This is a genomic window from Falsiruegeria sp. JB4-1, assembly GCF_055693495.1.
In genome coordinates, this window is record NZ_JBVFTZ010000001.1 from 1 (window position 1) to 114363 (window position 114363).

Genomic DNA, 114363 nt, shown 5'->3' on the forward strand with positions numbered 1-114363 from the left:
GGGTATATTTGACCGTTTTGAGAGAATTGGATTTTACTAGGTTTGGCGGTGAGCTACTCTCCCACGCCTTGAGACGCAGTACCATTGCCGCAGCAGTGCTTAACTTCCGGGTTCGGGATGGGACCGGGTGTTTCACTTGCGCTATGACCACCAAACCGAGAAAAATCCATTTAACTTCGATGAATGGATTTGGCGGCAGGCAGGGTATTTGCGTAGCAAATGCCCGTTGCCGCACCTGAGTTATGTCAGGCTGGCTGTTCCAGTTCATCGAAGAAGATCAATCAACACCGTGGACTTTGTTTTCAAAGTCTCACGTGCTGTCCATGATTTTGTGTTTTGTAGGGTTCGTATGCTTATTGGAACCAGTTTTTCTTTTACTGGATCAAATCAAGCCTATCGGGCAATTAGTACCGGTCAACTGAACATGTTACCATGCTTACATCTCCGGCCTATCGACGTGGTGGTCTACCACGGCCCTCAGGGATACCTTGTTTTGAGGGGGCTTCCCGCTTAGATGCCTTCAGCGGTTATCCTGTCCGAACATAGCTACCCTGCACTGCTGCTGGCGCAACAACAGGTCCACCAGTGGTTCGTTCACCCCGGTCCTCTCGTACTAGGGGCAACTCCTCTCAAGTATCCTACACCCACGGCAGATAGGGACCGAACTGTCTCACGACGTTCTAAACCCAGCTCACGTACCTCTTTAAACGGCGAACAGCCGTACCCTTGGGACCTGCTCCAGCCCCAGGATGAGATGAGCCGACATCGAGGTGCCAAACACTGCCGTCGATATGGACTCTTGGGCAGTATCAGCCTGTTATCCCCGGCGTACCTTTTATCCGTTGAGCGATGGCCCTTCCACTCGGGACCACCGGATCACTATGGCCGTCTTTCGACTCTGCTCGACTTGTCAGTCTTGCAGTCAGGCTGGCTTCTGCCATTGCACTCAACGAGCGATTTCCGACCGCTCTGAGCCAACCTTCGCGCGCCTCCGTTACGCTTTAGGAGGCGACCGCCCCAGTCAAACTACCCGCCACACAGGGTCCCGGATCCGGATAACGGACCGCGGTTAGACATCAAGCAGAACAAGGGTGGTATCTCAAAGGAGGCTCCACAGGAACTGGCGTCCCTGTTTCAAAGCCTACCACCTATTCTGCACATGTTCGGCCTAATGCCAGTGTGAAGCTGTAGTAAAGGTGCACGGGGTCTTTCCGTCTAACCGCGGGAAGCCTGCATCTTGACAGGCAATTCAATTTCGCTGAGTCGATGTTGGAGACAGCGGGGAAGTCGTTACGCCATTCGTGCAGGTCGGAACTTACCCGACAAGGAATTTCGCTACCTTAGGACCGTTATAGTTACGGCCGCCGTTTACCTGGGCTTCAATTCAGAGCTCTCACCCCTCCTTTTAACCTTCAGGCACCGGGCAGGCGTCAGACCCTATACGTCGTCTTGCGACTTCGCAGAGCCCTGTGTTTTTAATAAACAGTCGCCACCCCCTGGTTTGTGCCCCCAGCCCCTAGTTGCCTAGGAACCGGGCCTCCTTCTCGCGAACTTACGGAGGTATTTTGCCGAGTTCCTTCAACATCGTTCTCTCAAGCGCCTTGGTATTCTCTACCAGTCCACCTGTGTCGGTTTAGGGTACGATCTCATGGAAGGGCTATTTCCAGGGACCTCTCAGCAGCCCATTCAATCCGATAAGGATGAACTACCTCCGAGATCCGTCACCTCTTCCTGGCCCAGGAATATTAACCTGGTTCCCATCGACTACGCCTTTCGGCCTCGCCTTAGGGGTCGGCTTACCCTGCTCAGATTAGCTTTAAGCAGGAACCCTTGGACTTTCGGCGAGAGTGTCTCTCACACTCTTTGTCGCTACTCATGTCATCATTCTCACTAGTGATCTCTCCACCGGATCCCTCACAGGTCGGCTTCATCGAAAGCTCCTTGCGTCCAACACCTTCCGAAGAAGGTTAAAGACGCATGGAACTATGTCACACTACGCTCTGCTACCATGCCTTACGGCATCCTAAGCTTCGGCTCATGGCTTGAGCCCCGTTACATCTTCGCCGCAGGACGTCTTAATTAGACCAGTGAGCTGTTACGCTATCTTTAAAGGATGGCTGCTTCTAAGCCAACCTCCTGGTTGTTTTGGACATCCCACCTGCTTTCCCACTTAGCCATGAATTGGGGGCCTTAGCTGTAGGTCAGGGTTGTTTCCCTCTCCACTACGGACGTTAGCATCCGCAGTGTGTCTGCCATCTAGTACTCCCGGGTATTCGGAGTTTGGTTAGGATCAGTAAGCCTGTGGGGCCCCATTACCCATCCAGTGCTCTACCCCCGGGGTATTCGGATGACGCTCTACCTAAATAGATTTCGCAGAGAACCAGCTATCTCCGAGTTTGATTGGCCTTTCACCCCTAGGCACAACTCATCCCGACCTTTTTCAACAGGTGTGGGTTCGGCCCTCCAGTAAGTGTTACCTTACCTTCAGCCTGGTCATGCCTAGATCACTCGGTTTCGGGTCTGATCCCACGAACTCGACGCCCTATTAAGACTCGCTTTCGCTGCGCCTACACCTAACGGCTTAAGCTTGCACGTGAGACCAAGTCGATGACCCATTATACAAAAGGTACGCTGTCAGCCCTCAAGGGGCCTCCAACTGATTGTAGGCGTTCGGTTTCAGGTACTGTTTCACTCCCCTCGTCGGGGTGCTTTTCACCTTTCCCTCACGGTACTGGTTCACTATCGGTCAGTAAGGAGTACTTAGCCTTCGAAGGTGGTCCTCCGATCTTCAGACAGAATTTCACGTGTTCCGCCCTACTTAATACGTCCATCAGAGCTTCCTATACGGGGCTGTCACCCGCTATGGCCATGCTTCCCAACATGTTCTAGTCACTCATCCGGCTCGGCTGGTCCCCGTTCGCTCGCCGCTACTAGGGGAGTATCAATTGATTTCCTTTCCTCCGGGTACTTAGATGTTTCAGTTCCCCGGGTTTGCTCTTAAAACCCTATGTATTCAGGTCTTAAGTACCTGGTTAAGAACATTATAAACAGCCGAAGCTATTATAATGAACTTTCAGGTGGGTTCCCCCATTCAGAGATCCATGGATCAAAGCTTATTCTCAGCTCCCCATGGCTTATCGCAGAGTATCACGTCTTTCATCGCCTCTTACTGCCAAGGCATTCACCAAACGCCCTTCTCGCGCTTGATTTGATCCAGAAAGAGAAAAACTGACGTCTTTCGACCGCAGTAGCTGGTAAGTAACTGCAGCTTATCTTCCTGAACCAAAAGCATACTTTCCCGCCCGCTTCATGTCGGTGAAGCGGACATTGAGTGTTCCGTGCGGAACACTCGGGTTAGTGTACTTGACTTGGACAACTCTGTTCGTTTCAGACGGGATACATAAGACGGAGCGAGGAAACACTCGTGTCAAATGCCTTCCACCGAAGTGGAACCGAACTGAGATCCACGCCACACTCGGCGCGATCAAACAGTGTTGATTGATTTCTCTCTAAACGATGTCAATGCTTCCGAAGAAGCGACGTCCGATTGGACGGTTAAAAACCAAAAACGGTGCTTAACGATCAAATCGAAGGGATATGGTGGGTCGAGGAGGACTTGAACCTCCGACCTCACGCTTATCAGGCGTGCGCTCTAACCACCTGAGCTACCGACCCAGCTGATTTTGCGTTGCAAAATCGGCGTTCAGCCCCTCGTGGTTATCCAGGGCCGTATATCTGGTGGAGCCTAGGAGGATCGAACTCCTGACCTCCTGAATGCAAATCAGGCGCTCTCCCAGCTGAGCTAAGGCCCCTTGAAGAACCCTGCATTCAGGGCTCGGTGACTGAAGAGATATGAGGACGGCCTGGTCCTGATGTTTGGTCAGTTTTGTATACTGACCGTTGCTAAGTGTTTCACGATCAAGAGCGAACTCTATGATGACTAGAAACATCCTTAGAAAGGAGGTGATCCAGCCGCAGGTTCCCCTACGGCTACCTTGTTACGACTTCACCCCAGTCGCTGAGCTCACCGTGGTCCGCTGCCCCCTCGAAAGGTTGGCGCACGGCCTTCGGGTAAACCCAACTCCCATGGTGTGACGGGCGGTGTGTACAAGGCCCGGGAACGTATTCACCGCGTCATGCTGTTACGCGATTACTAGCGATTCCGACTTCATGGGGTCGAGTTGCAGACCCCAATCCGAACTGAGACAACTTTTGGGGATTAACCCACTGTAGTTGCCATTGTAGCACGTGTGTAGCCCAACCCGTAAGGGCCATGAGGACTTGACGTCATCCACACCTTCCTCCCGCTTATCACGGGCAGTTTCCCTAGAGTGCCCAGCCGAACTGCTGGCAACTAAGGATGTGGGTTGCGCTCGTTGCCGGACTTAACCGAACATCTCACGACACGAGCTGACGACAGCCATGCAGCACCTGTCACTAGGTCCCGAAGGAAGGCTCCATCTCTGGAGTTGTCCTAGGATGTCAAGGGTTGGTAAGGTTCTGCGCGTTGCTTCGAATTAAACCACATGCTCCACCGCTTGTGCGGGCCCCCGTCAATTCCTTTGAGTTTTAATCTTGCGACCGTACTCCCCAGGCGGAATGCTTAATCCGTTAGGTGTGTCACCAACAAGCATGCTTGCTGACGACTGGCATTCATCGTTTACGGTGTGGACTACCAGGGTATCTAATCCTGTTTGCTCCCCACACTTTCGCACCTCAGCGTCAGTATCGAGCCAGTGAGCCGCCTTCGCCACTGGTGTTCCTCCGAATATCTACGAATTTCACCTCTACACTCGGAATTCCACTCACCTCTCTCGAACTCAAGACCAGGAGTTTAAGAGGCAGTTCCAGGGTTGAGCCCTGGGATTTCACCCCTTACTTTCTGATCCGCCTACGCGCGCTTTACGCCCAGTAATTCCGAACAACGCTAACCCCCTCCGTATTACCGCGGCTGCTGGCACGGAGTTAGCCGGGGTTTCTTTACCAGGTACTGTCATTATCATCCCTGGCGAAAGAGCTTTACGACCCTAAGGCCTTCATCACTCACGCGGCATGGCTGGATCAGGCTTGCGCCCATTGTCCAAGATTCCCCACTGCTGCCTCCCGTAGGAGTCTGGGCCGTGTCTCAGTCCCAGTGTTGCTGATCATCCTCTAAAACCAGCTATAGATCGTAGACTTGGTAGGCCATTACCCCACCAACTATCTAATCTAACGCGGGCTAATCCAAAGGCGATAAATCTTTCCCCCGAAGGGCACATAGGGTATTACTCTCCGTTTCCAGAGGCTATTCCCTACCTTTGGGTATATTCCCACGCGTTACTAACCCGTCCGCCGCTCACCCCGAAGGGCGCGCTCGACTTGCATGTGTTAGGCCTGCCGCCAGCGTTCGTTCTGAGCCAGGATCAAACTCTCAAGTTGAAAAGCACTTGCATGCTTATCCTTGACGTTCGAACCTCTGCACATCACTCATATTGGCATTACTGAAACCAATATAAGTTTTCTCTGTTTGTGTGCTTCAGCTACAAAGTAGCGAAAGCCGTACAAACAGTGAAGCTGACACTCAATCATCGGGCCGAAACCCTAAGAGCGTTGATATACAGACGTTGATCCATCGAAATGAACCAAACCGCCCACATATCTCTTCAGTGTATTCTATTGTCAAACAGCGTCGGAGCCTAAACCCCAGAGACAAAAACCAACACGAAGCGCCAATCTTACCTGGCGCAAACCGCGTCAATCCTACCTCGAATTCTCTCCGAACTTCCCATCCCGAACTCTCCGTCCAGTCCGTTCCGTCCGCACCGTAGCGCCTCAGCGCCGCCGGTGAAGGGGGTTCTAGTCCTAACACCAAACACCCGCAACCCAAAAAATCACAAAAATCACAAAAATCAAAAGAAAGTTGAAAAAGTCAATAATTCCAATTGGTTACCTTGAAGTCCTTCGCTCCAGAATGATCCAATCCACCTAAAGCATGAGAGACACAGGCCGATATCAATGCGACTCGCAGCACACCGCATTCAACATCTTGTGGCCCACAAATAGTCTCACACCAATTACCTCGTGAATCAGTCGAACCAACAACCCTTTGAAGTCACCCGGCCGCTCAGGACTAGACGCATGTCCTTCGTACTTTGAAGAATACTGGCGCGCTGATAATGAGAAGCAGCGGAACGCCCCGGTCCGCCGCTTCCTTAACCACCAATCAGCCGAACATCCGTTTCTTGCGTGCACGAGTTTCAGCCGTGGCCTCGGGTGAGCCATCATGGAAGGTCCCGAACCACCTGTCCCATGGCATTTCCTGATTGCCATAATTGCATTCGTAATACCGGTGGTGCAGTTGGTGATAGAATGTGCCCAAAGTCAGCTTGCGTTTGTCCTTGATCAACAGATCTTCGTATCCAGCGTGGCTCATGGCGGCACCCGGACCCTGAAACACGATGTGAAAACACAGGTGGATCGGGTGCGACGCCACAACCCAATGGATGCAGAGCGTGGTCAGGTAGATAAAATGCTCGAGCGGGTGCATCGAAAAACCGGACCATGGGCCGATGTTCACATTGCGGTGGTGCAGTGAATGCACGCGTTTGTACAGGAACGGTTGATGCAACAGGCGATGCACCCAATAGAAGTGAAACGCTGACCACATCGGGATGATCACCAGCCAAGCCAGGAACCACACCGGGTTTTCGGCAAAAGTGATCACGGGCGCATAGCCATTGGCCATCAACCACATGGTGACCACCTGAAAGCCGGTCAGTTGAAATACGCCCGACCCAAGCGACCAGAACATGTTGTCCTTCACCTGATCGCTAAAGTCCCAGAGCTTGTTGTTCTTACCCTGATCCCTCCGCTCAAACTTGAGCTTTTTGCCCTGCCCTTTGCGAATGTAAAAATACCAGTGCAGGCCACCGGCCACCGCAAAGATCATCACGAAGTTGATGACATAGACCTGCGCAATCCAGCCGAAAGCAAAGCTCTGCGCCACCTCCAGCGACGGGTAGAAGAGAAACCACAGCGCCACGGCCACAATGGTCATCAGCACACGTTCACTCAAGGTCAGCCAATTGCGGGCAAGCCATCCCACCAAATAGGCCGGGTTGGGTGGCCATTGGAAAATCGACGGATCCTTGAGCGGCAGATCCGGGTGATAGTTCCACTCGCGGCTCATATCCTGCATCTGCTCACCCGAGGATGGGGTGGACATCTGGTCCAGGCTCGGTGTCGTATCGGTCATTTTGGCATCTCCTCTTTGGCCAAAACATCAGATTTCGCGCGACAAAAGCGCGTCTTCGAACGGGTAGCGCGATAAACAGACCGCACCGGTGTCAGTGATCAGATATTGGTCTTCCAGCTTGACGCCTTCGTGCCCACCTAGCTTGCCGACATAGCTTTCGACGCAGATAACCATGCCGGGCTCAAGCTCGCCGTCATAGTGGAACTGCTCATCCGCGGGGTAGTAGATCACCGGGTATTCGTCGGCCATGCCAAGCCCATGCATCATGCAGGGATAGGTCTGGTCGTTGTATCCATCGGGCTGACGATAGCGCTGCTCGATCAGTTCGCTGAACGAGATACCGGGACGCAGCATCGCGCCGTTATGCATCACCTCGTTGTGGGCATATTGATACAGACGGCACTGCTCGTCTGTCGGACGCCCCGGCCCGCAATGATAGGCGCGGCTGATATCGGCGCCATAGCTCCACGGGCCAACCATGCCGCAATCGAACACAACCAGATCGCCCGCCCGGATGGTGCGGCTGCTAGCCTCTTGCTGCCAGGGGTTTGTCCGTTCGCCAGAGGCCAGCAGGCGATAGTCGATCCATTCACCACCGCCTTCGATATTGGCGGCCCACATGTACGCCCATAACTCCTGCTCGGTGATGCCGTTGACCAGATTATTGCGCATCCGGGTCATGCCATCCTCGGCCACCGCAATCGTTTGGTTCATGCACAGGATTTCTTCTGGGCTTTTGATCTTGCGGGCGTGGGCCAGTGCCTCCCCGGCATCAACCAGAATCAATCCGGCATGCTCCAACGCCATATGCGGCAAGGGCGCGGTGCGTTCGACGCCTACGCGGGTCTCACCCCCACAGTGCTTATCCACCAACGCCTTCATCTGCGCGGCCCACTTTGTGCACCATTCCTGATGGCGATAGCCCGCAAACATGTAGGACAGCGGCAACAGGTCATCACGGATCTCGTCGATGGTCTCCAGCTGCGCGCCAGTTTCCCGCCCCGGCTCGCTGTCAAAGTAAATCACCGGCCCTTCGGTGGGCAGAAACAGATAGCCCGCGTGAATATGCATCTGAAACAGCGTGCAGTTGCGCACGCCCGTGGCATAGCGGATCGACAGCGGCTCAGTTAGGATCACCGCCGCCATCCCGTGCGCCTTCATCTGTTCGCGCAACCGGTTCTGGCGATAGCGCCGCATCCGGGGCACGTCGATCATGCCCTCGGTATCAGTCAGCTGCATGGGCGGCGTTTTCCACGCAGCCTGTTCCAGAGTCAGTGGCTGCGGCTTGGCGGCAAATGCGCGAGTGTAATCGGTGGCGTCGTTCATTGGTGCAGGGTCGTCCATTTATCCAGCGCTTCGCGCAGCTTATCTTCTTCGCCCGGCAACATTCCGACTGTGTGAGCCGCATCCGGGAAGGCCCCCGATTGCACATCCGTCCGAAACCCAGTCAGCGCTTTGTCCCGTTCTGCCACCAATTGGTTGCGGATCGACAGAACATCGCCCCAGGCCTTGGCATGGCGTGGCGGGTTTTCGACGTCCCCGCAGATGTCCTCCATAAACGAAAAGATGATGTCGCCGCCCGAACCTGCGCCGATCGAATGGGTCAATAGCGAGGTTTTGTGGTTGATCGCCTGCAGCGCCTCGACCGCGACGCATTCGACCTCAACCGCCGCGGCGCCTGCATCTTCATATCGGCGCATCCAATCGAGAAGTTTCATCGCCTCTTCGGCTGTCTTGCCAAATGTCTTCAATCCCCCAGTCAGGGTCGATTTTCGTGGCACCAGACCTACATGGCCCTGAACCGCCAGTCCCTCATTCGCGATGAGTTCCACGATGCCCATCCCGCGAGGGGTAAATATCGCATCAGCGCCTTTTTCTGCTGCCTTCAACGCTGCCGTCAGGCATTCCTGCGATTCAAGATACTGACACATGGTCTGGCTTGAGGTGATGAATGTATGCGGTGCCCCCGCGCGGACTGCGTCATAGTCCAGATCGGAAATGGTGATCATGTCGATCCCCATCTCTTCGCAGGCGCGCGCCTCATCCTCGCAGATAGCCGAGACCTGGGTCATCTTGACGCCAGCGGCCTTGTTGCGGCGCAGACAGTCGACGGTCAGATTGCGGCGTGCGGGTTTGCCGCCGTAGGTATAGATGTTCTTCATGGGTCTTCGCTCATGGCTGCCAGATAGATATCGTGGAAATAGCGCATCGCGTGTTCCGAGATGTCGTGCGCATCCGGATCAGTGACGTACCAGCCCTGCTTGAACCCGCGTTGATGCATGCCGCGCTGAACGTTTTCACACAGCTCGCGATCCTCGACAGACACTATGTTTGTGGACCATTCGGCCCGCTCGGCAGACCGTGCAGCCATGTCCGGATCTGTGGGCTCCGATGTCGTCAACGAGATCGAGCGCCGTTCGGTCAAGTCTGGCGTTACCGGATCAAATCGCGAGGCATAGAAGCCGCGTGCACCAGGGAATTGGCCAAAGATCGTGTTGGGGAACAGGAACCAGAACTGACCGTCCAGGACGTCATGTTCCAGATCCAGCCGGAACGCCTCATTCTCGGCTTTGCGCGCGGTTGGGGCGTGTTGATAGGTATAGTTCTGAAACAGCTCGAACCGGTTTTCCGCGATGTTCATCATATCATCAAACGAATGATGCGCCGGGCCGCAGTGGTGACATTCAAGATAGTTATCCAGCATCACCTTCCAGTTGGAATTGCAGGTGTAAGTGTGGCCATATGCGCTGTCACCTTCGATCACGAGGTCGGGCAGTTCCGGTATGCGATCCAGCATCTGCGCCTCTAACCCCGGCGCAAACTCGGCCAGGCTGGGCGCATCATCGTCCAGGTTCACAAACAGAAAGCCCGCCAAAGATCTCGACCCTAACTTGGGATAAACAGACCTCGGACCGTCCCGGGGCGTCAGTTCCATCGCGCTTGGGCATCCCGCGCAGATTGCCATCCAACCCAAAAGTCCAGGCATGATATGGACAAGTCAGAACCGCTTTCTTACCGCTCCCGTCAACCAGTTGATGTCCCCGGTGCGGACAGACGTTGTAGAACGCCCGCACCTCACCCTCGCGATCCCGCACAAGGAAGATGTTCTGATCGAATAATGACAGGGTGATGAATTGGCCCGGCTCGACCAGCTGCGTTTCGTGCCCGGCCAACTGCCAGCTGCGCAGCAACAACTCGCGCTCGGCCCTTAGCGATTGAGCAGACGTATAGTGTCGGGCGGCGAGGGTGCGCGCCCGGGGATTGGCGGTATCCAACATGGGATGTCCTTTCTGGCTTGGCGGCTAGTGCCGCTTAGCTCGCGTAGTCTGACCCTTCTGCGTCCAGGATCGCTTTCATCTCTCTCATGTGCGCCTCGGCCTGGCTTGGGTAATCCTCAAGCTCTTGCGCGGTCTTCTCTGCGATCTCATCGCTCAACACGCGCAGCTTTTGGCCGGTTTGCAGGGCACGAATGTAAGTCTCGGCTGCCCGCTCGAAATAGTAGAGCCGGTTGAATGCATCTGCTGCGTCGCTGCCGATAACCAGCACGCCATGGTTGCCCATGATCATGACTTTCTTCTTGGGGTCGTTCAGCATCGAGGCGCAGCGCTCACCTTCGCTCTCAAAAGCCAGCCCGCCGAACTCGTCATCAATCACGTAGCGATTGTAGAAGGTGGCGGTGTTTTGGTCGATCGGAGGGATATTGCTGTCCGCCAACGAGGCCAGAACCGTGGCGTGGATCGAATGCACATGCATCACACAGCGCGCATGCGGGCAGTGACGGTGGATCGAGCCATGCAATCCCCAAGCGGTCGGGTCTGGTGCGCCGGGCAAGTCCATCGTGTTTGGATCATTTGCATCCAGCAGCAACAGGTTCGATGCCTTCACACGACTGAAATGCATCTGGTTCGGGTTCATCAGGAACTGCGTGCCGTCGTCATTCACGGCCAGGCTGAAGTGGTTTGCCACAGCTTCGTGCATGTTCAGCTTGACGGTCCAGCGAAAGGCCGCCGCCATATCAACCCGCTCGGACCAGTGATCCATGTTAGGTCGTAGATTTGTCACGCTCATCGCCGAGTCTCCCTGATGCCGAAGCGGTGTTCCTAGGTGAGAAAGAACCTGCATCCAGGACTTGCATTTGACCAACGAAAAAAACGAAGCTATCCCATTAGTGTTGCTAATGGCAGAGTTATGCGTATGCAGAAACCCCTCCCCCTTTGGGCTGGCTCCGCACTTTTGAGGCCGCGGCCCGTCACCTGTCGTTTACCGGCGCTGCGCGCGATTTGAACATGACGCAAAGCGCGGTGAGCCAGCAGATCAAATCGCTCGAAGGGCATCTGGGGCGGCCGCTGTTTCATCGCCGTCCTCGGGCGCTGGAGCTGACGGAGACCGGGATCACCTATCTGCCGGTTGTGCGTGAGGCGTTTCGAACCCTTGTGCGGGGAACCCAAGCCGTGGTGGGGGATCAGGCAAACGCAGTGCAGGTACAATCAAACATCACCTTTGCGGTGAATTGGTTGGCGCCAAAGCTGCCTCGGTTTCGCGCGCTGCATCCGGATATTCAGCTGAACATCTTCACCGAGCTCTGGGAGCCCCGCGAAATGGCCGAAGGCGCCGCGGTCGAGATCCGCTATTCCCTACGCCCTGCGGACACGGTTCGGACGGAACTGTTACGGACCGACCATTACTATCCCGTGTGTGCACCAGGGTATTCCGTGACGTTGGACAATCTGCAGAACCAGCCACTCTATGATTGCTCGAACCTGCTGTCGAATTGGTCGAATTGGGCCGAAGATCAGGGTCTAATATGGACAAATCCTCCGATCACCTATGCGACAACCTACATGGTCAGCCTGTCGGTTGCGATGGCCGGAGGAGGGTTGTGTCTGGCCCATGACACGATCGTGCGCAGATTGATCGACGAGGGGCGATTGATTGCGCCCTTTACGCACCGCGCAGTGATGCCCGAAGCCTATTATCTGCTGCTCTCGCCGCAAGCTGAAGAGAACCCCGGTGCCATCGTTTTCACCGATTGGCTACGGTCCGAGATATCTGCTGAAGTATCGTCCTGATCCACAAGTAGTCCCGCCCGTCGTCAATGTTCCTGGCCGAACATCTCCTCCCGTGTGAGCCTCGCCGTCCGCAGGACGCAAGGCCAAAAGGCTGCGCAGTTTGGCAAACAGGTCAATTAACCCTTGGGTCTGCTTGGCACCCAAGCGTAACCATCGGCGCAAAGAATATATGCTTCGCGCAACCCATGCGGTTTGTCCATCGCGACTTGTAAAACCGTGGCGCCTGATGCCTCGGCCCTCTGCACGGCCTCGTCAGGGTCGCTGTCATAGAGGCGGATCTCCATCCCAGCCCCGCGTGGTGGGTTTTCGGGCAATAGGTTCAGCAAAGGATTGGCGTGATAGGTGCCGTCGCTGTGCAATTGAAACACTTGCTCACCATATGTCACGATCGCAAAATCCGCTGTAACTTGATAGCTGCGCATTCCGAACACATCGGCGAGAAAGGCGCATTCGGCTTGCACGTCACGAACGAGCAAGTTCAGGCCGATCCCCTTTAGTGATCGGCCAAATGCGTCAGCGTTCACCGTTTGATAATCCATTGATGACCTCCCTCGTCAAAACCAATGAGACCGAAAAAACTGTATTGCACAAGGGGATATCCAATCCAAACAAGGCCTGAACAGCGCTACGAGAAACAGTAGCATACGTGGGATATCGCCATTATTGGCGCATCAATTCACAGCTCCCGCAAGCCCACTTTCCAGCCCAGGTATGATCCTTTCATGATACCGCGACGCGGGGGTTGCACAGGCGCTAACATTCGGGAAAGTTGAGCCATGGAACAGACACCTTTCCCAAGCTGGCCGGAAGCGGCCCCCCGATTGATCGCCGTTGCTGCTGGCCGTGAAGCTGCTGATACCGTCATCACAGGCGGGATTTGGGTCAATGTGCACACCCGTGAAGCTTTGCCCGATCATTCAGTCGCCATCGCCGCCGGGCGCATCGCCTTTATCGGCCCCGACGCCAACCATTGCACCGGCCCCGACACTCAGATCATCGAGGCCAAGGGGCGTTACATGATCCCCGGCCTGTGCGACGGGCACATGCACATCGAAAGCGGCATGCTGACACCTGCCGAGTTCGCCCGCGCCGTGATTCCTCATGGCACCACGTCGATGTTCACCGACCCACACGAGATCGCCAATGTGTTGGGTTTGGACGGTGTCCGCATGATGCATGACGAGGCACTGATGCAGCCAGTCAACATCTTTACCCAGATGCCGTCCTGCGCACCCTCGGCCCCGGGGTTGGAAACCACCGGCTATGAGATCAGCCCCGAGGATGTCGCCGAGGCGATGACCTGGCCCGGTATCATCGGGTTGGGCGAGATGATGAATTTTCCCGGTGTGTCCAACGCCGACCCAAAGATGCTGGCCGAGATTGCGGCAACACAGAACGCGGGCAAAACCGTGGGTGGGCACTATGCCTCGCCCGATTTGGGTCCAGCCTTTGCGGCTTATGTTGCGGGTGGTCCGGCGGATGATCATGAAGGGACGTGCGAGGCGGATGCCATCGCTCGTGTCCGTCAAGGTATGCGCTCTATGATGCGGCTGGGGTCTGCCTGGTACGACGTCGAAAGCCAGATCACTGCGGTGACGGAAAAGGGTCTGGATCCGCGCAACTTCATCCTGTGCACCGATGACTGTCATTCAGGTACGTTGGTCAATGACGGCCACATGAACCGAGTTGTGCGGCACGCAATTGCCTGCGGCTGTGATCCGTTGATCGCGCTGCAAATGGCGACGATCAACACGGCCACCCACTTTGGCTTGGAACGCGAGATCGGTTCGATCACCCCAGGTCGGCGGGCGGATGTCATCTTAACCTCTGACCTAACCGAACTGCCGGTAGAAACCGTTATCGCGCGCGGTCAGATCGTGGCAGAAAACGGCTCTATTACGGTAGATTGCCCGCATTTCGACTGGCCCGACACGGCGCGCGGCACTGTGCATCTGGGTCATGAATTGGGTGCCACGGACTTTGAGATAAAGGCCCCCGAGGGTGCCAATTCCGTCCGAGCCAATGTAATCGGCGTAGTGGAGAATCAAGCCCCGACCAAAGCACTCAAGGCTGATTTGCCAGTCCGCGAGGGATTGGTCGAAGGTGATGGAGAGACCTGCCAGATCGCGCTGGTGGAACGGCACCGGGCCACGGGCAGCGTGACCAACGCCTTTGTCTCGGGCTTTGGGTACCAGGGGCGCATGGCCATGGCGTCGACAGTGGCACATGACAGCCACCATATGATTGTCGTCGGCACCGACCGGGCGCAGATGGCACTGGCCGCGAACCGGCTGGCCGAGGTGGGCGGTGGCATCACCATCTGGCGCGACGGCGATGAGCTAGCGCTGGTGGAACTGCCCATTGCTGGCCTGATGTCAGACAGCCCCGCCACGGATGTCGCCGCGAAAGCAGAGCAGATGGTCGCCGCGATGCAATCCTGCGGCTGTGACCTGAACAACGCTTACATGCAGCACTCTCTTCTGGCCCTTGTGGTGATCCCGGAACTAAGAATCTCGGACCTTGGGCTGATCGACGTAAGAACCTTTGAAAAGATCGACCTATTGGACCCGCTTGAATGACTGAATACGCCACCCCAGAAACTCTCGAATCAGAACACTTTACCGACCCGACCCAAGCCGTCGATCGTCTGATCGAGTTGTATGATCAGGCGACTGCTTTCCTCTGTCAGCGGTTTTCCGAGGCGATGGTCAAGGGAGCTCCAGAGCGCCATGTGCGCGCATTCTACCCCGAGGTGCGGATCAAGACGACCAGCTATGCGCAGGTCGACAGCCGATTGAGCTATGGACATGTGACCAACCCCGGCACCCATGCCACGACGATCACGCAACCCCGGTTGTTTCGGTCCTACCTGACCCAGCAGATCGCACTGCTGATCAAAAACCACGGACAGCCTATCACTATTGGTCCATCAGACACGCCCATCCCCGTACATTTCGCCGTTGCGGCCAACCCAGGTTTGACGGTGCCGCAAGAGGGCGCTGCTGGCTTCACCCTGCGAGACGTGTTCGATGTGCCGGACCTGAGCACCACAAACGACGACATCGTCAATGGGACTTATGTGCCCAGCAACGGCACCGGCCCGCTTGCTCTGTTTACGGCACAGCGCATCGACTATTCGCTGGCGCGGCTGTCGCACTATACCGCGACCGACCCAGGCCACTTCCAGAACCACGTCCTGTTTACCAACTACCAGTTCTACGTCTCTGAATTCGAGGCTTATGCCCGTGCTCAGCTAGCCGATCCAAACAGCGGTTACACCAGCTTTGTCAGCACCGGAAATGTCGAGATCACGGATGCCGATACCCCCATCGAAACGCCTGCCAAGCTGCCACAAATGCCGACCTATCACTTGAAACGGGCAGACGGATCGGGGATCACACTGGTGAATATCGGCGTAGGGCCGTCAAATGCCAAAACTGCCACGGATCACATCGCCGTTTTACGCCCGCACGCCTGGTTGATGGTGGGTCACTGCGCCGGTCTTCGGAACACTCAGGCGCTTGGGGACTTCGTTCTTGCACACGCCTATCTGCGTGACGATCACGTGCTGGATGACGATCTGCCCGTCTGGGTACCGATCCCGGCGCTGGCCGAGATACAGATCGCGCTGGAACAGGCCGTGGCCGAGGTAACGGAATTGGCGGGGTATGACCTGAAGAGAGTGATGCGCACCGGCACTGTGGCCACCATCGACAACCGAAACTGGGAACTGCGCGACCAGTCCGGCCCGGTGCAGCGTCTCAGCCAGTCACGCGCCATCGCGCTGGACATGGAAAGCGCCACGATTGCCGCCAACGGTTATAGGTTCCGGGTTCCTTATGGCACGTTGCTGTGCGTTTCAGACAAGCCGCTTCATGGTGAATTGAAGTTGCCAGGTATGGCCACCGAGTTCTATACGACTCAGGTCAGCCGCCATCTGGCCATCGGAATCCGCGCGATGGAAGCCTTGCGTGGGATGCCTCTTGAGCGCCTACACAGCCGGAAATTGCGCTCGTTTGACGAAACCGCCTTCCTCTGAGCGCAAAAAATCGCCGAAAACCCCATATTTTCTTGGTTTTCGGTGCTACTATTCGTTGTGTTACCCCACAATATCCAGTTACAGTTACGCGGCGAGGCCCAATGGATCGGGCACAGTAAGGAGACCAAGAAATGGCAAAGCCTATGACCAAAACTCAGCTCGTGGCAGCATTGGCCGAGGAAATGGGTACCGATAAGAAAGCAGCTGGCGCAGCACTTGACGCTATCACCGGCCTGATCACACGCGAAGTTTCTGGCGGTGGTGCCGTGACCCTGCCGGGCGTTGGCAAGATTTATTGCCGTGAGCGTCCCGAACGTATGGTGCGCAACCCTGCCACCGGTGAACAGTTCAAGAAAGAAGCCGACAAGGTTGTGAAAATGACCATCGCCAAAGCGCTGAAAGACAGCGTGAACGGTTGATCGGAATTTACGATCTGAACGGATAAGGGCTGCCATTTGGCGGCCCTTTTTCTTTGCCTCAAGTCCGAATTGAGCAACGTTGAAGCAACGAACCATCGGATATCCGGCTTAGATCTTGCCAACATTTGCGTTTACTTTGGTTGGCCGAACTCCCCGTCCAAAACGACTTATTGGGGTAGCTGACGTTTTTTCTCGGGCCAGAATTCATCCACGACGACATACGCGACAATCACAAAAAATGCGGCGCTGGCGACTTGCAGAACACGAGTTATACTTTTGACATCAGCCTCGTCCGAAAATGGCGCAATCGAACCACCATATACAACCAAGACTGTCGTCAACGCCGATCCCGCCGCGGCCGCTATTGCGTTTTGTGTTTTACCAAGTGCCCCCAGTGCAAGACAAAAGAATAAGCACAGCAAAATGGGTGTCAGGATAACAGGCGCGATTACATTCACTTCGTAGCAGATGATCGACACGCCTGCCCCAAGCAAGTTGGCCGTCAACATGGCTTTGGCGACAGCCGTGCCAGCAGCAGGCATTGCCGCAAGTTGTTGACTAAGGAGCGCCACAAAAAAGAGCACCAGCAATGCCGACGCACCAGACACAAAAAACACCATCGCAAAAGGGACCGTAACAAGTGACATTCGAAACAATCGGCGATGAGGGTCGAATTCATGTTCTGATGCAGCTTTGCTTTGCGGCCCAGCCTGCGGTTCGGCGGGAAGCAGTACGAACATCAACGTCGACACAAACCCGGCAAATAGGAGGTTCAGAGGTATCCAGAAGACCAAAACCAACGCCAGATCCTGAGACTGCAGCACCAGATTCGGAATCATCAACGCACCCATAAGGGCTATGACACCCGGCAGAACGCCGGCCCCTGAAATCGTCCACGTGAAAGAAAGAATAATTCCGATCGCAACCAAGATTAGGAAAACCAGCTGATACGGTGCAAAAACAGACGACAGCACGAATGAAATGAACATCAACCCGATTGAGAACACAAAAAGCTTAGCAAAAACCTTTAACGGTAGCGCCGCCGGGGCTTGCAAGAACAGAGCCGTAAAAACCGCCCCGATCACAGCCAACGGCCAGCCCAAAAACAGACCCAAGGAAAAGACAGCCGTAACGCCCAGTGCCAGCCGGACAACAGACTGACGCTCCTCAGTACGCATAGGAAAATATTGAAACCAAGCGAATGTATGTGCGGCCAACAAAATTCAGCATGGAACTTTCACTAAGGTACATGATTACGTCGGCCTGCCCGTTCAATTGAAACCGCAAATCGTCTTCAGTGCTCCCAGCCTCGTATCCAGGCAATACAATGCGCACAGGGAAGCGTTCTGGCTCACGCAGGAACCCCTTTGTTGTCGGCGGGCTTGCCAGTTGGCCAGGTTCATCTCCACCACTCAATGACACGGCTGAGCTAAAACTTTCGATGACGCCAGGGATAATCTGACCGGGATGCATATCAAGAACAACGTCTACTTTGGATCCAACCTTCGCTCGACCCAAGTTGTTTTCTGTAAAGTAAGCCTCGATCCAAACGTCCGTAGCATCCAGGAACGTCAACAGATCCTGACCGGAACGCGCATATGTGCCCGGAGCAATAAGCAGGTTGGAAATTACACCCGTCGCCGGTGCCTTGAGTTCAGTCCACTCAAGATTCAACTCTGCATCCGCCAAAGCGGCCAACGCGCGCTGAATTTTTGGGTTCTCTACACCTTCATCACCAAGCCTTTGCTTAGCTTTTTCCAGATCTGCCTTGGCGTTTTCATAATTTGCTTCGGATTCGGCCAATTGCCCACGCGCATCGTCGGCACTGGAAATAGCAACCAGCCCCTTCTTCTCAAGGGCAAATATACGTTCTGTTTGAATGCGCATCGTATCCAGATCGCTCTGAGCACGCGCCAACTTGGCTTGTGCACCGCTGACTTCTGCCGAGGAAGCGCCAACCTCCTGAGTTGCAGCTTCAAGATCTGCCTCAGCTTTGTCTCGCTGAATTTCGTAAGGGCGAGCATCGATCCTGACCAGTACATCCCCTGCTGAAACGATCTGACCGTTTTCCACAAGAACCTCAGTGACCGTTCCAGTTACTTGAGGAACAATCTGAGTTGCTACGGCCTTTACCCGGGCATTGCCGGTAAATGGCGTCTTCCGATCAGCAACGAGATACCACAACAGGAATACGAGAATGACGGCCAGCGTAGTCCATATGGTCTTTCTCATTTGACCGTTTCCTCGGCCGAAACTTCGCCATCAGACGAGGCATCAATCCAGACCTTGAACAGCTCATAGAATACCGCGAACAGAACCGGCCCCATAAAAACACCGATCAGACCATAGGCCATCATACCGCCCAGTACCCCAATCAAGATTACGAGCATCGGCGTTTCCAGGCCTTTGGAAATGAACACTGGCCGCAGAAAACTGTCCATGATGGTTGTTGGAATGGCAAGAACTGTGAAAATCAGAGCTGCCCCACCTGACATTGAACTCCAAGCGTAGATGACCAGCGGCAACAGAACCAAACCCGGTCCGATCTGGATTATCGAAAGGATCATGCAAATAAACGCCAAAGTTGCGGCCGAAGAGATCCCAAAGACCTTTAACAGGGCCCAAACAACAACTGCTTGAATTGCTGCGACACCGATAACACCCTTGGTCACATTGCGGATCGTCGCCCCCGCCAAGGTAACGAACTCTCCTCCTCGAGGAGCGAATACACGGTTGGCAAATCGCTGAAGGCCTTGAACCAAATTGGGACCAGGGCTGAACAACGCCCCCATTATCAGTACCGACAATGCCAAGCCCAAAAGCCCTATGCCTATGCCCAAGACTTTACCGAAAAGCGACTTCGTAATCTCAAGGATTTGGGCGCCATACTGCGCCAAGGCGGCATCCAGATTCCTCTCGAACAAGGACCAAGCGTCCGCGATTTTATTTCCGACAACAGGCAAGTCCTTGATACCTTCTGGCGCCGGAGGGATCTTTAACTCACCATTGTTTGCTTGTTCCGCAAAGTCCGCACCAAGTTCCGCCGCACCTGACACCGCGGTTGCGACTGGCCCAAGGGTCAATACGAGGCCGAGGAGAACCAGTATGGTGGCAGCAAGTGACTTGCGCCCCCCAGTTTTAATTGCAGCCAGTCGAACACAGGGTAAAGCGCAACACATAAGATAGTCGCCCATATGACGGCACTGGCCAAAGGTGCGACCATCACTAAGGCACTGTACAGAAACAGCCCAAGGAAGAGTAAGCGTATCGCGAGATCAACGATTTTCGCGTCTTGGGTCTTTTCCATACCGTATCTCCAAAGTTTCGTTTTTTGGATATTACACTCAAAAAACGCAATGTGTGTGTTTATTTACCCCTAGAACCGATTATCAACTTGATAGAGAAGCGAAAAACCAAATTTTCTTTGGACCGCTGCTGTTACTGGTCAACTTACATGAACGTTGCCAATCCGACCTCGGGTTTGACTATTTTTTGGGCTCGTCGTTGCCTTGAGACATAATGGTATTCGCAATAGTCGTCGCCGCCGCCACAAAAATACCCAACCCAACAACAATATAGAACATAGTGAAAATCTTCCCCGCCGCAGTTTCAGGGGAAAAGTCACCAAAGCCCACTGTGGAAATCGTCACAACTGAAAAGTAGATCGAGTCAAGCCAACTCCACCCTTCGACATAGTGATAAAACACAGACGCCCAAAGCACCATTCCGACGGTGAGCGCAAGTATACCTTTCACTGCGCCGTCCTTGAGCGCGACACCAATTCCTCTTGTTATCTTGGTAATTGCATTCATGGTGACCTCATTGATGAACGGCTCTTCCCAACAGAAATACCATAAACATTATATGTCAATGTTCGCATTTGATTTTTGGCTTGATAATCCAAGCTTAATGCACAGAGGCGGCCAAGAAGACTGAGATGCTGCCGCCTCCAACATAAACCTGTCCCGAGATATCCGGTCTGAGCCAAACAAATTCATGATCAGCCCGGTTCTCCTCCATATCAGGAAGCAACCAACCCTTTCATAACCAGCCTTTTTCGGACCTTACTGGCGAAAGAGAAGGCGACAAGGTTCGAATGTCGACTCCATTTGCGGTCCTGCTTTTCCGCGTTTCCGCGCCAAGACGCACAAGCAATCGAGATTTTGAACCAGAGGATGTTTGCCTTCCCAAGCGGCTGCGCTGAGTAAAGGCCGTTGATCGAGGTGCCGCCACCCCGGCAAAAGGGGTTCTGAAGGCGCAGAGATCTAATTTCGTTGTATCCGGCCACCGGCTCGCTAATGATCCGGGCAAACAAAATCACCAATTTTGGCAAAGGAGACATCCTCATGAAACTCTACCACAGCCCGACTTCACCGTATGTGCGCAAAGTCATGGTGCTATTGCATGAGACTGACCAATTGGATGATGTCGAACTGATTGGTGCCAGCGGAACCCCTTTGGACCCGGCTGATCCGTTGCTTGGGAAGAACCCTTTGACGAAAGTGCCCGCTTTGGAGCGTCCAAATGGTCCGACCCTTTTCGACAGCCGAGTGATCTGCGCGTTTTTGGATGCACGGGGACAAGGTGGCCTTTATCCAGAGGACAATGCCCGGTGGGACACGTTGACGCTGGAGGCCCTGGCGGACGGGATTTTGGATGCAGCACTGCTAATTACATATGAAAGTCGCCTTCGACCCGAAGGAATGCAATGGGATAGCTGGGCAGATGCGCAGTGGTCAAAAATCGAAAGGGCCTGTGCCGCGTTGAACCAACGCTGGATGGCACATCTGGCTAAGCCCCATAGATATGGGCCAAATCGCGGTGGCCTGTGCCCTTGCGTACGTGGACTTCCGCCACGACGCGCGCGGATGGCGCAAGGGCAATGATGCTCTGGCGGCGTGGTATGCTGAATTCGAATCGCGGCCCAGCATGGACGCGACTCGCCCGCCTGAAGGGTGAGAATCGGATGGAAATTGACGTTCCGCGGGCGGTGCAGCTTGAAATTGTGTGTCCGCATCGCGACATGAAATGCGAATAACTCACTCCTGCGCGCCTATGACCGCTGGACGAACCAATTTCCTGCCGCTAGACACCCGCGATAAGTCACCGCATTCGTGTGGTGCTGATGCATGTTTGCCCGTTCGCCGGGCGCTGGAATCGGAGAAAACCTCGTGTCCCACGCAGAAGACCACGAAGGCACCCGCAGAGATTTCCTCTACTACGCCACGGCTGGCGCAGGTGCCGTAACCGCAGGGGCTGCCGTTTGGCCTCTGGTGAACCAAATGAACCCGTCGGCAGACGTTCAGGCGTTGTCCTCGATTCGCGTGGACGTGAGCGGTGTCGAAGTTGGCACCCAGATCAGCGTCAAGTTCCTGGGCAAACCGGTGTTCATCCGCCGCCGCACCCAAGAAGAGATCGACGAGGCACGTGCCGTTGACCTGGCCGACTTGATCGACAAGGACGACCGCAACGCCAACAAGCCCGGTCTGGACGCTTCGGACGAAAACCGTGCGATGGACGAAGCCGGCGAATGGCTGGTGATGATGGGCGTGTGTACGCACCTGGGCTGTGTGCCTTTGGGTGATGGCGCAGGCGAGTTCCACGGTTGGTTCTGCCCCTGCCATGGTTCGCACTATGACACATCGGGTCGTATCCGTAAGGGTCCCGCACCTGAAAACCTGCCCGTTCCCGTCGCCGAATTCGTCGACGAAACAACACTCAAGCTCGGTTAAGGAGGCTCTTACATGTCCGGAATTCCGCACGATCATTACGAGCCGAAGAGCAATGGCGAAAAGTGGCTGCACAGCCGCCTGCCCATTGTCGGCCTAGTTTACGACACTATCATGATCCCCACCCCCAAGAACCTGAATTGGTGGTGGATCTGGGGCATTGTCCTGGCGTTCTGCCTGGCGATGCAGATTGTCACCGGTATCGTTCTGGTGATGCACTACACCCCGCACGTTGACATGGCATTTGCCAGTGTCGAACACATCATGCGCAACGTGAACGGCGGCTACATGCTCCGTTATCTGCACATGAACGGCGCGTCGCTGTTCTTTGTTGCGGTTTATATCCACATGTTCCGCGGCCTGTTCTACGGTTCGTACAAGGCACCGCGTGAAATTACGTGGATCATCGGCATGCTGATCTTTGTCCTGATGATGGGCACCGGTTTCATGGGCTACGTTCTGCCCTGGGGTCAGATGTCGTTCTGGGGCGCAACCGTGATCACCGGCCTGTTTGGCGCGATCCCGTTCATCGGCGAGCCGATCCAGACCCTGCTTTTGGGTGGTCCGGCCGTGGACAACGCGACCCTGAACCGCTTCTTCTCGCTGCACTATCTGCTGCCGTTCGTGATTGCGGCGCTGGTGATCGTGCACATCTGGGCATTCCACACCACGGGCAACAACAACCCCACCGGTGTTGAAGTGCGCCGCACATCGAAAGAAGACGTCAAGAAAGACACCCTGCCATTCTGGCCGTACTTCGTGATCAAGGACTTCCTGGGTCTGGCCGTTGTTCTGGTGATCTTCTGGGCCATCGTCGGCTTTATGCCGAACTACCTGGGTCACCCTGACAACTACATCGAAGCCAACCCGCTGGTAACGCCCGCTCACATCGTTCCCGAATGGTACTTCCTGCCGTTCTACGCGATCCTGCGCGCCTTTACCGCCGACGTGTGGTTGGTGCAGCTGGTCAGCTTTGTGACCGGTGGTATCATCGACGCCAAGTTCTTTGGTGTGATCGCGATGTTTGGTGCGATTGCCGTGATGGCGCTGGCACCTTGGCTGGACACCTCGAACGTGCGTTCGGGTCAGTATCGCCCGATGTTCAAGTGGTGGTTCTACCTGCTGATCGTGGACTTCTTTGTCCTGATGTGGCTGGGTGCCATGCCTGCCGAAGAACCCTATGCGTCCTTCTCGCTGATCGGTTCGGCCTACTGGTTCGCTTACTTCCTGGTCATCCTGCCCCTGTTGGGCGTGATCGAGAAGCCGCTGCCGCAGCCGGAAACCATCGAAGAAGACTTCAACGCGCATTATGGCAAGGCTGACGCCGACGCCACGCCAGCCGAATAAGAGGGACCGAAACCCATGTTCAAGAAACTTGTACTAGGTGCCGCTCTGGCCTTTGCCCCTGTCGCAGCAATTGCGGCAGGTGGCGGTGACCAGCACATCGAGGACTTCGCGTTCTCGTTCGAAGGTCCCTTTGGCACATTCGACCAGAACCAGCTGCAGCGCGGTCTGCAAATCTACACCGAGGTTTGCGCCGCCTGCCACGGCCTGCAGTATATCCCTTTGCGGACGCTGTCGGACGAAGACGGCCCCGGCATCCCCGAGGATCAGGTACGTGCTTATGCAGCTGACAACTTCTCGGTCTACGACGAAGAGCTGGACGATGACCGCCCTGCGATCCCGTCGGATCACTTCCCGGCGAACAACAACGCTGGCGCACCTGACCTGAGCCTGATGGCCAAGGCACGTGCCGGTTTCCACGGCCCCTATGGCACTGGGTATCAACCAGCTGGTCAAAGGTATGGGCGGCGCGGAATACATCGCCTCGTTGCTGACCGGCTACACCGGTAAGGAAAAAGAAGAAGCAGGCACCATCCTGTATGAGAACACCGCCTTCCCGGGTGGCTGGATCTCGATGGCGCCACCGCTGTCGGACGAGCAGGTGGAATACATCGACGGCCACGCCAACGACGTGCGCGCCATGTCCGAGGATGTTTCCGCCTTCCTGATGTGGACGGCTGAACCCAAGATGATGGCCCGCAAGCAAGCCGGTTTTGTTGGTGTGCTGTTCCTGACCTTGCTGTCGGTCCTGCTGTACCTGACCAACAAGCGTCTGTGGGCTCCGATCAAAGGCAAGAAGAAAGCCTGATCCGGTTCAAAGCTCTGGTAATTGAAACCCCCGGCCCCCAAGGTGCCGGGGGTTTTTTGTTTTGGGGTTCGAAATGCCTCTTGTGATCCGTGGTTTGTTGAACGTTGTTCTACAACTGATGGTGCTATACGTCGCTTTGATTGGTCCTGCGGGTTTGGTCAGCGGGTCATGGGCGTGGCCACGAGGGATCGAGTTGATCGTGACCTATGGCGCGCTTGTAAGCTCTGCGACGGTGATGTTGGCATGGTTGTCGCCCAAAAGCCTTGAGGCGCGCCTGACACCCCCGTTTAGCGCGGCGCAACCGATAGAGGATTTCCGGGCAACGGTGATTATTTTGATTGCCCTACTGGCGTCAGTTGTCATGGTGCCCATCGATGTGTTCGTCTGGCACCTGTTGCCACCACCCGCACCGTGGGTCGCGTCAATCGGCGGCTGGATCGCTGTGGCGGGCTTTGCCCTGATCATTTGGGTGATCTTCGTGAACCAATTTGCGATCCTGAATGTCGAGGACCAATCAATCGCCGGGCAAATTGTGATAAAGACCGGCCCCTATGCCATCATTCGGCATCCGATGTACTTATCCGCGTTGATCATGCAGGCAGGTGCGGGCATCTGGCTTGGTTCAACGGCCAGCCTGATCATGCTTGGTCCGGTGCTTATTGCCTTGTCGTTGCGTGTCGTCATTGAAGAACGTGTGTTGCTCGACACCTTGCCAGGCTATGCGGCGTATTGCGAAACGTGTCGATTTCGCATCCTGCCGGGGTTTTGGTAGGTATCAGGCAACCAGCTGTGCGCCATCCATGCCAATCACAGACGCCTGCACGATTTGCCCTTCGATCTGGGGGGCATCAAAGCGGACTTCGGTGAACTGCTCGGTCCGACCCATGTGGGGGTTTTCCATCAATATCTGATGGGTTTTCCCGATTTGCGCCCGCAAGTGCAGAGTTACTTGTACATCTCCGGCGGCGCGCAGGCGGGCAGCACGGTCCTTGATGATCTTGCCGTTAACCTGGCTGGGAATCTTAGCCGCTGGCGTGCCTTCGCGCTTGGAATAGGGAAAGACGTGCAACCAGGTCAGATCGCAGTCGCTTACCAGCTTCAGCGAGTTCTCGAAATGCGCCTCGGTTTCGGTTGGGAAACCGGCGATGATGTCGGCACCAAAGGTCATCTCTGGGCGCAGCTTGCGCGCCTCTTCGGTGAAGCGGATGGCGTCATCGCGCAAATGGCGACGCTTCATCCGCTTTAGAATCAGATCGTCGCCATGTTGCAATGATAGGTGCAGATGAGGCATCAGGCGCGGCTCGGTGGCGATGGCCTGCATCAGGTTCTCATCCACCTCGATCGAGTCGATCGAGCTGATCCGAAGGCGCGGTAGATCCGGAACCAGTTTGAGGATACGCATCACCAGATCGCCCAGCTTGGGTTGCGCAGGCAGGTCTGCCCCCCATGAGGTCAGATCAACGCCCGTCAACACAACTTCGTTGTACCCGCGATCCACCAGCCGTTTTATCTGATCCACCACAACACCCGCGGGCACGCTGCGCGAGTTACCACGACCGTAAGGAATGATGCAGAACGTGCAACGGTGATCACAGCCGTTCTGGACCTGCACATAAGCGCGCGAGCGGGTGCCGAAGCCATCGATCAGGTGACCAGCCGTTTCGGTCACAGACATGATGTCATCGACCTGGACTGTCTCGGTTTCACCGATGAAATCAGCGGCCATGCCCTTCCACGTGTCGGGCTGCATCTTTTCTGTGTTGCCGATGACGGCGTCGACCTCTTCCATCGCCGAAAAGGTTTGTGGCTCGGTCTGGGCCGCGCAACCGGTCACGATCAACCGAGCATCGGGGTTTTCCCTCCGCAGCTTGCGAGATCTCTTGGCGGGCTTTGCGCACCGCCTCTGCCGTGACAGCGCAGGTGTTCACAATCACCGCGTCCTTAAGCCCCGCTTGCTGCGACAGCTCTTTCATCGCCTCGGTTTCATAGGCATTCAGGCGACAGCCAAGCGTGGTGAACTTGGGCGCGCTCATTCGAGGCTCTCCAGGAACTCACGAGTGAAGGTACCGGTAAAGACATGCATCGTTGGTCCGGTCATCCAGACCCCATCGTCGCGCCAGTCGATGTGCAGTGTGCCTCCATCCAGATCAATGCGCACAGAGCGCCCGGTCAGCCCACGCCGCGCGGCCGCAACAGCCGTGGCACAGGATGAAGAGCCCGAGGCCAGCGTGATTCCCACACCCCGTTCCCACACACGCATTCGGATGTGATCGGGGCCGACGATCTGCGCCACCTGCACGTTGGTACGCTCGGGGTAGAGCGGGTGATGTTCACGAGCTGCACCAAAGGCGAGCAGATCAACCGCCTCGGCGTCGTCGACAAAAAACGTACAATGCGGGTTTCCCATGCCGGTCGCCGTTGGTTCGCCATCAATCGGCAATCGCAGGGTGTCCACCTCGTGCGCCAACGGCACCTCATGCCATTCCAACTGCGGATGTCCCATATTCACCGAGGTCAACCCATTGCCCGCATCCTGTGCCCGCAGATCCCCGCGGTCGGTGGTCAGGTGCAACTCAGCCTTACCGCTCTCATCCATCAAGTGGCGAGCAATACAGCGCGTGGCATTACCGCAGGCTGCCGAAGTTGACCCATCGGCATTGTAGAACACCAGATGCGCATCACCTTTGCCATTTTCGATCACCGCAAGCTGATCAAAGCCTACGCCGAACTGTCGATGTGCGATTCCCTGCGCCATCGCAGGGGTAATGGCAATATCGCCTGCGCGCGCGTCGACAACGACAAAGTCGTTGCCCAGACCGTGCATCTTCATAAAGGGCAAATTGCTGTCGTTGTTCTGTTGCATGGCGGGCATATAACTGTGGTCTCGGGATGAATCCAGAGTTGAGACGAGATTCTCGAAAAAAGGGGTTGACCCCCCGCGCCCTCTCCCTAATTAGGCCGCCTATCGGGTCGCCGGAAACACCGGACACACAAGCGACACGAAGTGCGAAATAAGGCCTTGAACCTACCCGGGAAAATGTCTTAGAGAGCGCCACGGATCGAAGAGATCCAACCAAAAAGAGTGGGCCGTTAGCTCAGTTGGTAGAGCAACTGACTTTTAATCAGTGGGTCGCAGGTTCGAATCCTGCACGGCTCACCACTTTTACCGATTGATCGGAAACAAAAAGCGAGCGACATGACGCCTGTCGTATCGAACGGTGATCTTTCGTTGCGTCCCGCATGGGATGCAGGCGCGTATCCCTTTAGATGTGAAACCACTTATCGAAACTTCGTTGCAAGCGACGTCCGGCAAGTCTTGATGTACTGGCTCTTGAAATATGCGAGCGCCATCGAAAGTGACGAGGAAGTTTGGACGGATTGTTTGCTTCTAAATCCCCAGCGTAACTGCGGCATTGCTGTCTATTTCAACAAATTACTTCAATCCGCTTCCGCAAATTCCAGTAAAGTGGAACCTTGCGAGGCGCTGCGTTAGATTGTGGAGCACGACAAAGTTTTGAAACAGGATCTGCCTCATGCATGTCCGACAGAGGGATCGCAGCGTTCGTAACGCAGATGGCGCCCTTAGTACCGCATATTTAGTTCGCAGGTTTTTGAATAGGTGAGTAGCGAGTCGTGCGGCCCGCTAAGGAAAATTTCTTATTAGTATCAGTGGAATTTTTGTGTCTTGGAGGCGAGTACCGGAATCGAACCGGTGTACACGGATTTGCAATCCGCTGCGTCACCACTCCGCCAACTCGCCTCAAGTGGTATCGAGCAAGCATCTAACCGAGTCTTTGGGGATGTGCAATAGGTTCTACCAAGCATGTACTTACGACACTCTTACGCAGTTGAAACAAGCGACTTCGCGTCGATCTGCAATGCTTTGAGAAGACAAAATCTTCAAAAAACACCCCGCACTGTACGCATGTTTCTTTCGTCCGGAACGTAGTGAAAGCTCACGCTATCAGCACTCCAATCAGTATTGAAAGCGTCACAAAACTTGCGGATGTCGCTATGAGCATCGCGATCGAAGCCATGCCTTCGTGACCATTCTCCTGAGCGAGAACGCCATAAATTCCGAACATTGGCATTGCGGCCGACAAGATGACGGCAGCCCTAAAGTCATCTGCGATTGGACTACCGATCGCCCCTACGAATACTACGGCGAGTGCAACAGCGCAGGGATGCACCAAGAGCTTCCCAAATGCTATTTGCCCGGCTTTCCAATAATCCCCGTTCAGCGATAAAGAGGCCAACGTTCCTCCGATCACAACCAACGACAGGGCCGAAGCAGATGCAGCCAGCATTTGGAACAGTCCCGTCATTTCATCCGGCAACGGGAATGAGGAAACCGACACCAACAAACCCAACAATAGACCGATTATCATCGGGCGCTTAAGGACACCGAGTAAAATATCAATAATTTGCCGGGATATCGGCAGACGCTCCTGTCGTCGGGACAGTTGCATCAGGATTAAGCATATTGGGATCAGCAGTATGTTTTCGACCAGCATATTCAAAGCCAAAACCACGCTGACTATGTCTGGAAAGGTCAACAACATGATCGGGAACCCGATGAAACCTGAATTCGGACATGCCGTTCCCATAACAGCAACTGCACGCTTTTGAGGCTCGGTTTTTGTGAAAGAAAACCAGGTGTAGTTGACCAAGATCGTGACCAACCCACCGACCCCGAAAATCAACATGTATCCAATGTTGAAAATCTCTGCAAAATCTCGAGTTGCAATAGCGTTGAAGAGCAGCGCGGGCAGGGCGATGTCCAAAACATAATTGCCCAAAGTACGCATGTCCGACCGGCCGAACCACCCCAGTTTCACAACCACAAAGCCGATAGCGATAGCCGCGTAAATCGGAAAGGTGATGGCAATTATGTCAGTGCTCACGTGGTCCAGGCCTCGGGCACGGCTGCACCGATTTCAGTAGCGAAATCATCCAGAAACTGGATCATCAGCGCGACGCGGACTTGCGCCAGTTCCCGACCACTTTCGGTGATCATGCCCTTTGGTAGGGACAACAGTTTGACCCGCCAGTGATCGACCGAAAAGCGGATGTCGTTAAGCTCGCGGGTTTCGGCAAAGGGATCGGTCGGATGATAAAGCTCCTGCCCCAACGCGCCCGCCACAGCAAAGGTGCGGGCGACCCCGATGGCACCAAGCGCGTCCAGCCTGTCGGCATCGCGCAACACCTGCGCCTCGATTGTTTCAGGTGGAATACCAGCTGAAAAGCTGTGTGCCTCGATGGCGTGTTGCGTTGCTTTGACTTCACTCTCGGTGAACTCAAGGTTGGCCAATATCGGCCCAGCCTCAGTTGCGGCCATACGAGAAGCATTGGAACGGTTGGGAGAATCTTTGGGGAGATTCACCAAATCATGCAAGTAAGCCGCGCCCAGAAGAACGGTTTGGTTCGCCTCAGCCGGTGCGATCTTTTGCACGTTCAGCCAGACCCGGTCGAGGTGGGCTAGATCATGGGCGCTGTCGCGACTCATCCGCTCGGCGACGATGGCGCGCAGTTGCTCGCGCATCTCAGCCGATGGAACCACGGTTCTCTCCGATTTGGCCGCGGTGCAGCAGCAGGTGGTCTAGGATCACACAGGCCATCATCGCCTCGCCAACAGGGACGGCACGGATACCGACACAGGGGTCATGGCGGCCTTTGGTGATGATCTCGGTTTCTTCGCCAGACTTGGTAATGGTTTTGCGGGTGGTCAGAATGGACGAGGTTGGTTTGACTGCAAACCGCACCACAATGTCCTGCCCGGTCGAGATGCCGCCCAGAATTCCGCCCGCATGGTTCGAGCTGTATTGCGGACCGTTTTGGCCCATGAATATCTCGTCGGCGTTGGCCTCACCTGTCAGTTCGGCAGCGGCCATGCCTTCGCCAATCTCGACGCCTTTGACTGCATTGATCGACATCATCGAAGCGGCCAAATCAGTGTCCAGCTTGCCATAAATCGGCGCGCCGAGGCCTGCAGGCACGCCTCGGGCGACAATTTCGACCACGGCACCAACCGAGTTGCCCGATTTGCGCAGCCCGTCAAGATACTCAGCCCAGTCATCGGCGGCCTGTACGTCGGGCGTCCAGAACGGGTTCTGTTCGATTTGAGACCAGTCAAAGTTGGCGCGGTCGATCTTGTGTGGACCGATCTGGGTCATGTAGCCGGTGATCTGCACATTCGGCGCGATCTGTTTGATCGCTTCGCGCGCCAACCCACCTGCGGCCACCCGCGATGCGGTTTCCCGAGCTGAGCTGCGGCCGCCGCCGCGATAATCGCGGATCCCGTATTTCTGCCAATATGTGATGTCCGCATGTCCAGGGCGGAACTTGTCCATGATGTCCCCATAGTCCTTGCTACGCTGATCTGTATTCTCGATCATCAACTGAACCGGTGTGCCGGTGGTTTGGCCTTCAAAAACGCCGGACAGAATCTTGACCTGGTCCGGTTCGCGTCTCTGTGTAGTGAACTTGTTCTGACCCGGCTTACGCTTGTCCAACCAATGCTGGATCATCGCCTCGTCGATTTCGACTCCCGGTGGGCAGCCATCAACCGTGGCCCCCAAAGCGGGCCCGTGGCTTTCACCCCAGGTGGTGACTCGGAAAAGGTGTCCAAAGCTGTTCATCGACATGGGGTGCTCCTTTGCGACCTGTGCTTAGCGGTGCGGGCGATATGCCTCAAGGGGGTTTGACATTGATGTTGGTCAGCCGTGGACGAAAATGGGCGCATGCAATGAAACCAGATTACAATCTGGTGCTGAACGGTAACGCGCATCTTACCCTCAAGTTGCTTGAACTCTGGAACAATTCTTAGGCATGGTGTTGCCTGTCATGCCTGAACTTCTGATCGTATACCACTCAAGGACCGGAGGCAGCCAACAGATGGCTCAAGCCGCGGCAGCAGCAGCGGCAACCGAAGTCAACGCAAAGCTAATAGAAGCTTGCGACGCAGAGCCCACTGATCTGATTTCGGCGTCCGGATACATTTTTTGTGCCCCAGAGAATTTAGCCACTGTTTCAGGGATCATGAAGGATTTCTTTGACCGGTGTTACTATCCCGTTTTGGGGAAACTTGAAGGCCGACCGTATGCGCAAATGATCTGTGCTGGTTCAGACGGGCAAGGCGCCGTACGGCAGATTTCTCGGATTGCTACGGGTTGGCGTCTATCCGAAGTTCAACCTCCGCTGATCATCTGTACACACGCACAAACTCCGGAAAAGATCCTTGCACCCAAGCACCTTTCGGATGAACAGCTCAAACCGTGTCGTGAACTTGGTCAGGCGTTTGGAGCTGGATTGGGAATGGGGATTTTTTAGGGGGCCCAATAGTTGCCTCACTCCAGTGTTTTGGTGAACACATCTGACAGGTAGAAGCGATACCCTAGAAAACGACCCGAGCCCTCAAGCCAAATATCGCGAAACTGTTTTGATTGGATGTCAGCGGGTTGTTGATGAATTGAACAGATGGTGTGATCTGGAAACCGGGAGAAATGGAAAATCGATAGAATAGTTCTGTTGTGAATTGCGTACCAGGCACGCCACGTGCTTCTGCCCAGTTCAAGCCAAGCCCAGCCAAGTCGGTGTTACGCCCATAGTAGCCAAGCCCGGTAGAAAACGACCGTTCGTAAAGAGCGGCAGTCCCTTTGGCCCATCCGGCGCGCACAAAGGGCATCCATTGATTACCGATGAGCCAAGCCCCGGAAAACGAAGCACCATAATCCTCGGCGCGGCTTCCATCCTCGGCAGCATCTGCGTGCCACAACGTAATGTGAATGTTGTCAAAATAGATCCGGTCAAGGCCAGAAGTATAGCCGATTTCGAGGCTTTTGAAGAGGTCCCCGTCACTAAACACTTCTAGATTAGGACTGGTCGGGTCCGCGTTTGCGTCTGCCATGCTGGCCACCGCATAGAAATTGGAACCCAACTTAATGCCACCGGCAATTCCCAGTCCCGGGTTGGGTGCATTGATCGTGGGGTTGGTATTGAACGCCAGGTTCTGAAAGCTGGTGTAAGGGCTGACCAAGCCGTAAACATCCACAAAATCGGTGACATCGATCTGCCCGGCTTGCAGCGTCCAGTTCCCACTAGGGGCCCTGTGTGTCCAAAACAAGTTCGTCAGCATGGTTCCATTATCATTGAAAGCCGTGCCCGTGATCGACAATGCACCACCATCCAGGCCCAAGAATTGCGGCGCAACTGACCCGTAGGCATGCCGATGCTCAATCTTGAACGTCAGCGAGCCGTTGTCAGTCGCCTGCCACGCCCCATAGAACCGAGCAATCCCACCGCCTGCTCGACCATTGCCAATATTGGAATCCGAGGACTGACCAAGTGTCAGGTAGTCGATGTTGAAGCGAAATCCGTTTTCAGCCAGCCTGTCTTTCCAGGCGAACCAACCCGGCGCCACGTTTTGGGGAAAGGTCGAACGATACTGAGGATCCGTCAGGCCATCGCCGTCAAGCTCTGCCCCCACCGATGACGGGCCATTCAATCCGCCGCTTTGAGCAGAAGCCGGTATGGCAGACCACACCAGCAGAGCTGCGATCGCGAAAATCCTAGTCTTCATTCGTCGCTTGCCCTTTTCCCTCGCGCAGTTTTGCCGCCATGTTTTCGACCCAAGCATTCCCTTCTGCGGGCGCTGCACTCGTGAATGCCAGCGGTTCAACCTCGGTCGCATCCATCGTGAAAGTGGCCTGCATACGCACGGGTCCGTCCACGACAACAACTTCTCGCTCAGAAGGCGCGACAGAGAGACGGCCCGTCAGGCGGACCGGTTCATAGATCGTCTGTGGTTGCCAATCACCAGTCAATCGCACCTGCACCATCTGGTTTGGGGGCGGCGGTGGCATGTGACTGCACATGCCCCGTTCGGGAACAAGGTAAACTGTGGGGACGCCGTTTTCGTCTGCTGGAGCGGGAATAGCAAACCCGCCCAACGTAACTGTCTGCCCTTCCAGATCCGGCTCACCTGCCCAGGCGGCATTCTTGCGGCGCTCGGCCACAAGCCAACGTTGGGAGATCAGCCATTTTGCATCGATCCCTTCGTCGGAAAAGGCAGCCTCTGCTTCTGACAGACGCAGTTCCAGCTTTTCCCGTTCTTCTGCTTGGGTTGTCTCTTTCAACGCCGCTTGCAAACGCACGAAGTCCACCAAAGCTTCCAGTTGCTCTGGAGTCAGGTCGCGATAAGGGTCTTCGTACTGTTGAGCTGCTTCATTAATCAAATCCGACCAATCCAGCATCCCGCGTTCCGCATTAACAGCTGTCACACCCAGCAGCAAAACACCGAGGCAAATCAGAATTCGCATATCTCACATCCTGTTTGTGGCGCGGCGCGGACATCGAAACGCCCGCACCGCACCGAGGGATCAGTTCAGCGTGTTCTTGTAGATCACGCCGTCTTTCATGATGATACGAAGAGTTTCGGGGCTTTCGGGGCGCGGGTCAGCACCAAACCACTTGTCTCCTGTGCCCATAACGGAAAAGTCATCAAGCGGATTGCCGTCAACCAACAAAATGTCTGCATAAGCTCCCTCTTCGATAACGCCGAGTTTACCAGCAAGATACGGGTTCATAAAATCGCCAGACAATGCCACTATCTCTCCGCCCGTAGACGTCAATGTCACCAGCGAAGCGTGGGCTCCAAAAAACTCGTTGTTCAGGTGCTTTTCATAAGCGATCTGAATATTGCAGGCCGGAACAGAGCCGACACAATCGGTTTGGAAACCACGTTTGACCGGGCATTCTTTCATGTTGGGAATGTAGTTGGAAAATGTGGCCGAAGCTGATTTCGCTTTAGCAAGGCTTGCTGGCACGTTTGCCACCGCAGGAATGTCCAGAAGACCCGGATCAAAGGCTGTAAGGTTTGTCGTGATAAAGGCTCCTTTTTCGTTCATGACCTCTGCGATCTCGCAGTCGAACGAAAACCCGTGTTCAATCGACATTACTCCAGCACTCAAGGCGTTCAGTATCGCTTCTTTCCGATACGAATGGGCCATTACATAGCTGCCGTATTCGTTGGCAACCTGAACGGCAGCCTCAATCTCGGCGGGCGAGCCCGCTACTAGCTGCCAAGGGTCAAAGGCCGACACAACCCCACCAGATTGCATGTATTTCAACTGGGTTGCACCCATACGGAAATTGTTGCGGCCATATTTTTGAACATCCGCAACACTGTCAACTTCGCGCGCCATATTCAAACGGCTCATGTTTGTTTCTGAACCCGGTGGAGCGGTGAAATTAGCAAAGTCTGCATGTCCACCTCGAGTGCCCAGAAAAGCCGCAGACGGAAAATAGCGAGGACCAACAACTTGCCCGGAATCAATTGCTCGCCGCAACCCTCCGTTGCCACCGCCCGCATCGCGTACGGTCGTGAACCCTTGCATCAGGTACATTTCAGCCATTTTCACACCGTGAATGGCAAAGTCTTCCCACGTCGTATTGGCCTCCATCGAAGGGAGACTCGGCCCCATCAACATCAAATGCGCGTGCATTTCCATTAAACCGGGCATCAACGTGCGCCCCCCGCCATCGATCACGGTCGCATTCGGCGCATCGATCGCGTCAGTTGAAACGGCCTTGATCAAGTTTCCCTCGACCAGAACGCTGGCATTCTCGATCCGCTCTTCGCTTATGCCGTCAAATACATGGACGTTTGTGAACAGAGTTTGGGCTGGGTTTTCATCCTGTGCATGCACTGCCTGTGCAACGAAAAAGACTGCAACGGAACTCACGGTTAAGGCAGAATCTTCGAATCATTCTTCCCTCCATCTTACGATCCCAATTAATATTAGAGCTTTGGAATACGAAGGTCGGTCAGTTTTCACATTTCTTATCAAAAAACCTGCCAAAAGTGGCCGATAGCAGGCTAGGATTTGTGCAATAGTATCCCAAAGCCTTGCCCGGAGCGGAATTTCGATGTCACCCACAGGGGACGGATTCATCAGACTGGCTCTTGTCCTGCCATTTATTCGACACGTTGAGCAATTGGGAACGGATCCAAACCCTGCTTTATCGAGCATGGGCCTGACAATGAGCATGTTGCGGGATCAGAGCGCGACTGCACACGCCGAAATCATTTATGGATTGTGCAATGCTCTTGCAGACACCTCGGGCAAGGATTTCCTTGGGTGCGAAGTCGGGCAACATTTCGATCTTCATAATTGGCACCCTTTTTCAGCCGCCGCGCAGGGGGCAGACTCCGTCGTCGAATTTCTTTGCAACCTCATTCAGCAGGTCCCACAGGAATCCAGTTCAGTCCGTCACAGTCTAAGTATCGACGTTGAGAGGGCGAGTTACGTGGTCCACCGGTTGGTTTCGACCCTGAACCCACCGCGACAAGTCGACGGTTTCGGGGTTGCATTGCACCTAAGGATTCTAGAGGCCGCAGTCGGCCACGATTGGAACCCCAACAAAGTCTTGGTCGAAACGGCCTATCCCGATGCAATTCCACCAAGGTTCAGGGGCGTACGCATACGAAAAACTAAACAGCCCCTGCTTTCGATTGCTTTTCCATCCAAATGGTTGGGCGCCAAGTTAGCGGTGCATTCCCCCAGCAAGAAAGTGAACAATCGAGCCATCAAGCCCGACATGTCTATCATCTCTGCTTTGCGCAGCGCGGCCCGCCCGCATCTCTGGAACAACAGATTGAATCCGAATGACCTGGCAAAAGAATTGGGATTGGACGTGCGGAGGTTTGAGAAAGCACTGCGCCTACACCAAACAACTGCTACTCGTGAACTGAAACGTTTGAAAATTGATGTCGCAAAGGAAGCGCTGAAAGAAGGTAAAGAGTCTGTAGCCAGCATTGGGCGAAACCTTGGTTACGCTGACCAATCGCATTTTTCCCGGTTCTTTCGCTCGCAAACCGGACTTTCACCGCAAGAATACAGAACTGGGCTTGATGGCGAACAAGTCCAAAGCGCACCCGACCGCACTGAAGGATGAAAACTGGTCTTTTTTCGGTATCCCCAAAACTTGTCGTAATTATCTGGCGCTGAGTCACCAAGGAAGGATCAAGTGCTAGACATGTTATAACGTTACTGTACAGTTGGCATGAATCTCAACACTGGTTTAGCAAAAGGTCCTCCAATGAGAACGCCCCGCTTCGCTTATCTGCTTTTTCCCTTGATTCCTGCTTGGTCCGCTGCTGAACAGTCGCGCGAGTTGAAGGCCCATGAACATGGTTCGGGCATACTCAACATCGCTGTCGAAGATGACCAAATTGCAATGGAACTCATTGTGCCGGGAGCAGACGTTGTCGGGTTTGAGCATGCGGCCACTAGCAATGAAGATCGCGAAACAGTGCAAGCGGCTGCATCGGACTTAGAAAAACCCTTGAACCTGTTCGTTTTACCCGCCGGTTCCGGCTGTTCGGTTGTCTCGGCTAATGTTGAACTGCACTCGGAAGACGATGAAGACACGCACGGAGACGATCACGAAGATGAACATGAAGATGATCACGCGGATGAGCACCACGATGACCACGGCGAACACAAAGACGAAGGTGCGGAACACTCGGAGTTTCACGCCGAGTACGCGTTGAAATGCACGGACATGTCGGCCTTGGACAAGATCGATTTTGCCTATTTTGAACGCTTTGAAAATGCTCTGGAGCTGGATGTTCAGATTGTTTCAGCCAAAGGAGCACACACGCATGAAGTCGAGCGCGATGCCCCAATTCTTGACCTGCGTGGAAAGTTCTGAAACCACAAGCACTGATGGAGTCAAATGAAACACAAAGTGCTGCAATAAACATGCACGATATTCGGTTCGACTGGCCTGGCGGACAGTTTGGGTTGGATGTCGACCAATTTGTGCTGGAAAAAGGCGAAACCCTGCTATTGCTGGGGGAAAGTGGGTCAGGAAAATCGACCTTTCTAAGCCTGATTTGCGGTATTCTGACCCCGCATCAAGGGCACATTCAGATTGCCGGAACAAACATTGGCGCACTTGGACGAGCGCAGCGCGACAGATTCAGGGCGGACAACATCGGGATCATCTTTCAGATGTTCAACCTGCTGCCCTACGCAACACCCATCGACAATATCCTGGCGCCCCTGCGATTTTCCCCCAACCGTCGGGCACATGTAAATTCCCCCGAGAGGATGCTTTGAATCTGACAGCTGCACTCGGCTTGCCCCAGGCCTTGATGACCGGAGGTCCGGCCTCGAACCTGTCTGTCGGACAGCAACAACGCGTGGCCGTTGCACGGGCGATAATTGGTAGCCCCAAACTTGTAGTGGCAGACGAGCCAACGTCGGCGTTGGACAGCACTGCTCAAACAGAGTTTCTAGACCTCGTTTTTGATCAGGTAAGAAAGGCAAGCGCGTCTCTTTTGATGGTTAGCCACGACAGACGGCTAGGCGATCGGTTCGACCGGGTTGTTCATTTGCAAGACGTGGCGCGTCAAAGACGCGCGAATACGGTATGATCATGACCCGCCTTGCACTGGCATCGCTCAAAAGCCGATGGGTTACCGTGGGCCTTACGGTGTTTGCAATTGCACTGTCAGTTGCCTTGTTTTTGGGTGTCGAGAAACTGCGCAACGGTGCCCGAAGCAGCTTTGCCAACACAATTTCCGGTACGGACCTGATCGTTGGTGCACGATCAGGCAGCGTTCAGCTTTTGTTGTATTCGGTGTTTCGGATCGGTAACGCCACAAACAACATCACCTGGGAAAGCTATCAGGACATTGCGAGCCGACCAGAGGTCGAGTGGGCGGTCCCGATTTCACTGGGAGATAGCCATCGTCAATTTCGAGTTATGGGTACGACCGACACCTATTTCGATAGGTACCGGTATAGAGGTGATCGCGCGCTCGAATTTTCCAGTGGTCTACGTGTTTCGGACTTGTTCGACGCTGTGATTGGGTCAGATGTCGCGTCTCAGCTGGGATACTCGGTCGGCGATCCAATTGTCGTGGCACATGGTTTGGCATCCTTTTCTGAACACGAAGAGACACCATTCCGTATTTCCGGGATCCTGGCAAAAACGGGAACCCCTGTGGATCGCACTGTTATTGTCAGCCTTGAAGCCATCGAAGCCATTCACATCGACTGGAAGAGCGGTGGACCGTCATCCAGTGAACCGACGCCAATTGAAGAAATACGAGCGATGGATTTGGAACCCAAGGCCATTACGGCTGTTTTGCTGGGTACAAACTCAGCCCTACAGATTTTTTCGCTGCAGCGCGCCATAAATGAATACCCCGAAGAACCCTTGCTTGCAGTTCTGCCCGGCATCGCCTTGCAAGAACTTTGGGACATTATTGGAATTGCTGAGACCGCCCTGATCGGGGTTTCTGCAATGGTAGTTGTCACGGCCTTGTTGGGAATGGCAGCCATGCTGCTGTCCAGTCTAAGTGCCCGGCGTCGCGAACTAGCCATTCTCAGGGCCATTGGAGCTGGGTCTCTGACAATTGTAGGCCTGCTTCTAACCGAAGCTGTTTTTATGGCTGTTGCGGGGTCGATCCTTGGCGTGTCACTTCTGTATCTGGGCCTATTTGTCCTCCAACCCATCTTGGACGCTGAATACGGGCTGTTCATTCCACTTTCGGGTCTAAGCTACCGCGAAATTACAACTCTGGTCATTGTTGTTGCTGCAGCCACCTTGGTCAGCCTCGTTCCAGCCATTCGCGCCTATAGGATTTCATTGGCAGACGGCATGATGGTGAAGATGTGACTTCAAATTGTTGCCTGAGTTTGGCATTTTGTTAGCATGTTCATTCGCCCGATCGTCCTGGCCACTGCGGCCATGCTCACTGCATCTCCGGCAATTCCTTGTGCTTTTCATGGGTATAGCCCAAAAGCGACGATGGTCGAGACGTTTGCTCAGCAGCGACCACATTGTGCTGGCTCGCCCAACCGTGGCACAACCATTCCGCTATACTGACATAGATGTTCTGGAAGGCGACGCCAATTTCGTCGAGATCCCCCATCTTGTCGACAGCTTTACCCGGCGCAGACTGACTGCGAACCCTGACGATCGTGTCCTGTTTGCCCGAGATGGAAGTTATGGCCCGTGGGAACGGGTTGCTTACGTAAATGATGAAATGGATCAGGTTCTGCAAGTTGTCATAAAAGAGCTGCAGGCTTGGCAAGTGGGAGGTGACCCTGAGCGATTTGCGTATTTTGCGTCGTTGCTTGATCATCAAAACTATGATGTTCACATACTGGCTCTGCGCGAGTTGGATTTAGCAGATTATGGCGAACTTCGAAAAATCAAGCCAAACGTTTCCTCTGAACGGATCCTGTCTCGGCTAAATTCAAGGTCTGAAACAGAACTGAAACCCATCCGCATCCTGTTGATGGGGTTGTTGCAAGAAGGTGTCGACCTTAGCTTCTTCGCCAATGGCCTTAGAAACGCATCCGAATATTCCGGCGGCCTTATAGGTGCGTATTCTACGGCAATGATCGAGTACGGCGGGCCAGATGCCGTAGAGCGCGTCATCCAGCATCATCTGATGCACCCCGATGCCACACCAATGGTGCGCGAAATGTTAATAGAAGCTTTGGCAATCCACAGCACGACCGGTAACAAGGAAACGCGCACTGCCGTTCAGTCAGAACTTGCCGCTGCCTTGAAGAAGACACCCGAGTTGGCCCCGATGGTGGCGCGCCAGTTTGGCGCCCGTTGGAATTGGTCGCAAAGCGAACAGATTTCAGAATTGATGCGAAGTGGGCAGATCACCTCGCCTCTCGAAATGCTCGTTTTGTCCCAATATATTGCAATGGCCAAAGAAAGTGCCGAGCTGAGTCAGGATTGATCAGTGGCGCAACCAGAGGAAGTCAACATGATACAGTCACGGCGCTCATTCATGGTTCAAGTGGCGGCTGCCATTTTTGGTGCAGCATCAGCGCCGTCCGCGGGACGAGCTGAAAGCACACCAATTGAATTGAACTGGAAAGATCTGGTTCCCAACTCCGGCGGACAGCAATTTGAATCGCTTCGAGATCTTGGTGTCGTTCAGCATGGTCAGTTGAGCACCCCTTTCGATCAGGAGACAAGCAGTGTCGTCACCCATGAATATGATGGCAAACTGGTGCGGCTTCCCGGCTACCTGGTCCCGCTGGAATTTGATGGCACGGCAATGACAACCGCTTTGCTGGTGCCTTATGTCGGCGCTTGCATTCATGTCCCACCACCGCCGCCTAACCAGTTGGTGTTGGTTTCGACCAACACGCCCTACGAAAGCAAGGGCTTGTTCGAGCCGGTCAACGTCACCGGTGTTTTTGGCACATCGGCGGCTGAAACGCAGCTGGCACAAGTTGGCTATGCGCTTTCAGCCGACCTGATCGAGCCCTACGGATAAGTGAACTTTATCTTGGATTGCGAACGCCTGAGCGTGACAGGTTAGACTTCTATTCCCAGACTGGAAGCGCCGAACGCAAGTCAACGGCAGGTGTCTCCCATTTCATCGGCACGTTTTGAATCTGAATGGCAGATTTAAGGCGCCGCGCGGGACCCCAGGTTGTACTTTCTACCCATACATCCAGATCCGAAGGATGTGACTCTTTGATCTCCAACTGGTTGTCAGGCTCCAGCGAAAACAAAAGCTCTGCCGTCCGAGCCAAAGACAAACGTGCGCGATGCACTTCGTCATCCTCAATCGACTTTGTCAGAGCCGAAATCACGGCTGCGGCGACGAAGTAACCTGTCGCATGATCCAGTGCCTGAACAGGCAACGGGTGCGGCTTCAAAGTGTTTGCCAACGCCGCCCCCTCGGCCGCGATCCCAGAACTCATTTGAACCAGAGAATCAAAACCACGCCGTCCTGCCCAAGGGCCAGTCCAGCCATAGGCGTCGAGACAAACTTCAGTGATATGGTTCGGCCTGTCAGAACCTATCATCGCATCCAGAGCTCCGGGGCGGTAACCATGAACCAATACGTGCGCGTTTTCCAATAGCTCTCTGAAAACTGTCTTGTCCTGCTCTGATTTCAAATCCAAATGGCCGCATCGTTTTCCAAGTGTAACATCCGGCACTACACCTGGTTCATGCCAATTCGATGGATCGATACGCAAAACTTCTGCGCCATATCCCGCTAGGGTTCGTGTCCCGACCGGCCCCGCTAGTACGCGCGTTAAGTCAAGCACGCGTAGCCCTTTCAAAGGGCGCTCTGTCGTTGGATGCCACTGGCGCAATCTTCCAGAGCGGTTGTGCCAGTGCACCAATGGTTCAGACGCCACAGCGCTCCCTTGAGGATGTGCAGACCATGCTGTCCGGTTTCGCATGGCCGCCGCAGCCCCACCAGCATCGACGATTGCAGTCTCCAAAGCATCCGAATCCCAACCGGCAACGGCCAGAGCAACTGATTCACGATCTGCTTTACAACCCAAAACTGACAGAGCAGCCGCTCGATGGTGAGGGGCATTTGTGTGCAACTTGATCCAACCGTTGCTCGCCTCATAGTCCCCGGCAATCGCGTCCCACGAAGGAGGTAGGTCCCAACCCTGTGGATGAATGGACCAAGTGAACCAAAGTGACGCCAGCCTACGGTCGATCTGTACCTCTGGCTTTGCATCCAAATTCAATGCAGAAATCAAATTGGCTACTGCACTACCAACAGCACCCATCGACAAGCACGCCAATTCCGTCACCGCAAAACGCGACCTCCATGAACCTACTCCAAAAACCTGAGCCGGTTCTGTACCAAACGCCTCTGATACTTCATCCATCGGCGAAAATTCCGGCATAGGTTTCACGCAGCGATTTCTTTTGCACCTTGCCCATGGTGTTGCGAGGTAAGACGTCCACGAGAATGACTCGCTTTGGCTGCTTAAATTTGGCTAGCTGACCCTGTAATGCTGCATTCACACTATCAACGGTGGTTCCTTTTCCATCGGGTACGACCACGGCTACTACGCCTTCGCCAAAGTCGGGATGAGGTACGCCAATAACCGCGCTTTCTAACACACCAGGCAGATCGTCGATCAGGCTTTCGACCTCTTTGGGATAGACATTGAACCCCCCGGTAATAATCAGATCTTTCTCACGTCCAACGATGGTGACGTATCCGTCGGCGTCGATTTTGGCCATGTCACCTGTGGTGAACCAACCGTCCGGTTTCAGTTCCTCGGCCGTCTTTTCAGGCATTTGCCAATAACCTTGAAACACGTTGGCGCCACGTACTTCCAAAACGCCAATTTCGCCCGTGGCAACTTCTGTACCCTCATTCAACACTCGCGCTTCAACGCCAGGCAGCGGACATCCGACGGTTCCGGCACGGCGCTCCCCATCATAGGGGTTGGACGTGCTCATGTTGGTTTCCGTCATGCCATAGCGCTCCAGAATTCGGTGACCGGTGCGTTCCTCCCATTGCTCATGTGTGTCGACCAGCAAAGGGGCGGATCCAGAGATAAAGAGCCGCATATTGCCCGCCCGCTCGCGCGTCAGACGGTCGTCGGCCAGCAGACGGGTGTAGAAGGTTGGCACGCCCATCAGAGCGGTCGCAGTTGGCATTGCCTCTAGGATTGCATCCGCATCGAAGCCCGCCAGAAACACTACCTGAGACCCCGCCAGCAACGCCACATTGGTCGCCACAAAAAGCCCGTGCGTATGAAAAATCGGCAACGCATGGATTAGAACATCGTCGGCCGTAAACCGCCAGAAATCACGCAACACGGTCGAATTCGAGACGAGGTTGTCATGGCTCAGCATCGCGCCCTTGGATCGACCCGTGGTGCCAGAAGTATAGAGGATCGCGGCCAGATCACCGGGACCCCGCGCAACCACGTCGAAGCCATCTTGCGCGTCCGCTAGATCACGCAGGCTCCCCTGCCCGCCTGCGTCCAGCGTCAGAACCTTGGCCTCTCCCGAGATCGCCGAAATCTCTTCTAGCCGATCAGGATCGCAGACAACCACGCGCGGGCTGGCATCGCCAACGAAATACGCGACCTCCGGGCCAGTATAAGCTGTATTGAGTGGCAAGAAAATTCCGCCTGCCATGACCGCGCCCAAATAGAGCTCAATCGCTTGAATGGTCTTGGATACCTGAACCGCTACCCGGTCCCCCGGCTCGACACCGTAGGATGCCAAAGCTGCAGCCATCCGTTCGGCCCCTTTGAACAATGCATCGAAACTAACCGTTTCGCCGCCTTCCAGGTTGGCAAACACATCATCCCCACGTCCTATCGATGCGGCTTTGAGTTGGGAAATCAGGTGGTTCCGGTCGTACATGGCCATTTCCTCTTTCTGCGGGTGCACAATGAGTGAACCGAGAGGCCAAAATCAAGCGATTGATCTTTCCCGAACAAAGGCGCAGGTTCGCGCCATGGCGAAAAACTTAACATCGCATCGGCCTTTGTTGGCCATTGGCCTTAAGACCACCGCGATCTTTCTGTTCACTGCGATGGCCGCACTGGTTAAATACCTGTCCGAGGACATCCCGGCTGGTGAAGCGGTGTTTTTTCGCTCATTCTTTGCCATTCCGGTCATCGTTGTCTGGCTGATTGCGCGCGGCGAGCTGCGCAACGGTCTGATTGCCAAAAAACCCATGAACCACTTCTGGCGCGGAGTTCTGGGGACGTCCGCTATGGGGCTGACCTTTACCGGTCTGGGCCTATTGCCCTTGCCCGAGGTGACCGCGATCGGCTTTGCCACACCGATTTTCACTCTGGTCCTTGCCGCCATCTTCCTCGGCGAACGCATCCGCATGATTCTGCATCGGTGCTGTTCTGGTTGGCCTGCTGGGTGTCGTCATCATGCTCTGGCCCCGGCTGGGCGGTGACGCCAAAGCGGAAGATTTGGCGATGATTGGTGCGCTTTGCGTGCTGGGGGCAACGTTTGCACGAGCCTTTGTACAAATCCACATCCGTCAGATGGTTCAAACCGAACATACCGCTGCCATCGTGTTCTATTTCTCGGCCACCGCGTCGGTTCTGTCTCTGTTGACGCTGCCCTTTGGTTGGGTCATGCCCGACTCTGAACAGCTGTCGTTACTGGTGCTGGCCGGCGTGGTTGGCGGTTGTGCGCAAATTCTGGTGACATCGTCGTATCGTTTTGGCCCTGCCTCAATGCTTGCGCCCTATGACTATACCTCGATGCTCTTTGCGGTATTGATCGGCTATTTCTGGTTCAGCGAACTGCCCACATCAATGATGATCGCCGGAGCCACACTGGTCATCGCCGCCAACGCTCTGGTCGTGTGGCGCGAACACAAGCTGGGCCTGGAGCGAGGCAAGGCGCGATCCGTAACAGACCCGAAAAGTTGACTTTACCTTTGCGCCATAGCCCCTAGGGTATGCGGCGCAATACATAAGGGTTTCCCATGAGCGACGCAGAGAACCACAAAGAAAAAATGAAAGAGGTGCAGGCCAAGCACCGTGAGCGGGTCTCGCAGCTGCAGGATCCCGAACAGGGTTTGGTGCTGATCCACACCGGCAAAGGCAAGGGCAAATCCTCGTCCGCGTTTGGCGTCGTCGTCCGCGCCCTGGGGTGGGGCCAGAAAGTGGCCGTGGTTCAGTTCATCAAGGGCAAGTGGAAAACGGGCGAGCGCCGGTTCTTTGAAGAGCACGGCCAAGTGACCTGGCACACCATGGGCGAAGGGTTCACTTGGGATACCCAAGACAAAGAGCGCGACATCGCTGCCGCGCAGGCGGCGTTTGGCAAAGCCGCCGATCTGATCGCCAGCGAAGAGTATGATCTGGTTGTGCTCGACGAGATCAACATCGCCTTGCGCTATGAATATCTGAGCGTCGGGCAAGTGATCGAAGCGTTGGACAAGCGGACCGAGAAAACCGGTGTGATCCTGACGGGGCGTGATGCACCACAGGAACTGTGCGACTATGCCGATCTGGTCACCGAGATGACCGAGGTTAAACATCCCTTCAAGTCCGGCATTAAGGCGCAGCGTGGTGTAGATTTCTAATCTACTCTGCGCCACTTGTTGCTAGTTAGCGTCTAAAACTGCCCTTGAACGACTCGAGTTACCACTTGTGGTTGTAGGTGAAGGCAGTTTAGCATCGCGCTAACCCATCTGTTTGAGTACAATATGAAACAGATCATCGCCTCTTTTGCCCTGCTGTTTGGTGTGGGTTTCGCCTCCGCCGGGTCGGACCTGCAGGAATCGATCGACCTGTGGCTCGGTGGTAATGACGCACAAAGCCTGCCGATTTTGTCCAAGTTGGCCAAGTCCGGGGATACCGATGCCCGACTTTTGTTGGCTCAGATCGAAGTGACAGACAAAGGGCCATCGCCCTTCCGGTTATCGCTAGACAAACAACAAGCCCGCGAACTGTTTAGGCAAGTGGACAAAACCTCGCCTTTTGCAGCCAGTTGGCTAACGGTCGAAGCCCGCGAAGGGGATTCATTGGCGCAGGCGCTATTGCAGGCGCGCAGTGCACAGCCCGACCTTGACGTGATCGATCTCTTGGCCATGCAAGGGGAGCATCAGGCGACAGACCACCCGAGCCGTATCATTTCGCTATACGGAACAAAGGAAGATAGAAGGAAGCTGTCACAAAACCCATATCTGCTGGTGGAGCTAGAGCCTTACGTTGCATATCTGACTGACGAACCTGAGCCGCGTGGCGATGGGTTAGCTGCTTTGCGCCATGTTGTTGGCAGCAATCAGGGCATTGGTCCCGACGATCCAGAAACCTTGGGTATGGCCGGGCTATTGGCTCTCGGGTTTGGGTTCGGAGACGCTTCTCCCAGGAATAGATGGTATAGGCCCGTCCAGAACTGGGTGATGACAGCACCAGAAACCCGTCCTATAGCCAACCTCTGCAACGCTCAATGCGGATCACAAGCGCTAGCTTGCGGCATGGCAATGATGGCTTTGGCAGGCGGATATTATGAGGTGATCCGAATCGACAGCCCGCTTGAGAAGCTGATCCCACAGGACACTTTCCTAAACAGCCAACGCGCTCAGATTATGACTCTTAGGCGTGCAGCACTTGCCCGATCTGAGACCAACAACCCACCTGAACTTGCAAAGATTGCCGCCTATTCCCAATGCGCTGCCGATCTGATCGAGCAAGAACGTCGGGCCTACCGTTGAACCCTAAAAGAAAAACCCGGGCCATTTCGACCCGGGTTTGACAATGTCCATGTGGTTTCAACCGCTTTAGCTGCGTACCAACTTTTCATAGTCTTCCGCGATTTCACGGGTCAAAGCGCCAACTTCGAATTTGTAGTCGCCGATCTGGCCTACAGGCGTGACTTCGGCCGCGGTGCCCGTGAGCCAGCACTGCTCGAATTCAGCCATTTCCTCGGGCTTAATGCGACGCTCGTGGACGGTGATACCTTTGTCTTTGAGCATCCCGATCACGGTCTGGCGGGTGATGCCATTCAGGAAGCAATCGGCCAGCGGCGTGTGAACTTCGCCGTCTTTCACAAAAAAGACATTGGCACCTGTGGCTTCGGCCACGTAGCCGCGCCAGTCCATGAACAGCGCATCGGAGCAACCTTTTGCCTCGGCCTTGTGTTTGGAAATGGTGCAGATCATGTAAAGACCAGCAGCTTTGGCGTGCACCGGGATGGTTTCGGGCGACGGGCGTTTCCATTCCGCGATATCGAGCTTGGCGCCCTGCATCTTGGCGTCGCCATAGTAGGCCCCCCAACCCCAGACGGCGATGGCCATGCGCACTGGATTCTTGGCGGAGGCGACACCCATGTCATCGCCCGAGCCACGCCAGACAACCGCACGCACATAGGCGTCCGTCAAGCCCGAGGCCTTCAAGGTCTCTTCCTTGGCGGCCTCGATCTGATCGACCGTGTAGGGCATCGGCATGTCCAATGCCTCGGCCGACGCGATCAAGCGCTCGGAATGCTCGCGGCTTTTGAATATCTTGCCGTTGTATGCGCGCTCGCCTTCAAAAACCGAGCTGGCATAGTGCATTGCGTGGGTCAGAACGTGGACCTTGGCCTCACGCCAATCCACCAGTTCCCCATCCATCCAGATCACTCCATCGCGATCATCATAACCCGACATGCTGCATCCTCCTGAGCGAGCCGTTTTGCACTTGTTGCGCAGATTACGGCCGAACCGGACATAATATTGCGCCAAAACTGCGAATCGATAGCTGTTCACTATTGGAATGTCAACAAGACTGACTTAAAGTGAACCAAAGCAAGAATGAGGTTCAGAATGTCCGATGGACGCTCGACCCCGGTCTATGGCAGCGAAAGCCTGCTGTTTCTGACCGACGAACAGCTCAGGCAAGGGATCGAGGCAATGTTCTTTGCCTATCGCGGGTTTACCGCTGATCCCGACCGCATTCTGGCCGAAATGGCCTATGGCCGCGCGCATCATCGCGCGATCCACTTCATCAACCGCGCACCGGGGACGACAGTGAACAATCTTCTGGCTATTCTGGGGGTCACGAAACAATCCCTAAACCGGGTTCTGCGCACGTTGATTGCGGATGGTTTGGTAGAAAGCCGCGTTGGCAAGATCGACAAACGCGAGCGTCACCTGTACCTGACCGAAGATGGCCGTTCGCTTGAGGCGACGCTGTCAGACGCCCAGCGCAAACGAATGCGTGCGGCGTACAAGGATGCAGGACCAGAGGCCGTGGCCGGGTTTAAATTGGTGCTCGAGGCGATGATGGATGCAGATATGCGCAGAGCCTATTCAAAGTTGCGGGATGCTACCTCATGAGTGAACTTGACGCACACCTTTTGATCGTGGACGACGACGAGCGGATCCGCGATCTGCTCAAGAAATTCCTGATGCGTAACGGGTTCCTGGTAACCGCAGCTCGCGACGCGGCGCATGCCCGGCGGGTTTTGTCGGGGTTGGATTTCGACCTGATCGTGCTGGACGTGATGATGCCGGGGGAAGATGGCGTAAGCCTGACCAAATCCCTGCGTGAAACACATAGCACTCCGATCATGTTGCTGACCGCACGGGGTGAAACCGAGCATCGCATTGCGGGGCTCGAGGCTGGAGCGGATGATTATCTTGCAAAACCGTTCGAGCCCAAGGAACTTCTCCTTCGGATTAACGCGATCTTGCGTCGGATGCCGGAAACGACTGCACAGGATGCAGCGCCCAAAGTTCTACACTTGGGTCCGATTCGGTATGACATTGAACGCGGCGAGATGTGGCAGGGCGAGGAATTGGTGCGTTTAACTGCCACTGAAAGTCAGTTGATGAAAATCTTCTCAGCGCAGCCAGGGGAGCCCGTCAGTCGCGCCAAATTGGTAGAGGACTTGGGCCGTGATCGTGGGCAGGCGCAGGAACGTGCTGTCGATGTTCAAATCACACGCCTGCGCCGCAAGATTGAACCAAATCCGAAACAGCCCCAATACCTACAGACCGTCCGCGGTGCGGGTTACATGCTGGCAACGGATTGATAGAACTTAACCATCTGTTTGATGCGCTTCACCCTTGTTCGTAGGCAAAACTGAGAACGGATCTGAATTGTGCTAGAGTGATTTCAATTAATTTGTTCTTGGAGTCAAAAATATGCGCAAGATTGCATTTCTAACCGCCTTCTTAATACCCGCTACGGCTCAGGCCCAGATGTGTACAGGCTTCGGCCCACAGACACCACGCGACATTGCGGTTGCGGCAGGGTCAAACAGTGTCACGTTCCCGCGTGCGCCAGAAGCAAGCCAGATGAATTTGTGTGATATTCACACCCACACCAACGCCGAACATAAGGGGCCTGGGTTTTCCCTATCAGGTGGCACCGGTGAACACGGCGGATGGAAATGCAACGAAACCGACAGCTTGACCGAGGCCGAACTGGCGATGCCTGATGGGGCAGAAACATTTCATGGTGTAAAACCCGGTGACACGATCGAGGTGCACTGGGTCTATACGACTTGCACAGTCACTCCTGCGCCAACTCTGAACTCTTGCTTTTCGGATGCCTGCGCCAATCCAGCATTGCGGGTCGAAAGCCAGGTTTTCTTGGTTGTGAACGACGACAGTGCCCCGGATTTCGGCGACTTTGCCTATGATGGCAACATTGCCAACGGGCTACATCAACCCAAAGCTCTTCCTCAGGGCACGGGTGACCCGGTTGTGTTTATGGGGTCGACTACCGGACCCAGCTACACGCAGGAGATCTGCTCTCCGATGCAGGTCACCTGGAGCGTTCGCCCATCATGCATGAAGGTCTCGTACAGTTCGGTTCAGCATTGGGGAGCCAAGAAAAACGTATTTGAAGAAGACCACAGCCACGGGGTGCGCCAACTGGTGACCGCGCCGGAATTGCTTGCGCCGATCAACTGACCCCCAATCGAGTGTTTGCCTGTAGACGCGCAGGTTGATAGCTTGCGCGCCATGAAAACTGCATTGATCACACATGCCGATTGCCTCGGCCATGTCACCCCCGATGGACACCCCGAACGGGTTGCACGCTTGCAGCATATTCTGCACGCACTGGAACCTCTGGATCTGAACCGGGTGACGGCCCCTATGGCCGCCGAAGATGACATTCTGCGCATCCACCCTGCCGACTATCTTCGCGACATCCGCGCCGAGCGCCCGACAGACGGATTCAGACAGATCGACGGTGACACCTTCATGTCCCCCGGTTCGGTCGACGCGGCCTTTCGCGCCGCTGGTGCCGTTGTGCGCGCGGTCGATATGGTATTGGGGGGCGAAGCTCCGAATGCGTTCTGCGCGATCCGCCCGCCGGGGCATCACGCCGAAACCAGCACCGCAATGGGGTTCTGTCTGTTCGGCAATGCGGCCCTGGCCGCCAAACATGCGCTGGACCACCACGGGCTAAGCCGCGTGGCTGTTGTAGATTTCGATGTCCACCACGGCAACGGCACGCAGGACCTGCTGTGGGACGAGGCGCGCGCATTGGTCATCACAAGCCAACAGATGCCGCTCTGGCCCGGTTCGGGTCGCCCGGATGAGGATGGCGTGCACGGTCAGATCCTGAACATCCCGCTTGCGCCAGGTTCAGGCAGTGCCGAGATGCGTGCGGCTTACGAGGGGCAGGCCTTCACCCGCCTGCGCGCCTTCAAGCCGGAACTGATCATCATCTCCGCAGGATTTGACGCCCATCAGGACGACCCGCTCGCCAACCTCAACTGGTCCACGGGCGATTTTGCCTGGGTCACAGCCGAACTTTGCTCGCTGGCTCGTGAGCTTTGTGATGGCCATATCGTCTCGACTCTGGAAGGCGGTTATGATCTGAACGCGCTGAGTGCCGCAACTAAGGCGCATGTTGAAGAATTGATGAAGGCAACGACATGAGTGAGACCCCCGTCGACCAGATGACATTCGAACAGGCGATGAAAGAGCTTGAAACCGTCGTTGGCAAGCTGGAGCGCGGCGATGTTGCGCTGGACGAGTCGATTTCGCTCTATGAACGCGGCGCAGCGCTCAAGAAACGCTGCGAGGATGAGCTGAAGCGCGCTGAAGAAAAAGTCGCCGCAATCACCTTGGATGCCAACGGTCAAGCGACCGGGACAAAGCCTGTCGAAGGTCTGTAAATGTTTCGCGAACAGTTGGCGCGGGATGCCGCGCGCATTCAGAACCAGTTTGATCTGGTTCTGGGCAGTCTCGATGACCTCGATGTGACACGGGCAATGGCCTACACCACGCAAGGCGGCAAGCGACTGCGTGGGTTTTTGGTTCTTGAAAGCGCACGATTGCATGATGTGGCCGAGGATCAGGCTATTTGGCCCGCCACCGGAATCGAAGCGCTACATGCCTACTCACTGGTGCACGACGATCTGCCAAGCATGGACAACGACGACCTGCGGCGCGGCAAACCCACCATTCACGTCAAATGGAACGAGGGTATAGCAGTTCTTGCAGGCGACGCCCTCCAAACGTTGTCGTTTGAATTGTGTACTCGACCCGAAGTGGGCGGGGCAGAGGTACGCGCCGAGCTTGCCCTGACACTGGCACAGGCAAGCGGTGCCCAAGGCATGGTTCTGGGTCAGGCTTTGGATATTGCCGCTGAATCCGCAGCCGAGCCGCTGAACCTGGACGAAATCACCCGTCTGCAAGCGGGCAAAACTGGTGCACTGATCGAATGGTCCGCTTGTGCGGGCGCACGTCTGGCGCAGGCCGACACAACCCCCTTGCGCCAATATGCCCAAGCCTTGGGGCTTGCTTTCCAGATCGCAGACGACATCTTGGATATCGAGGGTGACGCCCAGAAGGCCGGGAAACGGCTGCAGAAAGATGCCGACGCAGGAAAGGCGACATTCGTCTCCTTGCTTGGACTGGACGCCGCCAAATTGCGCGCTGTAGAACTGATCGAACAGGGCTGCGCCGCGCTTGAAACATACGGGTCGCGGGCCGATACCTTGAAGGAGGCCGCCCGCTTCGTTATTGCCCGCGACAGCTAGCCGTTAGAGGACGCCATGTCTGATCGCCCGAATACACCGCTTCTGGACCTTGTGACCCGCCCTGCGGATCTCAAGCAGTTTTCCGATGCGCAGCTGACCCAATTGGCGGGAGAGCTGCGGTCCGAGACTGTGTCTGCCGTGTCCGAAACCGGCGGCCATCTGGGTGCGGGCCTGGGCGTGGTTGAACTGACCTTGGCGCTACACGCTGTCTTTGACACGCCGCGCGACAAGGTTATCTGGGACGTGGGTCATCAGTGCTATCCCCACAAGATCCTGACTGAACGCCGCGATCGCATCCGTACCCTGCGGCAGGAGGGCGGTCTGAGCGGGTTCACCAAACGCTCTGAATCGCCCTATGACCCGTTTGGCGCCGCTCACAGTTCGACCTCGATCAGTGCGGCGCTCGGCTTTGCCGTGGCCCGCGATCTGGGCGGTGTGACACCCGAAGGACTGGGTGATGCGATTGCCGTGATTGGTGATGGCTCGATGTCTGCGGGCATGGCGTTTGAGGCCATGAACAACGCGGGCCATTTGAAAAAACGCCTGATCGTGATCCTGAACGACAACGAGATGAGCATCGCGCCGCCCGTCGGCGCGCTGTCATCTTATCTGTCCCGTCTTTACGCGGAAGAGCCGTTTCAGGAATTCAAGGCCGCTGCCAAAGGTGCTGTGTCCCTGCTGCCCGAGCCTTTCCGCGAAGGGGCCAAACGCGCCAAGGAAATGCTCAAGGGCATGGCCGTTGGTGGCACATTGTTCGAAGAGTTGGGCTTTTCATATCTCGGCCCCATCGACGGGCACGACATGGATCAGTTGTTGCCGGTGCTACGCACCGTCAAAGCGCGTGCAACCGGCCCGATCCTTATCCATGTGCTAACCAAAAAAGGTAAAGGATACGCCCCGGCCGAAGCAGCCCGCGACAAGGGCCACGCGACATCAAAATTCGATGTCCTGACCGGCAAACAAAAAAGGCGCCATCGAACGCGCCCTCTTATACTTCGGTCTTTGGCAACGCACTGGTGAACCAAGCGGCCAAGGACGACAAGGTTGTGGCCGTTACGGCGGCGATGCCCGACGGAACGGGTCTGAACCTCTTTGCCGAACGCTATCCTTCGCGCTGTTTTGACGTGGGCATCGCGGAACAACACGGCGTAACCTTTGCCGCAGCCTTGGCTGCGGGTGGGATGAAGCCGTTTTGCACGATGTATTCGACATTCCTGCAGCGTGGGTATGATCAGGTGGTGCACGACGTGGCCATCCAGCGCTTGCCCGTGCGCTTTGCCATCGACCGTGCGGGCCTTGTGGGTGCTGACGGTGCGACCCACGCGGGATCCTTCGACATCGCCTATATGGCCAACCTGCCCGGCATGGTCGTGATGGCCGCCGCAGACGAGGCTGAATTGGTACACATGGTGGCCACGGCTGTTGCGTATGACGAGGGCCCTATCGCCTTCCGATATCCGCGCGGTGAGGGGGTCGGCGTTGATCTGCCCGAACAGGGTGATGTGCTGGAAATCGGCAGGGGTCGCATGATCCAGATCGGTGCGCGCGTGGCTCTGCTGTCATTTGGCACCCGCCTGGCCGAGGTTCAGAAAGCGGCAGAGGCGCTGTCAGCAAAGGGCATCACGCCCACAATTGCTGACGCACGTTTTGCCAAGCCGCTGGATCGCGACATGATCCTGCAATTGGCCGCTGATCACGAGGCGCTGATCACCATCGAAGAAGGTGCCGTGGGTGGCTTTGGCAGCCATGTGGCGCAGCTGTTGGCGGACGAGGGTGCGTTCGACGCAGGGCTCAAATACCGCTCGATGGTTCTGCCCGACACGTTCATTGATCAGGCAAGCCCTGACGCGATGTACAAGGTCGCTGGCATGAGTGCCGAACAGATCGAGACCAAAGTGCTCGACGTGTTGGGTGTTGCTTCGATCGGCGAAAAACGCGCTTAGAACCAAGCGTCGGACTTACGTTCCAGCGCCTCGGTTTCGACCCGAAGCAAGGCACTCAGCCCTTCGCGGTAAGATGGGTAAAGCAGTTTCACACCAAGCTCTGACTTGATCAGATCATTGCGAACGCGTTTGTTTTCGCCGTAGAAACTGCGCGCCATTGCGCTCATCCCCGCCTCGTCAAACGGCACCTCGGCGGGCAAGGGCAGCCCCAACAGTTCCGCTGCCAAGCCAATAACGTCCTGCGGTGGGGCGGGGTCATCATCGCACAAGTTATAGATCGCACCGGGCAGGGGCTGCCCGATAGACGCGCGTAGCACCTGCGCGATGTCATCCACATGGATGCGCGAAAACACTTGTCCCGGCTTCACAATGCGCCGCGCCGTGCCCGCTCGTACTTTGGTGAACGGACCGCGCCCGGGACCATAGATCCCTGCTAAACGAAAGATGTGCAGGGGCAAACCGGGGATGGACTGCCAATCATGCTCTGCCGAGACCCGCAAATCCCCCGCTCGGATGAAGGTGCGACCGGGGTGGTTTCATCCACCCAACCGCCGTTCCGATCCCCATAGACCGCCGTTGTGGACAGGTAACCGACCCAATCAAACTGACTCGCCCGCGCAGCAATCTCGTGGCGAAACTCAGCCAGAACCGGATCACCCGCGTCACTGGGACCAGCCGAAATCAAAAGGTGAGTCACGTTATCCAAGCTGGGGCGTGAACCTGGCCATTGATGCATCTCGACCCCGGACAGTGACTTGGCGCGGTCACCACTACGGCTGGTGCCAATGCAGCGCCAACTGTCATCCAGACTGCGAACCAAAGCGCGGGCGGTGTATCCAAGGCCAAAGGAGAAGAGCGTCTTAGTCATGCCTCCTAGATGGTCTGAGCTGGTCGGGGATGCAAGCATTCCGGACGTCTCACTTGATTCGAATCCCCACATCGGCGTTTCATTGTCTTATGAGTAAGAAAACACCCGATCTGCACAGCGCATATGCGCTGGAAACACCCGATGACCACAAACGGCTCTATGCCGAGTGGGCTTAGCGACTATGATGACAGCTTTGCTGCACGCGAGGATTACCAGCTGCACATCCACACTGCGCGGGCGTTTGTCGGCGCAGGGGGACAAGGACCGGTCCTGGATGTAGGCGCTGGCACGGGCCTGTGCGGTGCCGTCCTAGCAGGGCTTGGCGTCGGGCCAATTGATGCCACCGACATAAGCGCCGAAATGCTGGATCAGGCGATGCGCAAGGACATCTATCGTGACGCGATCGAGGCCGATCTGAACGACGGCATCCCGGTGCCGCGCGAAAGCTATTCCGGCATCGTCTCCTCGGGTACCTTCACCCATGGGCATGTCGGCCCCGAGGTGATCCCGGCTCTGTTGCGCGTGGCCCGTCACGGCGCTCAGTTTGCGCTGTCGATCAACGCCAAACATTTTGAGGCTCAGGGGTTTTCGGACGCGTTAAAGTCTCTTGATGGGAACAAGATCCACAACCTGACCCTGCCTCAGGTACGTATCTACGGCGACTTAGCTGCGGGAGAGAACAAGGACGACACGGCATTTGTCGCCCTGTTCGAAAAATCCTGAGGCCTACTTGCCTTTCCACACCGGGTCGCGCTTTTCGGCAAAGGCGCGGGCGCCTTCCAAATTGTCCTCGGACCCATAAAGCGTGTCGATAGTGGCCAGCTGTCGGCGTTGGATCTGGTTCATAATATCGCGGAACTTGGAATCCTCGGCTTCGCGTACGACCTCTTTGATCGCCGCATAAACCAGCGGCGGGCCGCTCGCCAGCAGGCGCGCCACTTCCCATGCGCGGTCCATCAGTTGGTCGCCCGGCACGATCTCGTTCACCAGACCCCAATGCTTGGCCTCATCAGCATCGAACCACCGCCCGGTCAGCAGCAGCTCCATCGCCACGTGATAAGGGATGCGTTTGGGCAGTTTGACACTGGCCGCATCCGCGATTGTCCCTGAACGAATTTCAGGCAGGGCAAAACTGGCGTGATCGGCGGAAATGATGATGTCGGCCGAAATCATCAACTCCAGTCCGCCGCCACAGGCGATGCCGTTCACGGCAGCAATCACCGGTTTGTTCATGTCGCGCAGTTCCTGAAGTCCCCCAAAGCCGCCAACCCCGTAATCGCCATCGACCGCATCGCCATCTGCAGCGGCCTTCAGATCCCAGCCGGGGCAAAAGAACTTTTCGCCACCACCTGTCAGAATCGCCACGCGCAGTTCGGGATCATCGCGAAAATCGCGAAAGATCTCGCCCATGACGCGGCTGGTTGCCAGATCAATAGCGTTAGCCTTGGGCCGGTCTAGGGTGACCTCAAGGATTGCACCGTCGCGTTTTGTCTTTACCGGGTTCATGAACTTGCCTTTCGGATCAGAGCATCGACCGCCACCGCGCCATTGGCGGTGCAGATCAGGGGGTTGATTTCAACTTCGGCCAGGGTGTCGGCGTTGGCAAGCACATAGGCCTGCACCGCGTCCACAGCTACTACAATCGCGTCCAGATCAGCCGCTGGCTTGCCACGATAACCATGCAGGAGAGGGGCGCATTTGAGCTTGTTTAGAGCCTGTTTCACTTGCTTTTGGCTGGATGGCACCAGCAAGGACTCTGTATCCCGCAGCACCTCGGTTAACACGCCACCTGCCCCGATGGTCAGGACGAAACCATGTGCCGGGTCGCGGGTCACGCCGATCAACAATTCAGCCACGGCCCCTTCTGCCATTTCTTCGACCAGGACAGTTTGTGTGCCTACGGCACGGGCGGCCTCATCCAGGTCTGATGCCTGCACACCCAAGCGAACCGCGCCATGTTCGGACTTGTGCGCAAGGCCAATGCCTTTGACCGCAAAGGGTGGACTCAACTCGACACACGCCCGAGCCGCATCCAATGCGGACACCACCATGTTGCGTGGGATTGGCAAGCCATGATCTGCCAAGGCCGCTTTGGCCTCGGCCTCGGTTAAAACCGCATCTGGCTCGGCTGTTCCCGGAAGGCAAATAGGCTCTAATATAGGGCTTTTTGTATGACTCGCTGCCTCGGCTGCGGCAAGCGCCTCCTCCAACCCCATGATCGGAACAACGCCACCAGCCATCAATTCGTCGGCCACGTGTTCAGGCATCAACTCGGGCAGTGTTGCCACAACAGCAAAGGGCGCACTGGTCTCTGCCCGGACGGCCAAGGCCGCCTGCGTGGCACATGCCCAATCTGTGTGGTCCGTGTGCGGATAGTCGACGATGGAAAAGGTCATGCCAATACCCTCACCCGTCATCCCCTTCCACGCGCGCGTCATCGCCTGCGTGTCGCGCCATATATAAGTGTGGTAGTCCAGCGGATTTGCCAGCGCGACCATCGGGCCAAGCGCGACCTTCAGTTCCTGCTTTTGCGGCTCTGATAAAGGTGGAAACATCAGATCGCGCTTGGTCGACAAGTCCGCAATCAAACTCGCCTCGCCACCCGAACAGCTGATCGATGCGATCTTGTTCGAAGTTAGCGGGCCATTGGCATGCAAAAGCTTCAACGTCTCAAGGAACGCAGGCAGCCCATGTAACCGCGCGATGCCCAAACGATCCAGCAAGGCCTGCGCGCCCGCATCGCTGCCTGCAAGCGAAGCGGTATGCGACACTGCTGCGGCCTGTGCCTGCTCAGACGCGCCAACCTTGAGCGCCACCAGCGGCACGCCTCGGTCATAGGCCTTGGCGGCCAAAGCCTCCCACTCGCGCAAGTTTCCAAAGCCTTCGATGTGCAGGCCAATGGCCGTCACCCGGTCGTCGTCAAGCAACTGCATCGCAATCGCGGCTTGCGATGTCTGCGCCATGTTCCCGCAGGTCACCATATAGGCAATCGGCAATCCCCGGCGTTGCATGGTCAGGTTGATTGCGATGTTCGAGCTTTGGGTCAGAATGGCAACCCCCCGCTCAACCGGCTGCATCCCATGCTGATCTGGCCAGATCGCCGCCTGGTCCAAGGCGTTGACGAACCCATAGCAGTTCGGACCCAGGATCGGCATCTCGCTCGCTGCGGTCACCAGCTGTGCTTGCAGATCGGCACCATTGGAATCCTCGGCCATAGCCTCGGTGAAACCAGATGCGAAACACACCGCACCACCTGCGCCCAGCGAACGCAGGGTCGACACAACCTCGAGCGTGGCAAAGCGGTTCACTCCGATGAAAGCCGCATCAATTGGGCCGACCCAATCCTCAAGCTTCTCAATTGCCTTGATACCCGCGATCTCTTTTCCCGAAGGGTGAACCGGAAAAATCTGGCCCTGATAACCGATGCGCTGCGCTGCTTCGATGATCGAGGCGCACCAGGCCCCACCGCCAATTACGGCGATCGAGGAAGGGTTGAGAACCCGTTTCAGATCGCGGGTGACAACTTCGCTACCAACAGAGGATTTGTTCGCGTCCGGCGGTGACGCCGCTGTAATCGTGGTTGTGTTCATCTAGTCCTGTGAAGTGTCTGCCGCCCTGTCCAGATGGCCCAGGTCGCGTTCCGGGTCGATCCGGTCCCGCACACGTGATTTCAGCTCTTTCACATCCGGAAAGCCGCCATCCCGCTTGCGTTCCCAGATCACCTCTCCATTCAAAGTGATCTCAAACACGCCACCTGTCTCTCCCGGCACCAGCGTCACCGACCCCAGATCCTCTTGAAAGGTCGAGAGCAGCTCTTGCGCCATCCATGCGGCGCGGAGCATCCAGTTGCAGCCAATGCAGTAAGTGATCGAGATGGCGGGTTTTGTCATTGGGGTCAGCCTCCTAGCGGTCTCAGCAATTCTCGGCTTATGATATGCCGCTGAATCTCGCTTGTCCCCTCCCAGATGCGCTCGACGCGTGAGTCGCGCCAGATGCGTTCCAGCGGCAGCTCGTCCATCAGGCCCATGCCGCCGTGGATCTGGATCGCTTCGTCCGCGACCATGGCCAACATCTCGGTCGCCTTGAGTTTGGCCATCGACATGTCGGATTCGGTGACGGTGCCCTGATCAAACTTCCAACCAGCCTCCCACGTCAGCAAGTTTGCCGCCTTCAACTCAAGCGCCATATCGGCCAGCTTGAACGAGATACCCTGGAACTTACCGATTTGCTGACCGAACTGCTTGCGCTCGGCTGAATATTCAACCGCATGCTGCATCGCCCGCTCCGCGCGGCCCAAACAAGTGGCCGCTACTTGCAGACGGGTGGCCCCGAGCCAAGTGTTGGCCACGTCGAACCCTTTGTGCAATTCACCCAGCATCGCCGATTTTGGGATACGGCAATCGTCAAATTCCAACACGGCGTTGGTGTAACCACGGTGGCTGACGTTCCGGTATCCATCACGAACGGTGAAACCGGGTGTGTCCTTATCGACAAAAAAGGCCGTGATCAGCTTCTTTGGTCCCCGCGGAGTGTCCTCTTCGCCCGTTGCCATGAACACAATCGAAAAGTCGGCGATGTCGGCGTGGCTGATGAAATGCTTGGTTCCGTTCAGAATGAAGTCATCCCCATCCGCCCGCGCAGTCGCGGTCATTCCACGCAGGTCAGAACCCGCACCCGGCTCGGTCATGGCCAGGCAGTCCCACTTCTCACCCTTCATACAGGGGTAGAGGTACTTCTCTTTCTGCTCGTCCGTACCCGCCATCAAGATGTTCGATGGACGCGCAACACAGGTCCAGTGCAGCGCATAATTCGCGCGCCCCAACTCTTTTTCGTACATCAGCCACGTGAGTGTATCGAGACCCGCACCCCCGACTTCTTCCGGCATGTTGGCCGCATACAGGCCAGCTTCTATCGCCTTGGCCTGCACATCTTTGATGATCTCCATCGGCAGGTGGCCAGTGCGTTCAACCTCAGATTCATGCGGATAGAGCTCGTTTTCCACAAAGGCACGGGTTGTGTCGATGATCATCGACTGTTCTTCGGTCAGACCAAACTGCATTTCTTGCGCTCCGGACAGAGGGGAATTCCCGCGTATCCTGTCGGGGATTGAATTACACATCATGCAAAATTAGATGATTATCATGCGAATTTGGTCAAAATCTTCTGCCGCAACGCAGCACATTGGCGTTCTCTTGTTCGATGGTTTCTCTAACCATTGCCTTGCCAATACGATTGAGCCGCTTCGAGCCGCCAATATGCTCTCTGGTCGCTCTCTCTATGGTTGGCAGTTTCTCGCTTTGGACAAACGGCCGGTCACGTCTTCCTCCGGTCTTCAGGTTTCTCTGCACCAATCTTTGAACACGGCATCAGGGAATATTCTTGTTGTTATGCCGTCCTATGGGTTTCAGACCCATGGCGGGTGGAAAACGCAAACTGCACTAAGGGCTTCTTCGGGCCGATTCACAACGCTGGTGGGAATGGATACGGGCAGCTGGCTGTTGGCTGAAGCAGGCCTGCTGGACAACCATCGCGCGACTATTCACTGGGAGGAGTTGAACGGTTTTTCTGAGCGTTTCCCCGAAATCGAAACCGTGCGCGAACGGTTCGTCATCGACCGAAATCGTATAACGTGCTCTGGAGCAATGGCCGCATTTGATTTGGTGCTACAATTGATCGGTCGCGATCATGGAGAAGCTCTTGCTATGGAAGTCGCGCATTTGTTCATGTCACGAGATTCGCCCCGTTCGCATTTGGGCGGTGCGAGTACAACAAGTACCGTCGTGAACAAGGCGATTGCAGTAATGCGGGAAAACCTTGAGACTCCGCTGAGTATTCCCTTGTTAGCCAATCGGGTCGGTCAGACCCAAAAATCGCTTGAGGCGCGTATTCGATCGGATCTTGGCGCTACTCCAAAGCAGGTCTACCGTCGTCTGCGGCTCAATCTCGCCAGAAAGCTTGTAGTCGAATCAGATTTGTCGATTGCCGAGATTGCCGTTCGGTCCGGGTACAACGACCCAAGCGCAATGACGCGCGCTTTTCGGTCCGAGTTCGGAGTGCCGCCCCGCAAGCTGCGGGCGCGGACCGGCTAAAACCATGCAGAGCGCGCCAGAGTTAGGATTCTGGCCAATTTTTGCAAACTGAAGTCTGAAAAAATCAGATACTTTGTACCAAACCTGCCAGATTTGACTTTGGTGAATCACTTTGGAGCGGTCGTCATGTCTAGCTTTTTGAACATTTCAGCTGACTACAACCGGGATCCGTCCAAATCCAAATCTCTTTTGGCCGATGCCTATACGCAAGACAGATGGTATCGGCGCGACTTGGACGACATCATCGCCAAGACATGGCAATGGGTATGTCACGGCGAAAAGACACGTGAACCAGGATCGTATGTAACGATTGAAATTGCAGGGCGCCCGATCGTGGTTGTGAGAGACAGCAACGGCGATTTGCGCGCATTCTACAATGTCTGCAAACACCGCGCACATGAGCTTTTGTCAGGTGAAGGAATGACCACTCGGATCATGTGTCCCTATCATGCATGGGTCTACAAACTCGATGGTCAATTGGTTCGAGCGCCCCACACGGAAAACCTGCAAAATTTTGATACGAGTGAGATTTGTTTGGACGCGGTGCAGGTAGAAGAATTCTGCGGCTTTGTCTTCGTGAATCTCGACCCGGCCGCTGAACCTTTGGTTCAGCAATCCGGAGATTTGGAAACCGAAGTTCGCCATTGGGCGCCGGATGTTGAAAACCTGACGTTTGGGCATCGCCTAACGTACGATATCAAGTCCAACTGGAAGAACGTCGTCGACAACTTTTTGGAATGCTACCACTGTCCGACGGCGCACAAAGATTTTTGCGATCTGGTAGACATGGATACCTACAAGGTCACAACTTATGGAATTTATTCCAGCCACATGGCAGATGCCGGGCAAACGACCAACAGCGCCTACGATGTCTCCAATGCTACCGTCAAAACACATGCGGTGTGGTGGTTATGGCCCACGACGTGCCTGATGCGCTATCCGGGCCGTTCCAGTATCATCGTTTTGAACATCATTCCCGCAGGCCCAGACCGTACGTTGGAAACATATGACTTTTTTCTGGAAACACCGGAAGCTGACGATATGGAACGCGATGCAATTCGTTACTTGGACGAAGTTCTTCAGGTTGAAGATATCGGGCTTGTGGAAAGCGTTCAGCGTGGCATGAATACGCCCGCCTTTGATCAGGGTCGCATCGTTCATGATCCTGACGGGTCCGGTAAGTCCGAACATGCGGTTCACCATTTCCACGGCCTTGTATTGGACGCCTACGCGCGAGGTGTTTCGTGACACGTCCCAACATCGTCGTAATCATGGCGGACCAGTTGGCGCCGCATTTTACGGGCGCGTACGGCCATTCCGTGGTCAAGACACCCAACCTGAACAAGTTGGCTGCACGAGGGACACGTTTTGATGCAGCTTATTGCAACTCTCCACTCTGTGCCCCGTCCCGTTTTGCATTCATGTCCGGTCAATTGATCAGCCGAATTGCAGCCTATGACAACGCATCAGAGTTCAAAGCAGCCACACCTACGTTCGCGCATTATCTGAAATCTCTTGGGTATCGCACTTGTCTGGCCGGAAAAATGCACTTCATAGGCCCCGATCAAATGCATGGGTTCGAAGAGCGAGTGACAACGGATATCTACCCCGCCGATTTCGCTTGGACTCCCGATTGGGAAGCCCACGACGAACGGATCGACAAGTGGTACCACAACATGCAAACGGTTCGGGAAAGTGGCATTGCCGTAACCACGTTTCAAACTGACTATGATGATGAGGTTGGGTATTCCGCCCGGCGCTGGCTAATGAATGCCGCTCGAGACAAAGCCCACGGAAACCCCGCACCTTTTTCCCTGGTTGCCAGCTTTATCCACCCTCACGATCCTTACGTCGCCCGCAAAGAGTGGTGGGATTTGTACGCGGAAGCGGACATTAACATGCCAACGTTCGTCCCGCTGCTGTCAGAGCAGGATCCGTTTTCGAAACGCATCATGCATGGGATCGAAGCTTCCAGCCAAACCCTGACGGACGAAGAAACACGTCGCGCTCGCCGAGCCTATTTTGCAAATGTCAGCTATTTTGACAGCAAGGTCGGTGAGATCGTGAAAACACTCGAAGAAATAGGTGAATTGGACAACACTGTCATTATCGTCACCGCAGATCACGGGGATATGTTGGGGGAGCGCGGTCTTTGGTACAAGATGAACTTCTTCGAACATTCATCACGTGTGCCTTTGATCATGGCTGGCCCGGGGATCGCCACTGGGACCGTTTCAAACGCGTGCTCTCTGATCGATTTGCTACCAACCTTCATCGAAATCGGTGGCGGGTCGTTGAGCATGTTGGGAGAGCCAATTGACGGTCGTTCTCTCATGCCGCTGGCTCGTGGAGAGCCAGACCCCGTGGACGAAGCAATTGGGGAATATTGTGCCGAGATGACCCCGTATCCTGTGATCATGATCCGGCGCGGCCCTTTGAAATACATACATTGTGACGCCGATCCACCGATGTTGTTTGATGTTGCAAACGACCCACTGGAAACCAGAAACCTCGCAGCCGATCCCGACTATGCGGCTCAAGCTCAGATGTTCGCGGATGACATCAAGGCACGCTGGGATGGTGAATCCTTACGTCAGAAAGTCATCGCGACACAAAAATCACGCCGTGCATTGCATGCCGCCATGGAAACAGGGACCGCCGTGTCGTGGGATTACAACCCTCCCTCTGACGCCAGTCAGAAATACGTTCGAAACCACATGGATTGGACTGTAGCCGCCAGTTACTACAGGTACCCCCCGCTGAAAGGAACAGACTATGACGCTTGAAGGAAAGATCGCGTTGGTAACAGGGGGCGAGGTGGAATTGGCAGGGCTATCGTTGCGCGTTTTCTGAAAGAAGGAGCGACTGTTTTTTCCGCGGATTTGTCGCCGCATGGTTCGTTACCTGATCATGACAACGATGGCAGCACTTTCATTAAACTGGACGTCACCCAAGAAACCGATGCAATTGCAGCGATGAAGCACGTTGATGACACCTGCGGAAAACTGGACATTCTTGTCAATGCAGCCGGGATCGAAATTGAAAAGACCATAGAAGACACGTCACTTGACGAGTGGAACAATAGTTTTGCGGTAAATGTGACCGGCACTTTTCTGACATCAAAATACGCCCTACCATTAATGCGAAAGGCCACCCAATCAGGGTCCACTGCAAGCCTTATCAACTTTGGCTCTTACGACGGCTTTATCGCAGACCCAGGCCTGGCCGCCTATTGTGCTACGAAAGGCGCCGTACATGCTCTGACCCGGGCGATGGCCTGTGACCACGGGCCCGAAGGGATCCGGGTGAATGCGATCTGCCCGGGGTACATAGATACACCGATGCTGCAGAGTTTTTTCACCGGCGAAGGATCAGGGGGTGCCGGTCGTTCAATTGACGGGTTGAAACAGGCGGTTCGCGATGTGCACCCAATGCGCACCTATGGAACACCTGACGACATCGCAAATCTGGTAAATTGGCTGGCTTCTGACGAAGCACGATATGCCTCGGGTCAATTGTGGGTATTGGATGGCGGACTGTCGGCACAGGTACAGCAGATGAAACTCTGACAATTCGATCGTCAACATGTCCAATTGAGGCGAATATAGGATGAAACTTCATAACAAGCAGGCCTTCGTTACAGGTGGTCGACAAGGTATTGGCCGCGGAATCGTTGATGCCTTCTTGAAAGAAGGTGCGACAGTCACAACATGCGGGCGTGGTTCCCGACCAAGCGACCTGCCCAAGAGCTGCGAGTGGGCAGAGCTGGACGTTTCGAACCCTCAGAACGTTCAACATCTCGCGCGTGAACTGGGCGCACTCGACATTCTGGTCAACAATGCAGGTGTACAGGTCGAAAAATCCGTTCCTGATACTACGGACGAGGATTGGGATTTGGTGATGGGAACCAATGCGCGCGGGGTGTTCAACATCTGCCGCGCCTTTATTCCAACCATGAACGCCGGTGGTTCAATCATTAATATCGGCTCTATTTCCGGAAATGTCGCGGATCCCAATATGGCTTTGTACAACGCATCAAAGGCGTTCGTTCACGGCCTGACACGATCAATCGCCGTGGACCATGGTCCAAGAGTTCGATGCAATGCCGTCTGCCCAGGTTGGATCGAAACAGGGATGTTGGAGGCTGGGTTTGACCTGGCAAGTGACCCGAACCGAGCCAAAACTGACGCCTTGGGGCGGCACGCTGTTCAGCGGTTTGGAAAGCCTGCAGATATTGCATCCATCGTGGTTTGGTTGGCCTCAGATGATGCCGGTTTTGCGACAGGGCAGTTGTTTACAATTGATGGTGGGTTGACGGCTGCTTCGCCGCTCAATCCGGGCCTGTTCTAAAAAAGGCTCGCCTCATCGGGTTATCTGATGTTTTGAACAGCTTCAAAGGAGTGAACTTTCAGCTCCTACTCGGGCAAACCAATAAGCTAAACCCTTGAGCTCGGGCGCTAATCCAATTTTGGACTGTGCATTGGCCAGGCACGGAATTGAAAGGGTACACGCCCTCTGATCCGGTCCTGCACTGGCGGTAGGCCGAAGCGTGAACTGTACGCGCGACTAAAGTACACTTGGTTGGCAAAACCGGATGCAACTGCAATTTCACTCATCTTCAACTCAGTTTGGGTCACAAGCCCCCTCGCACGATCCAATCGAATGTCGCGGTAGTAAAGAACCGGGCTTTTCCGAACATAGATTTTGAACAAACGCCCTAGGTGCCTTTGGGAAATTCCAAGCTTTTCGCACAAACCCGGAATGGGTAGCGGCACTTCCAAGTTGGCTTCCATCAAGTCAATTGCGCGGCGTACAATTGTCGGTGTGGTACTGCCAAGTGGTTCAAGGTTTTCAGGGTTTTGCGTATCTGAAGAACCCCGAACGTTGTGATGAAACAGATATCTGGCCACCGAATTCGAGACGCCCTCACCGCAAATCTCACAAAGGATTGCCAGAGCCAGGTCTGAAGAGGCTACTCCGCCGCAGCAGGAAAACAATTTGCCGTCAAAAACGAACAAATCCTCTGTCACAGTAATTTCGGGATAAAGCTCAGAAAACGCATCAATGTGTTCGTAGTGAACAGTCGCCTTGCGACCATCAAACAGACCCGCCTTTGCTAAGATAAACGCCCCTGTGTCCAGCCCGCCTATTCGTGCTCCCGTTTTCGACCATCGTACAAGCAATGACAAAATGTCGGAACGGTCATAGCTTTCCGCCTTCCAGCTCGAAGAAACCACAACGAAGTCGGCACTTGAATTTGCAACCTCGGTCAGCGGTGTGGTCACGACCGAAACACCGCTGCTGCTAAGCACTTCTCCACCATCAGCTGACGCCAAATTCCATTCAAACTTAAGGCTCCCCTCAAGATAATTCGCGGCACGAAAGGGATCGAGAAATGCCATCGTTGCCGCCAAATTGAAGTGCGGCGTAACCAGGACGACTAGCTTTTTGGTTTCTGAAAGTTCTGCGTTCATACCCCAATTTGTGTGGGGTACCGCCGCAGAATCAAGCCCAAGCCAAATTTAACCTAAGAACGACTTACAAAGAGCAAGCGCCCCACGAACGAACATGACGTTGCAGGGCACTAGATTTCGATTGTTATTGCGAGTTTCCCCGGTGTCAGGCCGCAGCAGATTGTCCAAGACTTTCTCGAGTGCGACCGATCATCAGTGCGGCACGGGCCGCTTCGCGACCCTTTTCCACAAAATGTGAACGATAAATCGCATTGTGATGGTCGGTTTCCTGATATTGATGCGGCGTGAGTGAGACCGAAAGAACAGGAACTCCGGTATCCATGCCAGCGCGCATCAGGCCATCTACCACGGCTTGCGCAACGAAATCGTGGCGATAGATGCCACCGTCCACCACAAAAGCGGCACAAGCTACGGCAGCATAGTTGCCCGTCTTGGCAAGCTCTTGAGCCAGTAGAGGCATCTCGAAGGCGCCCGGAACGTCAAAGACGTCTACCTGATCGGCGGGGATCAATTCCTGAAATCCATCGAGCGCACGGTCTACGATGTCTGCATGCCATTGCGCCTTGATGAAGGCATAGCGGGTGTGTGTCATATCGTAATCTCCTTTTGGTTCTGACACGTCACCCAAGGCGATTACGGACAGGGCCGGGCTTTGGCCCGTCCTGCACGTTTCTCTTCCATCCGGACTGTAACCGTCGGCTCTGGAATCTCACCAGATCTGCTGACACCCTCCGCAGGAGGGCCGCTCGCGGGCTCACGGGGCTGTTGCCCGCATACCGCCGGTGGGGAATTCCACCCCGCCCTGAGAATGAGACGGACATTGCCAATCGGGTGAGCGATCTGCAAGACAGATTGTGCAATCCAAAGGAAAAACCATGCATCCAAACCCGGCCTTTCGAACCAATGACCGAGACACCAACCTAGCCTTTGCTCGCGAAAGAGGTTTTGGAATGCTTGCCATTCAGTACGCCGGGGTACCTATACTCAGTCATGTTCCCTTTATCGTGACACCCGACGATGAGCAGGTGGAACTGCATCTGGTTCGATCCAATACGATAGTTCAAGCGCTGAAGCAGCCGTGTTCTGCCAGTATCGCCGTGACTGGGCCGGATGCCTATGTCTCGCCTGATTGGTATGGCGTCCCTGACCAAGTTCCGACGTGGAACTACGTAGCTGTGCACCTTGAAGGGCGCTTAGAATTGCGGCCACAGAGCGAGTTGCGCGACTTGCTGGACCGGCAAGCAGAGGTATTCGAGGGTCGATTATCGCCCAAAAAGCCTTGGACAACGGGTAAGATGGATGCCGACACGTTAAACAGAATGCAGCGTATGATCGTACCTTGCCGATTTTACATCAAAGACATTCATGGCACATGGAAACTCAACCAAAACAAGTCGGAGAAGGCTCGGTTGGGCGCTGCCAACGGATTGGTTACCTCGAATCTTGGCTCCGAAATCGACTTGCTGTCTCAGTTGATGAAACAGCAGACCTGAGGGGTCTATTTTGCACCTAAGCCTGCGGCCTTCATTATCTCTGTAGCAACAAATTGCGGGTCTTGCATTGGCATAAAATGCGTAAGATCAGGGCGATGAATGTCCGTTGCGTTTGGCAAGGCGTCAGCCAACCCTGGCCAAGTTGGTGACCGTGTGAAGTCAGACAAAGAATTCAAATCCATCGTGTGACTTCGCAATACAACTGTTGGACAGGAAATTTGTTCTAGTACGTCAATAATGAACGCACCTGTCATGGCCGACATATATGAGCTTGCCTCAACTTCAGGCGGACATGCCAAGGTCAAAACCTCGCCATCGGCACGCAGGCCGTGTTCGCAATAATCTTGCAAGGCCTGCGGAGTGAACAATGAATATGGTGAGCGGGACCGAAACCGATCGACCATTTCCTGAACCGACGAGAAGTTTCGCTTTCTTTGAGCTGCAGGGTGCATAACATCTTTTGGAAACAGCGACTTACCAATGGCGTAGATTTCCGGCGGCATTATGACTGAATCCACCAAAACCAACGTTTGCACGATTGCCTGGTTTCTGGCTACGGCCTGTGCCAACACATGACCACCCAAAGAGTGTCCCACACAAATTAGGTCATCGAGGTTCATGGCCCGAATGAATTCATTCAGATCACTCCCCAAATCCCTCCAATCCGAAAACGGCCCCCCGGTCGATTGCCCATGGCCGCGCAAATCGACACAAATCGAATGAACCGCTGGCAGGTGGGATATCACTTGATCCCAGATACGCGCATGGAACCCAGTGGCATGAGCAAAAAGCAACGTCGGGCCATGCCTTCGTAAGTCGGCGTGACGCTCGACATAACTCAAGCTTAGATCATCAATCGGTAGAAAGTGACGTTGCAATTTAAGTGATTCAGACACACAAAACCTTTGAAGTATGGATAAAGTCGTAGATCAAAACCTAGATGGGCAATTGTCCTCTAGACAAACACGACGTTGGGGCAGTCAGAGAATTTACGTCGCGCTGATGATCGGTTAGGTACCGTTTTGGAATGCAATTCAGCTCAATTGGTAAGACCGATCAACGCCACCAACGTGCATTATCTGTCTGAACGCGTTACAAATCGCAGGTCACGGTTATCGAAGCTGTTTGGATGATGTGCACGTTGTTGCTATCTAGCTGAAACATATCTTTGCTTTTCGGCATTTGGCCCCAATTTTGCAGACAGGAAAAGAACCGGAGATCGCATGACCAATTATACCAAAGATCCTCAAGCTATCGCCGCCCTGTCACGGGAAGAGTTCTATGTGACCCAAAACAGCGGCACTGAACGCCCTGGCACCGGCAAGCTGCTGCACAACAAGGAACCGGGCATCTATGTGGACATCGTATCAGGTGAACCACTGTTTGCTTCGTCCGACAAATACGAATCCGGCTGTGGCTGGCCCAGTTTCACTAAGCCCATCGAACCGGCCCATGTGCAAGAGCTCGAAGACCGCACCCTAGGAATGATCCGGACCGAGGTCCGCTCGACCCATGGTGACAGCCACCTTGGACATGTCTTTCCCGACGGCCCGATGGACCGTGGCGGGCTGCGGTATTGCATCAACTCTGCCTCGCTTCGTTTCGTGCATCGCAACGACATGGAGGCCGAAGGTTATGGCGACTACATCAATCAAGTGGAGGATATCGCATGAGCACTGAACGCGCCGTTCTGGCAGGTGGCTGTTTCTGGGGTATGCAGGACCTGATCCGCAAAATGCCTGGCGTCTCGGGAACCCGCGTGGGTTATACCGGCGGGGATGTTCCCAATGCCACATATCGCAACCATGGCACCCATGCCGAGGGGATCGAGATCTTCTTTGATCCTGCGCAGATCAGCTATCGTAAGCTGCTGGAGTTTTTTTCCAGATCCATGACCCGACCACGGTGAACCGCCAGGGCAACGATATGGGCATGAGCTATCGCTCGGCGATCTATTATGTGGATGAGGCGCAGAAGGCTACTGCGCTGGATACCATTGCTGATGTGAACGCCAGTGGTCTGTGGCCCGGCAAGGTCGTGACCGAGGTGGAGCCTGTGGGTGATTTCTGGGACGCCGAACCCGAACATCAGGACTACTTGGAGCGTATTCCAAACGGCTATACCTGCCATTTCGCGCGCCCCGATTGGGTGTTGCCCAAGCGGTCAGAAGCCGCAGAGTAAAGCATCAATACACGCCCCGCCGACCTCGGTGGGGCGGTTTTCAATTGGCATAGTCTGGCTCGTCTCGATCCAACAGCCGTTTCATCGCCTCAAAGTGAAAGTCGATCTGCCGTTCATCCCACATGCTGGCCGCAAGCTTTTGCGCGACATCATCCGGTAGAATGGCAAGCGGACGACCCGACGCCATGGCCGTCAGCTGGTATTCGCAAGCCACTTCGAAATTGTAGAAATCGTCATAAGCCCGCGCCACCGTTTTCCCAACCACGGTGATCCCGTGGTGCGCCATGACCACGATATTGCCGTTTCCGATTGTCGCCGCAATGCGCCCACCCTCGTCGTCATCAAAAGCCGATCCGCTGAAATCACCGTCGTATGAGACCCGCCCCAAGAACCGCAAAGCATCCTGATGGCAATTCTCAAGCCGTCCTCCTTCGATGCAGCCAAGCGCCGTGGAATAGGTCGGATGCGCGTGCAGAACACAGCGTGCGTGAGGCACTGCTCGATGGATGTGGGAATGGATATAAAACGCCGACGCCTCAATCTCCCCCTCTCCTTCAACCACATTGCCGCCGTGATCGGCCAACAACAGGTTCGATGCGGTGACCTCGGACCAATGCAGACCACGGGCGTTGACCAGGAAATGCCTTTCACCCACCGCCAGAGAAAAATGATTGTCCACGCCCCTCTGCCATCCATTGCGGGCGGCTAGCCTCAGACAAGCGGCCAAGTTGATACGGTCCTGACGATGTTGCATTGCGATCCTCACCTTGATGCCGGTCCAGACTGCATCAGGACCGAGGCATAAGATTGCCGGAATCCGCCAACTGTGTCGCTTTAGGTGCTAACCAACCGCAACACGGGGCCGTCCGCTGGCCTCTACCGTCAGCATGCCTTCGACAAAAACATCCCGCGCCTCAACCTTGGCGGTGCGGATGTCTCGTTCGACCAGAACCCGGATATCCGCCGCACCCGCCGCTTTGGCCGCATCTTCGGCTTCACCTCGCAAAACAGTCTCTAATAAGGCCAAGGCGGCGTCAGATTCCGTGAAATCCTGCGGCCCGGTTTCCAGATGTACGCGGTATTTCCCCTCGGACGGAGAGGTCACCGTGCCACTGCGCCGGAAGGTGACGCGCCCGACAACCGCACCAACGGCATTGGCCACGCCGACATGCTCTGGCAGTATCATCTGACAGCGCAGGCGTTCACCCACTGCCGGGTAATAGCTTGGGGCGGATGCACCCAGACCAACCACGTCAACATTCAACGCCGCATCAAGAGCCAATAGGCCCCGGTGGTTGGACAGCCCCTTTTGCAGCAAAATGTGGCGCGCCAATTGCTCAGGCGGAACACCGAGGTCTTCGTCCTCTTCCGCAAAAGCAGTCTCTAACAGGGTCAAAGTGGTCTGTTCCGTCAGTTGATCGATAATCATCTGCGCCACCTTCTCTGGCGTCGCAGCAAGCCGGTCACCGGTGCCTACACGCTTGCGCGAAAACAGCTCCAGCGCCTTTTCGGCCGCCGACCTATCCCATGTGTCCAAGCGCCCCATAACATGACTAGCATCCGAAGGTGTCACTCCGGATACCTGCACGATCCCTCGATCCACCAGGCGGCCAAGTGCGCCATGTTCCATCCTCGTGCGAAGCACCTGATCCAAGGGCACCACGCGGCCCCCCAATCGTTCCATCAGCACCGCCTCACGCTCGCCCACACCATCGATCGGCACCCCTGGCACGATCCGCGCAAAGCGGGCGTCATGTTCGCCGGGTGTTGGCGAATGCAACTGTGTGTCCAACACGCTGTGCACCACTTCGGGTGCTTCAGACGCGATCAGCGAAACCGGTACAACTCGACGCGGACCAAGAAAGACACCACCTAACAGCCCCTCGGACACGACGTGAACTTGGCTGTCACCACCCAGTCCACTGGTACGCATCGCGACCGCCTCGACCATGGTCCGAAACCCGCCAACCCGCGCACCTGCGGGGTCAATCGCGGGCTTTCCACCTTTGATCAGAGCCACATCCGTCGTGGTTCCGCCAATATCTGAAACCAACGCGTTTTGCGTATCAGTCAGCCAGCAAGCACCCACGATTGAGGCCGCCGGGCCGCTCAGAATTGTTTCGATTGGCCGCTCGCGCGCCTGTTCGGCGCTCATCAGCGCGCCATCACCGCGTACCACCATCATTGGTGCCGTGATCCCCAGATCGATCAGAGTGTCCTGCGCTCGCCCGATCAGACGGTCGATCATGCCGATCAGACGCGCATTCAAAACGGCTGTTACCGCCCGTTTGGGGCCGTTCAGCTTGGCCGACAGTTGGTGTGAGCAGGTCACCGGAACCCCGGTGCGTTCGGTGATGATTCGGGCGGCCTCAAGCTCATGTGCGGGGTTGCGCGTTGCGAACTGCGCTGCAACCGCATAGCCGGAGATACCCGCATTGCCATCAATGAACGCTTCAAGAGCGGGTACATCCAACGGCGTCTTTTCACTGCCCGCGTGGCTATGCCCGCCTGCGATCACCAGCGCCGGATCACCTTTGAGCGCGTCCGACAGTCCATGTTTGTCCAAATCCTGCTCGCGAAACCCGATGTAGATCAGCGCAACCCGCCCACCTTGGCCCTCGACCAAGGCATTGGTGGCCAGCGTGGTTGATAATGAAGCCAACGTCACCTGATCGGCGCTGAAATCCGCCTGCGCCAAAACCGATTTGATCGCCTTGCCTACTCCAATCGCAAGATCAGCCCGCGTCGTCAGCGACTTGGCCGTGGCGATGACATCGCGTTCGTCCCGGATCAACACCGCATCCGTATAGGTTCCGCCGGTATCCACACCCAATGACAGCGCCATCTTGATCCTCCATTCGCGTCGTGACCTCACCACATAGCGAGTTCGCGCGACACGTCCTGCCTGTTTGCGTCACTTATTGCAATTGTTCCACGGCCCAACGGGCAGCGTCAGCCACCGTTGCGTCCGGATCTTGGGTCAAACCCTGCGCAGTTGGCATCAACGCCGCATCGCCAGAATTGCCAATGGCATAAAGCACATTGCGGACAAACCGGTCCCGTCCAATCCGCTTGATCGGCGAGCCCGAAAAAACGCCCGGAACGCCGAGTCGTCTAAAGCGGCCAACTCTGCCAAAGCCGGGGATTTCAGTTCTTCTCGCGCGGCATAGCGTATGTCACTCGCCGCAACCGCAAACTTGTTCCAAGGGCAAGCCGCCAGGCAATCGTCGCAGCCGTAGATGCGGTTGCCCAGCTTGCCGCGCAGCTCTTCGTCCACCGGGCCCTTGTGCTCGATTGTCAGGTACGAAATGCAACGCCTCGCGTCCAACTGATATGGCGCGGGAAAGGCGTCGGTTGGACAGGCCACAACGCAGGACTGACAAGAGCCGCAATGGTCGACTTCGGGTGCATCTGCAGGCAGGTCGATTGTTGTAAAAACAGACCCTAAAAAGGCCCAATTGCCCCAATCGCGGCTTACAAGGTTGGTGTGCTTTCCCTGCCATCCCAAACCGGCGGCCATGCCCAGCGCCTTTTCAGAAACTGGTGCAGTGTCAACGAAAACCTTCACCTCTCCGCCGCCCTCGGCGATCAACCAGCGCGCCAGACGTTTAAGGCGCTTCTTGACCAGGTCGTGGTAGTCCTTGTTCTGCGCATAGACCGAAATCGCGCCACGATCCGGATGGCCCAGAATGGCGCGCGGGTCGTGATCCGGTGCATAGCTTTCGGCCAGCATGATCACGGATCGCGCTTCGGGCCAAAGCTTGGCGGGGTTTCCACGCCAATGCATGCGTTCGGCCATCCAACCCATCTGCCCGTGATACCCGGCCTCAACAAAGGCGGCCAACCGCCTAGGCACGTGCGGGATGTCCCACGGGCGGCAGATCCGGCAAGATACAAATCCTTCGTCCAGTGCTTGCTGGGTCAGTTTATGTTTCAGGTCTGAATTGACGATCATTGGATTTGGGCCTCTGCCCAAAGGTCTATCAGAAATCCAGATCGGCGTAATGGGCCGGTGGCCGAAAGCCCGGGATCTGATCAGCTAGAATTGACCGGAAAGCAGGCCGCGATTTGATCTTGGCGTACCAATCCTTGACGATCTGGCTGCGGTTCCAATCCACATCCGAGATATAGTCAAGCGACGACAGATGCGCGGCGGCGGCGAAATCTGCCAGCGTCATCGCGTCCCCTGCCAGCCAGCGGCGGTGGTCCAGAAGCCACGTCATGTAGTCCAAATGGTATTTGATCGCCTTGGAACCAGCCTTGACGTTGCGGCTGTCGGGATAGCCTTGGCCGGTCATCTTCTTGTTCACCCGCTCATAGAGCAGCTTCGACGTCACCTCGTGATGGAACTTGTCGTCAAACCAGCTGATTAGACGGCGCACCTCGTACCGGGCATCAGCGTCCTTGGGCATCAGGGGCGGTTCCGGACGGGTTTCTTCTATGTATTCGCAGATGGCAGAGCTTTCGGCCATCATTTTGCCGTCTAGCTTGATCACCGGAACCTTGCCCGCCGGGTTGCGACGCAGAAAATCAGGATCCTCTTCCCAATATCGCTCTTCGACCAGCTCAACCTCGATCTTCTTTTCAGCAAGCGACAGCCGAACCTTGCGGCAAAACGGGGAAAGGGGAACGTGAAATAAGCGCGCCATGGTGATCCAGTTGAACGAATGGTGTTGCTTCAGCAATGCCCTGTAGCGTCGAGATTTTCAATCCTCGAAACACGCTGATCGTCCATCTGCGCGGATGGTGGCCGCCCCGTCCATGATCGAAGCTGTCCTCTTGCGCACCTTTGAACTGGGTTTTGAAGCCGATCGTAATTTGGGAGCAGGCAACACCGCCGCAATCCGCGCGGCCTGCAATGAGCTGAGCTTGTCGGGGGTTGTGCCAAAATACCCTTTGGCCGCCGCGCCGACACCAAATACTCCCTCATCCATTTCGGCCACATTTAAATAAACCTCAAGAATGCGCCGCTTGGACCAAATCGCTTCGACAGCAGGCGTGATCAACGTTTCCAACGCCTTGCGAATCCAGCTGCGCCCTTGCCAGAGAAACACGTTTTTGACCACCTGCTGAGAGATGGTGGACGCGCCCCGACGGCTACCCGAATCAATGGCAGCCCGAATCGCCTTGATGTCAAAGCCCCAATGCACACAAAAATCCGCATCCTCAGCCGCGACTGCGGATCGCGCCATAACCGGAGCAATGTCTTCGATCGGAATCCATTGACGATCTACCGAACCCAAACGGCGCTTTTCAGACCAAATCGTGTGAGTGATTGGCGGATTGACGAATGTGTACAACAAAACCAGCGCCAAAACCGTGAGGATCAAGATTGTTGTACCGCGAAGAGCGATAAAGCCAGCCCAAGACAACAGCCAAGACAACGGATTGAACCGTGTCTTTGCTTTGGATCTGCTCTTTTTCTTGCCTGCCGTTTTTTTGGCCATGACCACTCTATAATGGACCCGTGCGCATCCGACAAACCTTCTAGGCAGCCTTTGAAGGACGCAAAAGCCACGGCCCTACCCGTACGACAAAGGTACCAAAGGCCAGAACCCACAGTGCTGCAGACAGATCCAGCATCCAGGCCGCCCCACCCCAAAGAGACCAAGTCGCCCGAACACCGGCGGCCAGCGCCAAGGCGATCAGGGCCGCGTTCATCCATGCGTCCGACTTCAGCACACGCCCAGTGTGGCCCATGCTGGCGCGCAGCATTACGGCAAACGTCATTCCCCCGATCGCGGCGATGCCAATAACGTGTAGACCTGCGGCATAGAAGGCCCAGTCAAACGGAGCAACGGCCAGCATGAATAACCCCAGAGGTATCATCGCAAAACACCCATGCAGTGCAAAGAGGATGGGGTTGGAAATGGTACGAAGCCCACTCCACCGCCCCAGACGCACCGCTTGCAGGAAGGCAGCGATTGCCAAGGGACTACTGGATAGGACCGTGTCCGGCCAAGCAGTCCAAAAGGCAAGCGCCAGAACGCTGACCAAAAGACTGACTGCGTCAAACCGACCAAAGGCAGGCGGCAGATATGGGCTGCCTTGTTCCTTCAGCCAGTTACGAGTGAAAGCAGGCGTGATCCTCCCCCCAATCAGCAGCAACAGCACGGTGACTGCGGCAAAGCCCGCGCGGGTGGCGTATTCGGCATTCCCGGTCTGCACGGCCTCGACGTGAAAACCCAGATTTGCCAGGGTAAAGACACTGACTGGCCCAACCACCATCAGGTTGCGCCAGTTGCGCCCCGCAACAACTTCTCGAGTTGTAATCACCAAAACCGCCAACAGAAACAGCGCCTCGACCACGGCCGCCATCCAACCACTGCCCCACAGCATAGCCACACGGCCTGCAATCCACAGACCCGTCAACCCAACGAGCAGCGCCCCCGCAACAGGTGCGCGACCTGTCCAATTGGGTACGGCGGTCAATAAAAAGCCGAGCTAATACGGCCGAGACATAGCCAAAGAGCATCTCATGCATGTGCCACAGGTATGGATCACCGTAGAGAGGTAGCTCAGCAGAGCCCCTTAACGACAAAATCCAGACCAGAATGGAAAAGATCGCAAACAAGGACGCGCCCAAGAACATCGGGCGAAATCCATAAGAAAAGAGAGGAGTTTTGTGAGGGGACATGGTGTTGCGCAACTTGATCGTATTCCAGGGAACTGCCCCGACGTACCATGCGATCTCAAAGTTGAGTTTGTGATAGATCAATCTCTGTGTGGAAGGCGGCTCTATCCGGTTTCTCCATCGCAGTTGAGTTTGGCACCCAAACCCCCTATCTCAGCCGCATACGGCGCAAAGGACATCATTCGTGGCAAACCACCTGTACAAGAACGACCTGCCTGACGGGCTGGACCTTGGCCCCATCGTGGCCATCGACTGTGAAACCATGGGCCTGAACCCACATCGGGATCGCTTGTGCGTGATCCAAATGTCCGGTGGTGACGGCGATTCACACATTGTGCAGGTCGAAAAGGGTCAGACTGCAGCGCCAAATCTGTGTGCAATGCTTGAGAACCCCGATGTGCTCAAGCTCTTTCACTTTGGCCGCTTTGACATCGCCGCGATGTACAACGCCTTTGGCGCGCTGACGGCCCCGGTCTATTGTACCAAGATCGCCAGCCGCCTTGTGCGCACGTACACCGACCGCCATGGGTTGAAGAACCTGACGCAAGAGCTGATCGGCGTCGACATCTCGAAACAGCAACAGATGAGCGATTGGGGCGCTGAAACCCTGACCGCCGCCCAGTTGGACTATGCTGCGTCGGACGTGTTGCACCTGCACAAACTGCGCGAAGAGCTGAACAAGCGTCTAGCGCGCGAAGGCCGTACCGAAATGGCACAGGCCTGTTTTGATTTTCTTCCCATGCGCGCCAAGCTGGATTTGGCGGGCTGGCCCGAAACGGATATCTTTGCGCACTCATGACCGATCCTCAGTCCTTTCTCAGCACCGCACGGCAGGTCATCACAGATGAGGCCCAAGCGCTTGAAGCGTTGGCCGAAGGGCTGGATGATCGCTTTGCGCAAGCCGTTGATCTGATCCTGAACACCAAGGGTCGCGTTATCGTTAGCGGCATCGGTAAATCGGGCCATATCGGCCACAAGATCGCCGCCACCCTCGCCAGCACCGGCACTCCGGCCTATTTCGTGCACCCAGCCGAGGCGAGCCATGGCGATCTGGGCATGCTGTCCGAGGGCGACGTTGTTTTAGCGATTTCGAACTCGGGCGAGGCACCGGAACTGGCGAACCTGCTGGCGTTCACGCGCCGTTTCTCGATCCCGCTCATCGGCCTGTCCAGCCGTATGGACAGCACGCTGATGAAGAACGCGGACGTACACCTGCAGATCCCGGCACGGGGCGAGGCCTGCGGCTTTGGCATGGTGCCCTCGATCTCGACCACGCTGACGCTGGCGATGGGGGATGCATTGGCAATTGCATTGATGAAATATCGTGACTTCCGGCCCGAGAATTTCCGCGAGTTCCACCCTGGCGGCAAACTCGGAGCGCGCCTGAGCAAGGTCAGCGACCTGATGCATGCAGGCGATGCCCTGCCGCTGATCGCCGCCGATACGCCGATGAGCGAGGCGTTGATCGAGATCAGCCAAAAGGGCTTTGGGGTGGTGGGCGTGACGGACGCGGACGGATCGCTGGCCGGGATCATCACCGACGGTGACTTGCGGCGGAACATGGACGGGCTGCTGGATTTGACCGCGGAACAGGTGATGACCGCTGATCCGACAACGATCACAGCCGATTCCCTCGCCGAAGAGGCCGTGGCCGTAATGAACCAACGCAAGATCACCTGCCTGTTTGTCACCGACGAAGCCGCAAAAGGCCCGGCGCAAGGTCTGCTGCACATCCACGACTGCCTGCGCGTCGGACTGGGATAAGGATCCGGGACGGTGGACGGCTATTCGCGCATGGTTCAACTGCTCAAGGTGCTGCTGCCGTTGGCGGCGCTTGCGCTGTTGTCGACCGTGTTCCTGCTGTCCCGCAGCGTTGATCCCAACGCCACCATCCCCTTTGCTGAACAGGATATGGCAGATCGGATGCGCGATCAGCAGGTGACGAAACCCTATTTTTCGGGCACCACCGCCAAAGGCGAAGAAGTACTGGTTACCGCCCTGATCGCTCGACCGGGCGGGCCAAACTCGCCAGCTGAAGCAACCGAGCTGGACGCACAGATCAAACTGATCGATGGCAAGATCATCCGCTTGACCTCAAATCTAGGAGAAGTGGCTCTTGATGAGGACATGGCCGTCTTTTCGGGTGATGTGCGGATCACCTCGACCGATGGCACCGAAATTCGGACCGAAGTGCTGAACACGACCCTCAGTGGGATCAGGGGTTCAACCCCAGGGACGGTCACCGGAACTGGCCCAATTGGTGATTTCACGGCTGGAAACATGGAAATTGGGGCAAAAAACGACGATGGACCCATCCTCATGGTATTCAAAAACGGGGTGAAGCTGGTATACGATCCCCAAAAGCAAGAAAGATAACCTGTGATCTATTTTCGCGCTCTGATTTTCTGCATGTTTTCTATCCTGGGCGTGGCATCGGCGTCGGCTCAGGGGACCAACGTTGCATTTGGCGCGATCAAGGCGGACCCTTCGCTGCCGGTTGAGGTCACAGCCGACACGCTGGATGTGAACCAGGAAAACGGATCGGCAGAGTTCAAAGGCAACGTATTGGTTGGACAAGGTGAAATGCGCCTGTCAGCCCAACGCGTGCTGGTGATATACAATCAAGAGCAATCCGGCATTCAGCGTATGGAAGCGACAGGCGATGTGGTCTTGGTCAATGGCCCTGACGCAGCGCAAGCGCGACGTGCCGACTATACGATCGATACCGGCATCATCGTAATGACCGGGGACGTGCTGCTGACTCAGGGCCAAAACGCCCTGACCTCGAACAAAATGACCGTCAATCTGATCACAGGAACAGCGCAGATGATTGGCCGAGTAAAAACAATTCTGAACTCGGAAAAGAATTGATGGCGAAACCGAAACTCAGCGTGACCGAAGGCTCCTCAGGCCTAAAGATCGAAAAGCTGCGCAAGTCCTACAGCAAGAAGACCGTGATTCGGGATGTGTCGATGTCTCTGGATCGATCCGAGGTCGTTGCACTATTGGGCCCGAACGGGTCCGGTAAGACAACGACGTTTTATTCCATCGCGGGCTTGGTTTTCCCCGAGGCTGGTTCGGTCACCATCGACGGGCAGAACGTGACGACTTTGCCAATGTACCGCCGTGCTCGTTTGGGAATCGGGTATTTGCCGCAAGAGATGTCGATCTTTCGCGGGCTAAGTGTGGAAGACAATATTTCAGCCGTCTTGGACGTAACCGTCAAACATGCCCACAAGCGTAAGGAACGACTGGAAGAATTACTGTCGGATTTTTCTGTAGAACACCTGCGCCGTGCACCTGCCCTAGCGTTGTCAGGGGGGAAAGGCGACGAGTTGAAATTGCACGATGCCTGGCAGCTGACCCCAAGTACCTGTTGCTGGACGAGCCTTTTGCTGGCGTGGATCCAATCAGCGTCGGAGACATTCGCCACCTTGTTGCTGACCTCAAGAAACGTGGAATCGGAGTGCTAATCACCGACCACAATGTCCGAGAAACACTGGAAATCGTTGATCGCGCCTACATCTTGCATGACGGTCAGGTGCTTATGTCTGGCACGCCTGAAGAGGTTGTCGACAACGAAAACGTTCGGCGCGTCTACTTGGGCGAAAATTTCAGAATTTCATAGCCTTACGGCAAACCTCCGCCAATGCTTCAAAAGATTCACGTAACTTCTTTGTTGCTTTCGATTGACTCTCGGCGCGTCTCTTGCCTCAATCAGGGTATGGCAAACTTGCGGTTCGGTGCTGTCTTGGTTCGCCCCTTCGTTGAAGGGTCGAATAGGGCGCAACCTACGCAAACGCCTAATCCAATCACTCGTTATTGACAGGCGCGTCCCTTTTTTGGGCGTGAATGCGGGTGAGAATTGTGAAGGAGATCACATGCGTTACCAAATCAGCGGAAAACAGATTGATATCGGCGAAGCCCTGCAAACTCACGTGCAGACGGAACTGGGTGATGCGGTCGCAAAATACGCGGAACGCCCCACGGATGCCAATGTCGTCTTTTCCCGCTCGGCGCATGAATATGTGTGCGAAACAACCGTTCATCTTTCAACAGGCCTAACGGCTCAGGCCAAGGCGCATGCCAACGAGATCTACGCCGCGTTTGAAGCGTGTTGTGACAAGATGGAGACCCAGCTGCGTCGCTATAAGCGTCGCCTGAAGGATCACCACAAGGATCGATCAGAGCCGGTTGAACTCTATGGCGCGTCCTCGTATATCCTCGCGTCGGAAGAACAGAACGCCGACAGTGAGCCCGAGTCGCTTCAGCCGATTATTGTGGCCGAGATGGAGACTAAAATCCCGTCGCTTTCGGTTGGTGAGGCGGTTATGCAAATGGAATTGGTAAGCGCACCAGTTCTGGTCTTTAGAAACGAAGGCAAGGATGGATTGAACGTCGTATACCGTCGCGAAGACGGTAACATCGGTTGGATCGATCCATAATAGGCAAGAGAAACAAATGGCCGCCCTCAGACACGAGGATCAGGGGGCGCCAAAGTGGAGCACGCAAAATATGGAGCTTTCAAGCATCCTCAAGCCTGAGGCGGTTAAGGTATTTGCCGCAGCCTCAAGCAAGAAACGGCTGTTCCAAGAGATCGCCGAGGTGGCGCACGCTGCTCATGGTTTGAATCCGCAACCAACCGTTGAAGCTTTGATGGAACGTGAAAGCCTGGGTCCAACCGGTGTTGGGCATGGTGTTGCACTGCCTCATGCGCGCCTTCCGGGCGTCGAATCGGTTACTGGCGTGTTCGTGATGCTGGAAAAACCCATGGATTTTGGCGCTGTCGATCGACAGCCCGTGGACATTGCTTTTACTCTGTTTGCCCCTGAAGAAGCAGGGGTGGAACATCTAAAGGCTTTGGCATTGGTGTCCCGAACCCTGCGCGAACAGCCTTTGTGCACCAAATTGCGGGCGAACTTGGATTCAACCAAACTGTACGCGATCCTGACTGAAGGGCAGTCCGTGCAAGCAGCCTAAAGCGCGCTTTTTGCAAAAAACAAAGGCCCCTCACGGGGCCTTATTTCTTTGCGAAATGAAGGTGGGGCTACCCCCCATCTCCAAGGTCCACCAAATTTTGCCGCCTTTTTCTTGATACCAGGCAAAGCCCATGTTGACTGCCTTTGGGTCGAGAATGACAGATCGGCTTCCCGGTTCTTCCATCCAGGCCGCAAGCGTTTCCAACTCGGTTTCATAGGTCTCGGAGATCGCCTCGCCAACCAAAGGCCCAGGATATCCGGCACGCGCGACACGATCGATTGGCGATGACCCGTCTGATCCAAAATGCCAAGGACGGTTCTGCGCGGCCATGTCGCGAGAGTGCGTTGCTGCAGCCGCGTTAAGTTGGGCATTCAATGCGACAGGAGAAGAACCCGATGCAGAACGCAGGGCATTCACCGAATCAAGCATTCGGAACTGAAGCTTGGAAGAGTCACCGCGAATCTTATAAACTTTCGGCAGAGGCTGCCCGTCAGCACCCAGCTGTGAAGGACCAGATGATGGCGTACAGGCTGCCAGTCCCAAAAACAGAACTGTCAAAAGGGAAATCAGTCGCGTCATAGGCCACCCCGAAAATGTTACCGGACCATCAGATAGCGCGACATGCCCCCTTTCGCAAATGCATCTCTGCCACAATTAGCGCATTAGTGCCGGTTTGATTTGCGACTGAGGCTTTCGGGTCATATTATGGGTCAAATACTTGGACTGAACACAAAAAGGTCTGCTGCCATGGTCAAAAAGTCTTTCGAATCCCCAACGCGTCGAAGTTTTCTCGTTGGAGCCGCGGCTACAATGGGTACTCCGGCTGTCGCGCAATATATTCCCAATGATCCTCTGCGTCCTGCACCGGAGCCCGAACCACAAGTTCGACGAAACATTTCAAGTTTCCGGGCAAAGAATTGGCAACCCTACTTTTCCAACACACGAAATGGCGCGATTCTCGTCGATACCGTATCACGTGCGTTGCACTATTGGTCCGATGATCAATCGATCTACAAACTCTATCCTTCCTCTGTTCCACTGACCGAGGAATTGACCCGGCTGGGCCGCACAAGCGTCATTCGTAAGGTCGAGGGCCCAAGCTGGTCACCAACGCCTTCGATGAAAAAACGTAATCCTGAATGGCCGGATCACATTCCACCCGGACCAGACAATCCTCTGGGAACGCATGCTCTGTACCTGAGCTGGAAATACTACCGCATCCACGGTACGCACGACACGCGGAAAATCGGTCGCCGCTCGTCGAACGGCTGTATCGGCCTTTACAACGAGCACATCTCTGAATTGTTCTCGATGGCCAAGGTCGGGACACAAGTGTTGCTAATTTGACGACATTTTGGCGCGCTGAATCAGTTACCGGGCAAGTAGCAATTGCAATTCAACCCCATAGCTGATTAGAAAAAACCACGAGGTAAGTCTTGGCTGCGCGGTTCATTTTCGACGAATCGCGCAAATTCTGGAGGTTAATATGAAGAAACTCGTTCTCGCGGCTGCGCTGACTGCCGCTGCTTCGACCGCATACGCTGGCAACATCTCTGAGCCTGTCGTAGAACCGCCGGTCATCGTTGAAGAAACACAAAGCTCGTCGTCGGGTGTCCTGCTGCCGCTGCTGCTGCTGGTTCTGGTCGGTGCTGCTGTTGCTTCGAGCTAAGTTTTTCAGCTTCGGCTGAAACGGAAAAGGCGGTGGTCACCCACCGCCTTTTTCATTTTCTGGAACTGGCCGTTCAGCGTCAGTCGATCCAGCCCTTTAGATTCTCTGCCACCACGGTGCTCAGCGCCTCGATATGCGCGTCATCGTCGTTCAGACAGGGGATATAGGTGAACTGCTCACCACCTGCTTCTTCAAAGCTTTCCTTGATCTCTTCGTTGATCTCTTCGAGTGTTTCGATGCAGTCGGCGGAAAATGCAGGCGCACAAACGGCAATGTTCTTCTTACCTTGCTTGGCTAGATCCGCCACGTGATCCACGGTGTAAGGCTTCAACCACTCCTCTGGTCCAAACCGAGATTGAAAGGTTGAAATGATCTCGGACTCATCCCATCCCAGACGCTCTCGTAGCAGCCTTGTCGTTTTCACACATTGGCAATGATAGGGATCGCCCTGCCGTAGATAGCGTTCTGGCATACCGTGGTAGGAACAGACTAAAACATCCGGGCGAGTCGCCATATCTGCATAGGCTCGCTCGATCGATTGCGCCAAAGCTTCGATATAGCTGGGGTGATCGAAATAGGGCGCTACGGTACGGCTCGACGGTTGCCAGGTCTCTTGCATCAACGCACGAAAGAACTGGTCGTTGGCTGTGGCCGAAGTTGCCCCTGCATAGTGCGGATAAAGCGGGAAAAACAGAATCTTGTCGCACCCTGCGGCCACCATATTTCGCACTTTGGATTGCGTAGAGGGGTTGCCGTAGCGCATGCAGAAATCCACCATCACCTGGTCACCATAGCGTTCGGACAGACTTGCCGCCATTTTGGCGGTCTGATCCTTGGTGATCGTCATTAATGGGCTTTCGCCCTGGTCGTGATTCCAGATGGATTTGTAAGCCGCACCAGACGTGAAAGGGCGCTTGGTCAGGATAATCAACTGCAGCAGGGGCTGCCATTTCCATTTTGGATAGTCGATCACCCGCTGGTCCGACAGAAACTCGTTCAGATACCGCCGCATCGGCCAGTATGAATAGTCATCAGGCGTCCCCAGATTGGCCAGCAAAACACCGACCTTGCCGAACTTTACCTTTGGGTGATCGGTCGGCGCATGGGCGGGGCGGGTGGCATCAAACATGTTTGGCGTCCTGAATATGTCGTGTTTTGAAGCTGAGATAACCGGAAATCCCTTTGGGTCAATCCGACAGTTTGCCTTCTTTGGTCTTGAGCGCGTCCGCCAGTCGCGCCGTCGCGGACCCCGGGCGCAGGGGTTTAGGCTGACTTTCATCCGGCGACCACCCAGTCAGGCAGATCAGATCAAAGGTGGCGGGCAAGCGCCCTTGATTGGTGGCAAAGCTGCTCTGGTAGAGCTCTTGCGCCCGCTGGAATACGGCCCGGCGCGTAGGATGGCGCAGACGGGCGTGCAGGGCGTTGGCCTCTCCCATCGCACGCAAGTCGCGCATCAGGTGCCAGATGTCCCTGTATTCGGCGCGCAAGTCTACATTGTCCGCCACGGGCAAAGCAAAGCCTGCACGTTGCAACAACCCACCCAGATCCCGAATCTCGGCCATCGGGGCGATTCGCGGGGATAGCCCTCCTGACACTTCGACCTCGGCCTGCCCCAAGGCCGCGCGCAGCTCGCGCAGAGTTTCACCGCCCAGCGCAATCGCCAAAAGCAATCCGTCAGGTTTCAGCGTGCGGCGGCATTGGATCAACTGCCCAACCGGATCATTGGCCCAGTGCAGGCCCATGGCATGCACCACCAGATCATGCGCGCCCGGTTCCAACTCCAGAACTTCGGCATCCCGGATCACGCTTGCTCCGGGCACCGCATCGGCCCAGACCTGCGGCATCGGTGTCACAACCGCTGGCGCCGTAAAGGTTCTGTTAACCATCGAGAGGCGATCCTGCACTTCGTCGATCGCGGCATCGTGCAGAAACAATGCGTCTGGCTGAATGCGACGGCGATAGGCGGCGCGGGCGGTGCTGTCTACCAGCTTTGGCGTGTCTTGGGGTGGAATTCTCATGGGGTGCAATTAATCCGATGTGGAGCAGGATTCAAACCGCTGTCGAGATGATCTATCCCCCGCGCTGTTTGGGCTGCGGCGATCTGGTGACATCCGACTTTGGCCTGTGCGGGTCGTGTTGGCGTGACACGCCCTTTATCGCGGGTACTGTGTGCGAGGCTTGCGGCACCCCCTGCCCGGTCAACAGGACGGGTACCGCATTGAATGCGACGACTGCATGGCCGCACCGCGCCTGTGGAAAGACGGACGCTCGGCTCTGCTTTATACAGGTCGTGCGCGGCGGATGATTCTGGCTCTGAAACACGGCGACCGACCTGAGCTGGCGCGTCCCGCTGCCCTTTGGATGGCAAAGGCCGCAAAATACATGTTGCACGACAATATGCTGATCGCGCCAGTGCCCCTGCATTGGACCCGCTTGCTAAAACGTCGCTACAACCAATCGGCATTACTGGCGCAGCATCTGTCGACAGAAACCAATCTGCCCCACTGCCCGGACCTGATGATCCGCAGCAAGAAAACCCCGATGCTCGAAGGGAAAACCTTGCAAGAGCGGACCGGAATCCTGTCGCAGGCCATCGCCGTCCACCCCAAACGCCATCATCGTTTGATCAAACGCGATATTTTGCTGGTGGATGATGTGATGACCTCAGGCGCAACCCTTACGGCCTGTGCGCAAGCCTGCCTTGATGCCGGAGCAAATCATATTTTCGTGCTCACACTGGCGCGCGTTGCCAAGGATACCTAATTCCCCCTAGATTGTCGCAAAATCCAAGGGAACGACCATGAAAGCCGTTGAAATCTACACATCGCCGCTCTGCGGTTTCTGCCATGCGGCCAAACGCCTGCTGAACCAAAAGGGCGTTGAATTCACCGAGATCGACGTAATGCGGAACCCCGACCGCAAGCCTGAGATGATCCAGCGCGCCAACGGTGGCCGTACCGTGCCACAGATCTTTGTCGGCGAGACCCATGTGGGCGGCTGCGACGACCTGTATGACCTGGAACGCTCGGGCAAGCTCGACCCACTGCTGGCAGCCTGATGAAAACCGCTCTGATCCAGATCACGTCCTCCGACGATCCTGCCGCCAACCTTGATATGGTGCGCGGCATGGTCGCCGAGGCCGCTGCAAACGGCGCGCAGTTTGTTCTGACGCCCGAGGTCACCAATTGTGTCTCGACCAGCACCACGCGCCAGCGCGAGGTATTGCAGCATCAAGAGGATGACACCACGCTGGCCGGGTTGCGCACTCAGGCGGCTGAGCTGGGGATCTGGATCCTGATCGGATCATTGGGGATCAAGACGCACGACGCGGATGGCCGCTTTGCCAACCGCTCGTTCATGATCAACCCAAAGGGTGATATCGTCGCGCAGTATGACAAGATCCATATGTTTGACGTCCAAGTAACCGAGCACGAGACGTTCCGGGAATCCGCCAACTATCGCGCGGGCACGCAAGCCGTGGTTGCCGACACCGAATTCGGCAAAGTCGGCATGACTATCTGCTATGACGTCCGGTTCCCGCATCTGCACGCCAAATTGGCGCAAGAGGGCGCAACGATCCTGACGGTTCCGGCAGCCTTCTCTCCGGTCACGGGTGCGGCGCATTGGGAACCCTTGCTGCGCGCCCGCGCGATTGAAACAGGATGCTGGGTGCTGGCCCCCGGGCAATGCGGCGAGCACCCAAAGACCCGCGGTAAGACCCGCTATACCCATGGTCATTCACTGGTCGTCGCCCCATGGGGAGAGGTCGTGATTGACGCAGGCACAGAACCGGGCATTCACTATTTTGATCTGGATGATACATCTGTTACAGACGCACGACGCAAAGTGCCGTCACTGACTCACGTTCGGCCGTTCGACGGTCCCTGATCCAGATCTGGAAATGACAGACGAAACCAATGCCCTAGCGGTCACGCTGTTCAGCGAGATCCTGACCGCAGACCAGTTGTTGCGCAATCGGCTCAGCCGGGTGCTTCCCAAAGGCATGGAGATCTCACACTTCTCGGTTCTGAACCATCTGGCCTATGCGGGGACGGAACGCACCCCGGCGCAGCTGGCATCCGCCTTTCACGTTACCCGCGGCGCGATGACCAACACTTTGGCCAAGCTAGAATGGGCCGGATACATCCACATTCGCCCCGATTGGGACGACGCCCGCCGCAAAATGGTCGCCATCAGCCCCGCAGGCCGGCAGGCGCGCGATCAGGCAATCTCGTCTATTGCGCCGCTGATCAATCAGGTTGTCGGAGAGTTGGGTTTGGACCGGGTCCGGTCCACCCTGCCGGTGTTGCGCGACCTGCGCATGAAGCTGGAAGACGACTAAACGAGCCCGAGCTTACCCCGGCTTCACGCTCGCGGTCACATAGTTTACGCTCAAATCGCGCGGCGAAATCGACCAACTCCACAGGATCGGATTGAACACGAACCCCTTGCGGTCAACCGGCTCCAGTCCTGCCTCGCGCAGCAGATCAAACAGCTCGTCCGGCGTGATGAACTTGTTCCATTCATGCGTTCCCTTGGGCAGCCATCGCATCACCACCTCGGCCCCGAATATCGCCATGGCGTAGGATTTCGGGTTGCGGTTGATGGTCGAACAAATCTCCAGCCCACCGGGTTTCAGCAATTGCTGGGTGGCGGTCAGGTAGCTGAGCGGTTCAGCCACATGCTCGACCACTTCCATGTTCAAAATCACATCAAACTGTTCCCCCGCCTCGGCCAATGCCTCGGCCGTGGTGTGGCGATAGTCGATATCCAGCCCCGATTGCTCAGCATGAATGCGCGCAACGGGCAGGTTCCCCTCAGCCGCATCCGCGCCAACAACCGTGGCCCCCAGGCGCGCCATCGGTTCGCTGAGCAATCCACCACCGCAACCGATGTCCAAAAGTCGCAGGCCTTCGAACGGATGGGTCTGATTCAGATCACATTCGAACTCACCCGCAATCTGCTGCGTGATATAGTCCAACCGGCATGGGTTGAGCATGTGCAGCGGCTTGAATTTGCCGTTGGGGTCCCACCATTCGGCGGCCATCGCCTCGAATTTCGCGATCTCTGACGGGTCAACCGTGTTCGGATGCGCTTGCATTCCTGTCTCCGTGTGCTCTTTTACGCTTAAGGACTATATAGGGCCATAATGGACAAGTACTCGGACCAAAAGCGCGCAGTGCAATTTCTTTACCCGCCGATCGAACCTTTCGATCAGCAGTTGATTGATGTTGGACAGGGTCATCGCGTTTATTTTGAACAATGTGGCAACCCAAATGGCATCCCGGTCGTAGTGTTGCACGGCGGCCCCGGTGGAGGCTGCAGCCCGGCGATGCGGCGCTATTTCGATCCCGAAGTATACCGGGTGATTCTCTTTGATCAGCGCGGATGTGGCCGATCCAGGCCCCATGCCTCGGTCGAAAACAACACGACGCACCATTTGGTCGCAGATATCGAGATGATCCGGCGGCAGCTGGAAATCGACGCGTGGATTGCATTCGGCGGTAGCTGGGGTGCGACGCTTGCGCTGGTCTATGCGCAGGCACATCCCGACCGCGTGACGCATCTGGTGCTGCGCGGCGTGTTCCTGATGACGCAAGCCGAGCTTGATTGGTTCTATGGCGGCGGCGCCGGTAAATTCTGGCCCGAGACCTGGGCCAAATTTGCCTCGCTGATCCCCGAAAACGAACAACACGACATGATTGCGGCCTATCACAAGCGGCTGTTTTCCGGAGACCGCCCGCTTGAAACGCGCTATGCTCGCGCTTGGTCGGCCTGGGAGAACGCCCTGGCCTCGATCCATTCGGCGGGCACCAGCGGAGAAAGCCCCGGCGACTATGCGCGCGCCTTTGCCCGGTTGGAAAACCACTACTTCATCAACCATGGCTTTCTAGACGTTGATGGGCAAATTCTGGCCAACATGGGCCGTATTTCGCATATTCCCGGTGTGATCGTTCAAGGTCGCTATGACATGATCTGCCCGCCTTCATCGGCCTGGAAGCTGAACAGCCTGTGGCCTGCATCCGAGCTGCGAATGGTGCGCAACGCCGGTCACGCCCTATCCGAACCCGGCATCAGTGCAGAACTGGTGCGTGCGATGGACCGAATTGCCGAGGCCGAAGCATGACCCGCATCGACCGCCGCGCACTCTTTTCGACCGGTGCCGCTGCCGCTTTGTTAGCTGCAACTGGTGTCTCGCTGGACGCCGCACCAAAGGCGGGCGGTACTCTGCGACTGGCCGTGCCAAAGGACGGATCGCTGGACCGTGTCGCGCGTGGTGCAATGTTTGACACTCTGACCGAGATCGCACCGGATGGCACCTTACGGGGGGAACTGGCACAAAGCTGGCACAGCTCCGATGATGCCCGCATCTGGACCTTTGACCTGCGTTCAGACGTTATGTTCCATGACGGTACGTCCCTGGTAGCCGAGGATGTGATTCAGACGCTGTCACAGCTACCGGATCTAACCCGGATCGAAACAGTGGCAGATCATCAACTGCGGGTCGAATTGACCGACGGTGCACCCGGCCTGCCCTTTGTTCTGGCGCAAGATGCCTTTTGCATCGTCCGCGATCAAACTATTGGAACCGGCTGCTACCGTGCCACACATCTTCAAGAAGGGCGTCACTTCCGCGGAGAAAAGGCCAAAGATCACTATAAGGCCGGACAGGCTGGCTGGCTGGACCAGGTCGAGGTCATCATGATCCCTGACGCAAATGTCCGCGCCGAAGCACTGCGCGACGGCTACGTCGACGTTGCCGCTCTGCCCGCGCCAAACGGCCTGCGTGAGCGCGCCAAATATCGCTATCATCCTTCGGAACGTGACATGGCGCTAGCTGTCACGGAAACGGTCGGGTTGCCGCGTCAGGTCAGCAACCGCACCGCGCTGGACGATGGACGCATCGCTGAACGGTGGTGGATGACCTGATCCAATCAGAGTCTCGCTCGACAATTTCACACTGCCCCTTGCAGACTCACCCCATCCACCGTATATGGCTTGACAACAGCGGCGCGTCGGGTCTCTCGGACCGGAAGCACCACCGGAATTTCGACGGGCCGCGCGCCCGTTTTTTTGTGCCCGGAGCTTGGGTAAACCTGACAATGACGAACGACCTGATAGCAAAAGCAGCCATCGACCGCAGGCTGGCCGAGATCATCACACCCGTGATCGAAGATCTGGGTTACGAACTTGTCCGCATCCGTTTGATGAGCGGCAAGGAAACAACGCTGCAGATCATGGCCGACAAGGCCGGTGGTGGCATCGAAGTGGATGATTGCGGCGAAATCTCGAACGCGGTCAGCGCCACGCTGGACGTCGAGGACCCGATCCTGGACGCCTATACACTTGAAGTGTCCAGTCCCGGCATCGATCGCCCACTGACGCGCCTGAAAGACTTTGACATGTTCGAAGGCTACGAGGCCAAGATAGAAACCACCGAACTCATCGACGGACGCCGCCGCTTTAAGGGCGAGCTGGCGGGCATCGAAGGGGACGAGGTTCTGATCAACATCGACCAAAACGGCGAAACCGTGACCATCGGGCTGCAGTTCGACTGGCTCAGCGACGCCAAACTGGTGCTGACCGACGATCTGATCAAGGAAATGCTGCGCCAGCGCAAGGACAGCCGGCGTGCTCAACGAAGACGCATTCGACGACATCGAGACCGAAGGGTCCCAAGAGGAGACGAAGTAATGGCAATCACCTCTGCAAACCAGCTGGAGCTGTTGCAAACCGCCGAGGCCGTGGCCCGCGAAAAGATGATCGACCCCGGTCTGGTGGTCGAAGCGATGGAAGAATCCCTCGCCCGCGCTGCCAAGTCCCGCTACGGCGCCGAGATGGACATCCGCGTCCATATCGACCGCAAGACCGGCAAGGCGACATTCACCCGCGTCCGTACAGTGGTCGAGGATGAAGAGTTGGAAAACTACCAGTCCGAGTTCACCGTCGAGCAGGCCAAGCAGTACATGGCAGACCCGCATATCGGTGACACCTTTGTTGAAGAGGTTCCGCCGGTCGAAATGGGCCGCATCGCCGCGCAATCCGCCAAGCAGGTGATCCTGCAAAAGGTGCGCGAAGCCGAGCGTGACCGCCAGTACGAAGAATTCAAGGACCGCGCAGGCACCATCATCAACGGTGTCGTCAAGCGCGAGGAATACGGCAACGTCATCGTCGACGTGGGTGCCGGCGAAGCAATCCTGCGCCGCAACGAAAAGATCGGCCGCGAAAGCTATCGCCCCAACGACCGCGTGCGCTGCTACATCAAGGATGTGCGCCGCGAAGTGCGTGGCCCTCAGATCTTCCTGTCGCGCACCGCGCCCGAGTTCATGGCCGAGCTGTTCAAAATGGAAGTGCCGGAAATCTATGACGGCATCATCGAGATCAAAGCCGTGGCCCGTGACCCTGGTTCGCGCGCCAAAATTGCCGTGATCAGCTATGATGGCTCGATCGACCCTGTCGGTGCCTGCGTTGGTATGCGCGGCAGCCGCGTGCAGGCCGTTGTGAACGAGCTGCAGGGTGAAAAGATCGACATCATTCCGTGGAACGAAGATCAACCGACCTTCCTGGTGAATGCGTTGCAGCCCGCCGAGGTCTCCAAGGTGGTTCTGGACGAAGAAGCCGGCAAAATCGAAGTGGTTGTTCCCGAAGAGCAGCTGTCGCTGGCCATCGGCCGTCGTGGTCAAAACGTGCGCCTGGCCTCGCAGCTGACCGCTCTGGACATCGACATCATGACTGAAGCCGAGGAATCGGCCCGCCGCCAGAAAGAATTTGAGGCGCGCACCGGTCTGTTCATGGAAACACTGGATCTGGACGAGTTCTTTGCTCAGTTGCTGGTGTCCGAAGGGTTCACCAACCTGGAAGAAGTCGCTTACGTCGAAATCGACGAACTACTGGTCATCGACGGCGTCGACGAAGGCACCGCCGAAGAGCTGCAAACCCGTGCGCGCGAGTATCTGGAAGCGCAGGCCAAGGCCGCTCTGGACAACGCGCGTTCCATGGGCGTTGAAGAAAGCCTTATTGAATTCGAAGGCCTGACACCCCAGATGATCGAAGCGCTGGCAAAGGACGACGTGAAAACGCTCGAAGACTTTGCGACCTGCGCGGACTGGGAACTGGCCGGTGGCTGGACATCCGTGGATGGCGAACGCGTCAAGGACGACGGCATTCTGGAACCTTTCGACCTTTCGCTGGAAGAAGCCCAGGATATGGTCATGACTGCCCGCGTTCTGTTGGGTTGGGTTGACCCGGCCGAGTTGGAAGCCGCAGCCGAGGAAGACGGCGCGGAAGACGACACCGAGTCTGAAACCAACACGGAGGCCGGGGCCTGATCTCAGGCCCCGGGGGTTCGAGATGGGTCGCAGTGGCGTTCCAAAGGATCACACGGATGGTCCAGACCGCAAGTGCATTGCCACGGGCGAAGTGCAGCCGAAGTATGGGCTGATTCGCTTTGTGGTCGGCCCTGATGGTCAGGTCTTTCCGGACGTGATGGGCAAGTTGCCTGGTCGCGGCGCCTATGTCGCCGCGGATCGAGAAGCACTTACAAAAGCCGTGCAAAAGAAGCTGTTTTCCCGAAGCTTCAAGATGCAGGTGACTGTGGCAAAAGACTTGGTCGAAGACGTCGAACGTCTTTTGGCCCGCCGCGTGATTGACCTGCTGAGCCTTGCACGCAAATCCGGCGATGCAGTCGCCGGATACGAAAAGGTCAAATCAATGCTCGACCGGGAAGAGGCGCAGGTTTTGCTGCAAGCCTCGGACGGGTCGGGACGTGGGAAATCGAAATTGAGCACGCCACACCTGGGCAAATACATCGGTTGGCTGACGGCAGACGAGTTAGGCATGGCATTTGGCCGCCAAACTGTGATACATGCCGCCCTCGCCTCTGGTGGACTCAGTAAACGTGTTGTAGAGGAAGCGCAGCGTTTGCGTGGCGTGCGCGAAACGGATGACGGCGGCAAGGGCCGCACGGAAGGGTAGTTAGGCTTTATGAGCGATAGTGACGGCAAAAAGACATTGGGTCTACGTGGATCCCGCCCGGGGAATGTGAAACAGAGTTTCAGCCACGGACGGACCAAGAATGTCGTGGTGGAAACCAAACGCAAGCGCGTCGTGGTTCCCAAGCCAGGCGCTGGCAAGCCCGGGGGTTCGACCCCTTCGGGTGATCCGTCGCGTCGCCCGGCTGGCATCACCGATGCTGAAATGGCGCGCCGCCTGAAGGCTGTTCAAGCCGCTAAGGCCCGCGAAGCGGACGAAACCGCAAAACGCGCCGCCGAAGAAAAGGCCCGCGAAGAGGAACGCGCCCGTCGCCGTGCCGAGGCTGAAGCCAAGGAACGCGAAGAGCAAGAGCGCGCCGAACGGGCTCGTCAAAAGGCCGAAGAAGAAGAACGCAAGCGCAAAGAGGCCGAAGAGGCCGCAAAGCGTGCTGCGTCTGCCCCGGCTCCCAAAGCCGATGCACCTTCGCGCCCTGCACCCAACAAACCGGCGCCCGCCGCGACCCCGCGCAAAGCGGACCGCGAACGCGAGCAGCGCAACACCCGCGGCAAAGGTCGCGACGATGGCCGCCGTTCGGGCAAGCTGACATTGGGTCAGGCCACCGGCGGCGAAAACAATCGTCATCGTTCGATGGCCTCGATGAAGCGCAAGCAAGAGCGCGCGCGTCAAAAAGCCATGGGTGGTTCGGTCGAGCGCGAAAAGGTGTTCCACGACGTTCAGCTGCCAGAGACCATTGTGGTTTCGGAACTGGCCAACCGTATGGCCGAGCGCGTTGCTGATGTCGTCAAATCGCTGATGAACATGGGCATGATGGTGACGCAGAACCAAACCATCGACGCCGACACAGCGGAACTGATCATCGAAGAGTTTGGCCACAAGGTCACCCGCGTCTCGGACTCGGACGTCGAAGACGTCATCAAAGAGATCGAAGACAAGGACGAAGACCTGCAGTCGCGCCCGCCGGTCATCACCATCATGGGCCACGTCGACCACGGTAAAACATCCCTGTTGGACGCAATCCGTGACGCACGCGTTGTCGCTGGCGAAGCTGGCGGCATCACGCAGCACATCGGCGCCTATCAGGTGACTACGGACAGTGGAACTGTACTGAGCTTTTTGGACACACCGGGTCACGCGGCCTTTACCTCGATGCGCTCGCGCGGTGCTCAGGTGACGGATATCGTGGTTCTGGTTGTGGCTGCGGATGACTCGGTCATGCCGCAGACGGTTGAGGCAATCAACCACGCCAAGGCCGCCGGTGTTCCAATGATTGTAGCGATCAACAAGATCGACCGCCCTGCGGCTGATCCGAACAAAGTCCGTGCGGAACTTCTGCAACACGAAGTGATCGTGGAGCAAATGTCGGGTGAAGTGCAGGACGTCGAAGTTTCGGCCGTCACCGGTCAGGGCCTGGATCAATTGCTGGAAGCCATCGCGCTGCAAGCCGAGATCCTGGAACTTAAGGCGAACCCGAACCGGGCAGCTCAAGGTGCCGTGATCGAGGCACAGTTGGATGTGGGTCGTGGCCCAGTTGCCACCGTTCTGATCCAGAATGGTACATTGCGCCAAGGTGACATTTTTGTTGTGGGTGAGCAGTACGGTAAGGTCCGTGCGCTGATCAACGACAAGGGCGAGCGCGTGCAAGAAGCTGGCCCTTCCGTTCCGGTCGAGGTTCTGGGTCTAAATGGCACGCCCGAAGCGGGCGATGTTCTGAACGTGACCGAGACTGACGCGCAAGCGCGTGAGATCGCCGAGTACCGCGAGCAGGCTGCCAAGGACAAGCGCGCTGCAGCTGGTGCCGCCACCACGCTGGAACAGCTGATGCAGAAGGCCAAGGAAGACGAAAATGTCTCCGAGCTGCCGATCCTGGTCAAAGCTGACGTGCAAGGTTCTGCCGAAGCTATCGTTCAGGCGATGGAAAAGATCGGCAACGACGAGGTGCGCGTACGCGTGTTGCACTCGGGCGTGGGTGCGATCACCGAAACAGACATCGGACTGGCCGAAGCGTCAGGTGCCCCGGTTATGGGCTTCAACGTCCGCGCCAATGCGTCTGCGCGCAACACCGCCAACCAAAAAGGTGTCGAGATCCGCTATTACTCGGTCATCTATGACTTGGTGGACGACGTAAAAGCTGCTGCGTCGGGCCTCTTGAGCGCCGAGATCAAAGAGAACTTCATCGGTTACGCCGAGATCAAAGATGTTTTCAAAGTCTCGAATGTTGGCAAAGTAGCTGGTTGTCTGGTCACCGAGGGCGTTGCTCGCCGTTCGGCTGGCGTCCGCCTGCTGCGCGACAACGTCGTTATCCACGAAGGCACGTTGAAGACCCTCAAGCGTTTCAAAGACGAAGTGCCCGAGGTTCAGTCAGGTCAGGAATGTGGCATGGCGTTCGAAAACTACGACGATATCCGGACTGGCGACGTGATCGAGATATTCGAGCGTGAAGAAGTGTCGCGCTCTTTGTAATCGCCAGGACAGTACGCACAAATCTGACAGCGGCTCATTTTGGGCCGCTGTTTTTTTTGAAGACCCAACCAGGTCATAACAAAAAAGGGGATGGTTAAAACCATCCCCTTTGTCGTTTGTGTGAGTGGTGGTAGTCGCCGTCTAGCTTCCGGTATTTGTCGGCAAGCCAACATAAACTTTGTTGTCTACTCGTACAGCAATTCGTCCATTCGGCATGCTTCGGACAAATATTCCCTGTATTGATACACAACTTCCCAACGTAATCGTGCGTACCATAAATTATCCTTTCCAAAGGACCGCCTGAGATCAGTGTATGACGGGAAAGTGTAAAAATATACTAAATCTGAGCCAAAAAACCGGCCAACTGCCAAGAATTATCCATATGCTGCCTCCTTACCGCGATCACCTACTACATATTTGGATGAGTAATATTCGAAATTTTCCCGCTATACGAGCAATTTCAAAGGCAATTCAACTTGCTCCCCACCATTTTGGAAGGGTTACTCCCTCTCGAAATTGGCTTGCAAGATCGCAGTAGGCACCCCTTCTTGAACTAGAAAACTAGTAGAAGTCAGATATGGGAGTTTTGTGTGTTCGGTATGGTCGAAATGCTCAGGCTTCAAGCCGACACTTTTCTTATAGCCAATCTCGGAGAATGGGTATCAAGGGAATATCCGCCGCGGGCATTGGAAAATCCCTGAGCCTATCTGCGTTTACCCACTTCAATGCCTGCCCTTCATTTGATTGGGGGATTCCTTCCCATTTTCGGCAGGCAAATAGCGGCATCAACAAGTGAAAGTCATCATAGCTATGGCTGGCGAAGGTCAGTGGAGCCAGACAAGACGCCCAGGTGTTGATACCTAACTCTTCTTCAAGCTCGCGGATAAGGGCCACCTCGGGTGTTTCCCCGGCCTCGACTTTACCTCCGGGAAACTCCCACAACCCAGCCATTGACTTGCCCGCAGGGCGCTGCGCCAACAGCACCCGGCCATCAACGTCAATCAGTGCGACAGCCGACACCAGAACCGTTTTCATGAACGATAATCCGCATTGATCTCGATATAGCCGTGGGTCAGATCACAGGTCCAAACAGTCGACTGTCCGTCACCCAAGCCCAGATCGACGGCGATCACCAGCTCTTGGCCCTTCATGTAAGCGGCAGCTTCATCTTCGCTGTACGTCGGGCTAACCCAGCCGTTTTCAGCCACCAGAATATCCCCAAACGAGATGCTCAGCTTGTCTCTATCTGCAGCCGCACCAGACTTTCCAATCGCCATGACAACACGGCCCCAGTTGGGGTCTTCGCCTGCAACAGCGGTCTTGATCAGCGGCGAGTTTGCAATCGCCAGCCCATGCACCTTGGCATCAGCATCCGATGCGGCACCCGTCACACGAATCTCGACGAACTTGGTCGCGCCTTCGCCATCGCGCACCACCTGATGCGCCAGATTCAGCATTACGCCGTTCAGCGCCTCGGCAAAGGCATCGTTGCCAGTTGCATCCACACCCGACGCCCCTGTCGCACACAACAGCAAGCTGTCCGAGGTCGAGGTGTCGCTGTCGACGGTGATGCAGTTGAACGAGGTGTCAGTCTGGTTGCTCAGCAGCGCTTGCAGCGCGCCCTGTTCGACCTTGGCATCGGTGAAGATGTAGACCAGCATCGTTGCCATATCCGGCGCAATCATGCCTGATCCCTTGGCGATACCGGCAATCGACACCGACTGCCCGTCAATCTCGACCTGCGCACTTGCCCCTTTTGGAAAAGTGTCGGTGGTCATGATGGCGCGGGCGGCGTCTTCGATCGCGTCGCCCGACAGCGCGATGTTCAGCGTGTCCAACTGCGCCAGAATGCGGTCGTGCGCCAGCGGTTCGCCGATCACGCCTGTGGACGAGGTGAAAACACGCTCTTCTGCCACGCCGGTCACATCCGCAACCGCCTGGGTCACGGCCGCGACTGAAGCCTGACCATAATGACCGGTGAACGCATTGGCATTGCCTGAATTCACAAGAATCGCGGCCGGGCCATCGCTGGCCCCACCAATCTTTTCCTGGCAATCCAGAACCGGAGCAGCCCGCGTGGCCGAGCGCGTGAACACGCCCGCCACCGATGTGCCAGGTTCAAGAAGTGCCAGCATGACATCCGTTCGGCCTTGATACCGCACGCCCGCCTCGACGGTGGCAAATCGCACACCGTCAATGACCGGCAGCTTTGGAAACGCAGCAGGCGCCAAAGGCGAGACTTTGGTGATCGTGGCCATGAGGCTTACTCCTGAACCAATTCGACGTCGCGCAGGACCGACGGCTCCAGGCCTTCAACTTCGGGGCGCTCAATCTCGCCTGCCTTGGTCAACTCGGCCACTTTGGCATCAACTGCATCCTGCTGGATCTTAGTCGCCAGATCGCCGCGCACTTCGTCCAGCGTGGGTGCCTCGGCCTTGCGTTTGTCGCTAAGCAGGACAACGTGCCAACCGAATTGCGTTTTGACTGGGTCTGAAACCTCACCCGTGTTTAAGCCAACAACAGCTTCTTCAAATTCAGGAACCATAGCGCCCTTGCCAAACCAACCAAGCGAGCCGCCATTTGGGCCGGAGGGACCGGTCGATTTTTCCTTGGCTGTGGCAGCAAAGTCTGCGCCATTATCCAGGTCAGCCTTGATCGCTTTCGCCTCTTCTTCTGTTTCGACCAGAATATGCGAAGCTTGATACTCGTCACCGCCGGTCCAATCGGAATACTGCGCATCATAGGCCGCCTTAACCGCCTCGTCCGACATCGCCTCGCCTGCGATATCTTCGAGCACATCCGCCGCCAGCAACGAACGCCTTTCGTTCTCCAGCGCCAGTTCGACGTGTTTTGGCACATCCGTGCTGCGTGATTGTTTCAGCAGGTTCTGCTGGATCAGCTGGTCCAGGATCGCTTGATACAACACTTCATCAGGCAACTGCTGATATTGCTGCGGCAGGGCAGCGCGCGCCAGGATCATGTGACCCAATGTGATCTCTTCACCATTGACGCTGGCCACAACCGTATCGGCGGTCGGCTTGGTCTCGGCCGCAAGGGGCAGGGCCAGAACCGCAGCAAGAGCCAGCGATGGCAAAAAAGTGAGGCCTTTGGGCATTCAAATCATCCTATTCTCAGGCCGCGACGGGGCGCGGCGTTGACACTCTAAGACCTGCCGCTTACATCGCTTGAAGCCTAGGACAGGACCGCCTTTCACCCCCCGTATCTATGGGTTGACTGCGTGGCGGGCAAGCCTGTCGAAATGCACGATACAGATAGATCCGTTGGAGTGAACATGCTGGGATTCGGAACGCTTGCCAAAAAGGTCTTCGGAACGCCGAACGACCGCAAGATCAAGGCGACCCGCCCGCTGATCGCCAAGATCAACGATCTCGAGCCCGAGTTCGAAAAACTGTCGGACGAAGGTCTGATCGAAAAGACCGCCGAATTGCGCAAACGCGCGCTGGATGGTGAAAGCCTGGACGACCTACTGCCCGAGGCCTTTGCCAACTGCCGCGAGGCGGCCAAGCGCGCCCTGGGTCTGCGTGCCTTCGACACCCAGCTGATGGGCGGCGTGTTTCTGCATCAGGGCAACATTTCGGAAATGAAGACGGGTGAGGGCAAGACCCTCGTCGCCACCTTCCCTGCCTATCTGAACGCACTGACCGGCAAGGGCGTTCACGTAGTTACCGTCAACGAATACCTGGCCAAACGCGACGCGGAATGGATGGGCAAAGTGTTTGGCGCACTCGGCATGACCACCGGCGTGGTCTATTCCAACCAACCCGACGCCGAAAAGATGACGGCCTATTCCAGCGATGTTACCTACTCGACCAACAACGAGTTGGGTTTTGACTATCTGCGCGACAATATGAAGTCCGAATTGGATCAGGTGTTCCAGAAGTATCACAACTTCGCCATCGTGGACGAGGTCGACTCGATCCTGATCGACGAGGCGCGAACGCCGCTGATCATCTCGGGTCCCGCTCAGGACCGTTCGGATTTGTATGTGGCAATCGACGCCGTTATCCCGTCCCTGACGGATGAACATTTCGAACTGGACGAAAAAACCCGCAATGTGACCTTTACCGACGACGGCAACGAATACCTTGAGCAGCAGCTCAAGGCGCGTGGCTTGCTGGAAGAAGAGCAATCGCTCTATGACCCAGAAAGCACCACTGTTGTTCACCACGTCAACCAAGGCCTGCGCGCGCACAAGCTGTTTACCCGCGACAAGGATTACATCGTTCGAGATGGCGAAATCATCCTGATCGACGAATTCACCGGCCGTATGATGCCGGGCCGCCGTCTGTCGGATGGCCTGCATCAGGCGATCGAAGCCAAAGAAAACGCCCAGATCCAGCCCGAGAACGTAACGCTCGCCAGCGTGACGTTCCAGAACTACTTCCGCCTTTATGACAAGCTTTCAGGCATGACCGGCACCGCCGCGACCGAGGCCGAAGAATTTGGCGAGATCTACAATCTGGGCGTGGTTGAAGTTCCGACCAACCGCCCCATCGCACGCGCCGACGAGGACGACCAAGTCTATCGCACCGCACGCGAGAAATATGAGGCCATGATCCGCGAGATCAAACAAGCCAACGAAAAAGGCCAGCCAGTTTTGGCGGGCACCACTTCGATCGAGAAATCGGAAATGCTCAGCCAGATGCTGACGGCAGAAGGGATCAAACATAACGTCCTGAACGCCCGTCAGCACGAGCAAGAAGCGCAGATCGTCGCCGATGCGGGCCACTTGGCCGCTGTGACCATCGCCACAAACATGGCCGGCCGCGGCACCGACATTCAGCTGGGTGGCAACGTCGAGATGAACGTGTTGGAAGCCATCGCAGCCGATCCCGAAGCTGACCCAGCCGAACTGCGGGCCAAGGAAGAGGCGCGCCACGCCGAGGAAAAGCAAAAGGTGCTCGACGCGGGCGGCCTGTTTGTTCTGGCTTCGGAACGCCACGAAAGCCGCCGCATCGACAACCAGCTGCGTGGCCGTTCAGGGCGTCAGGGTGACCCTGGTCGCACGGTGTTCTTCCTGAGTCTCGAAGACGACCTTATGCGCATCTTTGGCTCGGAGCGTCTGGAAAAAGTTCTTAAGACTTTGGGCATGAAAGAGGGTGAGGCAATCATTCACCCCTGGGTGAACAAATCGCTGGAACGCGCGCAGGCCAAGGTCGAAGGTCGCAACTTTGACATACGTAAAAACGTTCTCAAATTCGACGACGTAATGAACGACCAGCGTAAGGTAATTTTCAGCCAACGTCGCGAGATCATGTCCGCCGACGATTTGAATGAAATCGTATCGGACATGCGTGAGCAGGTGATCGACGATCTAATCGACCACCATATGCCTCCGAAGACTTATGCAGACCAATGGGACACCGAGGGCCTCTATGCTGCGGCCATCGAAAAACTTGGTGTTGATGTTCCACTCATGGAGTGGGCCGCGGAAGAAGGCGTCGACGATGAAGAGATCCGCGAGCGCCTGATCAAGGCCACGGACGAGCAGATGGCAAAGAAAGCCGTCGATTTCGGCCCCGAGAACATGCGTAACATCGAAAAGCAAGTTCTGCTGCAAACCATCGACACCAAATGGCGCGAACACCTGTTGACGCTTGAACACCTTCGTTCGGTCGTTGGTTTCCGTGGCTATGCACAGCGTGATCCGCTCAACGAATACAAAAATGAAAGCTTTCAGCTGTTCGAAGGAATGCTGGACGGCTTGCGCGAAACTGTCACTCAACAGTTGGCAATGGTCCGTCCGCTCACTGAAGACGAACAGCGCCAGATGATGGCTCAAATGCAAGCGCAACAAGCGCAAATGCAGCAGGCCGCCGCTGACGCCACCAACCAAGCCGAAGCGGTTGCCGAGGCCGAAGCATCGGGCGATGCCTTGCCTGGATTTGACGAGAACGATCCGAACACCTGGGGAACCCGTCACGAAATGACAAGTGCCCCTGTGGGTCGGGTAAGAAATTCAAGCATTGCCACGGCCGACTGGCCTAAGCATTGCCTTAACTCTGCCTAAATGACTCCCAAAGGCGGCCACAAGTTGGCCGTCTTTTTTAACGACACTGCCTTTGACCCAATGTGTGATGAGGTGTGGAATGTTGCCTGTTCGTCGTAGAATCCTGATGGCTGCCGGAACGATATCCTGCGCCCTTGCAACCGGGTACCTGATGCAACAGGACAGCCCTTATCGGAATCCCAATGTGGTTATTTCTGCGGCCGAAGCGAAAACCCATTCGTCGGCCCCATATGACCAGACGGATACCAATCCGAAAACAGACAATCTTGTTTTGGAAAGCGTCGAAAGTATCACACTGACCTCCGCCCTTCCTGGATTGCGGGCGCCGCACCGATTGCCGGAAGCCACCCAAGAAAACGCAAACACTGGTCGTACTCCTTTGGATGGTGCAGTTCTGCCAGCTACACCAGAAGACCCCGAAGTACCTCAATTGGGGTGCGCTGTGATCGCAACGGCAACGTCTGTTTCAATGGCCAATGTGGCATTGTCGGTTGATGCGCCTTGCTATGGCAACCAGCGAGTAAGCGTGCACCACAATGGAATGATTTTCACCGAAGTCACGTCAGAGGCCGGAACAATTGATGCCATCGTGCCTGCACTTTCCGAGAACGCCGTTTTCGTAGTGGCATTTGCCAATGGAAAAGGCGCTGTTGCCATGGCAAAGGTACCTGATATCGATACGGTCGAGCGAGTAGTACTGCAATGGACAGGCGATGCCGGTTTTCAGATCCATGCCCGAGAATTCGGAGCAGGATATGGCGAGGACGGTCACGTTTCATCGGCGACTTCAACCTCCGGCCTGGGGTCCATGACACGTCTTGGTCGCGCCGATACCTTTGAACCGAAACTGGCCGAAGTCTATACTTTCCCCCGCGATGCCGTGGACCAGTCCGGAACCGTAACGCTTAGCATTGAAACAGAAGTCACTGCCAATAATTGCGGACGCGAGTTTTCTGCTCAATCTCTGGAACTGCGCGGCGATTTCGCCCTGCGAACCCGCGAGTTGGCCCTATCAATTCCCGGGTGCGACGCTTCAGGCGACTTTCTGGTGTTGAATAATCTTGTCGAAGACCTGAAGATCGCTTCAAAGTGATCCGCAGGCAATTACAGGTTTCTCATGGCTTGGTTACGTGCGGCGATTTTCGCCGCACTTTTTCTTTTCGGCTTTCCCTATGCCGGGACCGCACAAGACATCACGCTGACGTCTCGTGACGGCAAAGTAGAAATTAATGGCACCCTGTTGGGTTTCGATGGCGAATTCTATCGCGTCGACACCCAGTTCGGTGAACTGACCGTGGATGGCTCGGGCGTGACGTGTGATGGTCCGGCCTGTCCTAGCCTCGTGGATTTCGTTGCCAAAATCACGCTCTCCGGCTCTTCCACCATGGCAGAAGTTCTATTGCCCGCATTGATCGAGGGTTTTGCCCTTAGAAACGGATATCAGGCCCAGCGCAGCAACGTTGACAGTGACCATTTTGTCTACAGTCTGAGTCAAGGTAGAGGAACCGCGCCGATCGCAGAGTTCACGTTTCGCATGACTTCAACCGACGAGGGGTTCGCAGATCTCCTTGCCAACGAAGCTGATATTGTCATGGCGTTGCGGGAAATACGCCCGGCTGAACGCAAGCTGGCGCGCGAAGCCGGAATGGGCGATATGACCCAAATAAATCGTTCCAGAGTCCTAGCTCTGGATGCGATGGTCCCCGTTGTATCTCCAGGCAATCCAGTACACCGAATATCTCTTCCGCAACTCGCTGAAATTTTTCTGGGAAGATTACCAATTGGGCAACGTTGGGCGGTCCAGATGCTCCAATATCAGTTCACCTACCTTCGCTCGGCTCGGGACTGGCTCAGGCCGCCGAAGATCGCCTGTTGCGACCCCTCAACGCCAAGCTGGTAGAAGGCGTCGTGCGCCACAAGCGCAGTAGTGCCCTAGCTCGTGCTGTAACGACTGACCCATTTTCGATTGGTATCGCAAGTTTCGCAGAAACTGGTACTGCACGCGCACTGGTTTTGACTGGTTCTTGTGGGTTTTCTTTGACCGCCAGCCGCCGCTCGATCAAAACCGAGGACTATCCGCTTAGCTCACCGATGTTTCTTTACTTGCCAGCGCGGCGCCTTCCAGATGCGGCACGACAGTTTCTAAACTACACACGTAGCCCGGCAGCCCAAATCGTGATCCGGCGGGCCGGTTTTGTTGACCAAACACCTGAATTGATTTCTTTGAACGCTCAAGGCAATCGACTGGCAAATGCAGTTTTGGCGTCAGGTAAAGAAATTGACATGGCAGAGCTCAAAAGAATGGTGGACCACCTTTCTCCTATGTCTCGCCTATCGACTTCCTTTCGCTTTGAAGCAGGATCTACACGTCCTGACGCTCAATCTCGGGCCAATATCGTTCAACTCGCGCAGGCACTGGAGGCTTAGCCAATACGACACACGCCAACTCTCGTTTGTTGGCTTCAGTGACGGTGAAGGGCCCGCTGAGGGCAATCGCAAGATTGCAATGAAGCGCGCGCAGTCCGTGCGTGACGCCGTACTGCGTGCTGCCGAAACCGCAAACCCGGAACGCGTCGATATTTCGGTCGAAGCCTTTGGCGAAGCTCTTCCAATGGCCTGTGACGACAGTGAATGGGGCCGTCAGGTCAACCGCCGCGTCGAAGTTTGGGTTAGGTAGCGATCTCTACAGATATCCTTCGGATCGAAAGCTCAATTCGGCCGATTTCCCGACAATCAAGTGATCGTGCAACGTCAGTCCCAGTGCGACACAAGCATTTTGGATCTTGCTGGTCATGTCGATATCCGACTGCGAAGGGGTTGGATCCCCCGACGGGTGGTTGTGAACCAGAATAAGCGCCGAAGCATTCAGTTCCAACGCCCGTTTTGCCACTTCGCGTGGATAGACCGGCACATGATCCACCGTACCGCGCGCCTGCTCCTCATCCGCGATCAGCACATTCTTGCGGTCCAGATAGAATACCCTGAACTGTTCGGTCTCGCGGTGCGCCATGGTGGTGTGGCAATAATCCAGCAATGCATCCCAGCTGGAAATCACCTGCCTCTGCATCACTCGCGCCCGCGCCATCCGATGCGCCGAGGCCTCAAGGATCTTGAGGTCGGCAATCACTGTGTCGCCCACGCCTTTGACCTCGGACAACCGCTCCATCGGAGCCGTCAGTACGCGGTTGAAATCGCCAAAGGTATCCAGCAACAGCCGTGCGAGAGGCTTCACATCCTGACGTGGAATGGATCGGAACAGTACCAGCTCCAACAGCTCATAGTCTGGCATCGCGGCCGCCCCGCCTTCCATGAACCGCTCACGCAGGCGCTTACGATGATCCTTGATATAGGATGGCAACCTGCCCGACGGCAGCGGGGCCTCGGGTGCCTCATCCAGGTCAAACAACATCGGGGCTTCGGCAAAGGCATTTTGGGTCATATCCCCAGCCTCTGTCCGAATCGGTTTCTGAAAGGTTAACACCCCTCGCCCGCCATTCGGGTTGTAGCCTTGCGCACGGCAACATGCAGCAGAACCGAAAACACCCCAAGCGTCAGCATCGCGGCAAACATCAGATCGGTTTTGGCGCGACCATTGGCCAGCAGCATCAGATAGCCCAGCCCCTTGGACGCCCCCACCCATTCACCGATCACAGCACCAATGGGCGCATAAACCGCCGCCAACCGAAGACCTGAGGCCAGATTCGGCAAGGCTGCCGGAATACGAATGTGCCAGAGCACCGCTCGTGGGTTGGCCTGCATCGTGCGCGCCAGATCGAGATATCCGGGAGGTGTGCGCATGAGCCCATCAAAAAACGACGACGTCACCGGAAAGTAGATGATCAGCACAGCCATCGCCACCTTGGACCACAGCCCATAGCCCAGCCACAGCGTCAGGATCGGGGCCAGCGCAAAGACCGGCAATGCCTGAGTAAACACCAGCATCGGCTGCACCAGAATCCGCGCGATACGCGATGTCGCCAGTTGGATCGCGGTCACGATCCCCAGTGCGGCCCCGACAGCCAGACCAATCAGAACCTCGATCCCGGTGATCAGCGTGTGTTCGGCAATGAGCGCACGGCTCTTCCACCAGGTTTCCGCCACCAACAGCGGCCCGGGCAGAATAAACTTTGGCAGATCTGTCACGCTGACAATCACCTGCCAGACCGCAACAGCAAAGACGGCCGCAGCCAATGGGGGAAGGTAGCGCATCATGCGGCTTCTCCCCTTAGCAACCCAAGCAAAGCGGCCTGCGCCGCCAGTGTGTCCAGATCATCAACCTTGCGCGGAACTTCGGCCTGCGGCGGTGGACACGGGGTCAGACCCGATTGCTCCATGACGATGATGGAATGCCCCAGACGCGCGGCTTCTCCGGGGTCGTGTGTCACCAAGAGCACCGTGCGCCCGGCAAGCAATTCCACCGCTAAGTCCTGCATGTCCGCCCGCGTCTGCGCATCCAGCGCCGAAAACGGCTCGTCCAGCAGGATGACGGGCTTATCCTCCATCAGCGTACGCGCCAGCGCCACGCGCTGACGTTGCCCGCCTGAAAGTTCCGCCGGTTTCTTGCCCACATGTTCTTTCAAGCGCACACGCTGCAACAACCGCCGCAACCGCGCCAGATCCGGCTTTTCGCCCCGTAACCGAGCGCCCAAGGTGATGTTCTGCGTGACGGTCGCCCAAGGCAGTAACAGATCGTCCTGCGCCATATAGCCCACACGCGGCACGACCTCACCATCATCGGATGCCGTGATGGAGCCATCAAACACAGCCCCCGTCTGCAACCCGGCGATCAGCCGGAGCACAGTGGATTTTCCAACGCCCGAGCCGCCCAAAAGGCAGGTCCATTGCCCCGCTACCAATGACAGCGATAGCGGTGCAAAAAGCTGCGCCGCGCCAATGGTGGCCTGCCCCTGAAAGGTGATCTCGGGTGCGGTCATTACGGGGTCATCCCCATTTGCCAGAACCCGACCTCAAGCTGGGTCGCCATGTTGAAGGTGCGGCACAGACCGTCCCAACGCGGTAGTTGGTCATAGCTCTGGCCCAAGCGACGTGTCAGCGCACCATCAAGCAGCTCACCCACAGCGCGCACCGAACCCTGATAGTCATCGCCCGCATAGGTGTTGATCCAGTCACGATAGGTTTCACTGTTCGCCTCCGCCGACAGACGCGCGCCAATCTCACCATAGCCCATGACGCAGGGCGCAAGCGCTGCCAGTAGGCTGAGCAGATCGCCGGAATAACCTGCTTCGAGCACGAAGCGGGTATAGGCCAGGTTTTCAGGCCGCTCAGGTGTCGCAAACAGCTCGTCCTGCGAAATGCCAGCTTCGGCACAGATGCCGACGTGCAGCTTCATCTCTTCGCTAATCAGACCGTTCACCGTGGCCGAAGCCAGCAGCATTTCCTCGTGCGTTTCCGACTTCACCACCGCCAGCGCCCAAGCGCGCGAGAAATGGACCAGAAACACATAGTCCTGCCGCAGGTAGTGCAGGAACGCCTCTCGCGGGAGGGTGCCGTCCTTCAACCCCTCGACAAACGCGTGGCGGGTATACTCCCGCCACACATTGCCCGCAGCCGCGCGCATCAGGCCAAAGGCGCGGCCATAATCGGGAGCCGCGCTCATTTCGCGGTCACGTCGATGGCGATCGCGTCAACCGGGTTGATGCTGTCGATCATGCCGCTGTCTTTCAGGAATGCTTCGAACCGGGCGTAACGGCCATGATCGAAACCAGCGGGACGCAGGGCAAAACGCGGCAGCGTGTCGACCCAGGCGCGGGCGTTCAGCTCGTCCTGCAGCTCGGTCGAGGTGCCCGAGAAAATCTTCCAGCTGTCTTCGGGGTTGTTCACAATGTACTGGGTCGCCAACTCGGTCGCGCGCAAAAAGCGAGCCACTTTGTCGGCATCCATGGTCTCGGGGTTGGCGACATAGATCAGCTCGTCATAGGACGGCACGCCCTCTTCTTCGATGTAGAAGCAGGTGCCGGGCTCGCCCTCGATGTCCATCTGGTTCAGTTCAAAGTTCCGGTAGGCGCCAATCACCGCATCCACTTGACCGGACATCAGCGACGGCGACAGCGAGAAGTTGACGTTGATCATTTCGATGTCGTCTGTGCTGACGCCATATTTGCCCAGAACCGCACCCAGAACGGCCTCTTCCACGCCAGCGACCGAGAAGCCAATTTTCTTGTCTTTCAGGTCAGCGGGAGATTTGATTGGGCCGTTTTCCAGAACCAGCAGGCAGTTCAACGGGGTCGCGACCAAGGTGCCAACACGCTTGAGCGGCAGGCCCTCGTGGATCTGCAAGTGCAGTTGTGGCTGGTACGACACGGCCAGATCGGCCTGACCAGCAGCAACAAGCCGCGGCGGTGCGGACGGATCGGCGGGCGGAACGATCTCAACCTCAAGGCCCTGATCAGCAAAATAGCCCTTTTCCTGCGCCACAATGATGGGGCCGTGGTCGGGATTGATGAACCAATCCAGCAGGACGGTCATCTTGTCGGCCGCCATCGCGGGCGTTGCGGCCAGCATGGCCAATGCAGTCAGCATTTTCTTCATCTTCGCGTTTCCTTGTGAGTTATGAAGTCGAGGCCGCGACGAGGACGATCTCGCCCGGCCAAATCTGTTGAATGCGTTCAGCGGTGCGCCATGCCCGAAGGCCAGTGGCGCAACACAACGCAATGCGGGTTTCGGGGTCGGGCAGATTGTTCTGCACTTCCTCCGGCGGGATACGGGTCGCACAGGCATGGACCGGCTCCGGGGCCTCTTCCTTGCCGCGCAATTCGACGATCAGATCCTGATCGGTCAACTCGGTGGGCGCAGCAAAGCGCAACGCCGTTTCTGGTTCTGGCGCAGAGTCAAAACGAAAGGATGTGCTGCGATAGCTCTGCGCATCAAACTGCACCATTTGACCCAATGGCAACGGTTCCAGCCCGATCAGAACCGCCAGCGCCATCTGCGCCTGCAATGCACCGATCATTCCGACGACCGGACCCAGCACGCCCGCCGTGGCACAGCTCGCGCCGCTCTCCGGAGCCGCAGAGAAAACCGCACGCAGAGACGGTGCACCGCCACAGAAGCCGCCAACATAACCGCTCACCCCAAGAACCGAGGCGCTGATCAGCGGTTTGCCTTGTTTCAGGCATTCATCGCTGAGTGTATAGCTGGCGGCATAGCTATCGGCGCAATCCAGGATCAGGTCTGAATCTGCAACAAAACCAGCGACATTTGAGACTGTTAGAGCCTGTTTTCGCGCTTCAATGATGATGTCAGAATTCAACGCTCGACAGCGTGCGGCAGCCACTTCGGCCTTTGACGCCCCACAATCAGCCTCGGTGAACAGCGTCTGACGGTGCAGGTTGGACATGTCCACGTCATCCGCATCAAGCAACGTCAGATGCCCCACGCCTGCGCCCGCCAGCAATGGCAGGACCGGCGCGGCAAGCCCCCCGCAACCCACCACAAGCACACGGGCGCGGGACAGGCGATTCTGTCCTTGCGTTCCAACCTTCGGCAGGATCATCTGGCGGGTGTAACGGCTCATCTCGTCGCCTCGAGCCACTGGCGCACGCGGCCTTCGGGGTCAGCATTCAGCGTGATATCGGTCACGGCTGAAACGATGTCCGCGCCTGCTTCGAGAACGTCCGGAACGCGTTCAACATTCATCCCGCCAATACCAACCAGCGGGATGTCACCCACGCGCGCTTTCCATTCGGTGACGCGTGGCAGTCCTTGTTGGTGCCATTTCATCTTTTTCAAGATTGTCGGGTACACAGGACCAAGCGCGACATAGTCAGGGTCCATCGCCAGAACCCGGTCTAGTTCGTCGTCATCATGGGTCGAAACTCCCAGCTTTAGACCCGCTTTCCGGATCGCGGGCAGGTCCGCGTCGTCCAGATCCTCTTGGCCGAGGTGAATCCATTCGACGCCAAGATCAATCGCTGCCTGCCAATAATCGTTGATCACCAAAACGCAGCCATATTCTGCGCACAGGTCACGCCCCATGGCGATCTGTGCGCGCACCACATCGTCAGGCTGATCCTTGATCCGCAACTGCACGAGCTTGATGCCCAAGGGCAGCATGCGTTCCAACCAGTCGGTGTGATCAAAAATGGGATAGAAACGGTCCAGGCTCATGACAGAAACGCCTTTCCAATGACAGGTGTAGACGGCTCGGCCATATCGCGTGCCTCGATCGGGTCAGCCTCATGCGCCAGACGCCCGGCTTGAACCGCCAGGGCCATCGCCTTGGCCATCAATTGCGGCTCACCCGCACGGGCAACGGCGGTGTTCAGCAACACCGCATCATAGCCAAGTTCCATCGCGTGGGACGCATGGGACGGGAGACCAATGCCTGCATCCACCACCAGCGGAACATCGGGGAATTCAGCCCGCATCGCGCGCAAGGCGTACTCGTTGTTCAGCCCCCGACCCGATCCAATCGGCGCGCCCCAGGGCATCAGAACCTCGCACCCAGCCTCGAGCAGCCTCTCCCCCACGATCAGATCGTCGGTGGTATAGGGAAACACCTGAAACCCGTCCTCGGTCAAAATGCGCGCGGCCTCGACCAGTTGGAACACATCCGGTTGCAGGCTGTCGGTGTGGCCGATGAGTTCGAGCTTGATCCATTTGGTGTCAAACACCTCGTGCGCCATATGGGCGGTGGTGACGGCCTCCTTCACCGTGTGGCAGCCTGCGGTGTTGGGCAGGATTAGCACGCCAAGGTCCTGGATCATGGTCCAGAATGTCTGGCCCGCACCGCCTTCACGCCGCAGCGAGACCGTCGCTACGCCTGCGCCACTGTCGCGGAACGCCTGCTCGAGGATCGCGGGACTAGGGTATTGCGCGGTGCCCAGCATCAGTGGGTTGGGCAGTTCGGTTCCATAAAACATTCGCATCGCCTTAGCCCCCTGCATCGGGGCGAGAACCTCGACCCGGTCGCCATCGTTGAGTAGATGTCCTGCACGCAGGGATGAGGGAACAAAGTCCTCGTTCACCGCCGTGGCAACCCGACCCGAAAGCCCGCATTCCTCAAGCAACCCGGCAAGGGTTTCGGCGGCCACCTCGCGGGGTACACCATTAAGCACGATCTTCATCGACCATCTCCGAAATTTTGTTGTCCAGCACGAGATCAGCCACACCCCGCGCCAGTGCAGGGGCCAGCAGATAGCCATGCCGATAAAGGCCATTGGCGTAGACCCGACCACCGATCCGCCGAATACGTGGCAGGTTGTCAGGGAAAGCGGGGCGCAGATCGACGCCGATCTCAAGCACCTCGGCTTCGCCAAAAGCCGGATTCAAGGCGTAAGCCGCGCTCAGCAACTCAAGCATCGAACGCGCGGTGATCCGGCCCGAATCTTCGCTTTCGATCATCGTTGCGCCCAGCATGTAAACGCCGTCACCACGCGGCACGATGTAAAGCGGCAGACGAGGATGTAGCAACCGAACAGGTCTTGTTAGAGCCACATCTGGGGCCCGGATAACCAGCATCTCGCCCTTCACTCCACGCAGATCAGTCAATGCATCGCGTGCGGCCAGACCGCGGCAGTCGATGGCATTATCCAAGCCACCGGATGCGGCGGATTGATGAAAGGTCACACCTTTATCGATCAGCCCACCATATAGATCAGCCAGCGCCCGACGCGGGTCAAGATGGGCCTCTTGATCAAAGTAGAGCCCTTTTTTGAATGCGCTCAAATCAGGTTCTAACTGGGCAATTTCACCGCGCCCAACGTCGACAAACCCTTCGGTGCGACGGGAAAACCGGCGTAGATCAGGCAGATCGCGAACGTTGGCAACCACAATCGTTCCGGCAAAAGTCACGTCCGTCTTGTCCGCCCACCAGCAGATCGCTTCTTGTCCCAACCGCAGAACAGGTTCTTCGGCATTCTCATATTCACACCAAGGCGCGAGCATGCCGCCAGCCCACCACGAGCAGCCATGTGGCCCTGGAGGTCCAGCAGGATCGTAGACCTCCACCGTGGCACCACGCGCAACCAGTTCGGTCGCGACCGCCAGACCTGCAACCCCGGCCCCTATGACTGAATAGTCACTCATGCCCAGACCTTGTGGAAATGATGCACGGGCCCGTGACCGTGGCCAACATCCAAAGTATCCGCCTGAGCAATTGCGCCCTGCAGAAAGATGTGTGCCTGCTGCACCGCCTCGGGCAGATTCAACCCCTTGGCCAAGCTCGAGCAGCAATAGACGAAGACAGGGTACAACCCGTTCCATGGGTGTTCTTTGTGTCCCGACGGGGCGCAGTGTAGTCGCCCGCCACACGCTCGCCCGCTAGCAGCAGGTCGTGGCAAATATCACCTTCTGCATGGCCCCCTTCATCAGCACCGCGTTGGCGCCCAAAGAACACAGGGCCAATCCCTGCTCCACCATCTCTTCTGGTGTTTCGGCGACCATTCGGTCCAGCAAACAAGCGGCCTCGGGCAGGTTGGGCGTCAGCACTGTGGCACAGGGCAGGAGAGTATCTCGCAGGGTTTGCACCGCCTCGCGTGCCAACAGGGCGTCGCCTGATTTGGCAATCATCACGGGATCGAGCACGACCGGTCCGTCGAAATCTGCAATTTTGTCAGCGACAATTTGGATAATCTCAGGCGTGGCCAACATGCCGATCTTGATGGCACCCACATTCAGATCGGAAAGCACCGCATCAATCTGCGCCGTAATCACGTCTAGCGGAATGCCATGGACAGCCGTCACGGCCCGAGTGTTCTGCGCAGTCACGGCGGTAATCACACTCGCGCCGTAGACACCCAGGGCAGACATCGCCTTGAGGTCGGCCTGAATGCCCGCACCGCCGCCGCTGTCGGACCCGGCGATAGTCAGTGCAATTGGTGCCATCTGTTGCTCCATCTTTTCGGTGGGCAACGACGACATAGAAAGAGAGCCTGTTTTTGAGACCGTTTCCTACGCCGGAATTGCCCGGATCAGGTTCGATGGGTTAGTGACGAGCACCTCTCAGCCGAAAAACGGCACCCCAACGGTTGGCGCGAACATCTCAGGGGTTGAGCGCATGATCAAGAGGCAAATCCGTGGCTCATGGAGCCAGTCTGCACTTAGTGATCTTTCCAGATACAAAAAAGCCGCCCGTTTGACGGGGCGGCCTTTAGATTGCTTGGACTATGGGATCAGCCCTTCATGCCATCCCAAAAGGACTTGACCGACGAAAAGAACGTTTTCCCTTCGGGATTGTTGTCCTCGCTCAGGTCTTCGAACTCTCGCAGCAGTTCTTTTTGGCGGCTGGTCAGGTTGACGGGCGTTTCAACGGCCAATTCGATGAACATGTCACCAACGCCGCCGCCACGTAGAGCTGGCATACCCTTGCCACGTAGGCGCATCTGGCGACCCGACTGGCTACCAGCTGGGATCTGAACGCGGCCACGTCCGCCATCAATGGTCGGAACCTCGATCGAGCCACCAAGTGCGGCATTCGCCATCGAAACTGGCACGCGACAATAGAGATTAACACCATCACGTTCGAACAGATCGTGCTGCGCCACTTCGACAAAGATGTAGAGATCACCCGGAGGGCCTCCGCGCATCCCCGCCTCGCCTTCACCAGCTAGGCGAATGCGGGTACCGGTTTCAACACCGGCAGGGATGTTCACCGAAAGGGCACGGTCCTTTTCGACACGACCTGCACCCTGGCACGACTTACAGGGGTTCTTGATGATCTGTCCCAGACCCGAACAGGTCGGGCAGGTTCGCTCGACGGTAAAGAAACCCTGCTGTGCACGAACCTTGCCCAACCCTGAACAAGTCGGACAAGTGGTCGGCTCAACACCGCCTTCGGCACCCGTACCGTCACACGCTGAACAACCAACTGCTGTTGGCACGTTGATCGTCTTTTGCATACCAGCAAAAGCGTCATCCAAGGACACTCGCAGGTTATAACGCAAATCCGAACCACGCGCGGCACGACGTCCGCCGCCGCCCCGCTGGCCACCCATGAAGTCGCCAAACAGGTCGTCGAACACGTCCGAGAACGCTGACGAGAAATCACCCGATCCGAATCCGGCACCACCGGGACGACCACCGCCCCCATGCCGTTTTCGAACGCAGCATGGCCAAAGCGGTCATAGGCTGCCTTTTTCTCGGCGTCCTTCAGAACCTCATAGGCTTCGTTGGCCTCTTTGAACTGCGATTCTGCATCCGGGTTGTCCGAATTGCGGTCGGGATGCAATTCCTTGGCCTTCTTGCGAAAGCCCTTTTTGATCTCGTCCGCCGAAGCGCCCTTGGCTACGCCGAGCACGTCATAATAGTCACGTTTTGACATCAGTATCTTCCTTCTGCCTCAACGAAAGAGGGCCGGTCCGTCGACCGGACCGGCCCCTTTAAGCCCGGTTGAGCGTTACTTGCGCTTGTCGTCATCCAGATCTTCGAACTCGGCGTCGACGATGTCGTCATCGACAGGGCCTGCATCCGCAGCTGCCGGTTCGTCGTCTGCTTCGTCCTGACTCGCCTTGTAGATCGCTTCGCCCAGTTTCATGGCCGCTTCGGTCACGTTCTGGATGCCCGATTTGATCTTTTCGGCGTTGTCGGTCTCGATCTCGTCCTTCAGAGCGGCAATCGCCAGCTCGATGGCTTCGACCGTGGTCGGGTCAACTTTGTCCGAATGCT

The 114363-nt window shown here is 56.2% G+C and carries 98 protein-coding genes, 4 tRNA genes, 3 rRNA genes, 17 pseudogenes and 2 riboswitches (1 of these 124 only partly in view); of the genes and pseudogenes, 59 read left to right on the forward strand and 63 right to left on the reverse strand.

Annotation, left to right across the window (positions count from 1 at the left end; all coding sequences use genetic code 11):
* Window positions 1-40: 40 nt before the first annotated feature.
* The 11 genes from rrf to ACZ1HE_RS00055 form a co-directional block, all read right to left on the reverse strand.
* Window positions 41-155 (reverse strand): 5S ribosomal RNA (gene rrf, locus ACZ1HE_RS00005).
* A gap of 228 nt (window positions 156-383) precedes the next feature.
* Window positions 384-3209, reverse strand: a 23S ribosomal RNA gene (locus tag ACZ1HE_RS00010).
* A gap of 389 nt (window positions 3210-3598) precedes the next feature.
* A tRNA-Ile gene (locus ACZ1HE_RS00015) sits at window positions 3599-3675 on the reverse strand.
* 61 nt (window positions 3676-3736) lie between these two features.
* A tRNA-Ala gene (locus ACZ1HE_RS00020) sits at window positions 3737-3812 on the reverse strand.
* A 144-nt stretch (window positions 3813-3956) separates the two neighbouring features.
* A 16S ribosomal RNA gene (locus ACZ1HE_RS00025) occupies window positions 3957-5418 on the reverse strand.
* Together the 16S, 23S and 5S rRNA genes with 2 tRNA genes alongside form the textbook arrangement of a ribosomal RNA operon.
* 784 nt (window positions 5419-6202) lie before the next feature.
* Entirely contained in the window at window positions 6203-7234 is a 1032-nt protein-coding gene (locus ACZ1HE_RS00030) for a sterol desaturase family protein (protein ID WP_472619037.1), read from the reverse strand.
* A 27-nt stretch (window positions 7235-7261) separates the two neighbouring features.
* A complete protein-coding gene (locus tag ACZ1HE_RS00035; RefSeq protein ID WP_472619038.1) occupies window positions 7262-8578 on the reverse strand; it encodes a M24 family metallopeptidase in 1317 nt (438 codons plus the stop codon).
* Entirely contained in the window at window positions 8557-9396 is an 840-nt protein-coding gene (locus ACZ1HE_RS00040; protein ID WP_472619039.1) for a 3-methyl-2-oxobutanoate hydroxymethyltransferase, read from the reverse strand. Before ACZ1HE_RS00040 ends, ACZ1HE_RS00035 begins: the two co-directional genes overlap by 22 nt.
* A complete protein-coding gene (locus ACZ1HE_RS00045; RefSeq protein WP_472619040.1) occupies window positions 9393-10109 on the reverse strand; it encodes an SRPBCC family protein in 717 nt (238 codons plus the stop codon). The genes ACZ1HE_RS00040 and ACZ1HE_RS00045 overlap by 4 nt, the downstream gene beginning before the upstream one ends.
* The gene (locus ACZ1HE_RS00050) at window positions 10075-10512 is read right to left on the reverse strand and encodes an aromatic ring-hydroxylating oxygenase subunit alpha (protein ID WP_472619041.1); all 438 of its coding nucleotides are present in this window, start codon (window positions 10510-10512) and stop codon (window positions 10075-10077) included. Before ACZ1HE_RS00050 ends, ACZ1HE_RS00045 begins: the two co-directional genes overlap by 35 nt.
* 34 nt (window positions 10513-10546) lie before the next feature.
* Window positions 10547-11302: a class II aldolase and adducin N-terminal domain-containing protein gene (locus ACZ1HE_RS00055; protein WP_472619042.1), complete on the reverse strand. Its 756-nt coding sequence runs from the start codon at window positions 11300-11302 to the stop codon at window positions 10547-10549.
* 146 nt (window positions 11303-11448) lie between these two features.
* Between ACZ1HE_RS00055 and ACZ1HE_RS00060 the strand changes: the two genes are divergently transcribed.
* Window positions 11449-12303, forward strand: coding sequence for a LysR family transcriptional regulator (locus tag ACZ1HE_RS00060; protein WP_472619043.1), 855 nt, complete (start codon window positions 11449-11451; stop codon window positions 12301-12303).
* Between the two features lie 116 nt (window positions 12304-12419).
* Here the strand turns inward: ACZ1HE_RS00060 and ACZ1HE_RS00065 are convergent, their stop codons facing one another.
* Entirely contained in the window at window positions 12420-12842 is a 423-nt protein-coding gene (locus tag ACZ1HE_RS00065) for a VOC family protein (RefSeq protein ID WP_472619044.1), read from the reverse strand.
* A gap of 237 nt (window positions 12843-13079) precedes the next feature.
* Here ACZ1HE_RS00065 and ade point away from each other — a divergent pair, with 237 nt between their 5' ends.
* The 3 genes from ade (at window position 13080) to ACZ1HE_RS00080 (ending at window position 16761) form a co-directional block, all read left to right on the forward strand.
* Window positions 13080-14882 (forward strand): adenine deaminase, encoded by a 1803-nt coding sequence (gene ade / locus ACZ1HE_RS00070; protein WP_472619045.1) that lies wholly within the window; start codon window positions 13080-13082, stop codon window positions 14880-14882.
* Entirely contained in the window at window positions 14879-16342 is a 1464-nt protein-coding gene (locus ACZ1HE_RS00075; RefSeq protein ID WP_472619046.1) for an AMP nucleosidase, read from the forward strand. The genes ade and ACZ1HE_RS00075 overlap by 4 nt, the downstream gene beginning before the upstream one ends.
* Window positions 16343-16473: 131 nt before the next feature.
* Window positions 16474-16761: an HU family DNA-binding protein gene (locus ACZ1HE_RS00080; RefSeq protein ID WP_085797769.1), complete on the forward strand. Its 288-nt coding sequence runs from the start codon at window positions 16474-16476 to the stop codon at window positions 16759-16761.
* Window positions 16762-16928: 167 nt separating this feature from the next.
* On the opposite strand, the gene ACZ1HE_RS00085 is transcribed toward ACZ1HE_RS00080, so the two are convergent.
* The 4 genes from ACZ1HE_RS00085 to ACZ1HE_RS00100 all read right to left on the reverse strand — a co-directional run bounded on the left by ACZ1HE_RS00085 (window position 16929) and on the right by ACZ1HE_RS00100 (window position 20573).
* Window positions 16929-17939: a DUF2955 domain-containing protein gene (locus ACZ1HE_RS00085; RefSeq protein WP_472619047.1), complete on the reverse strand. Its 1011-nt coding sequence runs from the start codon at window positions 17937-17939 to the stop codon at window positions 16929-16931.
* Entirely contained in the window at window positions 17929-18993 is a 1065-nt protein-coding gene (locus ACZ1HE_RS00090) for an HlyD family secretion protein (RefSeq protein WP_472619048.1), read from the reverse strand. The genes ACZ1HE_RS00085 and ACZ1HE_RS00090 overlap by 11 nt, the downstream gene beginning before the upstream one ends.
* A complete protein-coding gene (locus ACZ1HE_RS00095; protein WP_472619049.1) occupies window positions 18990-19844 on the reverse strand; it encodes an AI-2E family transporter in 855 nt (284 codons plus the stop codon). The genes ACZ1HE_RS00090 and ACZ1HE_RS00095 overlap by 4 nt, the downstream gene beginning before the upstream one ends.
* A 402-nt stretch (window positions 19845-20246) precedes the next feature.
* The gene (locus ACZ1HE_RS00100; RefSeq protein WP_472619050.1) at window positions 20247-20573 is read right to left on the reverse strand and encodes a potassium channel family protein; all 327 of its coding nucleotides are present in this window, start codon (window positions 20571-20573) and stop codon (window positions 20247-20249) included.
* 534 nt (window positions 20574-21107) lie between these two features.
* Here ACZ1HE_RS00100 and ACZ1HE_RS00105 point away from each other — a divergent pair.
* The 5 genes and pseudogenes from ACZ1HE_RS00105 to ACZ1HE_RS00125 all read left to right on the forward strand — a co-directional run bounded on the left by ACZ1HE_RS00105 (window position 21108) and on the right by ACZ1HE_RS00125 (window position 25414).
* Window positions 21108-21720: pseudogene (locus tag ACZ1HE_RS00105) on the forward strand (glutathione S-transferase).
* A gap of 212 nt (window positions 21721-21932) precedes the next feature.
* The gene (gene petA / locus ACZ1HE_RS00110) at window positions 21933-22493 is read left to right on the forward strand and encodes a ubiquinol-cytochrome c reductase iron-sulfur subunit (RefSeq protein WP_472624275.1); all 561 of its coding nucleotides are present in this window, start codon (window positions 21933-21935) and stop codon (window positions 22491-22493) included.
* Between the two features lie 12 nt (window positions 22494-22505).
* The gene (gene petB / locus ACZ1HE_RS00115; RefSeq protein ID WP_472619051.1) at window positions 22506-23837 is read left to right on the forward strand and encodes a cytochrome b; all 1332 of its coding nucleotides are present in this window, start codon (window positions 22506-22508) and stop codon (window positions 23835-23837) included.
* A gap of 15 nt (window positions 23838-23852) precedes the next feature.
* Window positions 23853-24642 (forward strand): annotated as a pseudogene (locus tag ACZ1HE_RS00120) (cytochrome c1).
* A 73-nt stretch (window positions 24643-24715) separates the two neighbouring features.
* Window positions 24716-25414, forward strand: coding sequence for a methyltransferase family protein (locus ACZ1HE_RS00125; protein WP_472619052.1), 699 nt, complete (start codon window positions 24716-24718; stop codon window positions 25412-25414).
* Window positions 25415-25417: 3 nt separating this feature from the next.
* On the opposite strand, the pseudogene mtaB reads toward ACZ1HE_RS00125, so the two are convergent.
* A pseudogene (gene mtaB, locus ACZ1HE_RS00130) lies at window positions 25418-26675 on the reverse strand (tRNA (N(6)-L-threonylcarbamoyladenosine(37)-C(2))-methylthiotransferase MtaB).
* Window positions 26672-27514 (reverse strand): diaminopimelate epimerase, encoded by an 843-nt coding sequence (gene dapF, locus ACZ1HE_RS00135; RefSeq protein ID WP_472619053.1) that lies wholly within the window; start codon window positions 27512-27514, stop codon window positions 26672-26674. Before dapF ends, mtaB begins: the two are co-directional and overlap by 4 nt.
* Window positions 27515-27726: 212 nt before the next feature.
* Here dapF and ACZ1HE_RS00140 point away from each other — a divergent pair.
* Window positions 27727-27802 (forward strand) — tRNA-Lys (locus ACZ1HE_RS00140).
* A gap of 526 nt (window positions 27803-28328) precedes the next feature.
* Here ACZ1HE_RS00140 and ACZ1HE_RS00145 read toward each other — a convergent pair.
* The 4 genes from ACZ1HE_RS00145 to aroC form a co-directional block, all read right to left on the reverse strand.
* Window positions 28329-28402: transfer RNA gene (locus tag ACZ1HE_RS00145), tRNA-Cys, on the reverse strand.
* Window positions 28403-28598: 196 nt separating this feature from the next.
* Window positions 28599-29546, reverse strand: coding sequence for an AEC family transporter (locus ACZ1HE_RS00150; RefSeq protein ID WP_472619054.1), 948 nt, complete (start codon window positions 29544-29546; stop codon window positions 28599-28601).
* A complete protein-coding gene (locus ACZ1HE_RS00155; protein ID WP_472619055.1) occupies window positions 29543-30202 on the reverse strand; it encodes an HD domain-containing protein in 660 nt (219 codons plus the stop codon). The genes ACZ1HE_RS00150 and ACZ1HE_RS00155 overlap by 4 nt, the downstream gene beginning before the upstream one ends.
* Entirely contained in the window at window positions 30186-31286 is a 1101-nt protein-coding gene (gene aroC / locus ACZ1HE_RS00160; RefSeq protein ID WP_472619056.1) for a chorismate synthase, read from the reverse strand. The genes ACZ1HE_RS00155 and aroC overlap by 17 nt, the downstream gene beginning before the upstream one ends.
* Before the next feature lie 199 nt (window positions 31287-31485).
* Here aroC and ACZ1HE_RS00165 point away from each other — a divergent pair, with 199 nt between their 5' ends.
* Window positions 31486-31971, forward strand: coding sequence for a flavodoxin family protein (locus tag ACZ1HE_RS00165; RefSeq protein ID WP_472619057.1), 486 nt, complete (start codon window positions 31486-31488; stop codon window positions 31969-31971).
* 64 nt (window positions 31972-32035) lie between these two features.
* On the opposite strand, the gene ACZ1HE_RS00170 is transcribed toward ACZ1HE_RS00165, so the two are convergent.
* From ACZ1HE_RS00170 to ACZ1HE_RS00180, 3 genes are read right to left on the reverse strand one after another with little or no spacing between them, the layout of a single operon-like run.
* The gene (locus ACZ1HE_RS00170) at window positions 32036-33220 is read right to left on the reverse strand and encodes a carbohydrate porin (RefSeq protein WP_472619058.1); all 1185 of its coding nucleotides are present in this window, start codon (window positions 33218-33220) and stop codon (window positions 32036-32038) included.
* A complete protein-coding gene (locus tag ACZ1HE_RS00175) occupies window positions 33210-33959 on the reverse strand; it encodes a DUF3299 domain-containing protein (RefSeq protein ID WP_472619059.1) in 750 nt (249 codons plus the stop codon). Before ACZ1HE_RS00175 ends, ACZ1HE_RS00170 begins: the two co-directional genes overlap by 11 nt.
* 60 nt (window positions 33960-34019) lie before the next feature.
* Entirely contained in the window at window positions 34020-35384 is a 1365-nt protein-coding gene (locus ACZ1HE_RS00180) for an amidohydrolase family protein (protein ID WP_472619060.1), read from the reverse strand.
* A gap of 184 nt (window positions 35385-35568) precedes the next feature.
* Between ACZ1HE_RS00180 and ACZ1HE_RS00185 the strand changes: the two genes are divergently transcribed.
* The 7 genes from ACZ1HE_RS00185 to ACZ1HE_RS00215 all read left to right on the forward strand — a co-directional run bounded on the left by ACZ1HE_RS00185 (window position 35569) and on the right by ACZ1HE_RS00215 (window position 40963).
* Window positions 35569-36597, forward strand: a complete 1029-nt coding sequence (locus tag ACZ1HE_RS00185; RefSeq protein ID WP_472619061.1) for a helix-turn-helix domain-containing protein — start codon at window positions 35569-35571, stop codon at window positions 36595-36597.
* A gap of 144 nt (window positions 36598-36741) precedes the next feature.
* Window positions 36742-37356 carry a DUF2796 domain-containing protein gene (locus tag ACZ1HE_RS00190; RefSeq protein ID WP_472619062.1) on the forward strand — a complete coding sequence of 205 codons (615 nt, stop codon included), beginning with the start codon at window positions 36742-36744 and terminating at the stop codon, window positions 37354-37356.
* Window positions 37357-37406: 50 nt separating this feature from the next.
* Window positions 37407-37766 (forward strand): ATP-binding cassette domain-containing protein, encoded by a 360-nt coding sequence (locus ACZ1HE_RS00195; protein WP_472619063.1) that lies wholly within the window; start codon window positions 37407-37409, stop codon window positions 37764-37766.
* Window positions 37767-37801: 35 nt separating this feature from the next.
* On the forward strand, window positions 37802-38083 hold the full coding sequence (locus tag ACZ1HE_RS00200; protein WP_472619064.1) for an ATP-binding cassette domain-containing protein: 282 nt from the start codon (window positions 37802-37804) through the stop codon (window positions 38081-38083).
* Entirely contained in the window at window positions 38083-39333 is a 1251-nt protein-coding gene (locus tag ACZ1HE_RS00205; protein ID WP_472624277.1) for an ABC transporter permease, read from the forward strand. Before ACZ1HE_RS00200 ends, ACZ1HE_RS00205 begins: the two co-directional genes overlap by 1 nt.
* 184 nt (window positions 39334-39517) lie before the next feature.
* On the forward strand, window positions 39518-40417 hold the full coding sequence (locus tag ACZ1HE_RS00210) for a hypothetical protein (RefSeq protein WP_472619065.1): 900 nt from the start codon (window positions 39518-39520) through the stop codon (window positions 40415-40417).
* Between the two features lie 27 nt (window positions 40418-40444).
* A complete protein-coding gene (locus ACZ1HE_RS00215; RefSeq protein ID WP_472619066.1) occupies window positions 40445-40963 on the forward strand; it encodes a DUF3299 domain-containing protein in 519 nt (172 codons plus the stop codon).
* A 49-nt stretch (window positions 40964-41012) separates the two neighbouring features.
* Here the strand turns inward: ACZ1HE_RS00215 and ACZ1HE_RS00220 are convergent, their stop codons facing one another.
* Window positions 41013-42329 (reverse strand): CoA transferase, encoded by a 1317-nt coding sequence (locus ACZ1HE_RS00220; RefSeq protein WP_472619067.1) that lies wholly within the window; start codon window positions 42327-42329, stop codon window positions 41013-41015.
* Window positions 42322-43830: a malonate--CoA ligase gene (locus ACZ1HE_RS00225; RefSeq protein ID WP_472619068.1), complete on the reverse strand. Its 1509-nt coding sequence runs from the start codon at window positions 43828-43830 to the stop codon at window positions 42322-42324. The genes ACZ1HE_RS00220 and ACZ1HE_RS00225 overlap by 8 nt, the downstream gene beginning before the upstream one ends.
* 94 nt (window positions 43831-43924) lie before the next feature.
* Between ACZ1HE_RS00225 and ACZ1HE_RS00230 the strand changes: the two are divergent.
* The 3 genes and pseudogenes from ACZ1HE_RS00230 (at window position 43925) to ACZ1HE_RS00240 (ending at window position 46654) form a co-directional block, all read left to right on the forward strand.
* A pseudogene (locus ACZ1HE_RS00230) lies at window positions 43925-44864 on the forward strand (DMT family transporter).
* Between the two features lie 56 nt (window positions 44865-44920).
* Entirely contained in the window at window positions 44921-45520 is a 600-nt protein-coding gene (gene cobO / locus ACZ1HE_RS00235; protein WP_472619069.1) for a cob(I)yrinic acid a,c-diamide adenosyltransferase, read from the forward strand.
* A 123-nt stretch (window positions 45521-45643) separates the two neighbouring features.
* Window positions 45644-46654 (forward strand): hypothetical protein, encoded by a 1011-nt coding sequence (locus ACZ1HE_RS00240; protein WP_472619070.1) that lies wholly within the window; start codon window positions 45644-45646, stop codon window positions 46652-46654.
* 66 nt (window positions 46655-46720) lie between these two features.
* Here ACZ1HE_RS00240 and ACZ1HE_RS00245 read toward each other — a convergent pair whose 3' ends face one another.
* Window positions 46721-47587 (reverse strand): branched-chain amino acid aminotransferase, encoded by an 867-nt coding sequence (locus ACZ1HE_RS00245; protein WP_472619071.1) that lies wholly within the window; start codon window positions 47585-47587, stop codon window positions 46721-46723.
* Window positions 47588-47743: 156 nt separating this feature from the next.
* Between ACZ1HE_RS00245 and ACZ1HE_RS00250 the strand changes: the two genes are divergently transcribed.
* The 7 genes and pseudogenes from ACZ1HE_RS00250 to dxs all read left to right on the forward strand — a co-directional run bounded on the left by ACZ1HE_RS00250 (window position 47744) and on the right by dxs (window position 53867).
* Window positions 47744-48256: a MarR family winged helix-turn-helix transcriptional regulator gene (locus ACZ1HE_RS00250; protein WP_472619072.1), complete on the forward strand. Its 513-nt coding sequence runs from the start codon at window positions 47744-47746 to the stop codon at window positions 48254-48256.
* The gene (locus ACZ1HE_RS00255) at window positions 48253-48954 is read left to right on the forward strand and encodes a response regulator (RefSeq protein WP_472619073.1); all 702 of its coding nucleotides are present in this window, start codon (window positions 48253-48255) and stop codon (window positions 48952-48954) included. The genes ACZ1HE_RS00250 and ACZ1HE_RS00255 overlap by 4 nt, the downstream gene beginning before the upstream one ends.
* Before the next feature lie 112 nt (window positions 48955-49066).
* A complete protein-coding gene (locus tag ACZ1HE_RS00260) occupies window positions 49067-49840 on the forward strand; it encodes a delta-class carbonic anhydrase (protein WP_472619074.1) in 774 nt (257 codons plus the stop codon).
* A 51-nt stretch (window positions 49841-49891) separates the two neighbouring features.
* The gene (locus tag ACZ1HE_RS00265) at window positions 49892-50818 is read left to right on the forward strand and encodes a histone deacetylase family protein (RefSeq protein ID WP_472619075.1); all 927 of its coding nucleotides are present in this window, start codon (window positions 49892-49894) and stop codon (window positions 50816-50818) included.
* Window positions 50815-51057, forward strand: a complete 243-nt coding sequence (locus ACZ1HE_RS00270; RefSeq protein WP_472619076.1) for an exodeoxyribonuclease VII small subunit — start codon at window positions 50815-50817, stop codon at window positions 51055-51057. The genes ACZ1HE_RS00265 and ACZ1HE_RS00270 overlap by 4 nt, the downstream gene beginning before the upstream one ends.
* On the forward strand, window positions 51058-51924 hold the full coding sequence (locus ACZ1HE_RS00275; RefSeq protein WP_472619077.1) for a polyprenyl synthetase family protein: 867 nt from the start codon (window positions 51058-51060) through the stop codon (window positions 51922-51924).
* A gap of 15 nt (window positions 51925-51939) precedes the next feature.
* A pseudogene (dxs, locus tag ACZ1HE_RS00280) lies at window positions 51940-53867 on the forward strand (1-deoxy-D-xylulose-5-phosphate synthase).
* Here dxs and ACZ1HE_RS00285 read toward each other — a convergent pair.
* Window positions 53864-54735, reverse strand: a pseudogene (locus tag ACZ1HE_RS00285) (SDR family oxidoreductase). The pseudogenes dxs and ACZ1HE_RS00285 overlap by 4 nt on opposite strands.
* Before the next feature lie 123 nt (window positions 54736-54858).
* Here ACZ1HE_RS00285 and ACZ1HE_RS00290 point away from each other — a divergent pair.
* Complete coding sequence (locus tag ACZ1HE_RS00290) at window positions 54859-55458, forward strand: class I SAM-dependent DNA methyltransferase (RefSeq protein WP_472619078.1); 600 nt, start codon at window positions 54859-54861, stop codon at window positions 55456-55458.
* Window positions 55459-55461: 3 nt separating this feature from the next.
* Here the strand turns inward: ACZ1HE_RS00290 and ACZ1HE_RS00295 are convergent, their stop codons facing one another.
* Genes ACZ1HE_RS00295 through ACZ1HE_RS00310 form a run of 4 tightly spaced genes read right to left on the reverse strand, consistent with a single transcriptional unit; the run spans window position 55462 to window position 59794 of the window.
* Complete coding sequence (locus ACZ1HE_RS00295; RefSeq protein WP_472619079.1) at window positions 55462-56241, reverse strand: carnitinyl-CoA dehydratase; 780 nt, start codon at window positions 56239-56241, stop codon at window positions 55462-55464.
* A complete protein-coding gene (locus ACZ1HE_RS00300) occupies window positions 56238-58325 on the reverse strand; it encodes an acetate--CoA ligase family protein (RefSeq protein ID WP_472619080.1) in 2088 nt (695 codons plus the stop codon). The genes ACZ1HE_RS00295 and ACZ1HE_RS00300 overlap by 4 nt, the downstream gene beginning before the upstream one ends.
* Complete coding sequence (locus ACZ1HE_RS00305; protein ID WP_209255355.1) at window positions 58326-58625, reverse strand: Rdx family protein; 300 nt, start codon at window positions 58623-58625, stop codon at window positions 58326-58328.
* A 5-nt stretch (window positions 58626-58630) separates the two neighbouring features.
* Window positions 58631-59794, reverse strand: coding sequence for an acyl-CoA dehydrogenase family protein (locus tag ACZ1HE_RS00310; RefSeq protein ID WP_472624279.1), 1164 nt, complete (start codon window positions 59792-59794; stop codon window positions 58631-58633).
* A 295-nt stretch (window positions 59795-60089) separates the two neighbouring features.
* Here ACZ1HE_RS00310 and ACZ1HE_RS00315 point away from each other — a divergent pair, with 295 nt between their 5' ends.
* The 5 genes from ACZ1HE_RS00315 to ACZ1HE_RS00335 all read left to right on the forward strand — a co-directional run bounded on the left by ACZ1HE_RS00315 (window position 60090) and on the right by ACZ1HE_RS00335 (window position 65174).
* Complete coding sequence (locus ACZ1HE_RS00315; protein ID WP_472619081.1) at window positions 60090-60824, forward strand: GlxA family transcriptional regulator; 735 nt, start codon at window positions 60090-60092, stop codon at window positions 60822-60824.
* Between the two features lie 126 nt (window positions 60825-60950).
* Complete coding sequence (locus ACZ1HE_RS00320) at window positions 60951-62072, forward strand: aromatic ring-hydroxylating oxygenase subunit alpha (RefSeq protein WP_472619082.1); 1122 nt, start codon at window positions 60951-60953, stop codon at window positions 62070-62072.
* Window positions 62069-63610: a choline-sulfatase gene (gene betC / locus ACZ1HE_RS00325; RefSeq protein ID WP_472619083.1), complete on the forward strand. Its 1542-nt coding sequence runs from the start codon at window positions 62069-62071 to the stop codon at window positions 63608-63610. Before ACZ1HE_RS00320 ends, betC begins: the two co-directional genes overlap by 4 nt.
* A 63-nt stretch (window positions 63611-63673) precedes the next feature.
* Window positions 63674-64393, forward strand: a complete 720-nt coding sequence (locus ACZ1HE_RS00330) for an SDR family NAD(P)-dependent oxidoreductase (RefSeq protein ID WP_472624281.1) — start codon at window positions 63674-63676, stop codon at window positions 64391-64393.
* Window positions 64394-64433: 40 nt separating this feature from the next.
* Complete coding sequence (locus tag ACZ1HE_RS00335; protein ID WP_472619084.1) at window positions 64434-65174, forward strand: SDR family NAD(P)-dependent oxidoreductase; 741 nt, start codon at window positions 64434-64436, stop codon at window positions 65172-65174.
* Window positions 65175-65281: 107 nt separating this feature from the next.
* Here the strand turns inward: ACZ1HE_RS00335 and ACZ1HE_RS00340 are convergent, their stop codons facing one another.
* Both ACZ1HE_RS00340 and ACZ1HE_RS00345 read right to left on the reverse strand, forming a co-directional pair.
* The gene (locus ACZ1HE_RS00340; RefSeq protein ID WP_472619085.1) at window positions 65282-66298 is read right to left on the reverse strand and encodes a GlxA family transcriptional regulator; all 1017 of its coding nucleotides are present in this window, start codon (window positions 66296-66298) and stop codon (window positions 65282-65284) included.
* Between the two features lie 145 nt (window positions 66299-66443).
* Window positions 66444-66890, reverse strand: a complete 447-nt coding sequence (locus tag ACZ1HE_RS00345) for a 6,7-dimethyl-8-ribityllumazine synthase (RefSeq protein WP_472619086.1) — start codon at window positions 66888-66890, stop codon at window positions 66444-66446.
* Between the two features lie 73 nt (window positions 66891-66963).
* Window positions 66964-67112, reverse strand: a riboswitch (FMN riboswitch).
* Window positions 67113-67173: 61 nt separating this feature from the next.
* Between ACZ1HE_RS00345 and ACZ1HE_RS00350 the strand changes: the two genes are divergently transcribed.
* Window positions 67174-67791: an FMN-binding negative transcriptional regulator gene (locus ACZ1HE_RS00350; protein WP_472619087.1), complete on the forward strand. Its 618-nt coding sequence runs from the start codon at window positions 67174-67176 to the stop codon at window positions 67789-67791.
* 5 nt (window positions 67792-67796) lie between these two features.
* Here the strand turns inward: ACZ1HE_RS00350 and ACZ1HE_RS00355 are convergent, their stop codons facing one another.
* The gene (locus ACZ1HE_RS00355) at window positions 67797-68687 is read right to left on the reverse strand and encodes an alpha/beta fold hydrolase (RefSeq protein ID WP_472619088.1); all 891 of its coding nucleotides are present in this window, start codon (window positions 68685-68687) and stop codon (window positions 67797-67799) included.
* A gap of 327 nt (window positions 68688-69014) precedes the next feature.
* Here ACZ1HE_RS00355 and msrB point away from each other — a divergent pair, with 327 nt between their 5' ends.
* Both msrB and msrA read left to right on the forward strand, forming a co-directional pair.
* Complete coding sequence (gene msrB, locus ACZ1HE_RS00360) at window positions 69015-69464, forward strand: peptide-methionine (R)-S-oxide reductase MsrB (RefSeq protein ID WP_472619089.1); 450 nt, start codon at window positions 69015-69017, stop codon at window positions 69462-69464.
* Window positions 69461-69972, forward strand: a pseudogene (msrA, locus tag ACZ1HE_RS00365) (peptide-methionine (S)-S-oxide reductase MsrA). Before msrB ends, msrA begins: the two are co-directional and overlap by 4 nt.
* Before the next feature lie 40 nt (window positions 69973-70012).
* Here msrA and ACZ1HE_RS00370 read toward each other — a convergent pair.
* From ACZ1HE_RS00370 to ACZ1HE_RS00400, 7 genes and pseudogenes are all read right to left on the reverse strand, one after another.
* Window positions 70013-70726 carry a class II aldolase/adducin family protein gene (locus ACZ1HE_RS00370; RefSeq protein WP_472619090.1) on the reverse strand — a complete coding sequence of 238 codons (714 nt, stop codon included), beginning with the start codon at window positions 70724-70726 and terminating at the stop codon, window positions 70013-70015.
* An 87-nt stretch (window positions 70727-70813) separates the two neighbouring features.
* Window positions 70814-72817 carry a hydantoinase/oxoprolinase N-terminal domain-containing protein gene (locus ACZ1HE_RS00375; protein ID WP_472619091.1) on the reverse strand — a complete coding sequence of 668 codons (2004 nt, stop codon included), beginning with the start codon at window positions 72815-72817 and terminating at the stop codon, window positions 70814-70816.
* 73 nt (window positions 72818-72890) lie between these two features.
* A pseudogene (gene queG, locus ACZ1HE_RS00380) lies at window positions 72891-73927 on the reverse strand (tRNA epoxyqueuosine(34) reductase QueG).
* A 28-nt stretch (window positions 73928-73955) separates the two neighbouring features.
* A complete protein-coding gene (gene fzlA / locus ACZ1HE_RS00385) occupies window positions 73956-74621 on the reverse strand; it encodes an FtsZ-binding protein FzlA (protein ID WP_472619092.1) in 666 nt (221 codons plus the stop codon).
* A gap of 57 nt (window positions 74622-74678) precedes the next feature.
* A complete protein-coding gene (gene mtgA, locus ACZ1HE_RS00390; protein ID WP_472619093.1) occupies window positions 74679-75419 on the reverse strand; it encodes a monofunctional biosynthetic peptidoglycan transglycosylase in 741 nt (246 codons plus the stop codon).
* A gap of 40 nt (window positions 75420-75459) precedes the next feature.
* Window positions 75460-76404, reverse strand: coding sequence for an NnrS family protein (locus tag ACZ1HE_RS00395; protein WP_472619094.1), 945 nt, complete (start codon window positions 76402-76404; stop codon window positions 75460-75462).
* 70 nt (window positions 76405-76474) lie between these two features.
* Window positions 76475-76609, reverse strand: a pseudogene (locus tag ACZ1HE_RS00400) (NnrS family protein); the annotation flags it as partial.
* A 181-nt stretch (window positions 76610-76790) separates the two neighbouring features.
* On the opposite strand from ACZ1HE_RS00400, the gene ACZ1HE_RS00405 reads away from it, so the two are divergent.
* The 7 genes and pseudogenes from ACZ1HE_RS00405 to ACZ1HE_RS00435 all read left to right on the forward strand — a co-directional run bounded on the left by ACZ1HE_RS00405 (window position 76791) and on the right by ACZ1HE_RS00435 (window position 81586).
* A complete protein-coding gene (locus ACZ1HE_RS00405) occupies window positions 76791-77405 on the forward strand; it encodes a ribonuclease D (RefSeq protein ID WP_472619095.1) in 615 nt (204 codons plus the stop codon).
* Entirely contained in the window at window positions 77402-78370 is a 969-nt protein-coding gene (locus ACZ1HE_RS00410) for a KpsF/GutQ family sugar-phosphate isomerase (RefSeq protein ID WP_472619096.1), read from the forward strand. Before ACZ1HE_RS00405 ends, ACZ1HE_RS00410 begins: the two co-directional genes overlap by 4 nt.
* 12 nt (window positions 78371-78382) lie before the next feature.
* Window positions 78383-78982, forward strand: coding sequence for an LPS export ABC transporter periplasmic protein LptC (gene lptC, locus ACZ1HE_RS00415; RefSeq protein ID WP_472619097.1), 600 nt, complete (start codon window positions 78383-78385; stop codon window positions 78980-78982).
* Window positions 78983-78985: 3 nt separating this feature from the next.
* Entirely contained in the window at window positions 78986-79477 is a 492-nt protein-coding gene (locus tag ACZ1HE_RS00420; protein ID WP_472619098.1) for an LptA/OstA family protein, read from the forward strand.
* Window positions 79477-80234: pseudogene (gene lptB / locus ACZ1HE_RS00425) on the forward strand (LPS export ABC transporter ATP-binding protein). Before ACZ1HE_RS00420 ends, lptB begins: the two are co-directional and overlap by 1 nt.
* 253 nt (window positions 80235-80487) lie before the next feature.
* On the forward strand, window positions 80488-81051 hold the full coding sequence (gene hpf / locus ACZ1HE_RS00430) for a ribosome hibernation-promoting factor, HPF/YfiA family (RefSeq protein ID WP_472619099.1): 564 nt from the start codon (window positions 80488-80490) through the stop codon (window positions 81049-81051).
* A 70-nt stretch (window positions 81052-81121) separates the two neighbouring features.
* Complete coding sequence (locus ACZ1HE_RS00435) at window positions 81122-81586, forward strand: PTS sugar transporter subunit IIA (protein ID WP_472624283.1); 465 nt, start codon at window positions 81122-81124, stop codon at window positions 81584-81586.
* A gap of 30 nt (window positions 81587-81616) precedes the next feature.
* Here the strand turns inward: ACZ1HE_RS00435 and dalA are convergent, their stop codons facing one another.
* Complete coding sequence (gene dalA / locus ACZ1HE_RS00440; protein ID WP_472619100.1) at window positions 81617-82165, reverse strand: divisome-associated lipoprotein DalA; 549 nt, start codon at window positions 82163-82165, stop codon at window positions 81617-81619.
* Window positions 82166-82333: 168 nt separating this feature from the next.
* Between dalA and ACZ1HE_RS00445 the strand changes: the two genes are divergently transcribed.
* Window positions 82334-82933 (forward strand): L,D-transpeptidase, encoded by a 600-nt coding sequence (locus ACZ1HE_RS00445; protein ID WP_472619101.1) that lies wholly within the window; start codon window positions 82334-82336, stop codon window positions 82931-82933.
* A gap of 139 nt (window positions 82934-83072) precedes the next feature.
* Complete coding sequence (locus ACZ1HE_RS00450; protein ID WP_472619102.1) at window positions 83073-83255, forward strand: hypothetical protein; 183 nt, start codon at window positions 83073-83075, stop codon at window positions 83253-83255.
* 79 nt (window positions 83256-83334) lie between these two features.
* On the opposite strand, the gene hemH is transcribed toward ACZ1HE_RS00450, so the two are convergent.
* The gene (hemH, locus tag ACZ1HE_RS00455) at window positions 83335-84384 is read right to left on the reverse strand and encodes a ferrochelatase (protein WP_472619103.1); all 1050 of its coding nucleotides are present in this window, start codon (window positions 84382-84384) and stop codon (window positions 83335-83337) included.
* A gap of 58 nt (window positions 84385-84442) precedes the next feature.
* Window positions 84443-85273, reverse strand: coding sequence for a methyltransferase domain-containing protein (locus ACZ1HE_RS00460; protein WP_472619104.1), 831 nt, complete (start codon window positions 85271-85273; stop codon window positions 84443-84445).
* Window positions 85274-85290: 17 nt separating this feature from the next.
* Between ACZ1HE_RS00460 and ACZ1HE_RS00465 the strand changes: the two are divergent.
* From ACZ1HE_RS00465 to ACZ1HE_RS00480, 4 genes and pseudogenes are all read left to right on the forward strand, one after another.
* Window positions 85291-86018 (forward strand): annotated as a pseudogene (locus ACZ1HE_RS00465) (ComF family protein).
* Window positions 86019-86055: 37 nt separating this feature from the next.
* A complete protein-coding gene (gene grxC / locus ACZ1HE_RS00470) occupies window positions 86056-86313 on the forward strand; it encodes a glutaredoxin 3 (protein WP_085797744.1) in 258 nt (85 codons plus the stop codon).
* Entirely contained in the window at window positions 86313-87143 is an 831-nt protein-coding gene (locus ACZ1HE_RS00475) for a carbon-nitrogen hydrolase family protein (RefSeq protein WP_472619105.1), read from the forward strand. The genes grxC and ACZ1HE_RS00475 overlap by 1 nt, the downstream gene beginning before the upstream one ends.
* 13 nt (window positions 87144-87156) lie before the next feature.
* The gene (locus ACZ1HE_RS00480) at window positions 87157-87597 is read left to right on the forward strand and encodes a MarR family winged helix-turn-helix transcriptional regulator (protein ID WP_472619106.1); all 441 of its coding nucleotides are present in this window, start codon (window positions 87157-87159) and stop codon (window positions 87595-87597) included.
* Window positions 87598-87609: 12 nt separating this feature from the next.
* Here the strand turns inward: ACZ1HE_RS00480 and ubiG are convergent, their stop codons facing one another.
* Entirely contained in the window at window positions 87610-88356 is a 747-nt protein-coding gene (gene ubiG / locus ACZ1HE_RS00485) for a bifunctional 2-polyprenyl-6-hydroxyphenol methylase/3-demethylubiquinol 3-O-methyltransferase UbiG (protein ID WP_472619107.1), read from the reverse strand.
* Window positions 88357-88404: 48 nt separating this feature from the next.
* On the opposite strand from ubiG, the gene pip reads away from it, so the two are divergent.
* The 6 genes and pseudogenes from pip to infB all read left to right on the forward strand — a co-directional run bounded on the left by pip (window position 88405) and on the right by infB (window position 95708).
* Entirely contained in the window at window positions 88405-89382 is a 978-nt protein-coding gene (pip, locus tag ACZ1HE_RS00490; protein WP_472619108.1) for a prolyl aminopeptidase, read from the forward strand.
* Entirely contained in the window at window positions 89379-90185 is an 807-nt protein-coding gene (locus ACZ1HE_RS00495) for an ABC transporter substrate-binding protein (RefSeq protein ID WP_472619109.1), read from the forward strand. The genes pip and ACZ1HE_RS00495 overlap by 4 nt, the downstream gene beginning before the upstream one ends.
* A gap of 173 nt (window positions 90186-90358) precedes the next feature.
* Window positions 90359-90950: pseudogene (rimP, locus tag ACZ1HE_RS00500) on the forward strand (ribosome maturation factor RimP).
* Complete coding sequence (gene nusA / locus ACZ1HE_RS00505) at window positions 90950-92584, forward strand: transcription termination factor NusA (protein ID WP_472619110.1); 1635 nt, start codon at window positions 90950-90952, stop codon at window positions 92582-92584. Before rimP ends, nusA begins: the two are co-directional and overlap by 1 nt.
* A gap of 22 nt (window positions 92585-92606) precedes the next feature.
* Window positions 92607-93230: an RNA-binding protein gene (locus ACZ1HE_RS00510; RefSeq protein WP_472619111.1), complete on the forward strand. Its 624-nt coding sequence runs from the start codon at window positions 92607-92609 to the stop codon at window positions 93228-93230.
* A 9-nt stretch (window positions 93231-93239) separates the two neighbouring features.
* The gene (gene infB / locus ACZ1HE_RS00515; RefSeq protein ID WP_472619112.1) at window positions 93240-95708 is read left to right on the forward strand and encodes a translation initiation factor IF-2; all 2469 of its coding nucleotides are present in this window, start codon (window positions 93240-93242) and stop codon (window positions 95706-95708) included.
* 636 nt (window positions 95709-96344) lie between these two features.
* On the opposite strand, the gene ACZ1HE_RS00520 is transcribed toward infB, so the two are convergent.
* From ACZ1HE_RS00520 to ACZ1HE_RS00530, 3 genes are read right to left on the reverse strand one after another with little or no spacing between them, the layout of a single operon-like run.
* A complete protein-coding gene (locus ACZ1HE_RS00520) occupies window positions 96345-96743 on the reverse strand; it encodes a (deoxy)nucleoside triphosphate pyrophosphohydrolase (RefSeq protein WP_472619113.1) in 399 nt (132 codons plus the stop codon).
* Window positions 96740-97966, reverse strand: coding sequence for a bifunctional glutamate N-acetyltransferase/amino-acid acetyltransferase ArgJ (gene argJ / locus ACZ1HE_RS00525; RefSeq protein ID WP_472619114.1), 1227 nt, complete (start codon window positions 97964-97966; stop codon window positions 96740-96742). Before argJ ends, ACZ1HE_RS00520 begins: the two co-directional genes overlap by 4 nt.
* Before the next feature lie 5 nt (window positions 97967-97971).
* On the reverse strand, window positions 97972-98823 hold the full coding sequence (locus ACZ1HE_RS00530) for a peptidylprolyl isomerase (RefSeq protein WP_472619115.1): 852 nt from the start codon (window positions 98821-98823) through the stop codon (window positions 97972-97974).
* Between the two features lie 177 nt (window positions 98824-99000).
* Between ACZ1HE_RS00530 and secA the strand changes: the two are divergent.
* From secA to ACZ1HE_RS00545, 3 genes and pseudogenes are all read left to right on the forward strand, one after another.
* Window positions 99001-101717 (forward strand): annotated as a pseudogene (secA, locus tag ACZ1HE_RS00535) (preprotein translocase subunit SecA).
* A 101-nt stretch (window positions 101718-101818) separates the two neighbouring features.
* Complete coding sequence (locus ACZ1HE_RS00540; protein ID WP_472619116.1) at window positions 101819-102832, forward strand: hypothetical protein; 1014 nt, start codon at window positions 101819-101821, stop codon at window positions 102830-102832.
* Between the two features lie 24 nt (window positions 102833-102856).
* Window positions 102857-104416: pseudogene (locus ACZ1HE_RS00545) on the forward strand (substrate-binding domain-containing protein).
* A gap of 6 nt (window positions 104417-104422) precedes the next feature.
* Here the strand turns inward: ACZ1HE_RS00545 and radC are convergent.
* The 13 genes and pseudogenes from radC to dnaK form a co-directional block, all read right to left on the reverse strand.
* Window positions 104423-105178, reverse strand: a complete 756-nt coding sequence (gene radC, locus ACZ1HE_RS00550; protein WP_472619117.1) for a RadC family protein — start codon at window positions 105176-105178, stop codon at window positions 104423-104425.
* Window positions 105179-105213: 35 nt separating this feature from the next.
* Window positions 105214-105948: an ABC transporter permease gene (locus ACZ1HE_RS00555; RefSeq protein WP_472624285.1), complete on the reverse strand. Its 735-nt coding sequence runs from the start codon at window positions 105946-105948 to the stop codon at window positions 105214-105216.
* A complete protein-coding gene (locus tag ACZ1HE_RS00560; RefSeq protein WP_472619118.1) occupies window positions 105948-106673 on the reverse strand; it encodes an ABC transporter ATP-binding protein in 726 nt (241 codons plus the stop codon). The genes ACZ1HE_RS00555 and ACZ1HE_RS00560 overlap by 1 nt, the downstream gene beginning before the upstream one ends.
* The gene (gene tenA / locus ACZ1HE_RS00565; RefSeq protein WP_472619119.1) at window positions 106673-107356 is read right to left on the reverse strand and encodes a thiaminase II; all 684 of its coding nucleotides are present in this window, start codon (window positions 107354-107356) and stop codon (window positions 106673-106675) included. The genes ACZ1HE_RS00560 and tenA overlap by 1 nt, the downstream gene beginning before the upstream one ends.
* On the reverse strand, window positions 107353-108288 hold the full coding sequence (locus tag ACZ1HE_RS00570) for an ABC transporter substrate-binding protein (protein WP_472619120.1): 936 nt from the start codon (window positions 108286-108288) through the stop codon (window positions 107353-107355). Before ACZ1HE_RS00570 ends, tenA begins: the two co-directional genes overlap by 4 nt.
* A gap of 19 nt (window positions 108289-108307) precedes the next feature.
* The gene (locus ACZ1HE_RS00575; RefSeq protein WP_472619121.1) at window positions 108308-109273 is read right to left on the reverse strand and encodes a HesA/MoeB/ThiF family protein; all 966 of its coding nucleotides are present in this window, start codon (window positions 109271-109273) and stop codon (window positions 108308-108310) included.
* Entirely contained in the window at window positions 109270-109866 is a 597-nt protein-coding gene (locus ACZ1HE_RS00580) for a thiamine phosphate synthase (protein WP_472619122.1), read from the reverse strand. The genes ACZ1HE_RS00575 and ACZ1HE_RS00580 overlap by 4 nt, the downstream gene beginning before the upstream one ends.
* On the reverse strand, window positions 109863-110627 hold the full coding sequence (locus ACZ1HE_RS00585) for a thiazole synthase (RefSeq protein ID WP_472624287.1): 765 nt from the start codon (window positions 110625-110627) through the stop codon (window positions 109863-109865). The genes ACZ1HE_RS00580 and ACZ1HE_RS00585 overlap by 4 nt, the downstream gene beginning before the upstream one ends.
* 9 nt (window positions 110628-110636) lie before the next feature.
* A pseudogene (gene thiS, locus ACZ1HE_RS00590) lies at window positions 110637-110825 on the reverse strand (sulfur carrier protein ThiS); the annotation flags it as partial.
* Complete coding sequence (locus tag ACZ1HE_RS00595; RefSeq protein WP_472619123.1) at window positions 110809-111786, reverse strand: FAD-dependent oxidoreductase; 978 nt, start codon at window positions 111784-111786, stop codon at window positions 110809-110811. The pseudogene thiS and the gene ACZ1HE_RS00595, both read right to left, overlap by 17 nt.
* Window positions 111783-112584, reverse strand: a pseudogene (thiD, locus tag ACZ1HE_RS00600) (bifunctional hydroxymethylpyrimidine kinase/phosphomethylpyrimidine kinase). Before thiD ends, ACZ1HE_RS00595 begins: the two are co-directional and overlap by 4 nt.
* A gap of 46 nt (window positions 112585-112630) precedes the next feature.
* Window positions 112631-112733: riboswitch (TPP riboswitch) on the reverse strand.
* A 138-nt stretch (window positions 112734-112871) separates the two neighbouring features.
* Window positions 112872-114019, reverse strand: a pseudogene (gene dnaJ / locus ACZ1HE_RS00605) (molecular chaperone DnaJ).
* A gap of 75 nt (window positions 114020-114094) precedes the next feature.
* Window positions 114095-114363, reverse strand: partial view of a molecular chaperone DnaK gene (dnaK, locus tag ACZ1HE_RS00610; protein WP_472619124.1) — the final stretch only. Its footprint extends 1642 nt past the window's final position; 269 of the gene's 1911 nt are visible here — the last part of the coding sequence; its start codon lies beyond the right edge, outside the window — the gene reads right to left on this strand; it ends in the stop codon at window positions 114095-114097.

What these genes read in the sequence shown, in the direction of transcription:
- ACZ1HE_RS00030 (WP_472619037.1), bottom strand. Translation starts at nt 7,234, where the DNA reads ATGACCGATACGACACCGAGCCTGGACCAGATGTCCACCCCATCCTCG.
- ACZ1HE_RS00035 (WP_472619038.1), bottom strand. Translation starts at nt 8,578, where the DNA reads ATGGACGACCCTGCACCAATGAACGACGCCACCGATTACACTCGCGCA.
- ACZ1HE_RS00040 (WP_472619039.1), bottom strand. Translation starts at nt 9,396, where the DNA reads ATGAAGAACATCTATACCTACGGCGGCAAACCCGCACGCCGCAATCTG.
- ACZ1HE_RS00050 (WP_472619041.1), bottom strand. Translation starts at nt 10,512, where the DNA reads ATGTTGGATACCGCCAATCCCCGGGCGCGCACCCTCGCCGCCCGACAC.
- ACZ1HE_RS00055 (WP_472619042.1), bottom strand. Translation starts at nt 11,302, where the DNA reads ATGAGCGTGACAAATCTACGACCTAACATGGATCACTGGTCCGAGCGG.
- ACZ1HE_RS00065 (WP_472619044.1), bottom strand. Translation starts at nt 12,842, where the DNA reads ATGGATTATCAAACGGTGAACGCTGACGCATTTGGCCGATCACTAAAG.
- ade (WP_472619045.1), top strand. Translation starts at nt 13,080, where the DNA reads ATGGAACAGACACCTTTCCCAAGCTGGCCGGAAGCGGCCCCCCGATTG.
- ACZ1HE_RS00075 (WP_472619046.1), top strand. Translation starts at nt 14,879, where the DNA reads ATGACTGAATACGCCACCCCAGAAACTCTCGAATCAGAACACTTTACC.
- ACZ1HE_RS00080 (WP_085797769.1), top strand. Translation starts at nt 16,474, where the DNA reads ATGGCAAAGCCTATGACCAAAACTCAGCTCGTGGCAGCATTGGCCGAG.
- ACZ1HE_RS00085 (WP_472619047.1), bottom strand. Translation starts at nt 17,939, where the DNA reads ATGCGTACTGAGGAGCGTCAGTCTGTTGTCCGGCTGGCACTGGGCGTT.
- ACZ1HE_RS00090 (WP_472619048.1), bottom strand. Translation starts at nt 18,993, where the DNA reads ATGAGAAAGACCATATGGACTACGCTGGCCGTCATTCTCGTATTCCTG.
- ACZ1HE_RS00100 (WP_472619050.1), bottom strand. Translation starts at nt 20,573, where the DNA reads ATGAATGCAATTACCAAGATAACAAGAGGAATTGGTGTCGCGCTCAAG.
- petB (WP_472619051.1), top strand. Translation starts at nt 22,506, where the DNA reads ATGTCCGGAATTCCGCACGATCATTACGAGCCGAAGAGCAATGGCGAA.
- ACZ1HE_RS00125 (WP_472619052.1), top strand. Translation starts at nt 24,716, where the DNA reads ATGCCTCTTGTGATCCGTGGTTTGTTGAACGTTGTTCTACAACTGATG.
- dapF (WP_472619053.1), bottom strand. Translation starts at nt 27,514, where the DNA reads ATGCCCGCCATGCAACAGAACAACGACAGCAATTTGCCCTTTATGAAG.
- aroC (WP_472619056.1), bottom strand. Translation starts at nt 31,286, where the DNA reads ATGTCGATGAACAGCTTTGGACACCTTTTCCGAGTCACCACCTGGGGT.
- ACZ1HE_RS00165 (WP_472619057.1), top strand. Translation starts at nt 31,486, where the DNA reads ATGCCTGAACTTCTGATCGTATACCACTCAAGGACCGGAGGCAGCCAA.
- ACZ1HE_RS00170 (WP_472619058.1), bottom strand. Translation starts at nt 33,220, where the DNA reads ATGAAGACTAGGATTTTCGCGATCGCAGCTCTGCTGGTGTGGTCTGCC.
- ACZ1HE_RS00175 (WP_472619059.1), bottom strand. Translation starts at nt 33,959, where the DNA reads ATGCGAATTCTGATTTGCCTCGGTGTTTTGCTGCTGGGTGTGACAGCT.
- ACZ1HE_RS00185 (WP_472619061.1), top strand. Translation starts at nt 35,569, where the DNA reads ATGTCACCCACAGGGGACGGATTCATCAGACTGGCTCTTGTCCTGCCA.
- ACZ1HE_RS00190 (WP_472619062.1), top strand. Translation starts at nt 36,742, where the DNA reads ATGAGAACGCCCCGCTTCGCTTATCTGCTTTTTCCCTTGATTCCTGCT.
- ACZ1HE_RS00195 (WP_472619063.1), top strand. Translation starts at nt 37,407, where the DNA reads ATGCACGATATTCGGTTCGACTGGCCTGGCGGACAGTTTGGGTTGGAT.
- ACZ1HE_RS00200 (WP_472619064.1), top strand. Translation starts at nt 37,802, where the DNA reads ATGACCGGAGGTCCGGCCTCGAACCTGTCTGTCGGACAGCAACAACGC.
- ACZ1HE_RS00215 (WP_472619066.1), top strand. Translation starts at nt 40,445, where the DNA reads ATGATACAGTCACGGCGCTCATTCATGGTTCAAGTGGCGGCTGCCATT.
- ACZ1HE_RS00220 (WP_472619067.1), bottom strand. Translation starts at nt 42,329, where the DNA reads ATGGATGAAGTATCAGAGGCGTTTGGTACAGAACCGGCTCAGGTTTTT.
- ACZ1HE_RS00225 (WP_472619068.1), bottom strand. Translation starts at nt 43,830, where the DNA reads ATGTACGACCGGAACCACCTGATTTCCCAACTCAAAGCCGCATCGATA.
- cobO (WP_472619069.1), top strand. Translation starts at nt 44,921, where the DNA reads ATGAGCGACGCAGAGAACCACAAAGAAAAAATGAAAGAGGTGCAGGCC.
- ACZ1HE_RS00240 (WP_472619070.1), top strand. Translation starts at nt 45,644, where the DNA reads ATGAAACAGATCATCGCCTCTTTTGCCCTGCTGTTTGGTGTGGGTTTC.
- ACZ1HE_RS00245 (WP_472619071.1), bottom strand. Translation starts at nt 47,587, where the DNA reads ATGTCGGGTTATGATGATCGCGATGGAGTGATCTGGATGGATGGGGAA.
- ACZ1HE_RS00250 (WP_472619072.1), top strand. Translation starts at nt 47,744, where the DNA reads ATGTCCGATGGACGCTCGACCCCGGTCTATGGCAGCGAAAGCCTGCTG.
- ACZ1HE_RS00255 (WP_472619073.1), top strand. Translation starts at nt 48,253, where the DNA reads ATGAGTGAACTTGACGCACACCTTTTGATCGTGGACGACGACGAGCGG.
- ACZ1HE_RS00260 (WP_472619074.1), top strand. Translation starts at nt 49,067, where the DNA reads ATGCGCAAGATTGCATTTCTAACCGCCTTCTTAATACCCGCTACGGCT.
- ACZ1HE_RS00265 (WP_472619075.1), top strand. Translation starts at nt 49,892, where the DNA reads ATGAAAACTGCATTGATCACACATGCCGATTGCCTCGGCCATGTCACC.
- ACZ1HE_RS00270 (WP_472619076.1), top strand. Translation starts at nt 50,815, where the DNA reads ATGAGTGAGACCCCCGTCGACCAGATGACATTCGAACAGGCGATGAAA.
- ACZ1HE_RS00275 (WP_472619077.1), top strand. Translation starts at nt 51,058, where the DNA reads ATGTTTCGCGAACAGTTGGCGCGGGATGCCGCGCGCATTCAGAACCAG.
- ACZ1HE_RS00290 (WP_472619078.1), top strand. Translation starts at nt 54,859, where the DNA reads ATGCGCTGGAAACACCCGATGACCACAAACGGCTCTATGCCGAGTGGG.
- ACZ1HE_RS00295 (WP_472619079.1), bottom strand. Translation starts at nt 56,241, where the DNA reads ATGAACCCGGTAAAGACAAAACGCGACGGTGCAATCCTTGAGGTCACC.
- ACZ1HE_RS00300 (WP_472619080.1), bottom strand. Translation starts at nt 58,325, where the DNA reads ATGAACACAACCACGATTACAGCGGCGTCACCGCCGGACGCGAACAAA.
- ACZ1HE_RS00305 (WP_209255355.1), bottom strand. Translation starts at nt 58,625, where the DNA reads ATGACAAAACCCGCCATCTCGATCACTTACTGCATTGGCTGCAACTGG.
- ACZ1HE_RS00310 (WP_472624279.1), bottom strand. Translation starts at nt 59,794, where the DNA reads ATGCAGTTTGGTCTGACCGAAGAACAGTCGATGATCATCGACACAACC.
- ACZ1HE_RS00320 (WP_472619082.1), top strand. Translation starts at nt 60,951, where the DNA reads ATGTCTAGCTTTTTGAACATTTCAGCTGACTACAACCGGGATCCGTCC.
- ACZ1HE_RS00335 (WP_472619084.1), top strand. Translation starts at nt 64,434, where the DNA reads ATGAAACTTCATAACAAGCAGGCCTTCGTTACAGGTGGTCGACAAGGT.
- ACZ1HE_RS00340 (WP_472619085.1), bottom strand. Translation starts at nt 66,298, where the DNA reads ATGAACGCAGAACTTTCAGAAACCAAAAAGCTAGTCGTCCTGGTTACG.
- ACZ1HE_RS00345 (WP_472619086.1), bottom strand. Translation starts at nt 66,890, where the DNA reads ATGACACACACCCGCTATGCCTTCATCAAGGCGCAATGGCATGCAGAC.
- ACZ1HE_RS00350 (WP_472619087.1), top strand. Translation starts at nt 67,174, where the DNA reads ATGCATCCAAACCCGGCCTTTCGAACCAATGACCGAGACACCAACCTA.
- msrB (WP_472619089.1), top strand. Translation starts at nt 69,015, where the DNA reads ATGACCAATTATACCAAAGATCCTCAAGCTATCGCCGCCCTGTCACGG.
- ACZ1HE_RS00370 (WP_472619090.1), bottom strand. Translation starts at nt 70,726, where the DNA reads ATGCAACATCGTCAGGACCGTATCAACTTGGCCGCTTGTCTGAGGCTA.
- ACZ1HE_RS00375 (WP_472619091.1), bottom strand. Translation starts at nt 72,817, where the DNA reads ATGGCGCTGTCATTGGGTGTGGATACCGGCGGAACCTATACGGATGCG.
- fzlA (WP_472619092.1), bottom strand. Translation starts at nt 74,621, where the DNA reads ATGGCGCGCTTATTTCACGTTCCCCTTTCCCCGTTTTGCCGCAAGGTT.
- mtgA (WP_472619093.1), bottom strand. Translation starts at nt 75,419, where the DNA reads ATGGCCAAAAAAACGGCAGGCAAGAAAAAGAGCAGATCCAAAGCAAAG.
- ACZ1HE_RS00410 (WP_472619096.1), top strand. Translation starts at nt 77,402, where the DNA reads ATGACCGATCCTCAGTCCTTTCTCAGCACCGCACGGCAGGTCATCACA.
- hpf (WP_472619099.1), top strand. Translation starts at nt 80,488, where the DNA reads ATGCGTTACCAAATCAGCGGAAAACAGATTGATATCGGCGAAGCCCTG.
- ACZ1HE_RS00435 (WP_472624283.1), top strand. Translation starts at nt 81,122, where the DNA reads ATGGAGCTTTCAAGCATCCTCAAGCCTGAGGCGGTTAAGGTATTTGCC.
- dalA (WP_472619100.1), bottom strand. Translation starts at nt 82,165, where the DNA reads ATGACGCGACTGATTTCCCTTTTGACAGTTCTGTTTTTGGGACTGGCA.
- ACZ1HE_RS00445 (WP_472619101.1), top strand. Translation starts at nt 82,334, where the DNA reads ATGGTCAAAAAGTCTTTCGAATCCCCAACGCGTCGAAGTTTTCTCGTT.
- ACZ1HE_RS00450 (WP_472619102.1), top strand. Translation starts at nt 83,073, where the DNA reads ATGAAGAAACTCGTTCTCGCGGCTGCGCTGACTGCCGCTGCTTCGACC.
- hemH (WP_472619103.1), bottom strand. Translation starts at nt 84,384, where the DNA reads ATGTTTGATGCCACCCGCCCCGCCCATGCGCCGACCGATCACCCAAAG.
- ACZ1HE_RS00460 (WP_472619104.1), bottom strand. Translation starts at nt 85,273, where the DNA reads ATGAGAATTCCACCCCAAGACACGCCAAAGCTGGTAGACAGCACCGCC.
- grxC (WP_085797744.1), top strand. Translation starts at nt 86,056, where the DNA reads ATGAAAGCCGTTGAAATCTACACATCGCCGCTCTGCGGTTTCTGCCAT.
- ACZ1HE_RS00475 (WP_472619105.1), top strand. Translation starts at nt 86,313, where the DNA reads ATGAAAACCGCTCTGATCCAGATCACGTCCTCCGACGATCCTGCCGCC.
- ACZ1HE_RS00480 (WP_472619106.1), top strand. Translation starts at nt 87,157, where the DNA reads ATGACAGACGAAACCAATGCCCTAGCGGTCACGCTGTTCAGCGAGATC.
- ubiG (WP_472619107.1), bottom strand. Translation starts at nt 88,356, where the DNA reads ATGCAAGCGCATCCGAACACGGTTGACCCGTCAGAGATCGCGAAATTC.
- pip (WP_472619108.1), top strand. Translation starts at nt 88,405, where the DNA reads ATGGACAAGTACTCGGACCAAAAGCGCGCAGTGCAATTTCTTTACCCG.
- ACZ1HE_RS00495 (WP_472619109.1), top strand. Translation starts at nt 89,379, where the DNA reads ATGACCCGCATCGACCGCCGCGCACTCTTTTCGACCGGTGCCGCTGCC.
- nusA (WP_472619110.1), top strand. Translation starts at nt 90,950, where the DNA reads ATGGCAATCACCTCTGCAAACCAGCTGGAGCTGTTGCAAACCGCCGAG.
- ACZ1HE_RS00510 (WP_472619111.1), top strand. Translation starts at nt 92,607, where the DNA reads ATGGGTCGCAGTGGCGTTCCAAAGGATCACACGGATGGTCCAGACCGC.
- infB (WP_472619112.1), top strand. Translation starts at nt 93,240, where the DNA reads ATGAGCGATAGTGACGGCAAAAAGACATTGGGTCTACGTGGATCCCGC.
- ACZ1HE_RS00520 (WP_472619113.1), bottom strand. Translation starts at nt 96,743, where the DNA reads ATGAAAACGGTTCTGGTGTCGGCTGTCGCACTGATTGACGTTGATGGC.
- argJ (WP_472619114.1), bottom strand. Translation starts at nt 97,966, where the DNA reads ATGGCCACGATCACCAAAGTCTCGCCTTTGGCGCCTGCTGCGTTTCCA.
- ACZ1HE_RS00530 (WP_472619115.1), bottom strand. Translation starts at nt 98,823, where the DNA reads ATGCCCAAAGGCCTCACTTTTTTGCCATCGCTGGCTCTTGCTGCGGTT.
- ACZ1HE_RS00540 (WP_472619116.1), top strand. Translation starts at nt 101,819, where the DNA reads ATGTTGCCTGTTCGTCGTAGAATCCTGATGGCTGCCGGAACGATATCC.
- radC (WP_472619117.1), bottom strand. Translation starts at nt 105,178, where the DNA reads ATGACCCAAAATGCCTTTGCCGAAGCCCCGATGTTGTTTGACCTGGAT.
- ACZ1HE_RS00555 (WP_472624285.1), bottom strand. Translation starts at nt 105,948, where the DNA reads ATGCGCTACCTTCCCCCATTGGCTGCGGCCGTCTTTGCTGTTGCGGTC.
- ACZ1HE_RS00560 (WP_472619118.1), bottom strand. Translation starts at nt 106,673, where the DNA reads ATGACCGCACCCGAGATCACCTTTCAGGGGCAGGCCACCATTGGCGCG.
- tenA (WP_472619119.1), bottom strand. Translation starts at nt 107,356, where the DNA reads ATGAGCGCGGCTCCCGATTATGGCCGCGCCTTTGGCCTGATGCGCGCG.
- ACZ1HE_RS00570 (WP_472619120.1), bottom strand. Translation starts at nt 108,288, where the DNA reads ATGAAGAAAATGCTGACTGCATTGGCCATGCTGGCCGCAACGCCCGCG.
- ACZ1HE_RS00575 (WP_472619121.1), bottom strand. Translation starts at nt 109,273, where the DNA reads ATGAGCCGTTACACCCGCCAGATGATCCTGCCGAAGGTTGGAACGCAA.
- ACZ1HE_RS00580 (WP_472619122.1), bottom strand. Translation starts at nt 109,866, where the DNA reads ATGAGCCTGGACCGTTTCTATCCCATTTTTGATCACACCGACTGGTTG.
- ACZ1HE_RS00585 (WP_472624287.1), bottom strand. Translation starts at nt 110,627, where the DNA reads ATGCGAATGTTTTATGGAACCGAACTGCCCAACCCACTGATGCTGGGC.
- ACZ1HE_RS00595 (WP_472619123.1), bottom strand. Translation starts at nt 111,786, where the DNA reads ATGAGTGACTATTCAGTCATAGGGGCCGGGGTTGCAGGTCTGGCGGTC.